General features: G+C 62.8%; 99 protein-coding genes, 1 pseudogene and 2 riboswitches (2 of these 102 cut by a window edge). Of the genes and pseudogenes, 55 read left to right on the top strand and 45 right to left on the bottom strand.

All coding sequences use genetic code 11. The annotated features are described in order from the left end of the window. A protein-coding gene (hglS, locus tag LQ249_RS18150) for a 2-oxoadipate dioxygenase/decarboxylase HglS (protein WP_232565738.1) crosses the window boundary here: on the bottom strand, positions 1-957 show its 5' portion. 420 nt of this gene lie to the left of the window's left edge; only the first 957 of its 1,377 coding nucleotides appear in the window; the start codon lies at positions 955-957; its stop codon lies beyond the left edge, outside the window. Positions 958-1,152: 195 nt separating this feature from the next. On the opposite strand from hglS, the gene LQ249_RS18145 reads away from it, so the two are divergent. Next, the gene (locus LQ249_RS18145; protein WP_232565737.1) at positions 1,153-3,783 is read left to right on the top strand and encodes an MGH1-like glycoside hydrolase domain-containing protein; all 2,631 of its coding nucleotides are present in this window, start codon (positions 1,153-1,155) and stop codon (positions 3,781-3,783) included. A 186-nt stretch (positions 3,784-3,969) separates the two neighbouring features. Here the strand turns inward: LQ249_RS18145 and LQ249_RS18140 are convergent, their stop codons facing one another. Continuing rightward, positions 3,970-4,284, bottom strand: coding sequence for an SCP2 sterol-binding domain-containing protein (locus LQ249_RS18140; RefSeq protein WP_046383100.1), 315 nt, complete (start codon positions 4,282-4,284; stop codon positions 3,970-3,972). Positions 4,285-4,340: 56 nt separating this feature from the next. Further along, the gene (locus tag LQ249_RS18135) at positions 4,341-5,051 is read right to left on the bottom strand and encodes a histidine phosphatase family protein (RefSeq protein WP_017846668.1); all 711 of its coding nucleotides are present in this window, start codon (positions 5,049-5,051) and stop codon (positions 4,341-4,343) included. Between the two features lie 195 nt (positions 5,052-5,246). On the opposite strand from LQ249_RS18135, the gene sohB reads away from it, so the two are divergent. Next, a complete protein-coding gene (sohB, locus tag LQ249_RS18130) occupies positions 5,247-6,272 on the top strand; it encodes a protease SohB (RefSeq protein WP_046383102.1) in 1,026 nt (341 codons plus the stop codon). A gap of 53 nt (positions 6,273-6,325) precedes the next feature. Here the strand turns inward: sohB and LQ249_RS18125 are convergent, their stop codons facing one another. Beyond that, positions 6,326-7,834, bottom strand: coding sequence for an MFS transporter (locus tag LQ249_RS18125; RefSeq protein WP_232565736.1), 1,509 nt, complete (start codon positions 7,832-7,834; stop codon positions 6,326-6,328). Between the two features lie 150 nt (positions 7,835-7,984). Between LQ249_RS18125 and LQ249_RS18120 the strand changes: the two genes are divergently transcribed. Then, on the top strand, positions 7,985-8,857 hold the full coding sequence (locus LQ249_RS18120) for a LysR family transcriptional regulator (RefSeq protein WP_046383104.1): 873 nt from the start codon (positions 7,985-7,987) through the stop codon (positions 8,855-8,857). A 4-nt stretch (positions 8,858-8,861) separates the two neighbouring features. Here LQ249_RS18120 and dhaL read toward each other — a convergent pair whose 3' ends face one another. The 7 genes from dhaL to LQ249_RS18085 all read right to left on the bottom strand — a co-directional run bounded on the left by dhaL (position 8,862) and on the right by LQ249_RS18085 (position 16,142). After that, positions 8,862-9,506, bottom strand: a complete 645-nt coding sequence (gene dhaL, locus LQ249_RS18115) for a dihydroxyacetone kinase subunit DhaL (protein WP_017846664.1) — start codon at positions 9,504-9,506, stop codon at positions 8,862-8,864. Positions 9,507-9,509: 3 nt separating this feature from the next. Next, positions 9,510-10,511, bottom strand: coding sequence for a dihydroxyacetone kinase subunit DhaK (locus LQ249_RS18110; RefSeq protein WP_046383105.1), 1,002 nt, complete (start codon positions 10,509-10,511; stop codon positions 9,510-9,512). A 56-nt stretch (positions 10,512-10,567) separates the two neighbouring features. Further along, on the bottom strand, positions 10,568-11,683 hold the full coding sequence (locus LQ249_RS18105) for an MDR/zinc-dependent alcohol dehydrogenase-like family protein (RefSeq protein ID WP_046383106.1): 1,116 nt from the start codon (positions 11,681-11,683) through the stop codon (positions 10,568-10,570). 27 nt (positions 11,684-11,710) lie between these two features. Beyond that, entirely contained in the window at positions 11,711-12,466 is a 756-nt protein-coding gene (locus LQ249_RS18100; protein ID WP_057005443.1) for an SDR family oxidoreductase, read from the bottom strand. A 160-nt stretch (positions 12,467-12,626) separates the two neighbouring features. Continuing rightward, positions 12,627-13,634, bottom strand: coding sequence for a substrate-binding domain-containing protein (locus tag LQ249_RS18095; RefSeq protein ID WP_017846660.1), 1,008 nt, complete (start codon positions 13,632-13,634; stop codon positions 12,627-12,629). Between the two features lie 37 nt (positions 13,635-13,671). After that, positions 13,672-14,658, bottom strand: coding sequence for an ABC transporter permease (locus LQ249_RS18090; RefSeq protein WP_017846659.1), 987 nt, complete (start codon positions 14,656-14,658; stop codon positions 13,672-13,674). After that, positions 14,655-16,142, bottom strand: coding sequence for a sugar ABC transporter ATP-binding protein (locus LQ249_RS18085; RefSeq protein ID WP_046383108.1), 1,488 nt, complete (start codon positions 16,140-16,142; stop codon positions 14,655-14,657). The genes LQ249_RS18090 and LQ249_RS18085 overlap by 4 nt, the downstream gene beginning before the upstream one ends. A 283-nt stretch (positions 16,143-16,425) precedes the next feature. On the opposite strand from LQ249_RS18085, the gene rpiB reads away from it, so the two are divergent. The 3 genes and pseudogenes from rpiB to LQ249_RS18070 all read left to right on the top strand — a co-directional run. Next, positions 16,426-16,887 carry a ribose 5-phosphate isomerase B gene (gene rpiB, locus LQ249_RS18080; protein ID WP_017846657.1) on the top strand — a complete coding sequence of 154 codons (462 nt, stop codon included), beginning with the start codon at positions 16,426-16,428 and terminating at the stop codon, positions 16,885-16,887. A 63-nt stretch (positions 16,888-16,950) separates the two neighbouring features. Then, positions 16,951-17,931, top strand: coding sequence for a sugar-binding transcriptional regulator (locus tag LQ249_RS18075; RefSeq protein ID WP_017846656.1), 981 nt, complete (start codon positions 16,951-16,953; stop codon positions 17,929-17,931). A 387-nt stretch (positions 17,932-18,318) separates the two neighbouring features. Further along, positions 18,319-19,614, top strand: a pseudogene (locus LQ249_RS18070) (TerC family protein); the annotation flags it as partial. 2 nt (positions 19,615-19,616) lie between these two features. On the opposite strand, the gene LQ249_RS18065 reads toward LQ249_RS18070, so the two are convergent. After that, positions 19,617-19,979 carry a thioredoxin family protein gene (locus LQ249_RS18065; RefSeq protein ID WP_057005440.1) on the bottom strand — a complete coding sequence of 121 codons (363 nt, stop codon included), beginning with the start codon at positions 19,977-19,979 and terminating at the stop codon, positions 19,617-19,619. Between the two features lie 372 nt (positions 19,980-20,351). Here LQ249_RS18065 and LQ249_RS18060 point away from each other — a divergent pair, with 372 nt between their 5' ends. The 8 genes from LQ249_RS18060 (at position 20,352) to LQ249_RS18025 (ending at position 26,953) form a co-directional block, all read left to right on the top strand. Beyond that, the gene (locus tag LQ249_RS18060) at positions 20,352-21,200 is read left to right on the top strand and encodes a transporter substrate-binding domain-containing protein (protein ID WP_017846653.1); all 849 of its coding nucleotides are present in this window, start codon (positions 20,352-20,354) and stop codon (positions 21,198-21,200) included. Between the two features lie 52 nt (positions 21,201-21,252). After that, positions 21,253-21,915, top strand: a complete 663-nt coding sequence (locus LQ249_RS18055) for an amino acid ABC transporter permease (protein ID WP_046383111.1) — start codon at positions 21,253-21,255, stop codon at positions 21,913-21,915. A gap of 11 nt (positions 21,916-21,926) precedes the next feature. Continuing rightward, positions 21,927-22,589, top strand: a complete 663-nt coding sequence (locus LQ249_RS18050) for an amino acid ABC transporter permease (RefSeq protein WP_046383112.1) — start codon at positions 21,927-21,929, stop codon at positions 22,587-22,589. Further along, complete coding sequence (locus tag LQ249_RS18045; RefSeq protein ID WP_017846650.1) at positions 22,586-23,368, top strand: amino acid ABC transporter ATP-binding protein; 783 nt, start codon at positions 22,586-22,588, stop codon at positions 23,366-23,368. The genes LQ249_RS18050 and LQ249_RS18045 overlap by 4 nt, the downstream gene beginning before the upstream one ends. A 23-nt stretch (positions 23,369-23,391) precedes the next feature. Then, positions 23,392-23,781, top strand: coding sequence for a RidA family protein (locus tag LQ249_RS18040; protein WP_017846649.1), 390 nt, complete (start codon positions 23,392-23,394; stop codon positions 23,779-23,781). Positions 23,782-23,947: 166 nt separating this feature from the next. After that, entirely contained in the window at positions 23,948-24,712 is a 765-nt protein-coding gene (locus LQ249_RS18035) for an IclR family transcriptional regulator (protein ID WP_057005439.1), read from the top strand. A gap of 9 nt (positions 24,713-24,721) precedes the next feature. Continuing rightward, positions 24,722-25,930, top strand: a complete 1,209-nt coding sequence (locus tag LQ249_RS18030; protein ID WP_017846647.1) for an amino acid deaminase — start codon at positions 24,722-24,724, stop codon at positions 25,928-25,930. A 117-nt stretch (positions 25,931-26,047) separates the two neighbouring features. After that, positions 26,048-26,953 carry a sugar kinase gene (locus tag LQ249_RS18025; protein WP_057005438.1) on the top strand — a complete coding sequence of 302 codons (906 nt, stop codon included), beginning with the start codon at positions 26,048-26,050 and terminating at the stop codon, positions 26,951-26,953. A 112-nt stretch (positions 26,954-27,065) separates the two neighbouring features. Here the strand turns inward: LQ249_RS18025 and LQ249_RS18020 are convergent, their stop codons facing one another. From LQ249_RS18020 to LQ249_RS17970, 11 genes are all read right to left on the bottom strand, one after another. Further along, complete coding sequence (locus LQ249_RS18020; RefSeq protein WP_046383114.1) at positions 27,066-27,341, bottom strand: peptidylprolyl isomerase; 276 nt, start codon at positions 27,339-27,341, stop codon at positions 27,066-27,068. Positions 27,342-27,373: 32 nt separating this feature from the next. After that, entirely contained in the window at positions 27,374-29,182 is a 1,809-nt protein-coding gene (locus tag LQ249_RS18015; protein ID WP_057005437.1) for an ATP-binding protein, read from the bottom strand. Positions 29,183-29,321: 139 nt separating this feature from the next. Next, the gene (locus LQ249_RS18010) at positions 29,322-31,277 is read right to left on the bottom strand and encodes an acetoacetate--CoA ligase (protein WP_057005436.1); all 1,956 of its coding nucleotides are present in this window, start codon (positions 31,275-31,277) and stop codon (positions 29,322-29,324) included. 188 nt (positions 31,278-31,465) lie between these two features. Next, the gene (locus tag LQ249_RS18005) at positions 31,466-32,239 is read right to left on the bottom strand and encodes a 3-hydroxybutyrate dehydrogenase (protein ID WP_108526408.1); all 774 of its coding nucleotides are present in this window, start codon (positions 32,237-32,239) and stop codon (positions 31,466-31,468) included. Between the two features lie 7 nt (positions 32,240-32,246). Further along, positions 32,247-33,638, bottom strand: coding sequence for a GntP family permease (locus LQ249_RS18000; RefSeq protein ID WP_046383116.1), 1,392 nt, complete (start codon positions 33,636-33,638; stop codon positions 32,247-32,249). Positions 33,639-33,923: 285 nt separating this feature from the next. Next, positions 33,924-35,339: a sigma-54 interaction domain-containing protein gene (locus LQ249_RS17995; protein ID WP_232565735.1), complete on the bottom strand. Its 1,416-nt coding sequence runs from the start codon at positions 35,337-35,339 to the stop codon at positions 33,924-33,926. A 107-nt stretch (positions 35,340-35,446) separates the two neighbouring features. Further along, positions 35,447-37,024 carry an ABC transporter ATP-binding protein gene (locus LQ249_RS17990; protein ID WP_169882111.1) on the bottom strand — a complete coding sequence of 526 codons (1,578 nt, stop codon included), beginning with the start codon at positions 37,022-37,024 and terminating at the stop codon, positions 35,447-35,449. 10 nt (positions 37,025-37,034) lie between these two features. Then, the gene (locus LQ249_RS17985) at positions 37,035-38,057 is read right to left on the bottom strand and encodes an ABC transporter permease (protein ID WP_057005433.1); all 1,023 of its coding nucleotides are present in this window, start codon (positions 38,055-38,057) and stop codon (positions 37,035-37,037) included. Next, positions 38,057-39,118 carry a microcin C ABC transporter permease YejB gene (locus LQ249_RS17980; protein ID WP_057005432.1) on the bottom strand — a complete coding sequence of 354 codons (1,062 nt, stop codon included), beginning with the start codon at positions 39,116-39,118 and terminating at the stop codon, positions 38,057-38,059. Before LQ249_RS17980 ends, LQ249_RS17985 begins: the two co-directional genes overlap by 1 nt. Then, positions 39,118-40,977, bottom strand: coding sequence for an extracellular solute-binding protein (locus LQ249_RS17975; protein WP_169865646.1), 1,860 nt, complete (start codon positions 40,975-40,977; stop codon positions 39,118-39,120). The genes LQ249_RS17980 and LQ249_RS17975 overlap by 1 nt, the downstream gene beginning before the upstream one ends. A gap of 130 nt (positions 40,978-41,107) precedes the next feature. Next, positions 41,108-41,389 (bottom strand): peptidylprolyl isomerase, encoded by a 282-nt coding sequence (locus LQ249_RS17970; protein ID WP_003208024.1) that lies wholly within the window; start codon positions 41,387-41,389, stop codon positions 41,108-41,110. A gap of 161 nt (positions 41,390-41,550) precedes the next feature. On the opposite strand from LQ249_RS17970, the gene LQ249_RS17965 reads away from it, so the two are divergent. The 8 genes from LQ249_RS17965 to ubiT all read left to right on the top strand — a co-directional run bounded on the left by LQ249_RS17965 (position 41,551) and on the right by ubiT (position 48,153). Further along, the gene (locus LQ249_RS17965; RefSeq protein WP_017846635.1) at positions 41,551-42,741 is read left to right on the top strand and encodes an NnrS family protein; all 1,191 of its coding nucleotides are present in this window, start codon (positions 41,551-41,553) and stop codon (positions 42,739-42,741) included. A 9-nt stretch (positions 42,742-42,750) separates the two neighbouring features. Next, a complete protein-coding gene (locus LQ249_RS17960) occupies positions 42,751-43,170 on the top strand; it encodes a hypothetical protein (protein ID WP_169865644.1) in 420 nt (139 codons plus the stop codon). 100 nt (positions 43,171-43,270) lie between these two features. Continuing rightward, positions 43,271-43,918, top strand: a complete 648-nt coding sequence (pdxH, locus tag LQ249_RS17955) for a pyridoxamine 5'-phosphate oxidase (RefSeq protein ID WP_232565734.1) — start codon at positions 43,271-43,273, stop codon at positions 43,916-43,918. Between the two features lie 84 nt (positions 43,919-44,002). Then, on the top strand, positions 44,003-44,557 hold the full coding sequence (gene moaB / locus LQ249_RS17950) for a molybdenum cofactor biosynthesis protein B (RefSeq protein ID WP_046383123.1): 555 nt from the start codon (positions 44,003-44,005) through the stop codon (positions 44,555-44,557). Continuing rightward, positions 44,554-45,786 carry a molybdopterin molybdotransferase MoeA gene (locus tag LQ249_RS17945; protein ID WP_046383124.1) on the top strand — a complete coding sequence of 411 codons (1,233 nt, stop codon included), beginning with the start codon at positions 44,554-44,556 and terminating at the stop codon, positions 45,784-45,786. The genes moaB and LQ249_RS17945 overlap by 4 nt, the downstream gene beginning before the upstream one ends. 9 nt (positions 45,787-45,795) lie before the next feature. Beyond that, on the top strand, positions 45,796-46,791 hold the full coding sequence (gene ubiU / locus LQ249_RS17940) for a ubiquinone anaerobic biosynthesis protein UbiU (protein ID WP_017846630.1): 996 nt from the start codon (positions 45,796-45,798) through the stop codon (positions 46,789-46,791). A 10-nt stretch (positions 46,792-46,801) separates the two neighbouring features. Then, positions 46,802-47,692, top strand: a complete 891-nt coding sequence (locus LQ249_RS17935) for a U32 family peptidase (RefSeq protein ID WP_046383125.1) — start codon at positions 46,802-46,804, stop codon at positions 47,690-47,692. After that, entirely contained in the window at positions 47,686-48,153 is a 468-nt protein-coding gene (gene ubiT, locus LQ249_RS17930; RefSeq protein WP_017846628.1) for a ubiquinone anaerobic biosynthesis accessory factor UbiT, read from the top strand. The genes LQ249_RS17935 and ubiT overlap by 7 nt, the downstream gene beginning before the upstream one ends. 49 nt (positions 48,154-48,202) lie before the next feature. On the opposite strand, the gene LQ249_RS17925 is transcribed toward ubiT, so the two are convergent. The 7 genes from LQ249_RS17925 to gloB form a co-directional block, all read right to left on the bottom strand. Beyond that, the gene (locus LQ249_RS17925; protein ID WP_128192527.1) at positions 48,203-49,807 is read right to left on the bottom strand and encodes an ABC transporter ATP-binding protein; all 1,605 of its coding nucleotides are present in this window, start codon (positions 49,805-49,807) and stop codon (positions 48,203-48,205) included. 1 nt (position 49,808) lies between these two features. After that, positions 49,809-50,828 (bottom strand): ABC transporter permease, encoded by a 1,020-nt coding sequence (locus tag LQ249_RS17920; RefSeq protein WP_017846626.1) that lies wholly within the window; start codon positions 50,826-50,828, stop codon positions 49,809-49,811. A gap of 1 nt (position 50,829) precedes the next feature. Continuing rightward, entirely contained in the window at positions 50,830-51,903 is a 1,074-nt protein-coding gene (locus tag LQ249_RS17915) for a microcin C ABC transporter permease YejB (RefSeq protein WP_017846625.1), read from the bottom strand. Further along, entirely contained in the window at positions 51,904-53,736 is a 1,833-nt protein-coding gene (locus tag LQ249_RS17910; RefSeq protein ID WP_169882113.1) for an extracellular solute-binding protein, read from the bottom strand. Continuing rightward, positions 53,733-55,562, bottom strand: coding sequence for an extracellular solute-binding protein (locus tag LQ249_RS17905; protein WP_046383127.1), 1,830 nt, complete (start codon positions 55,560-55,562; stop codon positions 53,733-53,735). Before LQ249_RS17905 ends, LQ249_RS17910 begins: the two co-directional genes overlap by 4 nt. A 234-nt stretch (positions 55,563-55,796) precedes the next feature. Then, positions 55,797-57,209 (bottom strand): lytic transglycosylase domain-containing protein, encoded by a 1,413-nt coding sequence (locus tag LQ249_RS17900; protein ID WP_057005426.1) that lies wholly within the window; start codon positions 57,207-57,209, stop codon positions 55,797-55,799. A gap of 98 nt (positions 57,210-57,307) precedes the next feature. After that, positions 57,308-58,075, bottom strand: a complete 768-nt coding sequence (gene gloB, locus LQ249_RS17895) for a hydroxyacylglutathione hydrolase (protein WP_057005425.1) — start codon at positions 58,073-58,075, stop codon at positions 57,308-57,310. 65 nt (positions 58,076-58,140) lie between these two features. Here gloB and LQ249_RS17890 point away from each other — a divergent pair, with 65 nt between their 5' ends. The 5 genes from LQ249_RS17890 (at position 58,141) to LQ249_RS17870 (ending at position 63,298) form a co-directional block, all read left to right on the top strand. Next, complete coding sequence (locus tag LQ249_RS17890) at positions 58,141-58,899, top strand: class I SAM-dependent methyltransferase (protein WP_017846620.1); 759 nt, start codon at positions 58,141-58,143, stop codon at positions 58,897-58,899. An 87-nt stretch (positions 58,900-58,986) separates the two neighbouring features. Then, positions 58,987-59,439 (top strand): ribonuclease HI, encoded by a 453-nt coding sequence (gene rnhA / locus LQ249_RS17885; protein ID WP_017846619.1) that lies wholly within the window; start codon positions 58,987-58,989, stop codon positions 59,437-59,439. Positions 59,440-59,509: 70 nt separating this feature from the next. Further along, entirely contained in the window at positions 59,510-60,250 is a 741-nt protein-coding gene (dnaQ, locus tag LQ249_RS17880) for a DNA polymerase III subunit epsilon (protein WP_164887049.1), read from the top strand. 202 nt (positions 60,251-60,452) lie between these two features. Then, entirely contained in the window at positions 60,453-62,708 is a 2,256-nt protein-coding gene (locus LQ249_RS17875; RefSeq protein ID WP_046383130.1) for an Orn/Lys/Arg decarboxylase N-terminal domain-containing protein, read from the top strand. A 20-nt stretch (positions 62,709-62,728) separates the two neighbouring features. Then, positions 62,729-63,298, top strand: coding sequence for a GNAT family N-acetyltransferase (locus LQ249_RS17870; RefSeq protein ID WP_017846616.1), 570 nt, complete (start codon positions 62,729-62,731; stop codon positions 63,296-63,298). Positions 63,299-63,303: 5 nt separating this feature from the next. On the opposite strand, the gene LQ249_RS17865 is transcribed toward LQ249_RS17870, so the two are convergent. Beyond that, positions 63,304-64,197 (bottom strand): LysR substrate-binding domain-containing protein, encoded by an 894-nt coding sequence (locus LQ249_RS17865; RefSeq protein ID WP_017846615.1) that lies wholly within the window; start codon positions 64,195-64,197, stop codon positions 63,304-63,306. Positions 64,198-64,348: 151 nt separating this feature from the next. Here LQ249_RS17865 and gspG point away from each other — a divergent pair, with 151 nt between their 5' ends. Next, the gene (gene gspG, locus LQ249_RS17860; protein WP_046383132.1) at positions 64,349-64,795 is read left to right on the top strand and encodes a type II secretion system major pseudopilin GspG; all 447 of its coding nucleotides are present in this window, start codon (positions 64,349-64,351) and stop codon (positions 64,793-64,795) included. A gap of 103 nt (positions 64,796-64,898) precedes the next feature. After that, positions 64,899-65,243: a hypothetical protein gene (locus LQ249_RS17855; protein WP_017846613.1), complete on the top strand. Its 345-nt coding sequence runs from the start codon at positions 64,899-64,901 to the stop codon at positions 65,241-65,243. Positions 65,244-65,306: 63 nt separating this feature from the next. Here LQ249_RS17855 and LQ249_RS17850 read toward each other — a convergent pair whose 3' ends face one another. After that, a complete protein-coding gene (locus tag LQ249_RS17850; RefSeq protein ID WP_046383133.1) occupies positions 65,307-65,543 on the bottom strand; it encodes a hypothetical protein in 237 nt (78 codons plus the stop codon). Positions 65,544-65,770: 227 nt separating this feature from the next. Here LQ249_RS17850 and LQ249_RS17845 point away from each other — a divergent pair, with 227 nt between their 5' ends. After that, positions 65,771-66,328: an NADPH-dependent FMN reductase gene (locus tag LQ249_RS17845; protein ID WP_017846611.1), complete on the top strand. Its 558-nt coding sequence runs from the start codon at positions 65,771-65,773 to the stop codon at positions 66,326-66,328. A gap of 104 nt (positions 66,329-66,432) precedes the next feature. Here the strand turns inward: LQ249_RS17845 and poxB are convergent, their stop codons facing one another. Then, positions 66,433-68,157, bottom strand: a complete 1,725-nt coding sequence (poxB, locus tag LQ249_RS17840; protein ID WP_057005422.1) for a ubiquinone-dependent pyruvate dehydrogenase — start codon at positions 68,155-68,157, stop codon at positions 66,433-66,435. Positions 68,158-68,234: 77 nt separating this feature from the next. Then, positions 68,235-69,458 carry an NADH:flavin oxidoreductase/NADH oxidase family protein gene (locus LQ249_RS17835; protein WP_232565733.1) on the bottom strand — a complete coding sequence of 408 codons (1,224 nt, stop codon included), beginning with the start codon at positions 69,456-69,458 and terminating at the stop codon, positions 68,235-68,237. A 70-nt stretch (positions 69,459-69,528) separates the two neighbouring features. On the opposite strand from LQ249_RS17835, the gene LQ249_RS17830 reads away from it, so the two are divergent. Next, complete coding sequence (locus tag LQ249_RS17830; protein ID WP_108526418.1) at positions 69,529-69,933, top strand: MerR family transcriptional regulator; 405 nt, start codon at positions 69,529-69,531, stop codon at positions 69,931-69,933. Between the two features lie 40 nt (positions 69,934-69,973). On the opposite strand, the gene LQ249_RS17825 is transcribed toward LQ249_RS17830, so the two are convergent. Both LQ249_RS17825 and LQ249_RS17820 read right to left on the bottom strand, forming a co-directional pair. After that, positions 69,974-70,468 carry a DUF934 domain-containing protein gene (locus LQ249_RS17825; protein ID WP_017846607.1) on the bottom strand — a complete coding sequence of 165 codons (495 nt, stop codon included), beginning with the start codon at positions 70,466-70,468 and terminating at the stop codon, positions 69,974-69,976. Further along, a complete protein-coding gene (locus LQ249_RS17820; RefSeq protein WP_046383137.1) occupies positions 70,452-72,110 on the bottom strand; it encodes a nitrite/sulfite reductase in 1,659 nt (552 codons plus the stop codon). The genes LQ249_RS17825 and LQ249_RS17820 overlap by 17 nt, the downstream gene beginning before the upstream one ends. Before the next feature lie 422 nt (positions 72,111-72,532). Between LQ249_RS17820 and LQ249_RS17815 the strand changes: the two genes are divergently transcribed. Beyond that, entirely contained in the window at positions 72,533-73,600 is a 1,068-nt protein-coding gene (locus LQ249_RS17815; protein WP_169882117.1) for an ABC transporter substrate-binding protein, read from the top strand. Here the strand turns inward: LQ249_RS17815 and LQ249_RS17810 are convergent. Further along, positions 73,597-73,815, bottom strand: a complete 219-nt coding sequence (locus LQ249_RS17810) for a DUF2970 domain-containing protein (RefSeq protein WP_046383139.1) — start codon at positions 73,813-73,815, stop codon at positions 73,597-73,599. The genes LQ249_RS17815 and LQ249_RS17810 overlap by 4 nt on opposite strands. A 51-nt stretch (positions 73,816-73,866) precedes the next feature. Next, positions 73,867-77,577 (bottom strand): methionine synthase, encoded by a 3,711-nt coding sequence (gene metH / locus LQ249_RS17805; RefSeq protein WP_017846602.1) that lies wholly within the window; start codon positions 77,575-77,577, stop codon positions 73,867-73,869. 164 nt (positions 77,578-77,741) lie between these two features. Here metH and LQ249_RS17800 point away from each other — a divergent pair, with 164 nt between their 5' ends. Both LQ249_RS17800 and nfuA read left to right on the top strand, forming a co-directional pair. Continuing rightward, entirely contained in the window at positions 77,742-80,036 is a 2,295-nt protein-coding gene (locus LQ249_RS17800; RefSeq protein ID WP_232565732.1) for a fatty acid cis/trans isomerase, read from the top strand. A gap of 94 nt (positions 80,037-80,130) precedes the next feature. Continuing rightward, a complete protein-coding gene (nfuA, locus tag LQ249_RS17795; RefSeq protein WP_003190728.1) occupies positions 80,131-80,715 on the top strand; it encodes a Fe-S biogenesis protein NfuA in 585 nt (194 codons plus the stop codon). Positions 80,716-80,966: 251 nt separating this feature from the next. Here the strand turns inward: nfuA and cobM are convergent, their stop codons facing one another. The 4 genes from cobM to LQ249_RS17775 form a co-directional block, all read right to left on the bottom strand. Continuing rightward, complete coding sequence (cobM, locus tag LQ249_RS17790) at positions 80,967-81,713, bottom strand: precorrin-4 C(11)-methyltransferase (RefSeq protein WP_108526425.1); 747 nt, start codon at positions 81,711-81,713, stop codon at positions 80,967-80,969. 70 nt (positions 81,714-81,783) lie between these two features. Then, entirely contained in the window at positions 81,784-82,176 is a 393-nt protein-coding gene (locus LQ249_RS17785; protein ID WP_126588286.1) for a cobalamin biosynthesis protein, read from the bottom strand. Then, the gene (locus tag LQ249_RS17780) at positions 82,173-82,877 is read right to left on the bottom strand and encodes a CbtA family protein (RefSeq protein WP_057005417.1); all 705 of its coding nucleotides are present in this window, start codon (positions 82,875-82,877) and stop codon (positions 82,173-82,175) included. The genes LQ249_RS17785 and LQ249_RS17780 overlap by 4 nt, the downstream gene beginning before the upstream one ends. 11 nt (positions 82,878-82,888) lie before the next feature. After that, the gene (locus tag LQ249_RS17775) at positions 82,889-83,077 is read right to left on the bottom strand and encodes a CbtB domain-containing protein (protein WP_017846597.1); all 189 of its coding nucleotides are present in this window, start codon (positions 83,075-83,077) and stop codon (positions 82,889-82,891) included. 97 nt (positions 83,078-83,174) lie between these two features. Continuing rightward, a riboswitch (cobalamin riboswitch) is annotated at positions 83,175-83,384 on the bottom strand. 41 nt (positions 83,385-83,425) lie between these two features. Further along, a riboswitch (cobalamin riboswitch) is annotated at positions 83,426-83,625 on the top strand. A gap of 92 nt (positions 83,626-83,717) precedes the next feature. Between LQ249_RS17775 and cobW the strand changes: the two genes are divergently transcribed. The 18 genes from cobW to LQ249_RS17685 all read left to right on the top strand — a co-directional run bounded on the left by cobW (position 83,718) and on the right by LQ249_RS17685 (position 108,708). After that, positions 83,718-84,785 (top strand): cobalamin biosynthesis protein CobW, encoded by a 1,068-nt coding sequence (cobW, locus tag LQ249_RS17770; protein WP_046383143.1) that lies wholly within the window; start codon positions 83,718-83,720, stop codon positions 84,783-84,785. A gap of 3 nt (positions 84,786-84,788) precedes the next feature. Continuing rightward, positions 84,789-88,550 (top strand): cobaltochelatase subunit CobN, encoded by a 3,762-nt coding sequence (gene cobN / locus LQ249_RS17765; protein WP_232565731.1) that lies wholly within the window; start codon positions 84,789-84,791, stop codon positions 88,548-88,550. Next, a complete protein-coding gene (locus LQ249_RS17760; protein ID WP_057005415.1) occupies positions 88,550-89,551 on the top strand; it encodes an ATP-binding protein in 1,002 nt (333 codons plus the stop codon). The genes cobN and LQ249_RS17760 overlap by 1 nt, the downstream gene beginning before the upstream one ends. A 53-nt stretch (positions 89,552-89,604) precedes the next feature. Beyond that, complete coding sequence (locus LQ249_RS17755; protein ID WP_104904542.1) at positions 89,605-90,207, top strand: vWA domain-containing protein; 603 nt, start codon at positions 89,605-89,607, stop codon at positions 90,205-90,207. Positions 90,208-90,317: 110 nt separating this feature from the next. Further along, positions 90,318-92,714, top strand: a complete 2,397-nt coding sequence (locus LQ249_RS17750; RefSeq protein ID WP_232565730.1) for a type VI secretion system Vgr family protein — start codon at positions 90,318-90,320, stop codon at positions 92,712-92,714. 8 nt (positions 92,715-92,722) lie between these two features. Beyond that, positions 92,723-93,478 (top strand): DUF4123 domain-containing protein, encoded by a 756-nt coding sequence (locus LQ249_RS17745; protein ID WP_108526704.1) that lies wholly within the window; start codon positions 92,723-92,725, stop codon positions 93,476-93,478. 257 nt (positions 93,479-93,735) lie between these two features. Then, positions 93,736-94,257, top strand: coding sequence for a DUF3304 domain-containing protein (locus tag LQ249_RS17740; RefSeq protein ID WP_108526703.1), 522 nt, complete (start codon positions 93,736-93,738; stop codon positions 94,255-94,257). Continuing rightward, entirely contained in the window at positions 94,245-96,596 is a 2,352-nt protein-coding gene (locus LQ249_RS17735) for a T6SS phospholipase effector Tle1-like catalytic domain-containing protein (protein ID WP_128192688.1), read from the top strand. The genes LQ249_RS17740 and LQ249_RS17735 overlap by 13 nt, the downstream gene beginning before the upstream one ends. Then, positions 96,596-96,859 carry a PAAR domain-containing protein gene (locus LQ249_RS17730; protein WP_198865178.1) on the top strand — a complete coding sequence of 88 codons (264 nt, stop codon included), beginning with the start codon at positions 96,596-96,598 and terminating at the stop codon, positions 96,857-96,859. Before LQ249_RS17735 ends, LQ249_RS17730 begins: the two co-directional genes overlap by 1 nt. A gap of 107 nt (positions 96,860-96,966) precedes the next feature. Then, complete coding sequence (locus tag LQ249_RS17725) at positions 96,967-97,977, top strand: hypothetical protein (protein ID WP_232566616.1); 1,011 nt, start codon at positions 96,967-96,969, stop codon at positions 97,975-97,977. Next, positions 97,964-101,320, top strand: coding sequence for an ImcF-related family protein (locus LQ249_RS17720; RefSeq protein WP_232565729.1), 3,357 nt, complete (start codon positions 97,964-97,966; stop codon positions 101,318-101,320). The genes LQ249_RS17725 and LQ249_RS17720 overlap by 14 nt, the downstream gene beginning before the upstream one ends. Positions 101,321-101,393: 73 nt before the next feature. After that, on the top strand, positions 101,394-102,173 hold the full coding sequence (locus LQ249_RS17715) for a sterol desaturase family protein (RefSeq protein ID WP_232565728.1): 780 nt from the start codon (positions 101,394-101,396) through the stop codon (positions 102,171-102,173). Next, the gene (gene tssA / locus LQ249_RS17710) at positions 102,170-103,756 is read left to right on the top strand and encodes a type VI secretion system protein TssA (RefSeq protein WP_128192675.1); all 1,587 of its coding nucleotides are present in this window, start codon (positions 102,170-102,172) and stop codon (positions 103,754-103,756) included. The genes LQ249_RS17715 and tssA overlap by 4 nt, the downstream gene beginning before the upstream one ends. Before the next feature lie 24 nt (positions 103,757-103,780). Then, positions 103,781-105,550: a type VI secretion system baseplate subunit TssF gene (tssF, locus tag LQ249_RS17705; protein ID WP_057004703.1), complete on the top strand. Its 1,770-nt coding sequence runs from the start codon at positions 103,781-103,783 to the stop codon at positions 105,548-105,550. Next, a complete protein-coding gene (gene tssG / locus LQ249_RS17700) occupies positions 105,514-106,611 on the top strand; it encodes a type VI secretion system baseplate subunit TssG (protein ID WP_017846583.1) in 1,098 nt (365 codons plus the stop codon). Before tssF ends, tssG begins: the two co-directional genes overlap by 37 nt. Further along, positions 106,592-107,128, top strand: a complete 537-nt coding sequence (gene tssJ / locus LQ249_RS17695; protein ID WP_046383722.1) for a type VI secretion system lipoprotein TssJ — start codon at positions 106,592-106,594, stop codon at positions 107,126-107,128. The genes tssG and tssJ overlap by 20 nt, the downstream gene beginning before the upstream one ends. Before the next feature lie 3 nt (positions 107,129-107,131). After that, positions 107,132-107,572 carry a type VI secretion system baseplate subunit TssE gene (tssE, locus tag LQ249_RS17690; RefSeq protein WP_102618894.1) on the top strand — a complete coding sequence of 147 codons (441 nt, stop codon included), beginning with the start codon at positions 107,132-107,134 and terminating at the stop codon, positions 107,570-107,572. A 23-nt stretch (positions 107,573-107,595) separates the two neighbouring features. Beyond that, positions 107,596-108,708: an OmpA family protein gene (locus LQ249_RS17685; protein WP_057004700.1), complete on the top strand. Its 1,113-nt coding sequence runs from the start codon at positions 107,596-107,598 to the stop codon at positions 108,706-108,708. Between the two features lie 3 nt (positions 108,709-108,711). On the opposite strand, the gene LQ249_RS17680 is transcribed toward LQ249_RS17685, so the two are convergent. Then, a complete protein-coding gene (locus tag LQ249_RS17680) occupies positions 108,712-109,956 on the bottom strand; it encodes a methionine gamma-lyase (RefSeq protein WP_057004699.1) in 1,245 nt (414 codons plus the stop codon). A 123-nt stretch (positions 109,957-110,079) separates the two neighbouring features. Here LQ249_RS17680 and LQ249_RS17675 point away from each other — a divergent pair, with 123 nt between their 5' ends. Both LQ249_RS17675 and LQ249_RS17670 read left to right on the top strand, forming a co-directional pair. After that, positions 110,080-110,550, top strand: a complete 471-nt coding sequence (locus LQ249_RS17675; protein WP_017846578.1) for an Lrp/AsnC family transcriptional regulator — start codon at positions 110,080-110,082, stop codon at positions 110,548-110,550. Between the two features lie 114 nt (positions 110,551-110,664). Continuing rightward, positions 110,665-111,102, top strand: a complete 438-nt coding sequence (locus LQ249_RS17670) for a carboxymuconolactone decarboxylase family protein (protein ID WP_046383718.1) — start codon at positions 110,665-110,667, stop codon at positions 111,100-111,102. Between the two features lie 18 nt (positions 111,103-111,120). Here the strand turns inward: LQ249_RS17670 and LQ249_RS17665 are convergent, their stop codons facing one another. Continuing rightward, complete coding sequence (locus tag LQ249_RS17665) at positions 111,121-113,271, bottom strand: TonB-dependent siderophore receptor (protein WP_232565727.1); 2,151 nt, start codon at positions 113,269-113,271, stop codon at positions 111,121-111,123. Between the two features lie 181 nt (positions 113,272-113,452). On the opposite strand from LQ249_RS17665, the gene LQ249_RS17660 reads away from it, so the two are divergent. Then, positions 113,453-114,247, top strand: a complete 795-nt coding sequence (locus LQ249_RS17660) for an acetoin reductase (protein WP_017846575.1) — start codon at positions 113,453-113,455, stop codon at positions 114,245-114,247. A 117-nt stretch (positions 114,248-114,364) separates the two neighbouring features. Here the strand turns inward: LQ249_RS17660 and LQ249_RS17655 are convergent, their stop codons facing one another. Further along, positions 114,365-115,343, bottom strand: the 3' portion of a protein-coding gene (locus LQ249_RS17655) for a sigma-54-dependent Fis family transcriptional regulator (RefSeq protein ID WP_177034231.1). It continues 890 nt past the right edge of the window; only the last 979 of its 1,869 coding nucleotides appear in the window; its start codon lies beyond the right edge, outside the window; its stop codon occupies positions 114,365-114,367.

Raw genomic sequence — 115,343 nt, 5'->3', positions numbered from 1 at the left:
GCCGAGTGCGTCGCGGGCGGCATTCAGCAGTTGGTCGTACAGCGCGCGGCCTTTGGGTGTGAGGGCGACGCCGCGTTGTTCGATTTCGCCGAAACGTGCGCTGTGGCTGCCTTGGGCGTCGGTGAAGGCGATGGTTTCGTCGAGGGCCTTGAAGCTGGTCTGGCGCAGCAGGATCGGGCAGTGGCGGCGCGGCGGGCCTTCGATCACGGCTTTGGGGGTGATGCCTTTGCCGGGCATGGCGGCCTGGACCTGGTCGATATCCAGGGTGCGCGGGGTCAGGTGGTTGATGTGCGGGCCCTTGAAGGCCACCACGTCGGCGATCAGGCGATGCTGGTCGCTCAGTTGCCGGTACTGCGCGGCGGTGACGGTGGCGGTGTGGTGCCAGCGGAAGGTTTCCAGGGCCTGGCGGATGAATGCCTCGGCGTCGTCAGCGTTGAGGCCGCCATCGCGTTCCGCTTGTTCGATCAGGGCGAGGGCGCCGGGGGTGAAGATCGAACGCTTGGCCAGGGCGGCTTCGGCGAAGGCGCGCAGTTCGGGGTTCTCGATCAGTTCCAGGCGCAGCAACGAGGTGAATACGCGGAACGGGCTGGTTTGCAGCGCGCATTCATGCACGGCGCGAAATGCGGTGGAATGCACCGGCACGCCGGCCGGGGTCAGGTCGTAGTAGCCCACCGGTTGCATGCCCATCACCGCGAACAGGCGGCGGATGGTCGCCAGTTCGGCGGCGGTACCCAGGCGAATGGCGCCGTGGCGTTCCATGTCCAGGCGCTGGATTTCGCCGGTCCGTTGCAGTTGTTGCGCCAGGCTCGGGTCGGCGTCGAGCACGCGGCGGTTGATGTCGGCCACCAGATCCATCAGCGCGCCGTACAGGGGCACTTCATCGCGGTACATGTCGGACATGGCCTTGGAAAAGCCTTTGCGGATGTCGTCGGGGCTGATAAACGCGGTGCTGGGCATAGAAAAATTCCTGGCTGCGGTAAGAGTAATGAATGCCGTTACCCCCGATTCTGTTGGGCGCCGCAGGCCCGCGCAAACGAAGATTCCTCTGGACTTCATTCTGCAAACGAATGAGTGGGGTAAAACCGTCTTCATGTGCATCCCGCCGGGAATGGGTTCTACACTGGCCTTACGCGATGGCTGAGGGAGGATTGGATGAGCGCCACTATTGTGCAAACCACTGAAGGCCAGCGCCTGGCCGCCGATTCCGCCGAGTGCTGGCGCGAGTGGGGCCCGTACCTGAGCGAACGCCAATGGGGCACGGTGCGCGAGGACTACAGCGCCGACGGCGATGCCTGGCGTTACTTCCCGCACGAACATGCGCGCAGCCGCGCTTACCGCTGGGGCGAGGATGGCCTGGCCGGGTTCAGTGACAAGGCGCAACGCTGGTGCCTGGGCCTGGCGCTGTGGAACGAGCGTGACGCGATCATCAAGGAGCGCCTGTTCGGCCTGAACAACGCCGAGGGCAACCACGGTGAGGACGTCAAGGAACTGTACTTTTTCGTCGACGGTGTGCCGAGTCATGCCTACATGCGTATGCTCTACAAATATCCCCACGCGGCGTTTCCCTACGCCGACCTGATCGCCGAAAACGCCCAGCGCGGGCTGGCGGACGCCGAGTACGAAATCCTCGATACCGGCGTGTTCGAAGACAACCGGTATTGCGATGTCAGCGTCGAATACGCCAAGCACCAGCCCGACGATATCTTCATGCGCGTCAGCGTCCACAACCGCTCCGACCAGCCGACACGCCTGCAAGTGCTGCCGCAGGTGTGGGCGCGCAATGATTGGAGTTGGACCGTCGGCGCGCCGAAACCGCAGTTGCGGCTGGACGGCGAGCGCGTGCTGGCGCGGCATCATGAATTGCCGGACCGCCACCTCAGCGCCTGGGGCCAGGACGGCGTCGAATGGCTGTTCTGCGAAAACGAAAGCAACGCCCCCAAGCTGGACGGGCAACCGGCGCCGGGGCCGTTCAAGGATGGGATCAACGATTACGTGGTGGCGGGGCAGGAAACCGCGATTCGCCGCGACAGCGGCACCAAGGCGGCCGCGCGTTTCATCCTGGAGTTGGCGGGTCTGGAGCGCAAAGTCGTGTATCTGCGCTTTGCGCCCAAGGACGCGCCCGAGGTCAATGCGCGCAAGCTGTTTGAACAGCGCCGCCAGGAAGCCGATGACTTCTACGCCGCGTTGCAACAGGGTATCGCCGACGCCGACGCGCGCAATGTGCAGCGCCAGGCCCTGGCCGGTTTGCTGTGGTCCAAGCAGCTCTATTACTTCGACGTGAACCAATGGCTCGACGGCGACCCGACCCAACCCGCGCCGCCGCCCGAACGCCTGCAACGGCGCAATAGCCATTGGCGGCACCTGTCCAACTTCGACATCCTCTCCATGCCCGACACCTGGGAATACCCGTGGTACGCCTCCTGGGACCAGGGCTTTCAGGCGGTGGCCATGGCGCTGATCGATCCGGGGTATGCCAAGCAACAACTGTTGCTGCTGGTGAAGGACCGCTTCATGCACCCCAACGGCCAGTTGCCGGCCTATGAATGGCGCTTCGACGACGCCAACCCGCCGGTGCATGCCTGGGCCTGTTGGCGGGTGTATCAGCAGGACAAGGCGTTGACCGGCGTCGGCGACATGGATTTCCTGGAGCGGATCTTCCACAAGTTGCTGCTGAATTTCTCCTGGTGGGTCAACCGCAAGGATGCCGAAGGGCGCAACCTGTTCCAGGGTGGGTTCCTCGGCCTGGACAATATCGCCTTGTTCGACCGCTCGGCCGCGCTGCCGCTGGGCTACCAACTGGATCAGGCCGACGGCACGGCGTGGGTGGCGGCGTATGCGCTGGACCTGATGCGTATCGCGCTGGAACTGGCCAAGCGCAATGTCGTGTACGTCGATATCGCGGTGAAGTTTTTCGAGCACTTCCTGTATATCGCCGGTGCGATCAACCGTGTCGACGACAGCGCCGAGGGCCTGTGGGACGAACAGGACCTGTTCTTCTACGACGTACTGCACCGTCCCGACGGTCAGAACGAACCGGTGCGCCTGCGTTCCATCGTCGGCCTGATGCCGCTGTTCGCCGTGCTGGTACTGGAACAGCGCGAACATGAGGGCCTTGAAGGCTTGCGTGAGCGGCTGTTGGGCTTCATGCACCACCGGCCGGACCTGGCCAAGCTGGTCTCGCGCTGGAACGAACCGGGGCAGGGCAATCGCCTGTTGCTGGCGTTATTGCGCGGCGAGCGCACCAAGGACTTGCTGCGGCGCATGCTGGATGACGATGAGTTTCTTTCGGCATTTGGCGTGCGCTCAATGTCCAAGGCCTTTGCCGAGCAGCCCCTGGCGCTGAAGATGAACGGCGACACGTTGTGCGCGCGTTACCAACCCGGTGAGTCCGATTCGCGTCTGTACGGCGGCAATTCCAACTGGCGCGGGCCGTTGTGGATGCCGGTGAATTACATGCTGATCGAATCGTTGCGCGAGTTTCATCGGTACTACGCGGATAACTTCTCGGTGGAGTACCCGACGGGCAGTGGTTATCTGTCGTCCCTGGAGGAAGTCGCCGACAGCCTCAGCCAGCGTCTGAGCCGATTGGTCCTCAGGGATGACAATGGCCTGCGTCCGTCGATGGCCGGGTATGCGCAGTTGGAGGCGGACCCGGCCAGCCGTGATCTGGTGTTGTTCCATGAGTATTTCCATGGGGAGACTGGGCGCGGGTTGGGGGCGTCACACCAGACGGGGTGGAGTGCGTTGGTGGCGTTGCTGTTGCATGTACCGTCCATGCCTTGAATCGGGTAAATTCGCCGCCCCGAGTTTTACAAGGATGTAGATCATGGCGAACGCTGCCATCCCCCACCAGATTTGGAGCAGTTCAAGAAAGTCGACGCCGCTGATCGCTGATCGCCGGCCGAGAAACGACAAATCCCGCCATTGGCGGGATTTGTCATTTCAATGCGTGCGTTACAGCCAGCGTTCTCAGGAAGGGAACAGATCGCTCAGCTTCATCGCCAGCATCATGTCGCCTTCGGTGCGCAGGTTGCCGCTCATGAAGGCCTGCATGCCGTCGGTTTCGCCGCTGACGATGCCTTTCAGTGTTTCGCCGTTCATGACCAGGGTCACCAGGGCGTCTGGGTTTTCGCCTTTCTGCAGTTCACAGGTGCCGTCTTTGACGATCAGCGAGAAGTGTTCGCTGTCATCGATACAGAAACCGAATACCAGGTCCAGGCCGGCAGCAGCGGCTGGGTTGAATTTGGCTTTCATTGCTTCTACGGCTTTAGCTACGTCAGTCATGGTTTCGATCCTTTAGGGTAGAGTCCAGCGACCTTGGGGTCACGGTTGGCCGCACTTCATCGGAAAGTGATGAGCTGCGGCGCCTTCAACAGTTGCAAGTGGGTATGACTGTTGAAGGAAGCCAGTGCCACCTCGCGACCGCGGAATTTCAGCTGGTTGAGCGAGGTGTTAACAATTTGCCAGTTCAGTTCGAAGGCCTGGGCGGCCGGCATCCGGGTAATCAGGTGGAGCAGGGCAGTAATAGTGCCGCCGGAGGTAAACACGGCGATCTTGTGCGTGTTGTCGGCCGCTTCCAGCAGACGCTGCAGGCCACCCTGGACGCGCTCGACAAACCCCAGCCAGCTTTCCAGCCCCGGCGTATCGTAAGTGCCGGCCACCCAGCGCTCGATGATCAGGGCGAAGATGCGCTGGAACTCGCTGCGGTTCTGCGCGGCGTTGCGCAGGATGTCCAGGGCGTCGGGTTCGCGGGTGAGCAGGTCGGGGAGCAGGGCGCGGATGATCGCATCGGCGTCGAATTCGTTGAAGGCGCTGTCGACTTCCAGGGCTGGAACCGCCAGGCCGAGGGCGCTGTATTGATCGAACGCGGCCGTGGCGGTGTGCTGCTGGCGGCGTAGGTCGCCGGCGACGCAGCGGTCGAACGTCACGCCCATGTCTGCCAGGTGGCGACCGAGGATTTGCGCTTGTTCCACGCCGACGGGCGACAGGACGTCATAGTCGTCTGCACCGAAGGAGGCCTGGCCATGTCGAATCAGATAGATGCTGCCCACGTCCGTTTTCCCGGTACGTTGAAAGTCTGGCGAGGTTATGAGGATGCCTGCGAGCTGTCAATGAAAAAACATACGCTTGTTTTAAAAGCGTGTTAGAGCGCCTGCCTGCTGGCGGTTTGAGCACTGGCTCCCCGGCGGTCCCGTCGGTATGCTTGGGCGATCCGCGCCTGGCGCCGTGCATTGTTAAGGAGACACATGGATTTTTTGGCTGAATACGCGAGCTTTCTGGCGAAGACCGTCACCCTGGTGGTCGCGATTCTGGTGGTACTGATCAGCTTCGCGGCACTGCGCAGCAAAGGTCGTCGCAAATCGGCTGGCCAGTTGCAGGTCAGCAAGCTGAATGATTTCTACAAAGGCCTGCGCGAGCGCCTTGAATCGACCGTGCTCGACAAGGATCAGCTCAAGGCCCTGCGCAAGTCTGAAAGCAAAGCCGAAAAGAAGAACAGCAAAAAGAAACCCGAGGCCAAGCCACGGGTGTTCGTGCTCGACTTCGACGGCGACATCAAGGCCTCGGCCACCGAGAGCCTGCGTCATGAAATCACTGGCTTGCTGAGCCTGGCCACGCCCAAGGACGAAGTGGTGCTGCGCCTGGAAAGCGGCGGCGGCATGGTTCACAGCTACGGGTTGGCGTCGTCGCAACTGGCGCGGATTCGCCAGGCGGGCGTGCCGTTGACCGTGTGCATCGACAAGGTCGCGGCCAGCGGCGGCTACATGATGGCGTGCATTGGCGAGAAGATCATCAGCGCACCGTTCGCGATCCTCGGTTCCATCGGGGTGGTGGCGCAGTTGCCCAACGTCAACCGCCTGTTGAAAAAGCACGATATCGACTTTGAAGTGCTGACTGCCGGCGAATACAAACGCACCCTCACCGTGTTTGGCGAAAACACCGAGAAGGGCCGGGAGAAGTTCCAGGAAGACCTGGACATCACTCACCAGTTGTTCAAGAACTTCGTGTCGCGCTATCGCCCGCAGCTGGCGATCGACGAAGTGGCGACCGGGGAAGTGTGGCTGGGTGTTGCAGCCCTCGACAAGCAACTGGTCGACGAGCTGCAAACCAGCGACGAATACCTGGCCACCAAGGCCAAGACCGCCGAGGTATTCCACCTGCATTACTCTGAGCGCAAGAGCCTGCAAGAGCGCGTGGGCCTGGCGGCCAGCGGTTCGGTGGACCGCGTGCTGCTGACCTGGTGGAGCCGGTTGACCCAGCAGCGGTTCTGGTAAGCCTCTTTGGGGTATAGGTAATACCTGTGGGAGGGCGCTTGCCCCTCCCACATTTAGTTCGGTGTGGGTATCGGCTTGCGCATCAGCCTCCCCACCACCAGCGCTCCGAGCAATCCCAATAACCCTGCCACCCACAACACCCCGCTGAACCCGTCCACAAACGCCTGCCGCGCCAGCGGTTGCAGCCTCACCCGCGCCGCCTCGGGCACCAGGTTCAGCGCCGCCGGCATATCACCCGCCACCACCCGCGAAGCGATTCCCGCCACCTGCGCCTGCCATTGCGGGTCGATACTTGCGCGCAACAACTGTTCGCTGTGGCTGCTCAGCAGTGCCCCATATACGCCGATGGCCAACATGATCGCGCTGAAGCGCATGGTGGTGCTCATGCCCGAGGCCATCCCCGCACGCTCCCGTGGCACGCAGGCCATGATGTTTTTCTGCGTATCGCCGTTGAGCAAACCGGCACCGGCCCCGGTGACTGCAATCGCCAGGGCGAAGGGCAGGTAGCCGCCGACATTCAGCGCCCAGGCGCTCAACAGGTTGCCGCAGCCGACGAGGGTCAAACCGCTGGCCATCATGGTCGCCGGCGCCAAGCGTTGCGCCAGGCGTGCGCCGATCCGTGGGCCAATCAGCATTGTCAGCGCGAACGGCAGCATGCCCAGGCCCGAGGCAATCGCCGAAAAGCCCAGGCCGTTCTGCAGGTAAAACGGCAGCAACGTCATCATCACCTGGGCGCAGCCGGCGTAGGCGAACATGCCCAGCAGGGCGCCGATAAAGCGCGGGTGACGGAACAGTTGCAGGTCGACTATCGGCCGCTGCTGCAGCCGCTCGACCAGCACGAACACGCCCAGGAGCAACCCGCCACCGAGCAGGCGCGCGTAGGTCAGCGGGTTGTCCCAGCCGATGCGGTTGGCCTCGATCAACCCCCAGATCAAACACAGCAGGCTGGCGCTGAATGCCAGGCTGCCCCACGGGTCGAGCCGCGCAGCCAGGGTATCGCGGGACTCGGGGATGGCGTGCAGCACCAGCGCCATCAACCCCAGGCCCACCGGCAGGTTGAGGTAGAAAATCCAGCGCCAGCCCAGGTACTCGGTGATCAAGCCGCCGAGGGTCGGTGCGGCGGTCATTGCCACGCCCATGCACGCGCCCCAGAACGCCCAGGCCTTGGCCCGCTCCACTTCGTCGTGGAAGGTGTGGCCAATGGAGGCGAGCGCCGAGGTGAGCAGCAGCGCGGCGCCGACGCCTTTGACGGCGCGCGCGATATCCAGCCACAGCGCGCTGGGCGCGGCGCCGCAGCCGAGGGAGGCGAGGATGAAAATACCCAGGCCCCAGATCAGGCTCCTCTTGCGGCCGAAGCGGTCGGCGACGCTGCCGGCGGGCAACAACAGCGCGGCGAAGGCGAGCATATAGGCGCTGACCACCCACTCGATATCCGCGAAGTTGGCCCCCAGGTCGCGGGCGATACTCGGCAGGGTGACGGCGACGATATTGGTGTCGAGCACAATCAGCGAGCAGACGCCGGAAGCGGTCAGCAGTGTCAGGCGTGGACTGACCCGGCTCATGCTGTAATTACCCTACAGGCAATATGGAAAAGACAGTTGACGGACATCGCAAGGGCTCTCTACTGTTGAAGTACCTTGAGCTTATCCCCGCACGCTGCTGCCTTTGTTAGCCACGGCGAAGCACTTCATTACCTTTGAGCTAATCCTCGTATGGACATCCGCCATTTTCGCTACTTCCTGGCCGTGGCCCGACAGCGCAACTTCACTCGCGCCGCCGAGCAGTTGGGCATCGCCCCGCCGACCTTGAGCCGGCAGATCCAGGACATGGAAACCAGCCTGGGCACGCGCTTGTTTATCCGTCAGCAGCGCGAAGTCAGCCTGACCGAAGCCGGCGCCGCGCTGTTGGTCGAGGCCGAAGCCACCGTGCGTCAATTCGAATTTGCCCAGCGCAGTGCCCAGCGTGCCGGGCGTGGCGAGACCGGCCACATCGAATTGGGCTACGTGGCTTCGGCGGTGTATTCCGGGTTGTTGCAGCGACAAATGCACGGGTTCAGCCAGGCGTTTCCCGACGTCAGCGTGAACGTGCGCGAATGTGCGATGGCGACCTTGCCCGGCGCGGTGGCGGATGGGCGCTACGACATAGGCTACATCCGTTCGCCGATGACGTTGCCCGACGGCGTGGAGGCGGTACGCCTGCACCGCGAAGGTTTCGTGCTGGCGCTGCCCCAGGATTCCTGGTTACTGGGCTTGAAGGGCATCGGTTGCGAGCATCTGCAAAACGAGACGTTTATCCTGCCGGAGCAGATCAGCGGCACGTTGCACGTCGCCGCCCAAGGCGGTTATGCGCCGCGCCTGGGGCCGCAGCCGGGCGGGTTGGTCGCGGTGGTGGCATTGGTGTCGTTGGGGCAGGGCGTGGCCGTGGTGCCGGCGTCGGTGGTCGGGCATGTGAGTCTGCCGGGCGTGGTCTATCGCAGTATCCAGGGCAGTGAGGCGGCGTCGTGGCTGTCGTTGATTCACCGGCGCTTCGAGCAAGCGCCGGCGGTGGCGCGGTATATCCAGCAGGTCAAGCAAGCGCCAGCCTGAGGCGTTACACCAGCCGCGGCTGCACGGAATCGGCCAGGCGGGTGAGGATCAGGCAGCACGACACCGCGCCGGCATCCAGCACGCCCAGTGAGCGTTCGCCCAGGCGGCTGGCGCGGCCGATCTTGGCCACCAGGTCCTTGGTCGAGTCGCGCCCCTGTGAGGCGGCGGTTTTCATCGCGTCGAGCGCATCGCCGAAGGACGCCCCCTGCGCATGGGCCCGCTCGAACGCTTCGACCGCCGGGATCAAGGTGTCCATCAGGCACTTGTCACCCACGCCGGCCTCGGTGATGTCCTGCAACGAGGTCAGGCCGCCGCGCAGCAGGTGGGCGAAGGTGGCCGCGTCGATGTCTTCGCAGCCGCGCACTTCATCGGCCATGCCGATAAACAGGCTGCCGTACAACGGCCCCATGGAGCCGCCGATGCCTTCCATCAGGCTCAGGGTCAGTTCGTCCAGGGCTTCGGCCAGGCTCAGTTGGCGGCCTTCGATCGCGCGCCCGCAATGGGCGAAGCCCTTGGCCATGTTGATGCCGTGGTCGCCGTCGCCAATCGCGCCGTCGATTTCGCTGAGGTACTCACGGTTGGCCACGATCACGCTGACCAGGTCGGCGACGATGGCGCTGCCGTCGCGGGTGGAAAAATGCTCGCTCATGGTTCACTCCGCCTGGGTCATGCCGATGGAACGGCAGGGTTGGTCGATCAGGGTTTTCAGCTCGGTGTCGAGGCCGAGCAGGGTCAGGGTCACGCCCATCATTTCCAGGGACGTGAAGTAGTTGCCCACGTAGCAACGGTGGATTTTCAAACCCTTGGCGGTGAGTTGGCGTTCCACCTCGGCGTAGAAAATATACAGCTCCATCACCGGCGTGGCGCCGAGGCCGGAGACCAGCACCACCACGCTGTCGTCCTGGCTGAAGTCGCGGTCGGCGAGGATCGGCGCGAGCATGCGCTCGGCCATGGCGGCGGCGGGTTCGATCGGGATGACTTCGATGCCCGGTTCGCCGTGATGGCCGATGCCCAGTTCCATCTGGCCGTCCGCAATCTCGAAGTTCGGCTTGCCCACGGCGGCAATGGTGCAGGGGGTGAGGCCGATGCCGATCGAGCGGCAGTGGTCGACGGCTTTCTGGGCGACGCGGATCACACCGTCCAGGTCGTAGTGCTGGGCAGCGGCGGCACCGCCGATCTTCCACATGAAGATTTCCCCGGCCACGCCGCGCCGCTTGGCGATCTCGGCCTTGGGCGCGGACGCCACGTCGTCGTTGGCGACCACGGTGCGGATACGCATGTCTTTGCTGGCGGCCATTTTCATCGCCAGCTTCACGTTCATGTTGTCGCCGGCATAGTTGCCGTACAGGCAGGCCACGCCAGCGCCGTGGTCGGCGGCGCGGAACGCATCGAAGAAGCTCTTGGCGGTGGGCGAGGAAAAAATCTCGCCGACGGCCACGGCGTCGACCAGGCCGGGGCCGACGTAGCCGAGGAAAGCCGGCTCATGGCCCGAGCCGCCGCCGGTGACGATGCCGACGCGGCCTTGGCCCGACGGTTTGGCTTTGACGATGACCCGTGGATTGGTTTCGTACTGGCGCAATTGCGGATGCGCGACCAGGATGCCGCGCAGCATGTCCTCGACCACGTGGTCCGGATCGTTGATGACTCGATTCATAACGCGGGTTCCTGTGTTCTTGTTTTAAGGGGTCACAGCTGTTTAGTGTGGTGTGCTTAGGGTTCGAGGACGACCTTGAGTGATTTGTCGCCTCGTTCCATCACCGCAAACGCTTCCTTGAAGTCCGCCAGGGCGAACTTGTGGGTCACCACGTCACGCATGTCGATCTTGCGGTTGCCGATAAAGTCGATGGCGCGCGGGTACATGTACGGCCCCAGGTGCGAGCCGAGGATGTCCAGTTCCTTGCGGTCGCCGATGATCGACCAATCCACCGTGGCCTCGTCGTTGAACACGCTGAACTCAACGAAACGCCCGAGTTTGCGCAGCATCGCCAGGCCCTGGTTGACGGCCTTGTGATGACCGGTGGCTTCGATATAGATGTCGCAGCCGTAGCCGTCGGTGATTGCGCGGATCTTCGCCAGCACGTCCACCTCGGCCGGGTTCCACACTTCGTCGGCGCCCATGCGCAGGGCGAGGGCGGCGCGTTCGGGTTTCATGTCGAGCACGATCAGCTTTTTCGGATTGCGCATGCGTACCGCGCCGATGATCCCCAGGCCCAGCGTACCGGCGCCGGCGACCACCACCACGTCGTCGAAATCCACATTGGCGCGCTCCGCCGCGTGCAGCGAGCAGGCCAGCGGTTCGATCAGGATCGCCTCGTCCGGCGCAATCGAGTCCGGCACCTTATGGATGATGCCTTCCTTGGTGAAGATCATGTACTGCGCCATGGCGCCCTGCACATTGTTCTGGAAGCCATACAGGTCGTGTTTCTGGCACATCCAGTACTGGCCGTGGTTGCAGAAACGGCAACCCCAGCACGGCACGATCTGTTCCGAGATCACCCGGTCGCCGACCTTCACCCCGCGCTTTTCCGCGCCGGGGCCGAGGGCTACCACGCGGCAGACGAATTCGTGGCCGGGGATCATCGGCGGCTTGACGTAGCGCGGTTGCTCGGCGTCGCCCCAGAACGACGGGGCGCCGCGATAGGTCTTGATGTCGCCCATGCAAATGCCGCACAGCTCGACCTTGGTGAGGATTTCATCGGGGCCGGGGGTGGGCACGTCGACGGTTTCCAGGCGATAGTCTTCCGGGCCATGGCAGACCACGGCCTGCATGGTTTTCGGGATGATCGGGGTGAGTTGCTCGGGCGTGCGTTCGGTAACGGTGGACATGACAAAACCTCACGACAAATAGATGAATTATTGAATGCTGTAGCCGCCGTCGATCACCATGTTGGCGCCGGTGATCATTTGTGCCGCGTCGCTGAGCAGGTACAACGCCAGCCCGGCGATTTCTTCCGGCTGGGCAAAGCGGCCCGCCGGGATCTGCAATTTGGCCCGTTCGCCGACTTCGCCGGCCCAGGCCTGCTTGCCCAGCGCGGTCTCGACGATGGTGGGGGAGATGGCGTTGACGTTGATCTGTGGCGCCCATTCCATGGCCAATACCTTGGTCATGCCGACGATGGCCGCTTTGCTCGCGCAATACGCGACATGCCGGTCCAGGCCGATCACCGCGGCCTGGGAGGCCAGGTTGACGATGCGCCCGCCGCCCTGGGCGAGCATGTGCCGGGCGCAGGCCTGGGCGACGAAGAAGCTGGCCTTGAGGTTGATGTCGAGGGTGGTGTCCCAGGCGCTTTCGCTGACGTCGATGGCCTTGTCCAGCAAGGCCACGCCGGCGCTGTTGATCAGGTAATCGAGGCGTTGGAAGTGGGCGAAAACCCGGTCGACGCTGTGTTGCACCTGGTCGATCTGGCTGAGGTCGACGGCAATGCCCAGATGCTCGGCGCCGAGGCTGGCGGCCACGGCCACCACCGCCGGGTCGCGGTCCAGCAGCGCCACCCGCGCGCCGCGTTCGACCAGCAGGCTGGCGCAGGCCAGGCCGATGCCGGCGGCACCGCCGGTGATCACCGCGCAACGGCCGGTGAGGTCGAAGGCTTGGTTCCAGAATCCAGACATGAATGACTCCTCTTTTAATAGCACTGGAGATTCAATGTGGGAGGGGGCTTGCCCCCGATGGCGGTGTGTCAGTCACCTGATCTATCACTGGTGCACCGCTATCGGGGGCAAGCCCCCTCCCACATTTGCTCCCACACTTGAGTGTGTTTTAAGCCAGTAGTTACTTGCCGCCGCTGACTTGTTGGTACAGCGCGTCGGCATTGGCGTTGGTCACCGGCACCCACGGCAGGATGTAGGTCTTGGCGGTGCCGTCGGCCCATTTCACGTCCTTGGCATAACGTTCCCAGATCACCGATTGCGGTTTGTAGTCCTTGCCGGCGAGGGCGCGTAATGCCACGTCCAATGCGCCTTGGGACTGGGCCTGGGCGTCCTGGAGGAAGGTGGTGACTTCGTCTTTCTTCGCCGCCTGGATCGCATCCGGCATGCCGTCGATCGAGGTGACGGGCACGTCCTTGGAGGTCAGTCCGTGGGACTTCAGGGCCTGCACAGCGCCCAGGGCCATGTCGTCGTTCTGCGCGATCACGCCGTTGATGCCTTTGGGGTGGGCGTTGAGCCAGTCTTCAGTCAGCGCCAGGGCCTGGGCGCGGTCCCAGTTGGCGGTTTTTTTCTCGATGATCTTGATGCCGGGGTGTTTGCCCAGCACTTCCAGCTCGCCTTTTTCCCGGTCGATCTGCGCCGACTGGCCAATCGGGCCCTGGATGATCACCACATTACCCTTGCCGTTGAGCTTGTCGACCATGGCCTGGGCCTGCAGGCGGCCGCCTTCGACGTCGTCGTTGCCCACATACGGCACGGCGGCGTCGGCCACTTTGGTGTTGGAGGCGATCACCACCACGTCGTTGCTCATGGCCTGCTTCACGCTGCCGACGCCGGCCTTGGTGTCGATGGGCACGAACAGGATCGCGTCGTAGTGCTGGGTCACCATGTTTTCGATCTGGTTGTTCTGCGTCAGGGCGTCGTAATTGCCGTCGAACACGGTCAATTGCACGGTGCCGTCCTTGACCGCCGGGTGTTCCTTGAGCTCGCGGACCCAGTTCTGCATGAACTGGCCCTTGAGGCCGTAGACGGCTGCGCCGACCTTGTAGGTCTTGCCGTCGGCGGCCACGGCGATACTGCTGGCGAGCAGGGAGAGGGCCGCCACGGCGGCCAAGGTGGTACCAAGTTTCATGAGGGGAACTCCGTTATTGTTGTAGTTGGGTCGTTCTCTAGCGTTTTTTCTTGCGCCACACGTCGATCAGTACTGCGAACACGATGATCAGGCCCTTGGCGACCTGCTGGTAATAGGACGACACGCCGAGCAGGTTCAGCCCGTTGTTGATCACGCCGATCAACAGCGCGCCGAACAGCGTGCCGACAATGCTGCCGGTGCCGCCCGACAAGCTGGTGCCGCCGATCACCACGGCGGCAATCGCGTCCAGCTCATAGGACACCCCAGCCTGGGGCAGGGCGGAAGTGGTGCGCGCCGACAACACCACGCCGGCCAGCCCGGCGAGCAGGCCCGAGACCACGTACACCGAAAACATCACCTTGCGCACGCCGATGCCGGAGGTGCGCGCGCTCTTTTCATTGCCGCCCACCGCGTACACATAGCGGCCGTAAGTGGTGTAGCGCAGCACCATCCAGAAGATCAGCGCGACCACGGCAAAGATGATGATGGGGATGCCGATCGGGCCGATCTTGCCGATGCCCAGCGCCAGGTAGGCATCCGGCAGGTCGGTGATCGGGCTGCCGTCGTTGAGGATGAAGGTCATGCCGCGCGCAATGCTGAGCATGCCGAGGGTGGCCACGAACGGCGGGATCGACAGGTTGGCGACCATGAAGCCATTCACCACGCCGAGCATCGCCCCGGCGAACATCCCGGCGCTCACCGCCGCCAGCAGGCCGTAACCCTGGGTCGCGACCATCGCGCTGCACAGCCCGGCAAACGCGAGGATCGAACCCACGGACAGGTCGATGCCCTTGGTCAGGATCACGTAGGTCATGCCCACGGCGAGGATGCCGTTGATGGAGGTCTGGCGCAGGATGTCCATCCAGTTGCGCCAGGTCATGAAGTATTCGCTGGAAAACGCCATCACCACGCACAGCAGGATAAACACCAGCGGCAGGCCGAAGCGGTCGAGGGACAGGCGCAGGCGGTTGCGCGGCGCGGCGGTGATGGAGGTGGCTGGGGTGGACAGGGTTTTGGCATTCATGAGGCAAGACTCAACAAGGCTTCCTGGGAAAGGGCGGTGTCGGTGCTGATGGTCACCAGCCGGCCGCCTTTGAATACGGCGATGCGATCGCTCAAGTGCAGCAGTTCCGGGGCTTCCGACGACACCACGATGGCGGCGCCGCCGGCACGCACGAACTGGTCGAGCAGGTGGTAGATCTCCTGCTTGGCGCCTTCGTCGATGCCGCGAGTGGGCTCGTCGCACAGCAGGCACACCGGTTCGGTCGACAGGCATTTGGCGAGCACGACTTTCTGCTGGTTGCCGCCGCTCATGGAGGCCACCGGCAGTTCCAGGGAGGCGGTCTTGATCTGCAGGCGCTTGACCATGTCCTGGGCCAAGCGGGTTTCCTTGCGCGCGTTGATCAGCGACCAACTCGACAGGCGTTTGTAGGCCGACAGGGCGATGTTCGACAGAATGCTGCCGGTCAGCACCAGGCCGCTGTCTTTGCGGTCTTCGGTGACCAGCGACATGCCGGCGTCGATGGTTGCCTTGGGCTGCCCGATCGGCATGGGCTTGCCTTGCAGGGTGACGTTGCCGGAATCGGCCACCGTCAGCCCGTAGATGCAATTGAGGAACTCGCTGCGCCCCGAACCCATCAGGCCATAGATGCCAAGGATCTCACCCTGGCGCAGTTGCAGGCTGATGTCGTGGAACTCGCCTTTACGGCTCAGATTGTCGACCTGCAGGCAGGTGGCGGCGGCGCATTCGCGGCCGACCTTGTGGTCGATGCGCGTCAGTTCCTGGCCGACGATGCCGCGCACCAAATGGTCGCGGTCGATATCTGCCATGCGCCCGCTTTCCACGAAGGCGCCGTCGCGGAAGATGCTGTAGTCATCGGCGATCTGCGCCAGTTCGCTCAAGCGGTGCGATACATACACGATGCCGGCGCCACGGGCGGTGAGGCGGCGGATCGCCTTGAACAGGGTCTGCGCTTCGTGCTCGCCGATGGCTGAGGTGGGTTCGTCCATGATCATCACCTGGCAGTCATGGCTGAACGCCTTGGCGATTTCCACCAGTTGGATCTGCGCCACGCTGAGGCGGTGCATCGGGCTGCTGGCGTCGACGTCGAACTCCAGGCTTTCGAGCAGCTCGCGGGTGCGCCGGTTCAGGGCCTTGTTGTCGACGATGCAGCCGGCGCGGCGTGGTTCTCGGCCCAGCCAGATATTTTCGGCGACGGTCATGTAGGGGATGGGTTCCAGCTCTTGAGTGATCATTGCGATCCCCGATGCCAGGGCTTCACTCGGGCGGTTGAACTGCACCGCTGTGCCGTTGAGCAGGATGGTGCCGGCGTCGCGCGGGGTGATGCCCATCAGGATGCTCAGGAACGTCGACTTGCCCGCGCCATTACCGCCGCACAGGGCGTGGACGCTGCCGGCACGCAGAGAGAGGCGCCCGTCACGCAGGGCAGGGATACCGGCGTAAGCCTTGGCGACGTGTTCAGCCTGGAGCAGTAATGGCGTGGCCATCGGCGTGTCCTCGTGCTGTGAATTCTTATTAGGTCGCACAGTCATGTTTCGCTGTGAGCATATGTGTATCAAATGAAATTCTGATCAGTCAATCTCTTTCATGTAAAAGCTGGGATTCTGATGTTTTTCGCCAATAACGCCTTTCTAGACCGCTTTGACTGCCGGGTCAGTTAAATCATGCTTGACAGAGAGGGGGTGATGCCCGCGAAATGACTGAACGATATTTCACTGAGTGATCATCTGATCAGTCATAAGTACGACCTCGGCAGCGGAGCCAGACGCCATGAACACACCTTTCCCGGTGGCTATCGGATGCGATGAAGCGGGTTTTGAGCTCAAAGAGCTGTTAAAGCGCCATATCGAGACGCTGGGCTACCCGGTGACCGACTTCGGCACCCATTCCACCGCGCCGGTGCTCTATCCGGACATCGCGCTGGCCGTGGCCAATGCCATCAATGCCGGGCAGCAGCGCCTGGGCGTGCTGGTATGCGGCACCGGGATCGGCATGGCCATCTCGGCGAACAAGGTGTTGGGGATTCGCGCGGCGCAGGCCCATGACACGTACTCGGCGGAGCGCGCGCGCAAGAGCAACGATGCGCAGATCCTGTCCATCGGCGCACGGGTGATCGGCGCCGAGCTGGCCAAGAGCATCGTCACTGCGTTCCTGGCCTCGGAGTTCGAGGCGGCGCGTTCCGGGGCCAAGGTCGCGCGCATCAATGCGATCGAGCGCGATGGGCATCAGTAGTGGACGTGGCGGGGCAAGAGTCGGGAGAATGTGCCTTTGACGCCGAAACGGAAGCCCGTCCCCATGAGTGACAGTAGCCAGCGCATTGCCAGCGATATCGATCAGATGACCGAAGTGGCGATGCTCTATTACCTCGAAAACGTCACTCAGGAAGCCATTGCCAAGCGCTTTGACCTGTCGCGGGCAAAAGTCAGCCGCCTGCTCAAACGTGCGCGCGATGAAGGCATTGTCGAAGTGCGTGTGTTGCAGCACCCGGCGATGAACAATGAGCTGGAACGCGCCTTGGTGGAGCGCTTCAAGCTCGACCGTGCCCTGATCGCCGTCGACCACAGCGACCCCGACACCCAGCGCTCGGCCGTCGCCAGCCTGGTGGCCAATTACCTGAACAAGACTTTGAGCGACGGCATGATCGTCGCCGTGGGCATGGGCCGTAACGTTGGCGCGGTGGCCGATAACGTGTTCCTGCCGGTGACGCGCAATTGCACATTTGTCTGCGCCATCGGCGGTTCGCTCAAGGCTGGCGAATACATGAACCCCGACCATATCTGCCGGCGCCTGGCCCTGCGCTTTGGCGGCGAGAGTGAAAGCCTGTACGCGCCGGCCCTGGTGGCCAACCCGGAACTGCGCGGCGTGCTGATCAATAACGACACGGTGCGCTCGACCCTCGATCGGGCGCGGCGTGCCGACATTGCGCTGATCGGCATCGGCGACATGAGCGAGAACAGCAACATGGTACGCATGGGCTGGTTCTCGCCCCAGGAGATTGCCCAGGCGCGGTTGTCCGGCACGGTGGGCGACATGATGGGGTATGACTTTATCGATATCCACGGGCAGCCGGCGGTCAACGCCATCCAGGGGCGGGTGATCGGGCTGACGGTGCAGGAGTTGTTCCGGATTCCGGATGTGGTGGCGATTGCCAGCGAGAACACCAAGGCGGCGGCCACGTTGGGGGCGTTGCGGTCGGGGGTGATCAACACCCTTGCGACCACCGTCACTAATGCTCATACCATATTGGCGCTGGATGAAGCGACCCGTAAAGCCTGACACGCCACAGGTCAAGGTGTGGGAGGGCGGTGCGACGATTTGACTTGCTTCCGATAGTGGTTTTTCAGTTACTCATATGCTGGCTGATACACCGTCATCGGGGGCAAGCCCCCTCCCACATGGGGTGTTAGGGGGGGGGGGGGACAGGTTTTGTAATGGTTTTGTGTTGTAGGGAATTTGTATTTCGAATGTAGGATTGAGGTCCTTTTGTTATTTCAGGACTTGCATGAACGCCCTTTCGGAGCCCCCCAGTCGTCTTTCTCCAAGACAACCGCTGTTGCTGTTCCCGCTGAAGCACCCCGTATTCCAATGGTTAACCCTTTCCCGGTCCCCTGACCGCGCTTTGCCGTGCCCGGCATTCTGAACACCGATAAAGAGACTCTATAAATGGAATGGTTAGCGGACCCTACGGCCTGGCTTGGCCTGTTGACGTTGATTGTGTTGGAACTGGTGCTGGGCATCGACAACCTGGTGTTTATCGCGATCCTGGCGGACAAGTTGCCGCCGGAGCAGCGCGACCGTGCGCGGTTGATCGGCTTGTCCCTGGCCTTGCTGATGCGCCTGGGCTTGCTGGCGAGTATTTCCTGGTTGGTGACCCTCACCCAGCCGTTGTTCGAGGTGTTCGACAAGAGCTTCTCCGGGCGTGACCTGATCATGCTGTTCGGCGGTGTGTTCCTGTTGTTCAAGGCCACCATGGAATTGCATGAACGCCTTGAAGGCCATGTGGCGCAACGCTCGGGCAATGTGGCTTATGCGATGTTCTGGCCGATCGTCGCGCAGATCGTGGTGCTCGACGCGGTGTTCTCCCTCGACGCGGTGATTACCGCCGTGGGCATGGTCGATGAGTTGGCGGTGATGATGATCGCGGTGATTATTTCCATCGGCCTGATGATCGTCGCGAGCAAGCCGCTGACCCGCTTCGTCAACGCGCACCCGACGGTGATCATGCTGTGCCTGGGCTTCTTGATGATGATCGGTTTTGCCCTGACCGCCGAAGGCCTGGGCTTCCACATTCCGAAAGGCTACCTGTATGCGGCGATTGGTTTCTCGATTCTGATCGAGGTGTTCAACCAGATTGCCCGGGCCCGGCGCAAGAAGTCGGCGCAAGGCGTGTTGCCCGTGCGTGAGCGCACCGCCCATGCGGTGATGCGCTTGCTCGGCGGTCGCAGTCTGGCGCAGGAAGAGCTGGGCGAAGAGGTGGCTGACCTGCTGGGTGAGCCGGATGTGACTCAGGGCCCGCTGTTCGACCGACGTGAGCGCGTAATGATCAGCGGCGTGCTGCAACTGGCCGCGCGGCCGATCCGCAGCTTGATGACGCCACGGGCCAAGGTCGACTTTATCGATTTGGCGGACGATCGCGATACTATCCGCCTGAAACTGATGCGTTCGTCCTACTCGCGCCTGCCGTTGATCCGCAACGGTGCTGTCGATGAGCCATTAGGTTTTGTGCATAAGAAGGAATTGCTCAAGGATTACCTGGCCGGCAACGAACCGGACCTTGAGCAACTGGCGCGCCGGGCGATCAACTTGCTGGCGAGTTGCTCGATCCTCAACGCCCTGGAACAGATGCGCCAGGCCTCGACCCACATCGCCTTCGTGATCAACGAGTGCGGTGAGTTCATCGGCGTGTTGAGCATGACCGATATTCTTGAGTCCATTGCCGGCGAGTTGCCGGACGCCACGGTTCATGCAGGTTTTCCGGGGGGCGGTGCCACAGGCGTGGCCGGATAGGCTTGGGTGTACCGCTTGAAGGCGCTTTCCAGCGCGTCTTCGGCAAGGCCGGGGAGGGCGTCGAGCAGTACCTGGTCGCGGTAGATCAGCAGCATCGGAATGCGGTCGACACGCGGATGCTTGGGCGTGTTGACGCAGTCAAGGATCAAGACTTTGGCCTGGTCCTTGTAACGCTCGCTGATTCGCATGAAGCGCGGCATCGCGTCACTGCACGCGGTGCAGTCATGTGACATGAACACGATAAACACAGGCTGCGGGGTATTCAGTTCCCGTTCAAACGCAGCCTTGTCCTCAACCACCGCGTTGACGTAGTTCACGAGGGCTTCTCCCTGTTGCACCTGCGCTTACGCTAGGTGGGAAGAACGCCTGCGTCTACTGTCAAACTTCACAGGTCGCTCGCACGCCCGTCAGAACCCGTTCAAGTGCGCGCACTGCCACGGTGCGCGGTAACGCCAGGCTGGTGCACCCAGGTGAGCCTGTCACCACAGTGTGGGGCCTTGGGTAGCAGAGGGATTGCACCTGCTGGCGATACGCCTTGTGCCGCATGAATGTTTATATCGCTGATTTAAAACGAGTTTATTCCCAACCTATTTTCCCACTCGTGCGTATGGCACACTTTCTGCTGTCTATTCCGTTGTTACATACTAAGTTCCGGTATAGCGGAATACACAATTCCTGGAGTGCTTGTCATGCATCACCGACCTTCCGTGTTCAAAGCGTGTGTTTTTCTCTTCGCCGCATCGGCTTCCCTCGCAAGCACTGTGCAGGCGGCGGGTAGCAAGCTCGATGATGTGCTCAAGCGTGGGCATCTGATCGTGGGTACAGGCAGTACCAATGCGCCGTGGCACTTCCAGGGAGCGGATGGCAAGTTGCAGGGGTTTGATATCGACATCGGCCGCATCGTGGCCAAGGGCTTGTTCAATGACCCGAGCAAGGTCGAGTTTGTGGTGCAGTCCTCCGACGCGCGGATTCCCAACCTGCTGACCGACAAAGTCGACATGAGTTGCCAGTTCATTACCGTCACCGCCAGCCGTGCGCAGCAGGTGGCGTTTACCTTGCCGTACTACCGCGAAGGCGTCGGCCTGCTGCTGCCGAACAACAGCAAATACAAGGAAATCGAGGACCTGCAGGCTGCTGGCGACGGCGTCACCGTGGCCGTGCTGCAAAACGTCTACGCCGAAGAACTGGTCCACCAGGCGCTGCCCAAGGCCAAGGTCGACCAGTACGACAGCGTCGACCTGATGTACCAGGCGGTGAACTCCGGCCGCGCCGATGCCGCCGCCACCGATCAGTCTTCGGTCAAGTACCTGATGGTGCAGAACCCTGGGCGCTACCGCAGCCCGGCGTATGCCTGGAGCCCGCAAACCTACGCGTGCGCGGTCAAGCGTGGCGACCAGGACTGGCTGAACTTCGTCAACACCGCACTGCACGAAGCCATGACCGGTGTGGAATTCCCCACCTACAAGGCCTCGTTCAAGCAATGGTTCGGCGTCGACCTGCCGGAGCCGGCGATTGGTTTCCCCGTCGAGTTCAAGTGATTCGTGAAAACCGGGGCGCCGCGAACGGCGCCCCCATCAGGTACTGTCGACCATGAACTATCAGTTGAACTTTGCCGCCGTGTGGCGCGACTTCGACACCTTGCTGGCGGGGCTGTGGCTGGGCCTCGAACTGGCGCTGCTGTCGATCGCCATCGGTTGCGTGATCGGCCTGCTGATGGCGTTTGCCATGCTGTCCAAGCACCGCGCGCTGCGCCTGTTGGCCTCGGTGTATGTGACGGTGGTGCGCAATACGCCGATCCTGGTGCTGATCCTGTTGATCTACTTCGCCTTGCCCAGCCTGGGTATCCGCCTGGACAAGATCCCGTCGTTCATCATCACCCTGTCGCTGTACGCCGGTGCCTACCTGACCGAAGTGTTCCGCGCCGGGCTGCTGAATATTCCCAAGGGCTTGCGCGAAGCCGGGTTGGCCATCGGCCTGGGCGAGTGGCGGATCCGCGCCTATATCACCGTGCCGGTGATGCTGCGCAACGTGCTGCCGGCGCTGTCGAACAACTTCATTTCGCTGTTCAAGGACACCTCGCTGGCCGCCGCGATCGCGGTGCCGGAGCTGACCTATTACGCCCGCAAGATCAACGTCGAAAGCTACCGGGTGATTGAAACCTGGCTGGTTACGACCGCGCTCTACGTGGCCGCCTGTTACCTGATCGCCATGCTGCTGCGTTACCTGGAGCAGCGTCTGGCAATCCGTCGTTAGAAGAGGCTCGCATGTACCAATCCCCCAGCTGGCTGCATGAGTTGTGGATCGCCCGGGACACCCTCTGGGCCGGGTTCCAGGCCAGCGTCTATGTCTCGGCGCTGGCGATTATCTTCGGCACCCTGATCGGCATCGTCGCCGGGTTGATCCTGACCTACGGCAGATTCTGGATGCGCCTGCCGTTTCGTCTGTATGTCGACCTGATCCGTGGCACGCCGGTGTTTGTGCTGGTGCTGGCGTGTTTCTACATGCTGCCGGCGCTCGGTTGGCAGATCAGCGCGTTCCAGGCCGGTGCGGTCGGGCTCACACTGTTCTGCGGCTCCCATGTCGCCGAGATCGTGCGCGGTGCGCTGCAGGCCATTCCCCGCGGGCAAATGGAAGCGGGCAAGGCGATTGGCCTGACGTTCCACCAGTCCCTGGGCTACGTGCTGTTGCCCCAGGCGCTGCGGCAGATTTTGCCGACCTGGGTCAATTCCTCCACGGAAATCGTCAAGGCCTCGACCCTGCTGTCGGTGATCGGTGTCGCCGAGTTGCTGCTCAGCACCCAGCAGGTGATCGCGCGCACCTTCATGACCCTGGAGTTCTACCTGTTCGCGGGTGTTCTGTTTTTTGTCATCAACTACGCCATCGAGTTATTCGGGCGCTACATTGAAAAGCGGGTGGCCTTGCCATGAACCAACCTCAAACGACCCAACCGCTGCTGGACATTCGCGGCCTGCGCAAACAATACGGCACGGTGGAAGTGCTCAAGGGCGTCGACCTGTCCATGCAGCGCGGCAACGTGGTGACGTTGATCGGCTCCAGCGGCTCGGGCAAGACCACGCTGCTGCGCTGCGTCAACCTGCTCGAAGAGTTCCAGGGCGGGCAGATCAGCCTGGATGGCGAGTCCATCGGCTACAGCGACATCGCCGGCAAGCGCGTGCGCCACCCGGAGCGGGTGATCGCCCAGCACCGCGCCATGACCGGCATGGCCTTCCAGCAGTTCAACCTGTTCCCGCACCTGACGGCGCTGCAGAACGTCACCCTGGGCTTGTTGAAAGTTAAGAAAATGCCTAAGGACGAAGCCGTGGCCTTGGCGGAAAAATGGTTGGACCGTGTAGGGCTCCTGGAACGCCGCAATCACTTCCCCGGCCAGTTGTCCGGCGGCCAGCAACAGCGCGTGGCCATCGCCCGTGCGATTGCGATGAACCCCAGCCTGATGCTGTTCGACGAAGTCACCTCGGCCCTCGACCCGGAACTGGTGGGCGAAGTACTCAGTGTGATCAAGGGCCTGGCGGAAGAGGGCATGACCATGTTGCTGGTGACCCATGAGATGCGCTTTGCCTACGAAGTCTCGGACAAAATCGTCTTCATGAATCAGGGGCGCATTGAAGAACAGGGCTCGGCGAAGGACATCTTCGAACGCCCGCAGTCGCCGCGCCTGGCGGAATTCCTGAAGAACATTCGTTTTTAACTGTCAGTCAAGGAGCACTATTTATGAGCATTACTCGTTACGGCACCGGCAGCACCGCCGGCGGCGGCCAGCCTCGGCCTTTCGCCCGCGCGGTGGAAGCGGACGGCTGGCTCTACGTCTCGGGCCAGGTGCCAGCGGTGGACGGTGAAATCATCAGCGGCGGTATCGTCGAGCAAACCCGCCAGACGATGCGCAACGTGGTGGCGATTCTCGAAGAGGCTGGCTACGCCTTGAACGACGTGGTGCGCGTCGGCGTGTGGCTGGAAGACCCACGGGATTTCTGGAGCTTCAACAAGGTCTTCGGCGAATACTTCAGCCCCGAACACGCCCCGGCACGTGCCTGCGTGCAGGCCAACATGATGGTGGATTGCAAGGTCGAGATCGATTGCGTGGCCTACAAGAAAAAGGGCTAAATGCCCCACTCTTGAAACCACAGTAGATCCAATGTGGGAGGGGGCTTGCCCCCGATAGCGGTGTATCAGCAACAGATGTGTCCACTGGCACACCGCCATCGGGGGCAAGCCCCCTCCCACAGTGGACCTGCGCCAGCCCTACCATTTCGAGCGGACCGAAACTTCCATGACCGAAGACACCATCAAACGCCGCGCCAAAGGCCTGGACCGTGCATTCGACATCCTCGATTTCCTCAAGGAAGTCGGCCAGCCCCTGCGCCCGAATGATATCGCCAGCGGCATCGGCAGCCCCAAGTCCACGGTCTACGAGTTGGTCGCCTCCTTACTGGAACGCCGCATCCTGGAAACCGTGGGCAAGGACGGGCACGTCTACCTCGGCCGTCAGCTGTACTTCCTCGGTCAGGCGCACCTGCGCCATTTCGACCTGACCCGTGAGGCCGACCACGCCTTGCAGGCAATCGTCAGCCAGACCCACGAAACCGCGCAGATGTGCCTGCTCAACGGGCGCAAATACACGGTGGCGCTGATGCGTGAAGGCGAGCGGCATTTCCGGATTTCCTCGGACATCGGCGAAAACGCACCGATCCCGTGGACCGCGTCCGGGCGTCTGTTGCTGGGGCATTTGAGCGACCAGCAGATCGTCGAGCTGATCGACCCCGACGATTTCATCCTGCCGGACGGCCAGCGCTTGCCGCTGGAGACCTTCCTCGCACAGATCCGTCAGGCCAGCGTCGATGGCTTCTTTTCCTTCGACAGCGTGGCCGACACCTTTACCCATTGCTTTGCCGCCCCGGTCCGGGACGCGCAGGGCGTCAGCATTGCGACCCTGTGCATCGTCGCGCCCCGCGCCGATGCCAGTAAAAACTACAACGACTACCGCCGGGTGTTGATCGAAAGCGCCAACAACCTGGCCCGTCGCATCAACGAATAGGAGCAGTTCATGCCTGCCATCAACGCCGTTGCAAAGGGCGCCGCCGCTGTCGGCGCCCATCTGGTCCGTGACGTCAGCCTGCCGGCCCTGGTGCTGCACCGCGACGCCCTCGAACACAACATCCGCTGGATGCAGGCCTTTGTCAGCAACAGCGGCGCCGAGCTTGCGCCCCATGGCAAAACCAGCATGATGCCGGCCCTGTTCCAGCGCCAGATCGCCGCTGGTGCCTGGGGCATCACCCTGGCCAGCGCGGTACAGACCCGCGCCGCCTATGCCGGCGGTGTGCGCCGTGTGTTGATGGCCAACCAACTGGTGGGCGCGCCGAACATGGCGTTGATCGCCGACTTGCTGGCCGACGCGGACTTCGACTTCCACTGCCTGGTCGACCACCCGGACAACGTCGCCGACCTGGGCCTGTTCTTCGCCGCCCGTGGCCTGCGCCTGAACGTGATGATCGAGTACGGCGTGGTCGGCGGCCGTTGCGGTTGCCGCAGCGAGCAAGAGGTGCGCGACCTGGCCACGGCGATCAAGGCCCAGCCGGCGCTGGCCCTGACCGGTATCGAAGGCTACGAAGGCGTGATCCACGGCGAACACGCCATCACTGGCATCCGCGACTTCGCCGCGAGCCTGGTGCGCCTGGCGGTGGACCTGCAGAACAACGGCTCGTTCGACCTGGCCAAGCCCATCGTCACCGCGTCGGGATCGGCCTGGTATGACCTGATAGCCGAGTCCTTCGAAGCGCAAAACGCCGCCGGGCGTTTCCTCAGCGTGCTGCGTCCCGGCAGCTACGTGGCCCATGACCATGGCATCTACAAAGACGCGCAATGCTGCGTGCTCGACCGGCGCAGCGACCTCAGCGAAGGCCTGCGCCCGGCGTTGGAAGTCTGGGCCCACGTGCAATCGTTGCCTGAGCCTGGCTTCGCGGTGGTCGCCCTGGGCAAGCGCGATGTGGCCTACGACGCCGGTTTGCCGGTGCCGCTCAAGCGCTACAAGGCCGGGATCGTGCCGGCGCAAGGCGATGATGTGAGCGCGTGCAAGGTCACGGCTGTGATGGACCAGCATGCGTTCATGAGCGTCGCGCCGGGGGTTGAACTGCGCATCGGCGACATTATTTCCTTCGGTACTTCCCACCCGTGTCTGACGTTCGACAAGTGGCAGGTCGGTTGCCTGGTGGATGAGCAACTGCAGGTGATCGAGTCACTGCATACCTGCTTCTAGACCGCGTCGCCTCCATCGCGGGCAAACCCGCTGCGCCCTTTGGATGTGTGAACACATTCAAAGGTAGGAGCGGGCTCGCCCGCGAAGGGGCCATCAGCCGCACCGGAGACAACAGGCATGAACACCACACCCCGCATCGCCCTCATCGGCGAATGCATGATCGAACTGCAACACCGCGCCGACGGCAGCCTGCACCAGAGCTTCGGCGGCGACACCCTGAACGCCGCGGTGTACCTGCGCCGCGAGTTGGGGGCGCTCGGCCACGTCGACTACGTCACCGCCCTGGGCGATGACAGCTTCAGCGACGCCATGTGCCAACAGTGGACCGACGAAGGCCTGGGCCTGAGCATGGTCCAGCGCCTGCCCGGGCGGTTGCCGGGGTTGTACTGCATCCAGACCGACGCCAACGGCGAGCGCAAATTCCTCTACTGGCGCAACGAAGCGGCCGTGCGCGACTGCTTCACCACGCCCGCCGCCGCACCGATCCTGGCAGCGTTGCCGGGCTATGACGTGGTGTATTTCAGCGGCATCACCCTGGCGGTGCTCGGTGAAGTCGGGCGCGAGCGCTTGTTGCAGGCCTTGATCGAAACCCGTCGGCGCGGCGGCCGGGTGGTGTTCGACAACAACTACCGGCCGCGTTTGTGGGCGAGTGTCGAGGCGGCGCGTGCGGCCTATCACAAAGTGTTGGCCGAGGTGGATATGGCCTTGCTGACCGAGGATGACGAGCGCGCGTTGTTTGGTCATGCCGACAGCGAGCAGGTGTTCGCAGCGTATCCGGCAGTCGCGGAAGTCGTGCTCAAGCGCGGCGCCGAGGACTGTTTGCTCCGTTGCGCAGGCCAGCGTTTTGCGGTGCCGGCGTTGCCGGTCGAGACGGTGGTGGACACCACGGCGGCGGGGGACTCGTTCAGCGCGGCGTACCTGGCCAGTCGGCTCAAGGGCGGCTCGCCGCAAGAGGCGGCCTTGGCCGGGCATCGGTTGGCGAGCCGGGTGATCCAGGTGCCGGGGGCGTTGATTCCTAGATAGTCGGTGAATGGCCGCCTGCGGCGGATCGGGGGCAAGCCCCCTCCCACAGTGCGCGCAATGCGGTCAACTGTGGGAGGGGGCTTGCCCCCGATAGCGCCCTAAAGCCAACCCCTCAATCCCGATAAAACACCTGCACCAAGTGATACCCAAACTTGCTCTTGACCGGCCCATGCACCACCCGCAGCGGCTTCTTGAAGATCACCGCATCAATCGCGCCGACCATCTGCCCCGGCCGGATCTCGCCCAGATCGCCGCCGCGCTTGCCGGACGGGCAGGTGGAATACTTCTTGGCCAGCACGTCGAACGCTTCGCCCTTGGCGATGCGCTGCTTGAGCTGTTCGGCTTCTTCACTGGTTTTCACCAGGATATGGCGGGCTTGGGCTTTCATGGTTCTCTACCGGGGTGTGCGACGGCGCGCGATTATGCCTGAACTGGATCGTCGACGCTGATCATGCTGCGGATTTTGGTGGCGAGCACGTCGATGGAAAACGGCTTGGCCACCATGTCCATGCCGTCTTCCAGAAAGCCCTGGCGTTCGGCGGCTTTTTCCGCATAACCGGTCATGAACAGGATGCGCAGGCCCGGGCGGTGCTGACGGGCGATTTCCGCCAGTTGCCGGCCGTTCATGCCCGGCAGACCGACGTCGGTCACCAGCAAATCCACGCGCAAGTCCGACTCCAGCAGCGGCAAGGCCGTGCGTGCATCCGCGGCCTGGTGCGCGGTGTAGCCCAGTTCATCGAGGACATTGACCACCAGCATGCGTACCGCCGGGTCGTCCTCGACCACCACCACAGCCTCTCCGGCCAGGGCCACGGGCGCGGCCTCACTGAGGCTGGCCGGCAAGCTGCTTGCCAGGGAAGTGCCGTGCAGGCGCGGCAGATACAAGCGCACGCAGGTGCCCTGGCCCGGTTCGCTGTGGAGGGTCACATGGCCGCCGGATTGCTGGGCGAAGCCATAGATCATCGACAGCCCCAGGCCGGTGCCCTGGCCGATGGGCTTGGTGGTGAAAAACGGATCGAAGGCTTTGGCCAGGATTTTCGGCGCCATGCCGGTGCCGTTGTCGCGCACGCCGAGCATCACGTAATCACCGGCCTTGACCGGTTCCGGGGTGGTGATGTCGGTGCCGTCGAGGTAGCTGTTGGCGGTTTCGATCAGCAGTTCGCCGCCATCGGGCATCGCATCCCGCGCGTTGATCACCAGGTTGAGCAGGGCGTTCTCCAACTGGCTGGCGTCGCTGTTCACCGGCCAGATATCGTGGCCCAGTTGCACCTTGAGCGTGATGTGCGCGCCCTTGGTGCGCTGGAACAAGTCTTCCAGCGAGGCCACCAACTGGTTCGGGTCGAGCGGGCGGCGGTCCAGTGACTGGCGCCGCGAGAACGCCAGCAGGCGGTGGGTGAGGGCGGCGGCGCGATGGGCGGAGGCCACGGCGGCGTCGGCAAAGCGGCCGATGTCGTCGCTGCGCCCGGCGGCGATGTAGCGTTGCATCAGGTCCAGGCTGCCGATGATGCCGGTGAGCATATTGTTGAAGTCATGGGCGATGCCGCCGGTGAGTTGGCCCACCGCTTCCATCTTCTGCGCGTGGCGCAGGGCGTCTTCGGCGCGTTCGCGTTCGACCATCTCGTTTTGCAGGCGCTGGTTGGCCTCGGCCAGTGCCAGGGTGCGCTGGGCCACACGCTCTTCGAGGTTTTCGTTGAGGTGGCGCAGGCGTTGCTCGGTGCTTTGCTGGGCTTTGAGGCTGGCTTCGGAGCGCTGTTGCAGTTCCTGGGTGAACTGGCGGCGTTCGTTGGTTTCGATGGCGGTGACGAGGATGCCGGCGACGCTGCCGCGTTCATCGCGGATCGGGCTGTAGGTCAGGTCGAGCCAGATCTCGGTGTCGCGCTGGTTGCGTTGCAGCACAAAGCGCTGCTCGCTGAAGGCGCGCACCTGGCCGCTGAAGACCGCGTCATAGATCGGCGCGGTGAAACTGTGCAATTCCGGCCAGGTCTGGTGCGCCGGCTGGCCCATCGCGTCGGGGTGCTTGTTGCCCGCCAGCAGGGCGAAGGCGTCGTTGTAGAGTTGGATGAGTTCGCGGCCCCACAACAGCTGCATCGGCATCGGCGAGTGGACGACGATATCCACGGCGGTACGCAGGCTTTGCGGCCAATCATTGGCCTCACCGAGGGGGTTTTTGGCCCAGTCCAGCCGCGCAATCAATGCGGCGGCTTCGCTACCGGTGGATGTTTCCTTCATAAAAAGCCCTGAGCGTAACGCTTTGAAAAATGACAACAGCGATTATCCGGTGGGATAACGGTGGGTGACTACCCCCGAAAAATAGCATGCATTGGGCTTTTTTCTGCAAATGAGTGCGTTGGCGCTGAAACCTTTCATCTTAAAGCGCCAGCTCAGGTCGGTCGCGAAACTGTGCCAGGGCCTCCGGGTTGGCCAGCGCGTCGGTGTTTTTCACCGGTTCGCCGTGTACCACATTGCGCACCGCCAGTTCGACGATCTTGCCGCTGATGGTGCGCGGGATATCGCTGACAGCGAGGATCTTCGCCGGTACATGGCGTGGTGTGGTATTGGCGCGGATCACCTGGCGGATCTGCTGTTCGAGGGCGTCATCCAGTTCGACGCCGTCGTCGAGTCGCACGAACAGCACGACTCGCACATCGTCTTGCCAGCGTTGGCCAATGGCCAGGCTTTCCAGCACTTGCGGGACTTTTTCCACCTGCCGATAGATCTCGGCGGTGCCGATCCGCACGCCGCCAGGGTTGAGCACCGCGTCGGAGCGCCCGTGAATCAGCAGGCTGCCGTTGGGCCGCTGTTCGGCGTAGTCGCCCTGGGCCCACACGCCGGGGAATTGGCTGAAATAGGAGGCGCGCAGCTTTTTCTGCTGCGGGTCGTTCCACAGGCCGATGGGCATGGCGGGGAAGTGCCGGGTACACACCAGTTCGCCTTTTTCACCGAGCAACGGCCGCCCCTGGTCGTCCCACACCTCGATGGCCATCGCCAGGCTCTTGCATTGCATTTCGCCGCGGCGTACCGGCAGCACCGGGTTGCCGATGACGAAGCAGGAGACGATATCGGTGCCGCCAGACATCGATGACAGGCACACCTCGGCCTTGATCTCGCGGTACACGTAGTCGTAGCTCTGCGGCGACAGCGGCGAGCCAGTCGAAATCAGGCCCTTGAGGCTGCTCAGGTCATGGCTCAGGCGCGGCTGCAGGCCGGCTTTTTCCAGGGTGGCGAGGAACTTGGGGCTGGTGCCGAACACGCTGATCCGTTCCGCGTCGATCAGGTCGATCAAGCGCTCGGGGCCAGGGTGAAACGGCGAACCGTCGTACAGCACGGCGGTGGCGCCGAGCGCGAGTACCGAAACCAGCCAGTTCCACATCATCCAGCCGCAGGTGGTGTAGTAGAACAGGCAATCCTCGCGGGACAGGTCCGCATGCAGGCCGTGCTCCTTGAGGTGGGTGAGCAGCACGCCGCCGGTGCCGTGGATGATGCATTTGGGCACGCCGGTGGTGCCGCTGGAATAGAGGATATACAGCGGATGGTCGAACGGCACCGCGACGAACTCAGGCGTGCCGCCGGGTTGGTAGAAGTCACTCCACAGCGCGACATTGGCGTCGCTCCGATAGTCCTCGACCCGCGCCTGGGGCCGGGCATACGGCACGACGATCAGGTGCTGCAGGGAGGGCAGGCGTTCGAGGATCTCGTTGAGCTTGGCGCTCTGGTCGATGGTTTTGCCGGCGTAGCGGTAACCGGCGCAGGCGATCAGCACCTTGGGCTCGATCTGGCCGAAACGGTCGATCACGCCTTGGGTGCCGAAGTCCGGCGATGAGCACGACCAGATCGCGCCCAGGCTGGTGGTGGCCAGCATGCCGACCAGGGTTTGCCAGGTGTTGGGCATGCACGCGGCAACCCGATCGCCCAGCCCGACCCCGGCCGCCCGCAGGCTGCGTTGCAGGCCGGCGACGTGGGCGGCCAGTTCGGCGTAGCTCAGTTGCTCGCGCTGGCCGTCTTCGCTGATGGCGACCACGGCGGGGTGAGCGTCGCGACGGCGCAGCAGGTGCTCGGCAAAGTTCAGGGTTGCGTCGGGGAACCACTCGGCGCTGGGCATCGCGGCGCCTTCGATCAATACCGCGCTGGGCGGGCTGCGAAACTGCACGTCGAAAAACGCCACGATCGCCTGCCAGAAGTCGGCGCGCTGGTCGATGCTCCACTGGTGCAACGCCGGGTAGTCGTCGAGCTGCACGCTGTAGCGCTGATTGATAAAGCGCCGGAACTGGTCCATCCGGGTGTGGCGGATGCGTTCGGCGGAGGGTTGCCAGAGGATCTCGGACATAAGCACGTCTCTTATTCTTGTACAGGTCTTCCAAACAGTGGAGTTCGAATGTGGGAGGGGCGGTGCGACGATTCGACTTGCCCCCGATGGCGGAGTATCAGCTAGCACATGCGGTACTGACCCACTGCCATCGGGGGCAAGTCGAATCGTCGCACCGCCCCTCCCACATTGGATTTTCTGTGTTTGGTCTATTGAGCCAGCCAACCACCATCGATGTTCCATGCCGCGCCGCGCACTTGGGCACCGGCCTCGCTGCACAAAAACAATACCAGCTCACCCAGTTGCGGCGGGGTGACGAACTCCAGCGACGGCTGCTTCTCTGCCAGTAAATCATGTTGCGCCTGCTGCGGGTCGACGCCGTTGGCCGCGCGATCATCGATCTGCTTCTGCACCAGCGGCGTCAGCACCCAGCCGGGGCAGATCGCGTTGCAGGTCACGTTGCTGGTGGCGGTTTCCAGGCCAACCACTTTGGTCAGGCCGATCACGCCATGCTTGGCCGCGACGTAGGCGGCCTTGCCCACCGAACCCACCAGGCCATGCACCGAGGCGATATTGACGATGCGCCCCCAGCCTTTGGCCTTCATGCCCGGCAGGCTCAGGCGCGTGCTGTGGAACACCGACGACAGGTTGATCGCGATGATCGCATCCCAGCGCTCCACCGGAAACTCGTCCACCGCTGCCACATGCTGGATGCCGGCATTGTTGACCAGAATATCCACGCCGCCGAATTCGCGCTCGGCGTAGGCGAACATGTCGGCTATCTGCGCCGGGTCGCTGACGTCCGCCGGGTGATGCCCGACCTTGCCGCCGAACGCCTGTACCTGGGCGATCACCGCGCTGGCGTCGCCGAAGCCGTTGAGGATCAGGTTGGCGCCGGCCTCGGCCAGGCTCAGCGCTATGCCCAGGCCGATACCGCTGGTGGAGCCGGTGACCAGGGCGGTCTTGCCGTTCAAGTTCGTCATGAAAACCTCACACAATGCCGGTGGCGTAGAAAGTACCGATCACCACGAACACCGCGAGGGTCTTGATGATCGTGATGCCGAAGATGTCCTTGTAGGCTTCGCGGTGGGTCAGCCCGGTGACCGCCAGCAAGGTGATCACCGCGCCGTTGTGGGGCAGGGTGTCCATGCCGCCGCTGGCCATGGCCGCGACCCGGTGCAGCACTTCGAGGGGAATATTCGCCGCATGGGCCGCCGCAATGAAACTCTCGGACATCGCCGCCAGGGCGATGCTCATGCCGCCGGACGCCGAGCCGGTGATACCGGCCAGCAGCGTCACGGTAATCGCTTCGTTGACCAGAGGGTTGGGGATGCCCTTGAGCCAGTCCGCCAGCACCAGAAAGCCCGGCAGCGAGGCGATCACCGCACCGAAGCCGTATTCCGAGGCGGTGTTCATCGCCGCCAGCAGCGCACCGCTGACCGCGCTCTTACTGCCTTCGGCGAGCTTGCTTTTGATCGCCGACCAGCCGAACACCAGCACCATGACGATGCCCACCAGCAACGCCGCCTGCACCGCCCAGATCGCGGTGAGCTTGGCGATTTCGGTGGTCACCGGCGCGCTCATGCCCGGCAGGCTGAGGCTGTGGGTCTTGCCGTACCACTGTGGGATCCAGTGAGTGAACAGTAGGTTCATCACGCCCACCAGGAGCAGCGGCGACAGCGCGATCCAGGGGTTGGGCAGGCTCAGGTTCTCGGCGGTTTCCGGCTCGTTGCGCAGTTCGGTGCCGTAGCCTTCACCGGCCCGTTGCGCCTTGTTGCGCTGGCGCGCCAGGTAGAGCATGCCGCTGCAGAACACGAAGATCGTGCCGATCAGCCCCAGCCACGGCGCAGCCCAGGCGGTGGTGTTGAAGAACGTGCTGGGGATGATGTTCTGGATCTGCGGCGTGCCGGGCAGCGCGTCCATGGTGAACGAGAACGCGCCGAGGGCGATGGTCGCCGGGATCAGGCGCTTGGGGATGTCGCTCTGGCGGAACATCTCCGCCGCGAACGGGTACACCGCAAACACCACCACGAACAGCGACACGCCGCCGTAGGTGAGCAGGGCGCAGACCAGCACGATCACCAGCATCGCCTGGCGCGTGCCGAGCAAGCGGATTGCGGCCGCCACGATCGAGCGCGAGAAACCCGACAGCTCGATCAGCTTGCCGAACACGGCACCGAGCAGGAACACCGGAAAATACAGTTTGATGAAACCGACCATTTTCTCCATGAACACCCCGGTAAACGCCGGGGCGACCGCGGACGGGTCGGTGAGCAGGACAGCGCCGAGGGCGGCGATGGGGGCAAACAAGATGACGCTGTAGCCACGGTAGGCAGCCAGCATCAGCAGCGCGAGGGCTGCCAAGGCAATGATCACACTCATGGTGTGTCTCCATCAGATTGTTATTTTTGTGGGGTGATGCGTTGGAGGAGGGCTATAGCGAGATGCGTGCCATGTTCATAACCTATTGAAATACATAGATATTATTGTATCCATGAACAAGCTTTTCAGATCTGGTCTCAATTCAGAGACAAAAACACATCAAAGGTGGGAGGGGGCTTGCCCCCGATAGCGGTGGGTCTGTAAAGAATAGGCTGACTGAGGCACTGCCATCGGGGGCAAGCCCCCTCCCACAAGGATTGTCTTTGTTTTGAGAATTTTGTCTCTTTATTGAGATGTGGCCAGGCCCAGCGCGACCATTTTCTTGTACAAGGTCGACCGGCCCAGCCCCAAGCGCTGGGCCGCGGCCACCACATTCCCGCCGCAGACCTTGAGCGCCGCGGTGATCAGCTGCCGATCGAAGCGCTCCCGCGCCGCCGCGAATGTCTCGCCTTCGAACGTCTCGCCTTCGAACGTTTCCATCGCCTCCCGCGCCACCGGGCTGAACGTGCCGATCGCGGCGCGAATCTCAGCCGCGCCCAACACCCGGTCATCGCTCAACAACGCCGCGCGTTCCAGCACGTTGCGCAGTTCGCGGATATTCCCCGGCCATGCATGCCGCGCCAACAACGCCAGGGCCTCGCGGTCCAGTTCGTGGTGGCTGCGCAGGTCTTCGAGGATCGCTTCGCTCAGCGCCGGAATATCTTCCAGGCGTTCGCGCAACGGCGGCACCTGGATCGGCAGCACATTCAGCCGGTAATACAGGTCGGCGCGAAACTCGCCGCGTTTGATCGCCGCTTCCAGGTCCATGGACGTGGCGGCGATCACCCGCACGTCGCTGTGCCGCATCTCGTTGGAGCCGACCGGTTCGTATTCCTTCTCCTGCAACACCCGTAACAGCTTGCTTTGCAGCGGCAGGGGCATGTCGCCGATTTCATCGAGAAACAGCGTGCCGCCCTGGGCGATCTGCAACTTGCCGGGGCGGCCTTTGCGGTCGGCGCCGGTAAACGCGCCGGGCGCGGTGCCGAAGAACTCGGCTTCGAGCAGGTCATGGGGAATGGCCGCGCTGTTGATGCTGACAAATGCCTTGTGCGCCCGCGTCGAGGCGCCGTGGATCGCCTGGGCCAGCAACTCCTTGCCGGTGCCGGTTTCGCCGAGCAGCAACACCGGCGACTCGGCACTCGCACTGCGCCGTGCGCGGCGTTTGACTTCGAGGCTGGTGGCGCTGGTGCCGATAAAGTGCGCAAAGGTGTACTTGCTCTGGCGTGAACGCAGCAGCGAGCGGGTGGACGCCAGTTCTTGCTGCATGCTCAGGTAACGCTCGATCAGCGGCGACAGGTTGCGCAGCTCATCGAACAGCGCAAAGCCGATGGCGCCGATCACCGCGCCGGCGTCGTTGTGGATCGGCAGGCGCATCACCACCAACGGGCCTTTGGGCGTGTCCTGGATATCCAGCAGGATCGGCTGGTCGTTGCGCACCACCTGGCGCAACAGGCTGTTGGCGATGACCTGTTCGCAAGGTTGGCCGATGGCGTCGTCGGCGCTCTTGAGGCCGAAGCGCTTGGCGTAGCGCTCGTTCATCCACACGATGTTCGCGTCGCGGTCGACAATCACCGTGCCTTCGCTGGACTGCTCGATGATCTCGAACAGCGACTGGATGGCCAGGCCGCGAACCTGTTGGTAGTCCTTGAGGCTGGTACTCATGCGTGCAGAATCCTGTAGGAGCGAGCTTGCTCGCGAAAAACGTTAACGATGACGCGGCCTGCTGGTTGAACGCGGTGTCCTTGCGCTTTTCGCGAGCAAGCTCGCTCCTACAAGGGGATGTGTGCGGCGGCCAGCAGTTCCTGGGTGTACGGGTGTTGCGGCGATTCAAACACATCATGGCTGGCGCCGCGCTCCACCACCTTGCCGTCCTTGATCACGATCATGTCGTGGGCCATGGCGCGCACCACGGCCAGGTCATGGCTGATGAACAGGTAGGTCAGGCCGTATTTGTCCTGCAGCTCACGCAGCAACGCCACCACTTGCTTCTGCACCGTGCGGTCGAGGGCCGAGGTGGGTTCGTCGAGCAGCATCAGCGCCGGCTTGAGCACCAGTGCGCGGGCGATGGCGATGCGCTGGCGCTGGCCACCGGAAAACTCGTGGGGGTAACGATACCGGCTGGCCGGGTCGAGGCCGACGTCCTTGAGCACCTGGATCACCTGCGCGTCACACTCGGCGAGGCTGCACGGTGCGTGGACTTCCAGGCCTTCGCTGATGATCTGCTGCACCGACATGCGCGGGCTGAGGCTGCCGTAAGGGTCCTGGAACACCACCTGCATCTGCTTGCGCCACGGGCGCATCTGTTTGTGGTTGAGCGCGTCGAGGGCGACGCCCTGGAAGCGGATGCTGCCGGTGGAGTCCAGCAGGCGCAGGATCGCCTGGCCCAGGGTGGATTTGCCCGAGCCCGACTCGCCGACGATGCCCAGCGTCTTGCCGCGCTGCACGCTGAGGCTGATGCCGTCCACCGCGCGCAGGTAGGTCTTGCGCTGAAACAGGCCGCCGCCGAGGGGGAATTGCACGCTCAGGTCGTCGACCTGCAACACCGTTTCGCGCGTTTCGCCGCACAGCACCTCGCCCGCCGGTTCAGCGTCGAGCAGCAAGCGGCTGTAGGGGTGTTGTGGCGCGTTGAACAAGGTTTCGCAGTCGGCCTGTTCGACGATCTCGCCGGTATGCATCACACACACGCGCTGCGCCATGCTGCGTACCAGGTTGAGGTCGTGGCTGATCAGCAGCAGCGACATGCCCAGGCGTTGCTGCAAGGACTTGAGCAGCAGCAGGATCTTGCGCTGCACGGTCACATCCAACGCGGTGGTGGGCTCGTCGGCGATCAGCAGTTCCGGCTCGCAGGCCAGGGCCATGGCGATCATCACGCGTTGGCGCTGGCCGCCGGAGAGTTGGTGCGGATAGGCCTTGAGCCGTTCCTGGGGGTTCTGGAGGCCGACCAGTTCGAGCAGTTCAATGATGCGCGCCTGTGCTGCTTTGCCGCCCATACCTTTGTGCAACAGCAGGGTTTCGCCGATCTGCTTTTCGATGCTGTGCAGCGGGTTGAGGGAGGTCATCGGCTCCTGGAAGATCATGGCGATGCGGTCGCCACGCAGCTTTTGCAGGGTGGCCGCCGATGCGCCGATCAACTCTTGGCCGCGATAGCGCACGGAGCCGCTGGTTTGCGTGCCGGCTTCGGGCAGCAGTTGCAGAATCGAAAGGGCCGTCACCGACTTGCCCGAGCCCGACTCGCCGACCAGCGCCAGGCACTCGCCGGGGCGCACATCCAGGCTCAGGTTGCGCACCACGGTCTGGCCGCTGAAGGCGACGCAGAGGTTGCGGATCTCGATCAGGTTGTCGCTCATACAGACTCACTCATGCACGGGGGTCGAAGGCATCGCGCAACGCCTCGCCGATAAATACCAGCAGCGACAGAATCAGCGCCAAGGTGAAAAACGCCGTCAGGCCCAGCCATGGCGCTTGCAGGTTCTGCTTGCCCTGGGCGATCAACTCACCCAGCGACGCGCTGCCCGCCGGCATGCCGAAGCCGAGGAAATCCAGGGCGCTCAAGGTGGAAATCGCCCCGGTCAAAATAAACGGCAGGTAGCTCAGGGTGGCCGTCATGGCATTGGGCAGGATGTGTCGGCGCATGATCTTGGCGTCGCTCAAACCCAGGGCCCGCGCCGCCTTGACGTACTCCAGGTTGCGCCCGCGCAGGAACTCGGCGCGCACCACGTCCACCAGGGCCAGCCAGGAAAACAGCGCCATGATCCCCAGCAGCCACCAGAAGTTCGGTTCGACAAAGCCGGACAGGATGATCAGCAGGTACAGCACCGGCAACCCGGACCACACTTCCAGCACCCGCTGACCGATCAGGTCGACCCAGCCGCCGTAGTAACCCTGCAACGCGCCCGCGGCGATGCCGATGCTCGCACTGATCGCGGTGAGCGCCAGGGCAAACAGGATCGACACCCGCGCGCCGAAGATCACCCGCGCCACCACGTCGCGCGACTGGTCGTCGGTGCCCAGCCAGTTCACCGCCGAGGGCGGGCTGGGGGCAGGGCGGGTCAGTTCGTAGTTGGGCGTGTCGTCGTTGAACGGCACTGGCGGGAACAGCATCCAGCCGCCGTCCTGCTTGATCAGCTTCTGTACGTAGTCGCTGCGATAGTCGGCCTGGAACGGTAATTGCCCGCCAAACTGCTGCTCGGTGTAGCGCTTGAACACCGGAAAATACAGCTCGTTCTTGAAGCTCAACACCAAGGGCTTGTCATTGGCGATCAACTCGCCACCCAGGGTCAGGATGAAGAGGCCGATAAACAGCCACAGTGACCACCAGCCGCGGCGGTTCTTCTTGAACCGCTCGAAACGCCGACGGGCCACGGGAGATAGATTGAACATCAGGCGTTCCTCGCGGCGAAGTCGATACGCGGGTCCACCAGGGTGTAGCAGAGGTCGCCGATCAGTTTTATCAAGAGGCCGAACAGGGTGAAGATAAACAGCGAACCGAACACCACCGGGTAGTCGCGGGACACCGCGGCTTCGTAGCTCATGCGCCCGAGACCGTCGAGGGAAAAGATCACCTCGATCAGCAGCGAGCCGGCAAAGAACACGCTGATAAACGCCTGGGGAATCCCCGAGATCACCAGCAGCATCGCATTGCGGAACACATGCCCGTACAGCACCTGCCGTTCGCTCAAGCCTTTGGCGCGGGCGGTGACCACGTATTGGCGCGTGATCTCATTGAGGAACGAGTTTTTCGTCAGGATGGTCAGGGTGGCGAACCCGCCGATCACCAGCGCCGTGACCGGCAAGACCAGGTGCCAGAAATAGTCGGCGACCTTGCCCACCGTGCTCAGTTCGTCGAAGTTTTCCGAGACCAGGCCGCGCACCGGGAACCAGTTCAGCGAGGTTCCGCCAGCGAACACCACGATCAGGAACATCGCAAACAGGAACGCCGGCATCGCATAGCCGATCACGATGGCGGTGCTGCTCCACACATCGAAGTTGCTGCCATGGCGCACCGCCTTGCGGATCCCCAGGGGAATCGACACCAGGTAGGTGATCAGCGTGGCCCACAGGCCGAGGGAGATGGTCACCGGCATCTTTTCCAGGATCAGGTCGGTGACGGTCGCGCCGCGAAAGAAGCTGTTGCCGAAGTCCAGCCGGGCGTAGCTCTTGAGCATCAGCCACAGGCGCTCCGGCGCCGGCTTGTCGAAGCCGTATTGTTTTTCGATGTCTTTGATCAGTTTCGGGTCCAGGCCACGGCTGGCCCGCGAGCCGCTGCCGAGGCCTTCGCCGGCGGAACCGCCGATGCCGCCGCCGCCGATCCCTTGCAGGTGGGCGATCGCCTGTTCCACCGGCCCGCCGGGCGCGGCCTGCACGATCACGAAATTGACCAGCAGGATGATCACCAGCGTCGGGATGATCAACAGCAGGCGCCGCACGATATAGGCAAACATCAGCGCATCCCTCCGCGTTTTTTAAGCTCCGCACTCATTTGTGCGTTCGTCAGTGGCGTGGGGCTGATTTCCCACCAGGTTTCCAGGGCTTCGTCATTCTTCGCCTCGATCGCCGGGCGGCCGAAGCGGTTCCACCACGCGGCGGACGTGCCGGGCGGGTAGTAATTGGGGATCCACAGGTAGTTCCATTGCAGCACCCGGTCCAGGGCGTGGGCGTAGGTGAGCATCTGCGCCTGGGTGTTGGCTTTCACCAGGCCCTTGATCAGGCTGTCGACGGCCGGGTCCTTGAGCACCATGTAGTTGTTGGCGCCCGGGTCGAACGCGGCGCTGGAGCCGAAGTAGTTGTACAACTCCATCCCCGGCGAGGTGGTGACCGGGAAGCCGGTGACGATCATGTCGTAGTCCCGCGTCATCAGCCGGTTGACGTACTGCGAGGAGTCGATGCGGCGGATAATCAGGGTGATGCCGATCTGCGCCAGGTTGCGCTTGTACGGCAGCAACAGACGCTCGAGGCCGGGTTGGGCATAGAGGAAGGTGAATTCCAGCGGCTCGCCCTCGGCGTTGACCAGCTTGTCGCCGTTGGGGTTCCAGCCGGCTTCTTCCAGCAGGGCCAAGGCTTGCAGCTGCTTGTCGCGGATCATGCCGCTGCCGTCGGTGACCGGGGCTTTGAAGACCTGGCTGAACACCTCGTCGGGCACCTGGCCGCGCAGGGGTTCGAGGATCGCCAGCTCTTCCGGGGTCGGCAATTCGCTCGCGGCCAGCGGGCTATTGGAGAAGTAGCTCTGCTGGCGGATGTACAGGTTGCGCATCATCTGCCGGTTGGCCCATTCGAAATCCCACAGCATCGCCAGGGCCTGGCGCACGCGGCGGTCCTGGAACATCGGTTTCTGCACGTTGAACACATAGCCTTGGGCCGGTTGCGGCATCTCTTTGGCCAGGTGCGCGCGTTGCAGGCGCCCGTCGTCCAGCGCCGGGCCGTTGTAGCCGATGGAATAACCGGTGGCGGAGAACTCGCGGTTGAAGTCATACGCGCCGCCACGCAGCACCTGGCGCGCCACTTCGGTGTCGCCGAAATATTCCAGGCTCAGGTGATTGAAGTTGTACAGACCGCGGCTGACCGGCAAGTCCTTGCCCCACCAATCAGGGTTGCGGGTAAAGGTGATGGTGCTGCCCGCGTCGATCTTGCTGATTTTGTACGGGCCGCTGCCCAGCGGCGCTTCGTAGCCGCCGCCGTTGGCGAAGTCGCGGGTTTTCCACCAGTGCTCGGGGAACACCGGCAGGGTGGCGATATCCAGCGCCAGGGTGCGGTTTTCATCGCTGGAAAAATCGAAGCGCACCTGGCGTTCGCCTTCGACTTCGACGTGTTTGACGTCGGCGAACAGCGTGCGAAAGCGCAGGCTGCCCTGGGTCATCAGCAAATCGAAGCTGTAGCGCACGTCTTCGGCGGTGATCGGTGTGCCATCGGCAAAACGGGCCTTGGGGTTGAGGTAGAAGCGCAGCGACAGGCCGTCGTCCGCGCGTTCCATCTTCTCGGCGACCAGGCCGTAGACCGTGTACGGCTCGTCCAGGGAGCGCAGGGCCAGGGGCGAGTAGAGCCAGCCGTCGATCTGGGACACGCCGATGCCTTTGTCGATATAGGGCAGCACATGGTCGAAGCGCCCGATCTCGATGGCCGAACGCCGCAGGCTGCCGCCCTTGGGCGCGTTGGGGTTGGCGTAGTCGAAATGGCTGAAGCCGACGCCATATTTGGCCGGTTCGCCATACACGGTCAGGTAGGTTTGCGGGGCCGCGATCACAGCGGTGCTGGCCAGCAGCAGGGCCAGGGTGGAGCTGAATAGAGTCGAAAAAGCCAGTCGCATTATCTGCCTTGAGCGCCGGGTGAAGGAGAATAGGGATTTGTACGCTAACGGCCTGAGCATCGCCAGTCATCCCATGCACAACGGCCCACCAAAAGGCGGGCCGTTGTTTCAAGCATCAGCGTGGACTGAATCAGTCCTGACGGCTGGTGACTTCCAGCAGGTGATAACCGAACTGGGTTTTCACCGGGCCTTGCACGGTGTTGACCGGGGCGCTGAACACGACGGTGTCGAATTCTTTAACCATCTGGCCTGGACCGAACGAGCCCAGGTCGCCGCCTTGACGGCTGGATGGGCAGCTGGAATTGGCTTTGGCGACTTCTGCGAAATCGGCGCCGCCTTCGATCTGGGCCTTGAGTTCGTTGCACTTGTCTTCGGTGGCAACGAGGATGTGACGGGCGGTGGCTTTGGCCATGGGAATTAACTCCTTGAGTAAAAACGCTGAGCGTACCGGATTCGGGCGGTTATTTCCTGGCAAAGTTCCCCTGTCCGTGGCGGGCGTGCTTGATCTACGACAAGGGCAAAGCGCAGGCTGCAGCGCAAGATTGTCGCATTCATCTGTTTAGGAGCCGTGCTATGCAAGTGCTCGATCGACGCAAGGCCATGGCCATTCCCCCATTGTTTCGCCTGGCATTCCGCCCGTTTTTCCTCGGTGCCTGCCTGTTGGCGGTGCTGGTCATTCCTCTGTGGCTGTTCGCCCTGGGCGGCGCCACCGGTACTTGGCAACCGGCCGGTGGCTGGCTGGCCTGGCACCGGCATGAGCTGCTGTTCGGCTTTGGCGTGGCGATCATCGCCGGCTTTTTGCTGACCGCGGTGCAGACCTGGACCGGCCGCCCCGGCCTCAGCGGCGCGCCCCTGGCGTTGCTCGCCGGGTTATGGCTGGCGGCGCGCCTGGGTTGGTTGCTGAACCTGCCGTGGCCGCTGCTGGCGGTGCTGGAACTGAGTTTTCCGCTGGCCGTGGCCGGGGTGATGGGCTGGACGCTGTGGAAGGTCAGGCAAACCCGTAACTACCCGATTGTACTGGTGCTGGGCTTGCTCGCCGTGGCAGACGCGTTGGCGTTGTATGGGTTGCTGACCCATGACGAAGGCGTGGAGCGCCAGGCGGTGCTCACGGGGTTGTGGCTGGTGGCGGCGATGATGGGGCTGATCGGCGGTCGGGTGATTCCATTCTTCACCCAACGTGGCCTGGGCCGGGTCGATGCGGTCAAGCCGTGGCCGTGGCTGGACCGTGTGTTGCTGGGCGGTTCGATCCTGGTGGCGTTGCTTTACGCCAGCGGGCTGGCGGTGTTCCCCAGCCGGTGGAGCGGCGTACTGTTCGCTGTGCTCGGCCTGGGCCACTTGCTGCGCCTGGCGCGCTGGCATGACCGTGGCCTGTGGCGCGTGCCGCTGCTGTGGTCGCTGCACCTGGCCTACGCATGGTTGGCCGTGGCCTGCCTGGGCATGGCGCTGTGGCATTTCGGTGCGCCGCTCAACCCGAGCCTGGCCGTGCATGCGCTGACGATCGGCGCCATGGCCGGGCTGATCCTGGCGATGGTGGCGCGCGTCAGCCTGGGCCATACCGGTCGGCCGTTGCAGCCGCCGGGCGGGATGACCCTGGCGTTCGCCCTGTTGAACCTGGCGGCTGTGTGCCGGGTGGCACTGGTGTTGATCTGGCCCGTGGCGGCCTTGTGGCTGGCGGGGCTGTGCTGGTCGGTCGGCCTGGGCTTGTACCTGTGGCGGTATGGCCCGATGTTGTGGCGGGCGCGGGTCGACGGGCACCCCGGTTAGGAGCATTGCATGCTGTATTCGTGGTTGTTGATCGTGCATCTGCTGGCGGCGATCGCCTTTATCGGCACGCTGTTCTTTGAAGTGGTGATCTGGCACAGCGCCCGCGAGGAACTGGCCTGGTCGGCGCGTTTCACCGCGGAACACGCGATCGCCCGGCGTTCGCGGCGGGTGCTGCATGGCGTGGTGCTGCTGCTGTATGGCGCGGGTATCGGCCTGGCCTGGCATTACCGCGGCCTGCCATGGAACAGCCATTTCGGACTGTTCCTGAGCCTGAAAATCTTCCTCGCCCTGAGCATCATCGGGCACTACCTGCTGCTGGCCTACTGGCTGACCCGCGAGCGCCTGAGCCCCAAGCGTGCGCTGTGGATACGACGCAGCATTCTCGCGCACATGGTGGTGATCGTGGTGCTGGCGAAGTCATTGTGGTGAGCCGCCTGCGGCGCCATGACGCGGCGGATTGTTGATCGCGGTCAAGGGCTAAAACCTGCGCAGTTCCCACACTGTGGCGAATTCTCTGGAGGTTCGTCCCATGCCCCTGTCCCTCGCGCAACTGCGCCGCAACTACACCCTCTACGGCCTGCGGGACGACGGCGAGCAAGACGATCCGCTGGTGTTGTTCGGCCAGTGGCTGAGCCAGGCGCGCAAGACCGAAGCGCCTCCCGCCGAGGCCAACAGCATGGCCCTGGCCACGGTCGACCGCGAAGGGTACGCCCATTGTCGCATCCTGCTGCTCAAGGGCTTCAGCGCCGAAGGTTTTGTGTTTTTTGGCAATTACCTGAGCGCCAAGGGCGAGGAACTGGCGAGCAACCCCCATGCCGCGATGACGTTTTTCTGGCCCGGCCTGGAGCGCCAGGTGCGTATTGAAGGCGCGGTCGAGCGCCTTGATCCGGCGCTGTCGGACGCCTATTTCCTCGACCGCCCGGCCGCCAGCCAACTCGGTGCCTGGGCCTCGCCGCAGAGTCAGCCGCTGACCCACCGCAGCGAGCTGGAAGGTTTGCTGCGTGAGGTCACCGAGCGGTTCGCCGGCCAGCAACCGCCACGGCCCGAGCACTGGGGCGGGTACTGCCTGCAACCGCGCCGCATCGAGTTCTGGCAAGGCCGCCCCGACCGCCTGCATGACCGCCTCGACTACCGCCTGCGAGACGGCGCCTGGCAGCGCACACGGCTGGCGCCCTGACGAGGTACCTCCTTCGAGGAATAGGCCCTGCGCCCGTTGCGGCGCAGGCTGAGCGCATCTTTTTACCTGCCTGGAGCCTTGATCATGGCCCATTTGACCCAACGCAGTTTTGTCTCCCTGAACATTGCCGTACTGACCATCAGCGACACCCGCACCTTTGACACCGATACCTCCGGGCAGACCCTGGTAGAGCGCCTTGAAGGTGCCGGCCATGTGCTGATCGACCGTGGCCTGGTGATGGACGATATCTACCAGATCCGCGCCCGTGTTTCGCAGTGGATCGCCGACCCTCAGGTGCAAGTGATCCTGATGACCGGCGGCACCGGCTTCACCGCTCGCGACAACACGCCGCAAGCGGTGTTGCCGCTGCTGGATAAACAAGTGGACGGGTTCGGCGAGCTGTTCCGCCAGGTGTCCCTGGCGGAAATCGGCATGTCCACCTTGCAGTCCCGCGCCCTGGCGGGCATGAGCAATGGCGTGCTGGTGTGCTGCATGCCCGGTTCGCCCGGCGCGTGCCGTACCGCCTGGGACCAGATTCTGCTCAGTCAATTGGACAGCCGCACCGGCCCGTGCAACTTCGTTGCGCACCTCAAGCCTCAGTTCGAACAAGCGCTCAGCGCCTGCGAGGCGCGGTCATGAACACCCGCGTGTGCGACAGCGGGCAATTGATGCCGGTGGACGAGGCGATCGAGCAACTGCTGGCGCAGGCGCCACCTGCGCCGCCCACCGAAGTCATCCCCCTCGGCCAGGCCGCAGGTCGGGTGATCGCCGAAGAACTGTTTTCACCTCTCGACCTGCCGTGCTGGGACAACAGCGCCATGGACGGCTACGCCCTGCGCGCCGCCGATGTGCCGGAGCAGGGCGGCTACTTGGTGCTGGCCGGGCGGATTGCTGCCGGGCACAGCAGCGATGAGCTTTTACAGGCCGGGCAGACAGTACGGATTTTCACCGGTGCGCCGCTGCCGCCCGGCGCCGACAGCGTGGTGCCCCAGGAGCGTTGCCGCGTCTACGGCCAGCGTATCTGGTGCCCGCCGCTGCGCCTGGGCGAACACGTGCGCAAGCGCGGTGAAGAAATGCAGCGCGGGCAACGCCTGTTGCGTGTCGGCCAGCGCCTGCGCGCCCAGGAAGTCGGCCTGCTGGCGTCGGCCGGCATTCCGTGGGTCAAGGTTTATCGCCCCCTGCGCGTGTGCCTGCTGAGCAGCGGCGATGAACTGCGCGAGCCGGGCGAGTCGCTGGCGCCGGGGCAGATCTACAACAGCAACCGCCACCTGGTGACCGCGTTATTGCGCGGTTGGGGCGTGGAGGTGCTCGACTACGGGGTGATGGCCGACGCGTTGGCCGCCAGCCGCGACGCGTTGATCCTCGCGTCGTCCGAATGCGACCTGCTGCTGACCACCGGCGGCGTGTCGGTGGGCGAGGAGGATCATCTCAAACAAGCCATCCAGGAACTCGGTCGCGTGGATTTCTGGCGCCTGGCGATCCAGCCCGGCAAGCCTCTGGCGTTTGGCGAAGTGGCGGGCAAACCGTGGATCGGCCTGCCCGGCAACCCGTCTGCCGCGCTGATCACCGCGTTGGTGGTGGTGCGCCCGTTCCTGTTGCGCGCCCAGGGCGTCGAGCGCGTGTTGCCGGTGCCGGTCCAGGTGCCGGCCGGTTTTGAATGGCCTACCCCCAACAAGCGCCGCCAGTACCTGCGCGCGCGCTTGAGCCCCGGTGCGGATGGGCAATTGCGCGCCGTCCTGCACCCCCAGCAAAGCTCGGCGATGCTCACCGCCGCCTGCTGGGCCGATGGCCTGGTGATTGTCGAGCGCGAGCAACTGCTGCTCAAGGATGCACCGGTGCCTTTCTTGTCTTTCGCCGAGTTTCAATGAGGAGTCTCCATGCAACTGGTCTGCCCGGCAGGCAACCTGCCTGCGCTGAAAGCCGCGGTGCGCCAAGGCGCCGATGCGGTGTATGTCGGTTTTCGCGATGACACCAATGCCCGGCATTTCGCCGGGCTGAACATGGACGACAAGCAGTTCGACGCCGCCGTCGCCCATATCCGCCAGCACCAGCGCAAGCTGTATGTGGCGGTCAATACCTACCCGCAACCGAAGATCTGGTCACGCTGGCAACGCGCCGTCGACCGTGCGGCCGATCATGGCGTGGATGCGCTGATCGCCGGCGACCCGGGTGTGCTCGGCTATGCTGCCGCGCACCATCCGCAGATGGCGTTGCACTTGTCGGTGCAGGGCTCGGCCACCCATGCGGCGGCGCTGAAGTTCTACGTCGAACGTTATGGCATCCGCCGCGCGGTGCTGCCGCGGGTGCTGTCGCTGGCCCAGGTCAAACAGGTGGCGGCGAGCAGCGTGGTGCCGATCGAAGTGTTCGGCTTCGGCAGCCTGTGCATCATGGCCGAAGGGCGTTGCCACTTGTCGTCGTATATCACCGGTGAGTCGCCCAACCTGTGCGGCGTGTGCTCGCCGGCCAAGGCGGTGCGCTGGAGCGACGACGCCGATGGCCTCAGCGCGCGCCTCAGTGAAGTGCTGATCGACCGCTACACCCCGGAGGAACCGGCCGGCTACCCGACCTTGTGCAAAGGCCGCTTCCTGGTCGGCGGCAAGCGCTTCCATGCCCTCGAAGAACCGACCAGCCTCGACACCCTGGACCTGTTGCCCGAACTCAGCGCCATCGGCGTGGAGGCGGTGAAGATCGAAGGCCGGCAACGCAGCCCGGCCTATGTGGAACAAGTCACCCGAGTCTGGCGCGCCGCCCTCGACGCCCACCGCAGCGCCCCGGCCAATTTTGTGGTCAAGGACCAGTGGCGCCAGGTGCTGGCCGGACTTTCCGAAGGCAGCCAGACCACCCTGGGTGCTTACCATCGCGCATGGCAATGAGGAAACACAGATGAAGCTCAGCCTGGGACCGGTGCTGTTTTATTGGGATAAGGAACACTTGGGGCGCTTCTATTCAGACATGGCCGGCTTGCCCCTGGACGTGATTTACCTGGGGGAAACCGTGTGCTCCAAACGCCGCGCGTTTTCCCTGGATCAATGGTTGGGCCTGGGCCGCGAGTTGCAGTCGTGCAGCTCGGCGCAGATCGTGCTGTCGAGCCTGACCTTGATCGAAGCCGCCTCTGAACTGTCGAGCCTGCGCCGCCTGTGCGACAACGGCGAGGTGCTGGTCGAGGCCAACGACATGGGCGCGGTGCAGTTGCTGATCGAGCGCAAGTTGCCTTTTGTCGGCGGCCCGGCGCTCAACCTGTACAACGGCCACGCCCTGGCGCAATTGCTCGATGCGGGCATGCAGCGCTGGGTGCCGCCGGTGGAGTGCTCGCAAAGCCTGATCGCCGATGTGCTGGAACAGGTGCGCGAACTCGGCCGGCCGCTGCCCGAAGTGGAGATCTTCGCCTATGGGCATTTGCCCCTGGCGTACTCGGCCCGTTGCTTCACCGCCCGCGCGGAAAACCGGCCCAAGGACGATTGCCAGTTCTGTTGCATCAACTACCCCGACGGCATGGCCCTGACCAGCCAGGAAGGGCAACCGTTGTTCACCTTGAACGGGATTCAGACGATGTCGGCCGATGTCACCAACCTGCTCGCCGATTACCCCGGCCTGGTCGCGTGTGGCGCTGACCTGTTGCGCCTGAGCCCACGCGCCGAAGGGATGGTCGGCGTGGTCCAGGCGTTTGACCAGGTGCGCCAGGGCGCGATGCCGCCGTTGTGCGTCGACGGTTGCAACGGTTACTGGCATGGCCAGGCCGGCATGCTGCGGGTCGAGGAGGTGGGCCTGTGTTGAGTCGCAAACAATGGCTGCTCAAGGGCGCCGATCGCTTGTTGCCGCTGGTGCGCCACGTGCCGTTCCGGGTGCAGCGCCTGGCCTTGCAGCAAGGCCTCAACCGCTGCCTGGCCGAGCCGTTGCGCGACGGTGGCTTCGACCTGCTGCGCGGGCGCTGGATGTGCCTGCGCATCCCCGACCTTGGGCTGTGCTGGTACCTGACGCTGGCGCGGGATGGCTTGCGCATCGCTGAAAAAGCCGAGGCCCAGGTAACCATCAGTGGTAACTGGCGCGAGTTCTTGTTGCTGGCCAGTCGCCAGGAAGATCCGGACACCTTGTTCTTCCGGCGTCGCTTGGTGATTGAAGGCGACACGGAGTTGGGGCTGGGCTTGAAGAACCTGATCGACAGCCTGGACCCGGACGTATTGCCGGGCTGGCTGTGGCGCAACCTGGAGCGGGCCGGGCGCGGGCTGGCGGCCTGAGGCGAACGACCTATCCTTTCGCGCTGAACGGATAGGTCACGGCCCTGGGCTAAGGCGTCGGCACCAGAAACGCCGCCTCCAGCAACTGCCGGGTATAGGCATGCTGTGGGTTGGCGAAAATCGCCGGCGCGTCGCCCTGTTCCACCACCTGCCCATGCTTGACCACCATCAACTGGTGACTCAACGCTTTGACCACCGCCAGGTCATGGCTGATGAACAGATAGGTCAGGTTGTACTTGGCCTGCAAACCGCGCAGTAATTCCACCACTTGGCGCTGCACCGTGCGGTCGAGCGCCGAGGTCGGTTCGTCGAGCAGGATCAGGCGCGGCTTGAGCACGAGGGCGCGGGCAATGGCGATGCGTTGGCGCTGGCCGCCGGAGAACTCGTGGGGGTAGCGATGCCGCGACTGCGGGTCGAGGCCGACTTCCTTGAGCGCTGCGATAATCGCCGCTTCCTGCTCCGCCGGGCTGCCCATCTTGTGAATGCGCAGGCCTTCGCCGACGATCTCGCTGACGCACATGCGCGGGCTGAGGCTGCCGAACGGGTCCTGGAACACCACCTGCATTTCCCGGCGCAACGGGCGCACCTGTTGCTGGGTCAGGCGGTCGAGTTGCTGGCCTTCGAAGCGAATCCCGCCTTTGCTCGCGATCAGGCGCAGGATCGCCAGGCCGAGGGTGGACTTGCCCGAGCCGCTTTCGCCGACGATGCCCAGGGTTTGCCCCTGGGGCAGGCTGAAGTTGATGCCGTCCACCGCCTTGACGTAATCGACGGTGTTGCGCAAAAAGCCTTTCTTGATCGCAAACCAGACTTTCAAGTCGTCCACTTCCAGCAACGGTGGCCCGACGGCGGTGGCGGCCGGCCCGCCGCTGGGTTCGGCGGCGAGCAGTTCCTGGGTGTAAGGGTGCTGCGGCGACTGGAACAAGGTTTCGCAATCGGCTTGCTCGACGATGCAACCCTGTTGCATCACGCACACACGGTGGGCAATGCGCCGCACCAGGTTCAAGTCGTGGCTGATCAGCAGCAACGCCATGCCCAGGCGCGCCTGCAGTTCCTTGAGCAGCTCGAGGATCTTCAACTGCACCGTCACGTCGAGGGCGGTGGTCGGTTCGTCGGCAATCAACAGCTCCGGCTCGTTGGCCAGGGCCATGGCGATCATCACCCGTTGGCGCTGGCCGCCGGACAGTTCGTGGGGCAGCGCCTTGAGGCGTTTATGCGGCTCGGGAATGCCCACCAGTTCGAGCAACTCGAGGGTGCGCCGGGTCGCGACTTTGCCGGTCAGCCCTTTGTGCAGGCCGAGCACTTCGTTGATCTGCTTCTCGATGCAGTGCAGCGGGTTCAACGAGGTCATCGGCTCCTGGAAGATCATCGCAATGCGGTTGCCGCGAATATGCCGGATGGTTTTTTCGTTGAGGGTCAGCAGGTCCTGGCCGACGTATTCGATGGTGCCGGCGGGGTGCCGCGCCAAGGGGTAGGGCAGCAGGCGCAGGATCGAGTGGGCGGTCACCGATTTGCCGGAGCCGCTTTCGCCGACCAGCGCCAGGGTTTCGCCGCGCTTGATGTCGAAGCTGACGTGGTTCACCACGCGGTGGTGATGCTCGCCGGTGACGAACTCGACGCAGAGGTCGCGGACTTCGATCAGATTGTCCTGATTCATCTCATTTCCTCGGGTCGAAGGCATCGCGAGCGGACTCGCCGATAAACACCAGCAAACTCAACATGATCGCCAGCACGGCAAAGGCACTCATGCCCAGCCACGGCGCTTGCAGGTTGGATTTGCCCTGGGCCACCAGTTCCCCCAGCGACGGCGAACCCGCCGGCAGGCCGAAGCCGAGGAAGTCCAGGGCGGTCAGGGTGCCGATGGCGCCGGTGAGGATGAACGGCATGAAGGTCATGGTCGAGACCATGGCATTGGGCAGGATATGGCGGAACATGATCGCGCCGTTCTGCATGCCCAGCGCCCTGGCCGCGCGCACGTATTCCAGGTTGCGCCCGCGCAGGAACTCGGCGCGGACCACGTCCACCAGGCTCATCCACGAGAACAGCAGCATGATCCCCAGCAGCCACCAGAAGTTGGGCTGCACGAAACTGGCGAGGATGATCAGCAGGTACAGCACCGGCAAGCCCGACCAGATCTCCAGGAAGCGTTGCCCGGCCAGGTCGACCCAGCCGCCATAGAAGCCCTGCAGGGCCCCGGCGATCACGCCGATGATCGAGCTGAGCACGGTCAGGGTCAGGGCAAACAGCACCGACACGCGAAAGCCATAGATCACCCGCGCCAAGACGTCGCGGCCCTGGTCATCGGTGCCCAGCAGGTTGACCGAAGACGGCGGCGCGGGGGCCGGTACCTTCAGGTCGTAGTTGATGCTCTGATAGCTGAACGGGATCGGCGCCCACAGCGTCCACGCGCCCTTGGCCTTGAGCAGCTCCTGGATATACGGGCTCTTGTAGTTGGCCTCCAGGGGGAACTCGCCGCCGAAGGTGGTTTCCGGGTAGCGTTTGAGCGCCGGGAAATACCAGTCGCCGTCGTAATGCACCACCAGCGGTTTGTCGTTGGCGATCAGCTCGGCGCCCAGGCTCAGGCCGAACAGGATCAGGAACAGCCACAGCGACCACCAGCCACGTTTGTTTGCCTTGAACCGCTCGAACCGGCGGCGATTGAGGGGGGACAGATTCATCTCAATGCTCCCGGCTGGCGAAGTCGATACGCGGATCGACCAGGGTGTAGGTGAGGTCACCGATCAGTTTCACCACCAGCCCGAGCAGGGTGAAGATAAACAGCGTGCCGAACACCACCGGGTAATCGCGATTGATCGCGGCTTCAAAGCTCATCAGGCCGAGGCCGTCGAGGGAGAAGATCACTTCCACCAGCAGCGAGCCGGTGAAGAAGATCCCGATGAACGCCGAGGGGAAACCGGCGATCACCAGCAGCATGGCGTTGCGGAACACATGGCCGTAGAGCACGCGGTGGTTGGTCAGGCCCTTGGCCTTGGCGGTGACCACGTACTGTTTGTTGATCTCGTCGAGAAAGCTGTTTTTGGTCAGCAGCGTCATGGTCGCGAAGTTGCCGATCACCAGCGCGGTGATGGGCAAGGCCAGGTGCCAGAAGTAGTCGAGGATCTTGCCGCCCCAACTCAGCTCATCGAAATTGTTGGAGGTCAGCCCGCGCAAGGGGAACCAGTCGAAGTAACTGCCGCCGGCAAACACCACGATCAGCAGGATCGCGAACAGGAACGCCGGGATCGCGTAGCCGACGATGATCGCCGAGCTGGTCCATACGTCGAAGTGGCTGCCGTGTCGCGTGGCCTTGGCGATCCCCAGCGGGATCGAGACCAGGTACATGATCAGCGTGCTCCACAGCCCGAGGGAGATCGACACCGGCATCTTTTCCTTGATCAGGTCGATGACCTTGGCGTCGCGAAAGAAGCTGTCGCCGAAATCCAGCCGGGCGTAGTTCTTGACCATGATCCACAAGCGTTCCGGTGCCGACTTGTCGAAACCGTACATGGTTTCGATTTCCTTGATCAGTGCCGGGTCCAGGCCTTGGGCGCCACGGTAGCTGGAGCCGGCCACTGCGACTTCGGCGCCGCCGCCGGCAATGCGGCTGGTGGCGCCTTCGAAGCCTTCGAGCTTGGCGATCATCTGCTCCACCGGGCCACCCGGGGCGGCCTGGATGATGACGAAGTTGATCAGCAGAATCCCGAACAGCGTGGGGATGATCAGCAACAGGCGGCGAATGATATAGGCCAGCATTTAATCGCCTCCGCTCGCCGGGTCGGCGCTCGTGTCTAGGGTGGTGGCAGGTTTGACGTCGGGTTTGGCCCACCAGGTGGCGGTGCCGACGTCATAACGCGGTGGCACTTTGGGATGACCGAGATGGTCCCAGTACGCCACGCGGAAGGTCTTGATGTGCCAGTTGGGGATCACGTAGTAGCCAAATTGCAACACGCGATCCAGGGCCTTGGCATGGGCGATCAGGCTTTTGCGCGAGTCGGCGTCGATCAGTTCTTCGACCAGTTGGTCGACGGCCGGGTCCTTGAGGCCCATGTAGTTGCGGCTGCCGGGCTTGTCGGCGCTGGAGGATTTCCAGAACTCGCGTTGTTCATTACCCGGCGAGGTGGACTGCGGGAAGCTGCCCACCAGCATGTCGAAATCCCGCGAGCGCAGGCGATTGACGAATTGCGAGACGTCGACCCGGCGAATCACCAGGTCGATGCCCAGGTCTGCCAGGTTGCGCTTGAAGGGCAGCAGGATGCGTTCGAACTCGGTCTGCGCCAGCAAAAATTCAATGCTCACCGGTTTGCCGGTGGCGTCGACCATCTTGTCGTCGACGATGCGCCAGCCGGCTTCCTGCAACAGCTGGTAGGCCTCGCGCTGCTGGGTGCGGATCATGCCGCTGCCGTCGGTCTTGGATGGTTCGAAGGCCTGGGTGAAGACTTCGGCGGGGATCTTGTCGCGCAGCGGTTCGAGGATTGCCAGTTCGTCCGGGCCGGGCAGGCCGGTGGCGGCCATCTCCGAGTTCTCGAAGTAGCTGCGGGTGCGGGTGTAGGCGCCGTTGAACAGCTGCTTGTTGCTCCATTCGAAATCCAGCAACAGGCTGATGGCCTTGCGCACGCGCACGTCCTGGAACATCGGCTTGCGTGTGTTGAACACGAAACCCTGCATGCCGGTGGGGTTGCCGTTGGGGATCTCTTCCTTGACCAGGCGCCCCTCGGCCACCGCCGGAATGTTGTAGGCGTTGGCCCAGTTCTTCGCGCTGAACTCCAGCCAGTAGTCGAACTGCCCGGCCTTCAAGGCTTCCAGGGCTACCGTGTTGTCACGGTAATAGTCGGTGATGCGCTGATCGAAGTTGTAGAAACCTTGGGTGATCGGCAGGTCCTTGGCCCAGTAGTCCTTGACCCGCTCGTAGCGGATCATGCGCCCGGCCTTGACCTCGGCGACCTTGTACGGCCCGCTGCCCAGCGGGATTTCCAGGTTGCCCTTGGTGAAGTCGCGGGTAGCCCACCAATGCTTGGGCAATACCGGCAGTTGCCCGAGGATCAGCGGCAATTCGCGGTTGTTGGTGCGCTTGAACTTGAACAGCACCCGCAGCGGGTCTTCGGCGACCACTTCGTCGACGTCGGCGTAGTAAGTGCGGTAGAGCGGCGAGCCTTCCTTCATCAGCATCTGGAAGGTGAACACCACGTCTTCGGCGTGGATCGGGTGGCCATCGTGGAAGCGTGCTTCGGGGCGCAGGTAGAAGCGCACCCAGCTGTTGTCCGGGGCTTTTTCGATCTTGCCGGCCACCAGGCCGTATTCGGTGATGGGTTCGTCCAGGCTCTGCATGGCCAGGGTGTCGTAGATCAGGCTGATATTGTCCGCCGGCACGCCCTTGCTGATGTAGGGGTTGAGGCTGTCGAAACCGCCCATGCTCGACTCGCGAAAGGTGCCGCCTTTGGGCGCGTCGGGGTTGACGTAGTCGAAGTGCTTGAAGCTGGCGGGGTACTTGGGCGGCTCGTTGTAGAGGGTCAGCGCATGTTGCGGGGCGGCGTTGGCCGCCGTGCAGAGCAACAGACTGCCGAGCAGTGCTGTACGCAAAGACATCATTGGGCTTTCTCCGAAGCTTTCAGCCACCACGCGCTCAGGCCCAGGCTGTAGGGCGGCGTGGTGACAAAGGCGAACCGGTTGCGGTAGGCCAGGCGATGATAGTTGAGGTACCAGTTGGGAATGCTGTAATGCTGCCACAGCAGGACCCGGTCCAGGGCCCGGCCGGCGGCCAGTTGTTCGTCGCGGGTCTGTGCCGCCAGCAGTTGTTCGAGCAGGCGGTCGACCACCGGGTTGGCGATGCCGGCGTAGTTCTTGCTGCCCTTGATTGCCGCCTGGCTGGAGTGGAAGTACTGCCACTGCTCAAGGCCGGGGCTGAGGGTCTGGTTGAGGGTCATCAGGATCATGTCGAAATCGAACTGATCGAGGCGCTGTTTGTACTGCGCCCGGTCGACCGTGCGCAGGTGCGCGTCGATACCGATACTGTTCAGGTTTTCCACGTAGGGCTGCAAGATGCGCTCCAGGTTCGGGTTGACCAGCAGGATCTCGAAGCGCAGCGGCTGCCCGTCCTTGTTGAGCAGGCGCTGCCCGGACAGCTTCCAGCCGCCTTCGCCGAGCAGGGCCAGGGCACGGCGCAAGGTGTCGCGGGGGATGCCGTGCCCGTCGGTCTGGGGCAGGCTGAACGGTTGGGTATAGAGATTGGCCGGCAGTTGGTCGCGGTAGGGCGAGAGCATCAACCATTCATGGCCGACCGGGACGCCGGTCGCCGAGAATTCGCTGTTGGGGTAATAGCTCAAGGTGCGTTTATAGGCGTTGCTGAACAGGGTGCGGTTGGTCCATTCAAAGTCGAACATCAGCCCCAGGGCTTCACGCACCTTGGCCTGGCTGAACGTCGGGCGCCGCGTGTTCATGAACAGGCCCTGGCTTTGGGTCGGGATCTGGTGGGCGATCTGCGCCTTGATCACGTCGCCGCGGCTGACCGCCGGGAAGTCATAGCCATTCGCCCAGTTTTTGGCCTGATGCTCGATATAGATATCGAACTCGCCGGCCTTGAAGGCTTCGAAGGCGACGTCGCTGTCGCGGTAGAACTCCACTTCGACCTTGTCGTAGTTATAGAAACCCTGGTTGACCGGCAGGTCCTTGCCCCAATAATCCTTGACCCGCTCGAACACCAGTTGCCGGCCCGGGGTGACCTTGCTGAGGCGATAGGGCCCGCTGCCCAGCGGTGGTTCGAAGGTGGTGGCCTTGAAGTCGCGGTTTTTCCAGTAATGCTGGGGCAGCACTGGCAGTTCGCCCAGGCGCAGGATCAGCAACGGGTTGCCGGCGCGCTTGAACACAAAACGGATACGGTGGCGGTTGAGGATGTCGACCCGCGCGACTTCCTGCAGGTTGGTGCGGTACTGCGGATGACCTTCGGTCAGCAGGGTGCGATAGGAAAACGCCACGTCATACGCGGTGATCGGCTTGCCATCGTGAAAGCGTGCTTCCGGGCGCAGGTTGAACACCACCCAGCTGCGGTCCTCGCTGTACTCCACCGATTGGGCAATCAGCCCGTAGCTGGAGGTCGGCTCATCGCCGGACGGCGCGTACTGGCCGGTGCCGACCATCAACGGTTCGTTCAGCTCATTGACGCCGTATTGCAGGAAGTTCGGTGTGGAAACCGGGCTCGAACCCTTGAAGGTATAAGGGTTGAGGGTGTCGAACGTGCCAAACGCCATGACCCGCAACGTCCCGCCTTTCGGCGCTGCAGGGTTTACCCAATCGAAGTGGGTGAATTTGGTCGGGTACTTGAGCGTGCCGAACTGCGCATAACCGTGGCTTTCGGTAATCGTCGCGTGCGCAGCAAAGCTCAAGGCCAGACTTATTAGTAGAAGGAGGGGACGCGTCAAGTCAGAGATCCGATCCAGGCAGCTTGGGCTTTATGATCGGTACAGTAACAGCTTGTTCCCGTTGGAAAAAGGCTGTTGGGAAGGGTGGCAGGAGGCTGGCGAGGTATTGAGCGGCGTAGAGATCAAATGTGGGAGCTGGCTTGCCTGCGATGGCATCACCCTGATGTAACTGATACACCTCGGTGTCTGCATCGCAGGCAAGCCAGCTCCCACAGGAGCGCGCTTGCCTGCGGTTTATCTTGGCCCGGAAACCACCAGCATCTGCCCAGGCTTGAGCGCCATGCCAGTGCGTGGGTTCCAGCGCTTGAGATGTTGCATCTCGACGTTGAAACGCTTGGCGACGATATACAGCGAGTCGCCTTTCTTGACCTTGTACTGCACTGGCTTCTTGCTGTCGGCCTTGGCCACCAGCTTGCGCGTGTCCTGCATCACCAGGGTCTGGCCGACCTTGAGTGCCTGGCCGTTGAGCTTGTTCCAGCGCTGCAGGTCATGCACGTCGACCTTGTTGGTCTTGGCGATCAGCGTCAGGTTGTCGCCGTTGCGCACTTTGTAGCTACGGCTGCGGCCGGCCACGGATTTGCTCTCGACTTCGTCGAAAACCGGCTTTTTAGGGCGTAATGCCAGTAATTCTTCAGGCTTCATCGCCGAAAGGCTGCTGGTCAGCAGTTGCGCCTTGGAGCTGGGCACCAGCAAATGCTGGGGGCCGTCCAGGGTGGTGCGTTGCTTCAGGGCCGGGTTGAGCTGGAACAGTTCGTCTTCGTCGATCTCGGCCAGCGCGGCGACCCGTGACAGGTCCATGCTTTGCTTGACTTCAACCACTTCGAAGTACGGCGTGTTGGCAATCGGGTTCAGGTTGACGCCGTAGGCATCCGGGGCCAGCACCACCTGGGACAGCGCCAGGAACTTGGGCACGTAGTCCTTGGTTTCCTGGGGCAGGGGCAGGTTCCAGTAGTCGGTCGGCAGGCCGAGCTTCTCGTTGCGCTCGATCGCCCGGCTTACCGTGCCTTCGCCAGCGTTATACGCGGCCAGGGCCAGCAGCCAGTCGCCGTTGAACATGTCATGCAGACGTGTCAGATAGTCCAGGGCGGCGGTGGTGGACGCGGTGATATCGCGACGACCGTCGTAGGCGCGGGTCTGGCGCAGGTTGAAGTAACGCCCGGTGGAGGGAATGAACTGCCACAAGCCGACGGCATCGCTGCGCGAATAGGCCATTGGGTTGTAGGCACTTTCAATCACTGGCAGCAGCGCCAGCTCCAGGGGCATGTTGCGTTCTTCAAGGCGTTCGACGATGTAATGAATGTAGAGGCTGCCGCGTTCGCCGGCGTTCTCCAGGAAGGACGGGTTGCTGGCGAACCACAGGCGTTGTTGCTCGATACGCGGGTTGACGCCGAGACCGTCCTGCAATTGAAAGCCCCGACGCATGCGTTCCCAGACATCCTGGGGCGCTTCGGGGCTCGGCTTCTCTGAGAGCCAAATAGGTTTTTGCTTGATCTTGGCAGCAAGATTCGGTTTGGGTTGCACGGTGGATTGTGCAGCGAAATTTGTCGATTGGCAGCCCGCCAGAGTTGCGGAGACAGCCACCGCCACGGCTTGAGCCAGGCGGGTCAATGCGTCTGAATGATTGGATTTACGAGTAGATGACGACATTGGCTGGAAGTAAGTTCCGGGCAAAAATGTCGGGCGATTCTAGAAAGCGCTTTGGTTCCGGTCAACCATTCAGAAATTACGTATCAGATTGCGTCACGTTAGAACTTATCTTTCCAAGCCCTCAAGCTAGCAAATACCTCGTCCCCAGAGCGGTTGTCGCGGCCGTTCCGTTCGTCCGCTTTTTGTTTAACGGATGTTTCAGCGGTACGCAGAAACGGGTTGGTGCGTTTTTCCAGGGCCAGGTTGGACGGCAGCGTGATCTCGCCACGGGCGCGCAGTCGGTTGACGTTTTCCACCCGTTCGGCGATATCGGCGTTGTCCGGTTCCACGGCCTGGGCAAACCTGAGATTGCTCTGTGTATATTCATGGGTGCAGTACACCCGCGTGTCGGCGGGCAGGGCGGCCAGGCGTTGCAGCGAGGCATGCATTTGCGCCGGCGTGCCTTCGAACAGGCGGCCGCAACCGGCGGCGAAGAGCGTGTCGCCGCAGAACAGCACGCCTGGGTGGTAAAAGGCGATATGGCCGAGGGTGTGGCCGGGGACGGCGTACACAGCGAAGTCCCAACCCAGCACGCTGATGCGCTGGTTGTCCTGCAGGGCAACGTCCCGCGCCGGGATCGTTTCGTGGGCCGGGCCGTAGACCGTGGCGCCGCTCACGCGTTTCAGCGCTTCGACGCCGCCCACATGATCATGGTGATGGTGGGTGACGAGGATGTCGCTGAGCGTCCACCCCGGGTTCTGCTTGAGCCAGGCCAGCACGGGGGCGGCATCGCCGGGGTCGACCACGGCGCAGCGGCGGGACTGGGGTTCCTGTAACAACCAGATGTAGTTATCGGTGAAGGCGGGCAGGGCACTGATCTGTATCATTCTTCGATTCGCCAAGCTGAACACATTGGTGCATCTTAGAACGTCTAGGCGAGTTGGAGAATGCAATGACTGATAAAGCGTTCGCCCAGGCCGATCCTGAATGGCTGGCCCTGATCAGCGCGGCCCGTGACTGGCTGTCCGGGCCGATCGGGCAATTTTTGCTGGATGAAGAACGGCGCATGCTCGAAGACGAGCTGGGCCGGTTCTTTGGCGGTTACCTGGTGCATTACGGCCCGTCGGCCCAGACGCCGCCGTCCGCGCCGCAGGTGCAACGCAATGTGCGCCTGGGCGCGCCGTTGCCGGGGGTGGAGATCGTCTGCGAAGAGCAGGCCTGGCCGTTGAGCGAGCACGCCGCCGATGTGGTGGTGCTGCAGCATGGCCTGGATTTCTGCCTGTCACCCCATGGTTTGTTGCGCGAAGCCGCCAGCAGCGTGCGCCCAGGTGGCCATTTGCTGATTGTCGGTATCAACCCCTGGAGCAGCTGGGGCCTGCGCCATGTGTTCGCCCATGACGGCCTGCGCCAGGCCCGTTGCATTTCGCCGTCGCGGGTGGGGGACTGGCTGAACCTGCTGGGCTTCGCGCTGGAGAAACGCCGCTTCGGGTGCTATCGTCCGCCGCTGGCGTCGACCAAGTGGCAAGCCCGTCTGGCCGGCTGGGAGCGTCGGGCGGGGGCTTGGCAGCTGTCGGGTGGCGGCTTCTATTTACTGGTCGCACGCAAGATCGTGGTCGGGCTGCGGCCGGTGCGTCAGGTGCTACGCCAACCCATGGGCAAGCTGGTGCCGATGCCGATGGCCAAGGTCAACCGCAAGCAAAGCCAACCGTAGAACCCTCTTTTTGATTTCAGGCCGGATCAGTCGGCCTCGGGATACTGCCGGCCTAAGCCCGGCAACCCGTTTTGATGGATGTAACCGATGACCGATAGCGTTGAACTCTTCACCGATGGCGCCTGTAAAGGCAACCCTGGCCCCGGCGGCTGGGGCGCCTTGCTGGTGTGCAAGGGCGTGGAGAAGGAACTGTGGGGCGGCGAAGCCAACACCACCAACAACCGCATGGAGCTGATGGGCGCCATTCGCGGCCTCGAAGAGCTCAAGCGGCGTTGCGACGTGCTGCTGGTGACCGACTCGCAATATGTGATGAAGGGCATCAACGAGTGGATGGTCAACTGGAAGAAGCGCGGCTGGAAGACGGCGGCCAAAGAGCCGGTCAAGAACGCCGACCTGTGGCAACTGCTCGATGAGCAATGCAACCGCCATAACATCACCTGGAAATGGGTGCGCGGGCACATCGGCCACCATGGCAACGAGCGTGCCGACCAGTTGGCCAACCGTGGCGTCGACGAAGTGCGGGGCTACAAGCAGGGCTGATGCCGGCCGACGTGTTAAGATTGCGCCCCTTGAAATACACCACACCGTTGAGAGCTGAACCCTGATGGCCATCCGATCTGTTGTACTCGATACCGAAACCACCGGCATGCCGGTGACCGATGGTCACCGGATCATTGAAATCGGCTGTGTCGAACTCATGGGCCGTCGCCTCACCGGTCGTCACTTCCACGTCTACCTGCAACCGGACCGCGAAAGTGACGAGGGCGCGATCGGCGTCCACGGTATCACCGACGAATTCCTCAAAGGCAAGCCGCGCTTCGCGGAAGTCGCCGACGAGTTCTTCGAGTTCATCAACGGCGCGCAGTTGATCATCCATAACGCGGCGTTCGACGTCGGCTTCATCAATAACGAATTTGCCCTGATGGGGCAGACGGATCGCGCGGATATTTCCCGGCACTGCTCGATCCTCGACACCCTGATGATGGCCCGTGAGCGTCACCCGGGCCAGCGCAACAGCCTGGATGCCTTGTGCAAACGCTATGGCGTCGACAACTCCGGCCGTGAGCTGCACGGCGCGTTGCTCGACTCCGAGATCCTGGCCGACGTTTACCTGACCATGACCGGCGGGCAGACCAGCCTGTCCCTGGCCGGCAATGCCTCCGACGGTGCCGGTTCGGCGGAAGGTTCGGGCAATCGCCCTTCGGAAATTCGTCGCCTGCCGGCGGATCGCAAACCGACGCCGATCATCCGCGCCAGCGCGCAGGACCTCGCCGAGCATGCGGCGCGGCTTGAAGCGATTGCCAAGTCGGCGGGCGCGCCGGCGTTGTGGACCCAACTGACCCAGCAATAATCTGGCTGAGCGCAATCCAACAATGTGGGAGGGAGCTTGCTCCCGATAGCGGTGGATCTGTGGCATCAATGTCGACTGGCACGCCGCTATCGGGAGCAAGCTCCCTCCCACATTGGTAAGTCGCGGCTTTCAAAATCTTCATTCGCTACATCCGCTCACAGCTTCTACCCTGAGTGCATCATCCTCAGGACTCAAAGCCCCCATGTACAAAGACCTGAAGTTCCCCATCCTTATCGTGCATCGCGACATCAAGGCCGACACCGTTGCCGGCGACCGGGTTCGGGGTATCGCTCAAGAGTTGGAACAAGAGGGCTTCAGTATCTTTTCTGCGGTGGACTACGCCGAAGGCCGGCTGGTGGCCTCGACCCACCATGGCCTGGCCTGCATGCTGATCGCCGCCGAAGGTGCTGGGGAAAACACCCACCTGCTGCAAAACATGGTCGAACTGATCCGCCTGGCGCGACTGAGGGCGCCCAACCTGCCGATTTTCGCCCTGGGTGAACAAGTCACCCTGGAAAACGCCCCGGCTGATGCGATGAGCGAACTCAACCAACTGCGCGGCATTCTTTACCTGTTCGAAGACACCGTGCCGTTTCTCGCCAGGCAAGTCGCCCGAGCCGCGCGCACGTACCTCGATGGCCTGCTGCCGCCCTTCTTCAAAGCCCTGGTGCAACACACCGCCGACTCCAATTATTCCTGGCACACCCCCGGTCACGGTGGCGGCGTGGCCTATCGCAAAAGCCCGGTGGGGCAGGCGTTTCATCAGTTCTTCGGGGAAAACACGCTGCGCTCCGACCTGTCCGTGTCTGTGCCGGAGCTGGGCTCGCTGCTCGATCACACCGGGCCGCTGGCCGAAGCCGAAGCGCGTGCTGCGCGCAATTTCGGTGCCGATCACACCTTCTTTGTGATCAATGGCACCTCGACCGCCAACAAGATCGTCTGGCACTCGATGGTCGCTCGAGATGATCTGGTGCTGGTCGACCGCAACTGCCACAAATCGGTGTTGCACTCGATCATCATGACCGGCGCGATCCCGCTGTATTTGTGCCCGGAGCGCAACGAGCTAGGCATTATCGGCCCGATTCCCCTCAGTGAATTCAGCCCTGCGTCGATCCGCGCCAAGATCGAGGCCAGCCCATTGACCCGCGGGCGGCCGGCGAAAGTGAAGCTGGCGGTGGTCACCAACTCCACCTACGACGGCCTGTGCTACAACGCCGAGCTGATCAAGCAGCAATTGGGCAACAGTGTCGAGGTGCTGCACTTCGACGAGGCCTGGTACGCCTACGCGGCGTTCCACGAGTTCTTTGCCGGGCGCTATGGCATGGGCACGTCGCGCACGCCGGACAGCCCGCTGGTGTTCACCACGCATTCCACGCACAAGTTGCTGGCGGCATTCAGCCAGGCCTCGATGATCCATGTGCAGGACGGCGGCGCGCGGCAGTTGGACCGCGATCGGTTCAACGAAGCGTTCATGATGCATATCTCCACCTCGCCGCAATACAGCATCATCGCCTCGCTGGACGTGGCGTCGGCGATGATGGAAGGCCCGGCGGGGCGCTCGCTGCTGCAGGAAATGTTCGACGAAGCCTTGAGCTTCCGCCGTGCCCTGGCCAACCTGCGCCAGCACATCGCTGCCGAAGACTGGTGGTTTTCCATCTGGCAGCCGCCGTCCGTGGCCGGCATCGACCGGGTCGCCACGGCGGATTGGCTGTTGCAGCCCGAGGATGACTGGCATGGCTTTGGCGACGTGGCCGAAGATTACGTGCTGCTGGACCCCATCAAAGTCACGTTGGTGATGCCCGGGCTCACTGCCGGCGGCGCGTTGAGCGACTGCGGGATTCCCGCTGCGGTGGTCAGCAAATTCCTCTGGGAGCGTGGTCTGGTGGTGGAGAAGACCGGCCTGTATTCGTTCCTCGTGCTGTTTTCCATGGGCATCACCAAGGGCAAATGGAGTACCTTGCTCACCGAATTGCTGGAATTCAAACGCAACTACGACGCCAATGTCAGCCTTGCCAGTTGCCTGCCTTCGGTATTTGCCCAGGGTCCGGTGCGTTATCAAGGCCTGGGGCTGCGCGACCTGTGCGACCAATTACATAGCTGTTACCGTAGCAACGCCACCGCCAAACACCTCAAGCGGATGTACACCGTGTTACCCGACATCGCGATGAAACCGGCCGACGCCTATGACCAATTGGTCAGGGGCGACGTCGAGGCGGTGTCCATCGATGCCTTGGCTGGGCGCATCGCCGCGGTGATGCTGGTGCCTTATCCGCCGGGCATTCCGTTGATCATGCCGGGTGAGCGCTTTACCGAGTCAACGCGTTCGATCATCGACTACCTGGCCTTTGCCCGCACGTTCGATAGCAGTTTTCCCGGCTTTGTCGCGGATGTTCATGGGTTGCAACACGAAGACGACGGCAGTGGTCGTTGTTACACCGTCGATTGCATCAAGGGATAAGGATGTTTATGCAAGCTGTAATGAACCCGAAGTATCCAGGGCTCAGTGTGCGGGTCGCCGACGAGGGCTTCGACGCCTACGTGTGGGGCAATGATTTCAGTTTTGAGGTCAGCGCCTATGGCGTGCCGGAGCTGGGCAAGCGGGTCGAACAGTGGCTCGTGGAGCGCATCCTGCCGTACCGCAAGTGCTACGGCATCGACCCGGAGGAGTTCGCCAGCTTTCGCGACGCGCCCGACAGCGCGGTCTTCATGGCCTTTCTGGACGACAGACCGGTCGGGCATGTCGTGGTCAGTACCAATTGGAATGGCTTCGCGCACGTCGATGAGCTGGCTGTGGCGTTGCCCGCGCGCCGTCACGGCGTGGCCAAGGCGCTGCTGGACGTGGCGCAGTTCTGGAGTCGCAAGAAAAACCTGCCGGGCATGATGTTGGAGACCCAGAACAACAACCTCGGCGCCTGCCGCCTGTATGAGCGTTGTGGGTATGTGGTGGGCGGGATCGACCACCTGCGCTATCGCGGGATCGACCCGCAAACCCGTGAGGTGGCGATTTTCTGGTATCGCTTGTTCAAGGCGGAAGTCGAGGCGGTCTGACGCGTTCAGCTCGCGAGCAGGCCTTCGGCTTTCTGCGTGACAATCTCCAGCAGTGCATTCAGTGCCGGTGAGGTCACGCCCTCCCGGAGGGTCAGCGCATACAGGCTGACCATGATCGGCGGCGATACCGGGCATGCGTCCAGCCCGGCCTCCCGGGCGCCGAACGCGGTGAACGGATCGACGATCGCCAGGCCTTCGCCGGCCTCCACCATGCTGCGCATCATCTGGTAAGTCTGCACCCGCGTCTGCACCACCGGCAGCGGGCGCAGGGCTTGCAGTTTGGCGTCGAGCAGGCGACTGAGCGGGTCCTGGCCCTCCAGCCCGATCATCGACTGCCCGGCCAGGTCCTGCAGGGCGATGTACTTCTGCTTGGGTTTGAGCCAGCCATGGGGCGCGAGCAGTTGCAGTTTGCCCTGGGCCAATACGCTGCTTTGGATTTGCGGATGTTCTGGGTCATGCAGGCTCAGGCCCACGTCGGCCTCGTGCAGCAACAGGCTCCTGACAATCTCGCGGGTCGGCTGGCTCGACAGGTTGCACGGCGTGTCCTGGAAGCGTCGGCGCAGCACGGCGATGCTTTGCGGCAGCAGTTGATTGGCCAGGGGCGGCGTACACAGCGCACGCAGGGTTGGCGCGTGATGGTGCTTCAGGCGGCTGGCCAAGCGTTGTACCGGCTCCAGCGCTTCATACACATGGGCGATTTGCGCCTGTAACTCCAGGGTTTCCCGTGTTGGCTGCAGGCGTCCGCGCACGCTGGCGAACAACATAAAGCCCAATTGCTGCTCGGCGTCCTTGAGCGTCGCGTCCACATCGCCCACAGAAAGCTGCAACCATTCGGCGGCCGTGCCGAGGTGTCCGGTCTGCAAGATGGCCTGAATCACTTCGATATGACGTAAACGCATGGCCGGAGTCTAGGGTCAGCAGGGCCGGGATTCAATGGCCTGGAAAAAAACAGCGGGAGCGTTGATTCGCATCGACTTACGTTAGCCTTGCGCAACTGCAACAAGCAGGGCATATAACGAGCGTATCAACCGAGCGACAAGGGAGCTCAGAATGTCTGCACCAGTCATAGTCGGCAACCGGCACACCCACGGCGGCTTTACGCGGTGGGCGGTGCTGGTGGTACTCGTCGTCATCGGCGTGTTGGCCCTGGCATTGTGGCCGCGGCTGTTTGGCGAGATGACCCTGACGGAAATCGCTACGGCCAAGGCCCAGGTCGCCGAGCTGGGCAAGGCCGTCGAGCACTTCCATCAAGACACTGGCCGCTATCCGACCGATGAGGAAGGCCTGGAGGGGTTGATCAAGCCGCCTGCCGCCGACGCGAATTGGAAAGGCCCCTATGTCAACGAGGAGCTGCTGACCGATCCGTGGGGTGTTGCTTATCAGTATCACTTTCCGCCGAGCCAACCCCAGGTTCCGTTCGACCTGTTCTCCTTCGGCAAGGATCGGACGTTGGGCGGTGTCGGGGATAACAAGGATATTACCTACGGCGACAACTGATTCATCTGGCATTACCCATCGACCTGTTTAGAATGGTTGGTCTGATCATCAACGACCAATGCCGGTTACCCGGTACTTACAACAAAAACAGGTCTGGTCTCAAATGCCGATGCCCGCGAACTTCTTCGGGGTAACGGCCAGGCAACTGCTGGTCCTGGTGACCGTGGGAGGCGTGGCCGCTTATCTCTTGAGCAATCCCGACGACACTACGTCCGAAAACCTCGCACTCGATGCGTTCATCCGTTCCCAGGAACAGGTGGGCGCGCAGGTGGGTGCGGTGTTGGGCATCACGCTGGTCAGGCAGGTGGTGGCGTATCCCGCGTATGGTACGCCGGGCTACAAGCGCTTGATGTATGACGTCGAGGGCGAGAAGGGGCGACTGATGGTCACGCTCAAACAGGTTGAGGGAGACCCGGGGATTGAAGTGACGGAGGTTCGCCGCCCGTGATCGCCCGGCCCAGTCAATGCCGTCAATGGCCAGGACTGAGCAGGTACGCTCGGGGGCTCAAGCTTATTGCGCGCGGACGGTTTCCGATTCGCGGACGATAATGGTCCCGGACTGAATCAATTTGAATTCATCGCCTTCCAGTTTTTCTACACGGTCGCCAATGGCCAGCTTGTAGGTTGTGGTGGGCGCCGAGCCAGCCAGGCCGTCTAGCGGCGGGGTGGATTCCTGGAACTCATGCACCGAATACACGCGTCCTTCTGCGTCTCTGGCATGGAACTGTCCGACAAGTACTGCTGCCATCTGTTTAGAACCTCTGGAGATAAACACTCGATTTGCGGTTCTGTAGACCGTCATGGAGCGGGGTAGTTTACCTATGGAAAAAAAATACTATTCGTTGATGTTTTCAGACGCTTCCTACGCGGGTGGTCGCGAGGCAGACGCCGGGGGAATTATCAAAACCTTCTGGTGAACGCGTCGCGAAGGCTCTATAACTACAAGCTCCTTTAGTCAGACGTCGGGAAACCTCAATGAGCAAGGTCTACACGATTGCCGTCCTGGTGGGCAGCTTGAGAAAAGAGTCGATCAACCGCAAGGTCGCCCTGGCATTGGCCGAACTGGCCCCCGCCAACCTCACATTGAACATTGTCGAAATTGGCGATTTGCCGCTCTACAACGAGGACATCGACGGGGCATCACCGCCCGCAGCCTACAGTACTTTCCGTCAACAAGTGCGTTCATCCGACGCAGTGCTGTTCGTGACCCCCGAATACAACCGCTCCGTGCCCGCCCCGCTGAAGAATGCCATCGATGTGGGCTCGCGCCCTTACGGGCAAAGCGCCTGGAGCGGCAAGCCGGGGGCGATTATCAGTGTGTCGCCGGGGGCTGTCGGCGGCTTTGGCGCCAACCACCATCTGCGCCAGTCCCTGGTGTTCCTCGACGTGCCGTGCATGCAGCAGCCGGAAGCCTACCTGGGCGGCGCGGGCAGTGTGTTCGACGAGGCGGGCAAGCTGTCGGAGAAAACCAAGCCGTTCCTGCAGGCGTTTATCGATGCCTACGGCAAGTGGGTAGAAAAACAGCACGGCTGATCGCCGATGTGGAAACGGGCTGGCTCGCGATGGCGATGTATCAGTTGAAGATGCATGCACTGAAGCCGCGCAATCGCGAGCAAGCCCGTCAGCCTGTGTTCACGTCAGCGTAACCAGTTGGTGCGCGCCAGCTCGATCACTTCATCCCCGCGCCCGCTCATCACTGCCTTGAGCATGTACAGGCTGAAACCCTTGGCCTGTTCCAGCTTGATACTGGGTGGCATCACCAGCTCCTGGGTCGCCGTCACCACGTCCACCAGCACCGGGCCGTCATGGGCCAGGGCGCGGCGCAGGGCCGGTTCGAGGTCTTCGGATTGCTCCACGCGAATGCCCAGGATGCCCATGGCGTTGGACATGGCGGCGAAGTCCGGGTTTTTCAGCTCGGTGCCGGCCTCAAGGTAGCCGGCGGCTTTCATTTCCATGGCGACAAAACCGAGTGATGCGTTATCGAACACGATGACCTTCACCGGCAGTTTCAGCTGCGCCAACGAAATGAAATCCCCCATCAACATGGTAAAACCGCCGTCGCCGGACATTGAGATCACCTGTCGCCCGGGGAAAGCCGCCTGGGCACCGATGGCCTGGGGCAGGGCGTTGGCCATCGAGCCGTGGTTGAACGAGCCGATCAGGCGCCGTTTGCCGTTCATTTTCAGGTAGCGCGCCGCCCACACGGTGGGCGAGCCGACGTCGGCGGTGAAGATCGCATCGTCGTCGGCCAGTTCGCTGAGCAGGCGCGCCACGTATTGCGGGTGAATCGGCCGGTTGGCCTTCGACGCTTGCGCCAGGTCATCGAGGCCCTGGCGGGCTTTCTCGTAGTGTTTCAAGGACGTTTCGAGGAAGCTGCGGTCGGCCTTGCGGGTCAGGCGCGGTAGCAGTGCATCGATCGTCTCGCTCACGTCAGCGGCGATGCCCAGGTCCAGGGTGGCGCGCCGGCCCAGTGCCTGGGGGTTGCGATCGATCTGGATGATCTTCGCGTCGGTGGGGTAGAACTGGCGGTACGGAAAATCGGTGCCGAGCATGATCAGCGTGTCGCAATTGAGCATGGCGTGGTAACCGGAGCTGAAACCGATCAGGCCGGTCATGCCCACGTCGAACGGGTTGTCCCATTCCACGTGCTCTTTGCCGCGCAAGGCGTGTACCACCGGCGCGCCCAAGGCATCGGCCAGGGCCACCACTTGGGCATGGGCGCCAGCGCATCCGCTGCCGCACAGCAAGGTGACTTTCTGGCTGCTGTCGAGGATTTCGCTGAGGCGTTGCAGGTCCTGTTCCGCCGGCAGGGTGCGCGGCGCATGCAGGGCCGGCCAGGGTTTGAGCGTGTCTTCCACTTCCAGCAGCGACACATCCCCGGGGATCACCACCACCGCCACGCCGCGATTGAGGATTGCCGCGCGCATGGCGCGATGCAGCACTTGGGGCATCTGCTCGGGGTTGGTCACCAGTTCGATGAAGTGGCTGCACTCTTTGAACAGTTCCTGGGGGTGGGTTTCCTGGAAGTAGTTCAAGCCGATTTCGGAAGACGGGATTTGTGCGGCGATGGCCAACACCGGTACATGGTTGCGATGGCAGTCGAACAGGCCGTTGATCAAATGCAGATTCCCCGGCCCGCAACTGCCGGCGCACACCGCCAACTCGCCGGTGGCGGCGGCTTCGGCACCGGCGGCGAACGCGGCGACCTCTTCGTGGCGCACATGCATCCACTCGATGCTGTCCATGGTGCGCAGTGCGTCGGTGAGGCCATTGAGGCTGTCGCCGGTCAGGCCCCAGATGCGCTTGATGCCCGCCTGTTCAAGGGTGGTTGCCAATTGCTGGGCCAGGTTGATTTTCGCCATGAAGAACTCCAATCGTCAGTGAGGTTAAAAGTGGCTGATCAATAGAGGACAGTTCGATCACGGCGAATGCTCCGTGCTTAATGTGAAGATTGCGTCATGGTTGCGCGGTATTGGCGAGTGCGCCGGGCGATAAACCATTGATCGCGGACCAGTGCCATGCACGGCGCAACCTTGGGATTGGGGCGATGGCCGCGGCTCAGGCAACGCATCTGGTGACGCACCACGGCGAGGGCGGCGAGGGGCTTGCGCTTCCAACTGATCGATGTGAGTTGCGGGTTGGGGTCGCGACCTTCGCGCCAGTGTTTGATCAGTTGCGGTTCCAGGGTCAGGGCGGTGGCGATACCGGCCATGGCGATGCCGCTGTCGAGGACTTGCTGCACCACCGGCAAGCGGCGAATGCCACCGGTGACCATCGCCGGCATGTTTGCGAGGGTCGCCAGTTCGCGGGCCATTTCCAGGAAATACGCTTCGCGGGCCAGGGTCCGCCCGTCCCGGGCTTCGCCCTGCATGGCCGGTGCTTCGTAGCTGCCGCCGGACAGCTCCAGCAGGTCGATGGGCAGGGCATTGAGCAGCTCAATCACGGCACGCGCATCGTCCGCGTCGAAGCCGCCGCGCTGGAAGTCTGCCGAGTTGAGTTTCACCCCCACGCAAAACGAGGGGCTGACACTGGCGCGAACGGCCTTGATCACTTCCATCAGCAAGCGTGCGCGGTTCGGCAGCGAGCCGCCCCAGTGATCGGTGCGCCGGTTGCTCAAGGGCGAGAGAAACTGGCTGAGCAAGTAGCCATGCGCTGCGTGGATCTGCACGCCTGTAAACCCGGCTTTCTCGGCCAGGCGCGCGCTGGTGGCAAAGCGCGTGATCACGTTCTGGATCTCGTCTTCGGACATAGCCCTGGGCTTGGCGAACATCTTCGAAAAAATACCCAGGTCGAGGGCCACGGCGGACGGCGCCAAGGCTTGCTGGCCCAGGTTGGCCGGCGTCTGGCGCCCCGGATGATTGAGCTGCACCCAGAAGTGCCCGCCGTTGTTGCGTCCGACGGCCGCCCATTCGCGAAAGCTGTCCAGTGACCGCTCGTCCTCCAGCGCAACGCCGCCGGGGCCGGTCATGGCGCGGCGGTCGATCATCACGTTACCGGTCAGCAGCAAGCCGGGCTCGCCATCCGCCCAGGCCTGGTACAACTGCTTCAATTCACGGGACGGCGCTTGTTGGGCGTCGGCCATGTTCTCCTCCATCGCAGCCTTGGCGATACGGTTGACAAGGACTTGGCCGTTGGGCAGTTGCAAGGGTTCGAAAGGTGACATGGTTGACTCCTGAAGGGGGGAGGCCTCAGGCTAAGCTTAAAGTTAACTTTAATGTCAAGCGGGCATGGCGATGAATATTGGTGAACTGGCGAAACAGAGCGGGCTGGCGGCGTCGCGTATTCGGTTTTATGAGGCCGAAGGGTTGATCAGCCAGGTGGGCAGGCAGGCCAACGGCTATCGGCGTTATGCCCCCGAGGCCCTGCAAACCCTGCAACTGATCCAGAACGCCCAACAGGCCGGGTTTACCTTGCAGGAACTCAAGGCGCTGATGCCGGCGCCGGGCGAGCACAAGCGCGAGGCGCTGATTGAGGCGTTGGAACGTAAGGTGCAGCAGATCGAAGGGATGCAGGCGCAACTGGCGCACAGCAAGGCGCAGTTGCTGGGCGTGATCGCGGCGGTGCGCGCGCAGCCGGAGGGGGTGCCGTGTTCCATGGAGCAGAAGCAGGTGCTGGCGTCGATCAAAATCGATGTATAAAAAAGCCCTGGCATGCCAGGGCTTTTCACGATGCTAACGCTTAACGGCGACGGAACAGCGGCAGCGGCTCGTCCGTTGCAGCCTGGTACGTCACGGAAAAGTCCTTGAGGCTTTCCAGCGCTTCATACGGGTCTTTGTCGGGGCGCAAGGCGAAGGCATCGAACCCGCAGCGGTGCAGGTAGAACAGTTGGTCGCGCAGCACGTCGCCAATCGCGCGCAATTCGCCTTTGTAACCGTAGCGGTCACGCAGCAGGCGCGCATTGGAGTAGTTGCGCCCGTCGGTGAAGGCCGGGAAGTTCAGGGCGATGACCTGGAAGTGAGCCACGTCGTCACCGATCTCTTCGGCTTCTTCATCGGCGTCCAGCCACACGCCCAGGCCGCCGTCACGGGCCTTGAGCGCATGACCGTGCTCGCGCCACAGCGCCAGCGGCACGATCAGGTCGTCGCAGTTGGAGATGCCGTCGAAGGTCGCGTCCTTGGGCAGCAGGTGCCAGGTTTCGTCGACGACTTCGTTGTTCTTAATGATTCGCTGCATAGACGCGCTCCTTGAACAGGTCAATGCCGATGCGCTGGTAGGTGTCGATGAAACGCTCATCTTCGGTGCGCTGCTCGATGTACACATCGATCAGTTTGCCGATCACCTCGGGCATGGCTTCCTGGGCGAAGGATGGGCCGAGGATCTTGCCCAGGCTCGCATCGCGGCTGGCGCTGCCACCCAGGGACACTTGGTAGAATTCTTCGCCTTTCTTGTCCACGCCCAGGATGCCGATGTGGCCGACGTGGTGGTGACCACAGGCGTTCATGCAACCGGAAATGTTCAGGTCCAGCTCGCCGATGTCGAACAGGTAGTCCAGGTCGTCGAAACGGCGCTGGATCGATTCGGCAATCGGGATCGACTTGGCGTTGGCCAGGGAGCAGAAGTCGCCGCCCGGGCAGCAGATGATGTCGGTCAGCAGGCCGATGTTCGGCGTGGCGAAACCCCCTTCGCGCAGTTCGCCCCACAGGGTGAACAGTTGGCTCTGCTCAACGTCCGCGAGAATGATGTTCTGCTCGTGGGAGGTGCGCAGTTGACCGAAGCTGTAGCGCTCGGCCAGGTCGGCCACGGCGTCCAGCTGCTTGTCGGTGATATCGCCGGGGGCGACGCCGGTAGGCTTGAGCGACAGGGTCACGGCGACATAGCCCGGCTTTTTGTGCGCCAGGGTGTTGCGCACACGCCAGCGGGCGAAACCTGGGTGCTGCTGGTCGAGCGCGGCGAGTTCGGCGTCCTGATTGCCCAGGGCTTTGTACTCGGGGTCGACGAAGTGTTTGGCCACGCGGTGGACTTCGGCGTCGGTCAGGGTGGTCTGGCCGCCGCGCAGGTGTTCCATCTCGGCGTCGACTTTCTGCGCGAACACCTCAGGGGTCAGCGCCTTGACCAGGATCTTGATCCGCGCCTTGTATTTGTTGTCGCGACGGCCATAGCGGTTGTAGACCCGCAGGATCGCGTCGAGGTAGCTCAGCAGGTCCTGCCACGGCAGGAACTCGTTGATAAACGCGCCGACCACCGGGGTACGCCCCAGGCCGCCGCCTACCAGTACACGGAAGCCCAACTCGCCGGCGGCGTTGTAGACCGGCTCCAGGCCGATGTCGTGTACTTCGATCGCCGCACGGTCCGATGTCGAGCCATTGATGGCGATCTTGAACTTGCGCGGCAGGTAAGCGAATTCTGGGTGGAACGTGGTCCATTGGCGGACGATTTCACACCAGGGGCGCGGGTCGATCAGTTCGTCGGCGGCAACCCCGGCGAATTGGTCGGTGGTCACGTTGCGCAGGCAGTTACCGCTGGTCTGAATGGCGTGCATCTGCACGGTGGCCAGCTCAGCCAGGATGTCCGGCACGTCTTCCAGCGCCGGCCAGTTGAACTGCACGTTCTGGCGGGTACTGATGTGGGCGTAGCCCTTGTCGAAGTCGCGGGCAATCTTGGCCATCATGCGTGTCTGGCGCGAAGTCAGTTGGCCATAGGGCACGGCCACCCGCAGCATCGGCGCAAAGCGCTGAACATAAAGGCCATTTTGCAGGCGCAGAGGGCGGAACTCTTCTTCGCTCAGTTCACCTGCTAGGTAGCGTCGGGTCTGATCACGGAACTGCTTGACGCGGTCCTCGATGATGCGCTGATCGTATTCGTCGTATACGTACATATAGGTCCTGTTCTCGGCAAATCTGCGCGCACGGCCGCGCACTCCCAACGGAGCCGGGGCACGATACCAGTTTGCGTTTATGCGCAAAAGTGATGTTTGAATATATGCAAAGAACCAAATCGACTAATGGGAACGATTGTCGGTATACACGCATTTGTCATGCGGGCAATCATCGACTTTACTGTGGGCGAGTCTGAATGCAATCACCTATAAAACCGACAAGAGGCGATGCGATGAGCCATCCGACAAAAGCCCGTAAACCCGACAGTACCGTGGATGCCTGGGCCATTCTATTTCTGATCATTCTCGTGGTAGGGACGGCGGTGTTCTGGGTCGGCCACCAGTAAACAGCGTTGACTGAGCCTCGAATGACTGTCCGATTGCCAGTATCATGGCGGTCAATGTTCAAGGCTTGAATAACCATGGTGAAGGTTCTGTTTACGTGTGTGTGGTTGCTGGGGCCAGCATTTTGTGGCGTGGCTCAGGCGGCGTCGGTGGTGTTTCTCAACCCGGGCATGTCGACGGAAACCTTTTGGGTCAGTTACGCGCAATTCATGCAGGCCGCGGCCAAGGACCTCGGCCTGGATTTGCGCGTGCGCTATGGCGAGCGCGATCTTCACACCACATTGGTCCAGGCCCGGGAGGAACTGCAAGGCCGCGAGCGGCCGGATTATCTGGTGCTGGTCAATGAGCAGTATGTCGCCCCGCAGATTCTGCGCATGGCCCAGGGCAGTGGGGTCAAATTACTGGTGGTGAACAGCGCGCTGACCGCCGACCAGGTGCAATTATTGGGCGCCCGCACGGGCATCGATCTGATCGGCAGCCTGGTCGCCGACGACGAAGAGGCCGGCTACCTGATGCTCAAGGACATGTTGCGCCAGCACGGCCGTGTTGCGCCCGGCGATTCCCTCGACCTGCTGGCGTTTTCCGGCATCAAGACCACTCCCGTTGCCCTGTTGCGAGAGCAGGGCATGCGCCGGGCGCTGGCCGAACACCCCGAGGTGCGCCTGCGTCAGTTGGTTTATGGCGAGTGGAGCCGCGAGCGCGCCTTCGAGCAAGCGACGCAGCTGTTCAAGCGTTACCCGCACACGGCGCTGGTGTGGTCGGCCAACGATCAGATGGCGCTGGGTGCCATGCAGGCGTTTCGGGACAGCGGGCGCGTGCCTGGCAAGGACGCGCTGTTCAGTGCGGTCAACAGTTCGCCGGAGATCTTGCAGGCGCGTCTGAACGGGCAGTTGTCGTCCCTGGTCGCCGGGCATTTCACCGTGGGCGGGTGGGCGATGGTGCTGATCAATGATGATGCCAAGGGCGTGGACATCGGCGCTCACGGCGGGCGCGACCGCCAGGAGGCGCTATTCCAACTGATCGATTCCGCCCAGGCGCGGCGCTTGCTGGGGCCCATGCCGACGGTAAATTTCCGCGCACTGTCCGCCCTGGGCAAGCCTGCGTCCTATGGTTACCCCTTCAGCATGCGTCTGTTGCTGCACTAGACCCCGGCCAGCAGCAACACCAGCTTGACGATGCCGAACAGCGTCAAGGCAAACACCACTGTGAACAGAATGCCCAGGATCACAAAGTGGCTGGGCTTGCCATGGGTAAAGTCGCGGGCGCGGTTCTTGCCGCTCTGCACGCCAAAGGCGGCGGCGACGACGCTGTGCAGCATCTGCCACAGGGTAGGCGGTTTGTTGTTGGCTGGATCGTCCATACGTGCCTCGACACAAGATGTGTGAGGCAAGCATAGACAATCTGCGCGTGCTTAGTTGTCGTAACCCAGGTTCGGTGCCAACCAGCGCTCGGTCACGGCCAGGTCCTGGCCTTTGCGCGCGGTGTAGCTCGCCACCTGGTCTTTGTCGACCTTGCCCACGGCGAAGTATTGCGCCTGCGGGTGGGCGAAGTACCAGCCGCTGACCGCAGCCGCCGGGAACATCGCGTAGTGCTCGGTAAGGAACACGCCGCTGCGGCCGGCATGCATCTCTCGGGCCTCGGGGTCCAGCAGTTGGAACAGGGTGCCTTTCTCGGTGTGGTCGGGGCACGCCGGGTAGCCGGGGGCAGGGCGGATGCCGCTGTACTGTTCCTTGATCAGCGCGTCGTTGTCCAGTTGCTCGTCCTTGGCATAACCCCAGTAATCTTTGCGCACCTGTTGGTGCAGCCATTCGGCGCAGGCTTCGGCCAGGCGGTCGGCCAGGGCCTTGACCATGATCGAGTTGTAGTCGTCGCCCGCGTCCTGGTAAGCCTTGGCCACTTCCTCGGCGCCGATGCCCGCGGTGGTGATAAACCCTCCCACGTAGTCGGTGATGCCGCTGTCTTTGGGCGCGACGAAGTCGGCCAGGGAGAAGTTCGGCTTGCCGTCGGTCTTGATGATCTGCTGGCGCAGGTGGTGCAAGGTTGCCAGGGGCTGCCCGTCGTCGCCGTAGACTTCCAGGTCATCATCGTTCACCTGGTTGGCCGGCCAGAAACCAAATACCGCGCGAGCGCTGATCAGCTTCTCGTCGATCAGCTTGGCGAGCATTTCCTGGGCGTCGGCATACAGCGCCGTGGCGGCTTCACCCACCACTTCATCGGTGAGGATGCGCGGGAACTTGCCGGCCAGGTCCCAGGAGATGAAGAACGGAGTCCAGTCGATGTATTCGGCGAGCACCTTGAGGTCGATGTTGTCCAGCACCTTGGCGCCGGTAAAGGTCGGCGTGACCGGCGTGTAAGTGCTCCAGTCGAACTGCGGCTTCTTGGCGATCGCCGCCGGGTAGCTCAGGCGTTCGGTGCGTGCGCTGCGGTTCGAGGTGCGCTCGCGCACTTCGATGTATTCCAGGCGGGTCTTCTCGACGAAGCCGGCCTTCAATTCCTTGGACAGCAACTGCGTGGCCACGCCCACCGCGCGCGAGGCGTCGGTCACGTAGATCACTGCATCATTGCTGTACTTGGGTTCGATCTTCACCGCCGTGTGCGCCTTGGAGGTGGTGGCGCCACCGATCATCAGCGGCAGGTGGAAGTCCTGGCGCTGCATTTCGCGGGCGACGTGGACCATCTCATCGAGGGACGGGGTGATCAGGCCGGACAGCCCGATGATGTCGCACTTCTGTTCCTTGGCCACCTGCAGGATCTTCTCCGCCGGCACCATCACGCCCAGATCGACGATGTCATAGCCATTGCACCCCAGCACCACGCCGACGATGTTCTTGCCGATGTCATGCACGTCGCCCTTCACCGTGGCCATGAGGATCTTGCCCTTGGCTTCCGGTTTGTCGCCTTTCTCCAGTTCGATGAACGGGATCAAGTGGGCCACGGCTTGTTTCATCACCCGCGCCGACTTGACCACCTGTGGCAGGAACATTTTGCCCGCGCCAAACAGGTCGCCGACGATGTTCATGCCGGACATCAGCGGGCCTTCGATCACTTCGATCGGGCGCGCGAACGACTGCCGGGACTCTTCGGTGTCTTCGACGATGTGCGTGGTGATGCCCTTGACCAGCGCGTGTTCCAGGCGCTTGTTGACCGGCCAGCCGCGCCATTCCTCGGTTTCGGCTTCCTTGACGCTGCCGTCGCCCTTGTACTTGTCGGCGATGGCGAGCAGGGCGTCGGTGCCGTCCGGGGTGCGGTTGAGCACCACGTCTTCCACCGCGTCGCGCAGTTCGGCGGGGATCTGGTCGTAGATCTCCAGCTGGCCGGCGTTGACGATGCCCATGGTCAGGCCGTTGCGGATCGCATACAGCAGGAACACCGAGTGGATCGCCTCGCGCACCGGGTTGTTGCCACGGAACGAGAACGACACGTTGGACACGCCGCCGGACGTCAGCGCATACGGCAGCTCGTCGCGGATGTAGGCGCAGGCGTTGATGAAGTCGACGGCGTAGTTGTTGTGCTCTTCGATACCGGTGGCGACCGCGAAGATGTTCGGGTCGAAGATGATGTCTTCCGGCGGGAAGCCGACTTCATTGACCAGGATGTCGTAGGAGCGTTTGCAGATCTCTTTCTTGCGCGCTTCGGTGTCGGCCTGGCCGGCTTCGTCGAAGGCCATCACCACCACGGCGGCGCCGTAGCGTTTGCACAGCTTGGCGTGATGGATGAACTGCTCGACGCCTTCCTTCATGCTGATGGAGTTGACGATGCCCTTGCCCTGGATGCACTTGAGGCCGGCTTCGATCACTTCCCACTTGGAGGAGTCGATCATGATCGGCACGCGGGAGATGTCCGGCTCGCCGGCAATCAGATTGAGGAAGGTCACCATGGCCTTCTTCGAATCGAGCATGCCTTCGTCCATGTTGATGTCGATCACCTGGGCGCCGGCTTCCACCTGCTGCAGGGCGACTTCGAGGGCTTCGGTGTAGTTGTCTTCGCGGATCAGCCGGGCGAAACGGGCGGAGCCGGTGATGTTGGTACGTTCGCCGACGTTGACGAACAACGACTGGCGATCAATGGTGAACGGCTCCAGGCCCGACAGGCGGCAGGCCTTGGGGATGTCCGGGATCTGGCGCGGCGCGTAACCGGCCACGGCCTTGGCGATGGCTTCGATATGCCCCGGCGTGGTGCCACAGCAACCGCCGACAATGTTCAGGAAGCCGCTCTGGGCGAATTCTTCGATGACTTTGGCGGTTTGCGCCGGCAATTCGTCGTATTCGCCGAATTCGTTGGGCAGGCCGGCGTTAGGGTGCGCGGACACATAAGTGTTGGCCTTGTTCGACAGCTCTTCGAGGTACGGACGCAACTCGCTGGCGCCCAGGGCGCAGTTGAGGCCCACGGAAATCGGCTTGGCGTGGCTGACCGAGTTCCAGAACGCTTCGGTGGTCTGGCCCGACAGGGTGCGGCCGGAGGCGTCGGTGATGGTGCCAGAGATCATGATCGGCAATTCGAAGCCCAGCTCTTCGAATACACCCTGCACGGCAAAGATCGCGGCCTTGGCGTTGAGGGTGTCGAAAATGGTTTCGATGAGGATCAGGTCCGCGCCGCCTTCGATCAGGCCCTTGGTGGCCTCGGTGTAGTTCTCCACCAGTTCATCGAAGGTCACGTTGCGGTAGCCGGGGTTGTTCACATCCGGCGACAGCGAGCAGGTACGGCTGGTCGGGCCGAGCACGCCGGCGACGAAGCGTGGCTTGTCCGGCGTCTCCAGGGTCTTGGCGTCGGCCACCTTGCGCGCGACGCGGGCACCTTCTACGTTCAACTCGTAGGCGAGCGACTCCATGCCGTAATCGGCCTGGGACACTTGGGTGGCGTTGAAGGTGTTGGTTTCGAGGATGTCGGCGCCGGCATCCAGGTACGCCTTCTCGATGGAGGCGATGACGTCCGGACGGCTGAGCAGCAACAGGTCGTTGTTACCCTTGACGTCGCTCGGCCAGTCGGCAAACCGTTTGCCGCGGTAGTCCTGTTCTTCCAGCTTATAGCTCTGGATCATCGTGCCCATGCCGCCGTCGAGGATCAGGATGCGTTCCTTGAGGGCTTGGTGAAGGGCTTGCAGACGAGCGCTACGATCGGACATGGGACTACTCTGTTCAGGCATTACGGAGGGCGTGGATCATAGCAAACCTGTGTGGATTTGGAGCATGTGCAGGTTTTGCATGAATATCGTTCATGTTGGTGCGCGTGTTAGATCGGTAGAATCCGCGGGGTTTTCCATTTTGGCTTCATATCGGGACCAGGCTCATGCCGTATCGCATCATCATCAGCTTCGTTCTGTTGCTGATTGGCAGCACTACACAGGCCCAAGATCCCACTCCGGCGCTTTCCTACACCCGTGATATCCAACCGATCTTCACTGAGAAGTGCGTGGCGTGCCATGCCTGCTACGACTCGGCCTGCCAGTTGAACCTGGGCAGTGGCGAGGGCGCGGCGCGGGGGGCGACCAAGGTGCTGGTCTACGATGGTGATCGCAGTCAGGCGACCAAGCCGACGCGTCTGTTCTACGACGCGTTCGGCAAGGCTGCCTGGCGGCACGAAGGCTTCACTTCCGTGCTCGACGCCCAAGGCAGCCAGGCTGCGTTGATGGCGCGCATGCTCGAACTGGGCCACAGCCGCGCGCCGTTGCAGCCCAACGGCAAGCTGCCGGACGACATCGTGCTGGGCCTGAACCGCGAGAACATGTGCCCGCGGCCAGAGGAGTTCGACACTTACGCCGACGTGCACCCCAATGAAGGCATGCCGCTGGCCGTGACCGGCTTGAGCGACCAGCAGTACCAGACCCTGCGACGCTGGCTGGCCTCCGGTGCGCCGATTGACCAGCAGGGCGTGGCGCCAAGTGCCCAGGAAGCCGCGCAAGTGCTGCAGTGGGAAAACCTGCTCAACGCCCCCGGCGCCCGCGAAAGCCTGGTCGCCCGCTGGCTGTTTGAACACCTGTTTATCGCACATCTGTATTTCGAAGGCGGTGAGCCGGGGCATTTCTTCCAGTGGGTCCGCTCGCGCACCCCCAGTGGGCAGCCGATCGACCTGATCAATACCCGTCGCCCCAACGACGATCCCGGTACCCGGATCTACTACCGGCTGTGGCCGATACAAGGGGTGATCGTCCATAAGACCCACATCACGTACCCGCTCAGCGCGGCGAAAATGGAACGGGTCAAAGCCTTGTTCTACAGCGGCGACTGGCAGGTCAGCGCCTTGCCAGGCTACGGTCCGGGCCGTCGTGCCAACCCGTTCGAGACGTTCGAGGCGATTCCGGCCCAGGCGCGCTACCAGTTCATGCTCGATAATGCCGAGTACTTTGTCCGCACCTTCATCCGCGGCCCGGTGTGCCGGGGCCAGATCGCCACGGACGTGATCCGCGACAACTTCTGGGCGCTGTTCCAGGCCCCCGAACACGACCTGTACATCACCGATCCGCTCTATCGCGGCCGGGCCACGCCGTTGCTGGCAATGCCCGGGCAGAACGACGACGTGGGCAGCGTGCTCAGCCTGTGGCTCAAGTACCGTGACAAGCGCAACGAGTACGAAGCGCTGCGTCGCTACCGCTATGGCGAGTTGCCGGCGCCCGGTTGGTCGACGCTGTGGGCCGGCAACGACAATGCGTTGTTGAGCATCTTCCGTCACTTCGACAGCGCGTCGGTCAATAAAGGCCTGATCGGTGAAGTCCCGCAGACAATGTGGTTGTTCGATTATCCGTTGCTGGAGCGCACCTACTACCAATTGGTGGTCAACTTCGACGTGTTCGGCAACGTCTCCCATCAGGCCCAGACCCGCTTGTACTTCGACCTGATCCGCAATGGCGCCGAACAGAACTTCCTGCGCCTGATGCCGGCCAATTCGCGGGACGATTTCCTCGACGATTGGTATCAGAACGGCGGCAAGGTCAAGTTGTGGATGGACTATGAGTCGATCGACGACGATAAACCCACCGGCCTGAAACTGAATGAAAAAGACCCGAAGCGCGATTTCGTCAACCAGTTGCTGGCGCGTTATGGCGACCTCAATGCCAGCCCAGACCCGATCAATCGCTGTGTCGGCGCCTACTGCTCGCGGCCGGGCCTCGAACCGGTGCTGCGCGATGCCGAGCAGGCCCTGAGTCGCCTGACGTCACGCCCGGCGGCGGGGCTCAAGGTCATCGACCAATTGCCGGAAGCGACCATGCTGCGCATCGAAACCCGCACCGGTCATCGTGAGGTCTACAGCCTGCTGCGCAACCGTGCCCACAGTAATGTCGCGTTCATGCTGGGTGAGGCTTCTCGCTATCAACCGGGCCTGGACACGTTGACGGTCTACCCCGGCGTGCTGAGCAGTTATCCGAACTTCATGTTCAATATCCCGGCCGAGCAAGTGCCGGCGTTCGTCGCGGCCATGGAAAGTGCCCGCGACGCCCAGCACTTCGAGAAGATCGTCGATCGTTGGGGTGTGCGTCGCAGTCATCCGCAGTTCTGGGAGTACTTCCACGATCTGTCGACCTACGTCCGCGAAACCACGCCGTTGGAAGAGGGTGTGCTGGATATGAACCGCTATGAAAACCTCTGACGGCGATGGCGAGGCTTTTCCGACAAAATTACTGGGGCTTTGTATCTGCGTAATATTTTGGCGTAAACTGCCAGCAAGCCTGTGAGGAGTTTCCATGACTGCCATAACCATTACCGACGCCGCCCACGATTACCTGGCTGACCTGCTGTCCAAGCAGAACACCCCGGGTATCGGCATCCGCGTCTTTATCACCCAGCCTGGCACCCAGTACGCCGAGACGTGCATCGCCTACTGCAAGCCGGGCGAAGAGAAGCCGGAAGACACCGCGCTGGGGCTGAAAAGCTTCACCGCGTATATCGATGCCTTCAGCGAAGCGTTCCTCGACGACGCGGTGGTCGACTACGCCACTGACCGCATGGGCGGCCAATTGACCATCAAGGCGCCGAACGCCAAGGTGCCGAACGTCAATGCCGACAGCCCGGTCAACGAGCGCATCAATTACTACCTGCAAACCGAGATCAACCCTGGGCTGGCCAGCCACGGTGGGCAGGTCAGCTTGATCGACGTGGTGGATGACGGTATCGCCGTATTGAAGTTCGGCGGTGGCTGCCAGGGCTGCGGCCAGGCGGATGTGACCCTGCGTGAAGGCATCGAGCGTACCTTGCTGGAGCGCATTCCGGAGCTCAAGGGCGTCCGCGATGTGACTGACCATACGCAGAAAGAAAACGCCTACTACTGAGTCAGGTGTTCGCTGCGAGCAAAAAAACGGCGCCCCGTGAGCGCCGTTTTTTTATGCTTAAAATTCAGCTGCTTACGCGACCTACCTAACGCTGAACATTAAGTGTGGGAGGGAGCTTGCTCCCGATAGCGGTGTATCTGTCGATTGATAAGTCGACTGACCCGCCGCTATCGGGAGCAAGCTCCCTCCCACATTTTTTTGTGTTTATTTAATTAAATCAGTGTTTTATGTTTGTTTTTTGATGTTTTTGATTAGGGGCGGTACAGGTGTGCATGCCCGGCCCGATACAGCGACGACGCGCTGAAACTGTCACTGGCCAGCACCCGACCCACCACAATCAGCGCCGTGCGCCTGAAGCCTTTGGCCGCGACTTTTTCGGCAATGTCCGCCAAGGTGCCGACAGCCCAATCCTGATCCGGCCAGGTCGCGCGGTGTACCACGGCAATCGGGCAATCCGAGCCATAGTGCGGCAGCAGTTCGGCGACGATCTTCTCCAGGTGATTGACCCCCAGATGAATCGCCATGGTCGTGCCGTGGCGGGCCAGGCTGTCGAAGTCTTCACCGGCGGGCATGCGGGTTTTATCGGCGTAGCGGGTGAGGATCACGCTCTGGGCGATGTCCGGCAGGGTCAGTTCAGTCTCCAGCAGCGCCGCGCAGGCGGCCACGGCGGTGACGCCGGGAATGATCTGGAACGCAATGCCCAACTCGCGCAACAGGCGGATCTGTTCGCCAATTGCGCCGTACAGGCTTGGATCGCCGGAGTGGACCCGCGCCACATCCTGGCCCTTGGCATCGGCGGCCTTGATCAGCTCGATGATCTGTTCCAGGTGCAGTTCGGCGCTGTTGACCACTTGTTCGGCCTGATGCCCCTCCAGTACCGCCGCCGGCACCAGCGACCCTGCATAGATGATCACCGGGCAACTGCGGATCAGCCGCTGGCCTTTGACGGTGATCAATTCCGGGTCGCCGGGGCCGGCGCCGATGAAGTAGACGGTCATGGACAAATCCTGTGAAAAAACGCGCGAGCATGAGGAACGCTCATGATCGGAAGCGGCGATTATCGCGGTTTCAGTCGACGCAGGCCAATGCCAAGGTGGCCCGGGCGGATTTTTTGCGCGGGACCAACAGGCGCGCAGGGGCGCCGCCGAGCTGTTCGGCCAGGGCCAGGGCGGCGCTTTCGGCGATGCCGTAACAACCGGTATGGGCAAAGGCGACGGCAGACCTGTGGCTCAGGCGGTCGTCATACATCGCCAGGTGCGCCGCGCTGAAGCAGTGCAGCGGCAGGTTCAGCCATTGGGCCAGGGCCAGCAAGCCCGGTTCATCCTGCTTGCGATCAAGGCTGGCCAGGGCGGTGATGCGATGGCGCTCGATACCGCCCTCGGCGAGGGCGGCGTCCAGCAGGTCCAGCAGGGCTTGAAACTCGCAGCCGCGCTGGCAGCCCAGGCCGACCACGAGGTTCATGCGATGTATCGATCGTCGCGGTTGCGGCGAAACAACCAGGCGCTGATCAGCCCCAACGCCAGCCAGAACGCGACGTTGGTCAGTTGCGAGGCGATCTTGAACTGCGCTTCCAGGGCCTCAGGGGCCAGCATCGAATGCACTTCAGGTTGCGGAGCGCCAATCACATGAGGCACCACGAGGATTGCCGCGCCCAGCGCTTTGAGCAGCCAGTTGCCACCGAATACCAGCAGCGCGATACCGGCCGCGGTTGAGGCCGCCGTGCCGATCCACCAGATCTGCCGTTGTGCCAGGTCGGCCGCGGCAGTGCCCGGCAATTCCGGCGGCAGGCCCAGGGTTGGCGCCAACACGAAGGTCGCGTAACCGGCCAGGCCCCACAGCAGGCCTTGAGCCGTGCGAGTCGGCGCGCGCAGGGTGTAGAGCCCGGCGAGCATCAAGGCGAAACCGACCGCCACCACCAGATTGCCGCCGGTGGTCGACAGCACGCGCTGCCAGCCGTCTTCCGGCTCCCAGGCTTCGGCGTCATGGGTGTGTGCAGCGGTGCCAGCAGCGTGCTCGTGTGCCACTTGTGTCGCCGCCGGGGCTTTTTCAAAGGTTTCCGCCTGCATGATCAGCGGGGCGACCCAGAAACTTTGCAGCAGGGTCAACAACAGGGCGGCCAGCAGCCCACTGAAACCTGCGGTTTGCGCAATACGCTTGATCATGTCGGCAGGTCTCAATGGCACGGGAACGCGGCGCTGTGGCGGGTATCGTGGGCGGCGTTGTGTACCGCTTCGATATGCGAGAACCCGGCGAAATACACCAGGCACGCGCCGAGGATCGACGCGCCGATGGCGGCGCCCAGACGTTGGCTCAGGGTGGCGGTGCTGCTGGTGCTAGGCGAGGTGCTGCTGATGATCGACATGGCGCGTCCCTTCAGGGGTTCAGGGTGACACGAGCGCATGCAAAACCCGCGAGCCAGGCACGCAGGGTTCAAACAGCGCCCGCCCACCGCGGGTTTGTTAGATGATTTTTTTCGGGCCGGTCTCCGGGCTTGCGAGGGGACTCTTGAACTGAGTCCTGAAAGCATCGCCTTCCCATGCACAACGCACAGTGGCCGTGACGCTTCGCTCGCTTACCGTTGCGGGGGCAGCACCGGACTGGTCATATCGCTATGACGCACCGGTTTCCCGTTTCACCCTGTGAAGGGCACCCGAAACAAGGTGTGTAGGAAAGCATGCAGGGCGACGGTAGTCAAATTGACTGAGCCCCTGTAGCCTTGCACCCTCGAGGTTCTTCGGCCCAGGCCGGAGCTAAGAAGGGAACGCGGTTCAAGCCGCGGCTGCCCCCGCAACTGTGAAGGGTTTATCTGACTGCCACGCCACTGCCATCAAGGCGGGAAGGCGCAGCCAGCGCCGGTCGCAAGACCCGCAAGCCCCAAGCCAGGAGACCTGCCTCGCAACCGATTTTTCAATTCAACCGGGCGGGGTGATCCGGTGACGAAATCTGCTGCTGCGCGTCGCGCAGGGCCTATCGTCCCGTATGCCCGCCCCCAAGGGCATCCGATGAAAACACTGGCCAAACTCCCCGTCACCATCGTTACCGGCTTTCTCGGCTCGGGCAAAACCACCTTGCTGCGCCATATGCTCGATAACGCCCAGGGCCGTCGCATCGCGGTGATCGTCAACGAGTTCGGCGAGCTGGGCATCGACGGTGAAATCCTCAAGCAGTGCTCCATCGGTTGCACCGAGGAAGAAGCCAACGGCCGCGTGTATGAACTGGCCAACGGCTGCCTGTGCTGCACCGTACAGGAAGAGTTCTTCCCGGTGATGCGCGAACTGGTTGCCCGTCGCGGCGACCTTGACCATATCCTCATCGAAACCTCCGGCCTGGCCCTGCCAAAACCCTTGGTCCAGGCGTTCCAGTGGCCGGAAATCCGCAACGCCTGCACGGTCGATGCGGTGATCACCGTGGTCGACAGCCCCGCCGTGGCGGCCGGCACCTTCGCCGCCTTCCCGGATCAGGTCGACGCCCAGCGCAAACTCGACCCGAACCTGGACCACGAATCACCGCTGCATGAACTGTTCGCCGACCAACTGGCCAGCGCCGACCTGGTGATCCTCAACAAGTGCGACCTGATCAGCCCCGACGACCTGGCCCGCGTGCGCCTGGAAGTCGCCGAAGAGTTGCCGCCGGCGGTGAAGATCATCGAAGCCAGCAGCGGTCGGGTACCGCTGGACGTGCTGATCGGCCTGGGCGCCGGCTCCGAAGAGCACATCGACGGTCGCCATAGCCATCACGATCATCATCACGAAGGTGAAGACGATCATGATCATGATCACGATGCGTTCGACTCCATTTCCATCGACTTGCCCCAGTCCGACGAAGCCCTGCTGCTCGACGCCCTGAGCCAATTGGTGGTGCAGCACGGCATCCTGCGCGTCAAAGGCTTCGCGGCGATCCCGAACAAGCCGATGCGCCTGCTGATCCAGGGCGTGGGTACACGCTTCGACAAACACTTCGACCGCGCCTGGAGCGCCGACGAAGCGCGCATCACGCGCCTAGTGCTGATCGGCCAGGACCTCGACGCGGCGGGCCTCGAAGCGCAATTGCGCGCCGCCCTCAGCGTTTAACCCATGCACCTGCTCAGGACCCAGCCCGGCGGTTTCGTCGCGGACGACAACATTGCCGACCTTGGGCAAACCCCCGCCGAGCTGGTGATCCTGTGCAGCGGCGACTCCAGCCTGGCGCTGCTGGCCGAAGCGGCCCAGCAGTTGCCCGAGGATTACCCGAGCCTGCGCCTGGCCAACCCGATGCAGGTGCAGAACCATGCATCGGTGGACCTGTACGTCGATGAAGTGCTGCGCCACGCCAAGGTCATCCTGATTTCCCTGCACGGCGGCATCGGCTATTGGCGTTACGGCGTCGAGCGCCTGGTGGCGTTGGCCGAGCGCGGGGTCACGCTGATCCTGGTGCCGGGGGATGACCGCCCCGACCCGGAACTCAGCGGCCTCAGCACCGTGGATGCCGCAGCGCGTGACCGCCTGTGGCAGTTCCTGCGCCAGGGCGGCCTGGGTAATGCGCTGGATTTTTATCGTTGCCTGGCCAGCGCCTACCTGGGCCGCGACTATGCCTGGGCCGAGCCGCAAACCCTGGCGCGCAGCGCGATTTATCACCCGCGTAAGGCCAATGCGTGCCTCAACGACTGGCAGTTGGATTGGAATCCTGAGTGCCCGGTGGCGGCGGTGCTGTTCTACCGCTCCCATCTGCAAGCGGCCAATACCGGTTTTATCGATGTGTTCTGCCAGCGTCTGCAGGCGGCGGGCCTGAATCCGTTGCCGATGGCAGTGGCCAGTCTGAAGGAGCCTGGCTGCCTGACGGTGGTCGAGGACTGGCTGGATGAGGTCGGGGCGGCGGTGATTCTCAACACCACCGGCTTTGCCCAGTCCAGCCCCGAAGCACCGCATTTGCGCCCGTTTCGCCGCAATATCCCGGTGATCCAGGCGATTTGCGCCCAGGACAACCAACCCGCCTGGCAGGCCAGCGAACAAGGCCTCGGCCCACGCGACCTGGCGATGCACATCGCTTTGCCGGAACTGGACGGGCGCATCATCAGCCGACCGATCAGCTTCAAGGACCTGGCCTGGCGCAGTGAGCGCAGCCAGTCGGACGTGGTGTGCTACCGCGCAGCGCCGGAACGCATGGACTTTGTCGCTGAACTGGCGCGCCGTTGGGTCGAACTGGCGCGGGTGCCGAATGCCGACAAGCGCATCGCCCTGATCCTGGCCAATTACCCGACGCGCGACGGCCGCATCGGCAACGGCGTCGGCCTGGACACGCCGGCGGCGGCGCTGAATATCCTGCGGGCCTTGCAGGCCGAGGGTTATCCGCTGCCCGAAATCCTGCCGGAAAGCGGCACCGCGCTGATCCACGAACTGCTCGGTGGCGTCACCAACGACCTGGACAACCTCGACCTGCGCCCGTGCCACCAAAGCCTGGGCCTGGACGACTACGAGGCGATGTTCAAGCGCCTGCCCGAAGCCAACCGCCAGGCGGTGTTGGAACGCTGGGGCACGCCGCACAACGACCCGATGTGCCGCGACGGCCGCCTGATGATCGCCGGCCTGCGCCTGGGCTTGACGTTTATCGGCATCCAGCCGGCCCGCGGTTATCAGGTGGACGCCAGCGCGGTGTACCACGACCCGGACCTGGTGCCGCCTCACGCTTACCTGGCGTTCTATTTCTGGTTGCGCCACACCTACGGCGCTCACGGCGTGATCCACGTCGGCAAGCACGGCAACCTGGAATGGCTGCCGGGCAAGGGCGTCGGGCTGTCGGAAAATTGCTGGCCCGACGCGCTGCTCGGGCCGCTGCCGAATATCTATCCGTTTATCGTCAACGACCCGGGTGAGGGCGCCCAGGCCAAGCGGCGCACCCAGGCGGTGATCATCGATCACTTGATGCCGCCGCTGACCCGTGCCGAAACCTACGGGCCGCTGCGCGACCTGGAGCTGTTGGCGGACGAATACTACGAAGCGCAATTGCTCGACCCGCGCCGCGCCCGCGAGCTGCAAAAGGACATCCTCAAGCTGGTGCGCGAAACCCGTATCGACCAGGAGCTTGAGCTGGACAGCGAGGCCGACGCGGCGATCTGGCTGCCGCGCCTGGATACCTACCTGTGTGACCTGAAGGAATCGCAGATCCGCGACGGCCTGCATATCTTCGGCGAGTCGCCCCAGGGCCGCTTGCGTATCGACACCTTGCTCGCGTTGCTGCGTATCCCGCGTGGCGACGGCCGAGGCGCGCAATCGAGCCTGTTACGGGTGTTGGCCAAGGCCTTCGAGCTGGGTTTCGACCCGCTGGACTGCGCCCTGGCCGAACCCTGGACCGGACGCCGCCCGGAGGTTTTGCAAAGGATCGATCCACAGCGATGGCGCACCGCTGGTGATACCCGCGAGCGCCTGGAACTGTACGCTGCACGGTTGATCGAGCAGGCGCTGGCGGGGCCGCTGGAACAGCTGGAAGAGCCCGGTTGGGAGGACGTCAAATCCGTCATCGAAAGCCTGCGCAGTGTCGTGGCGCCACGCCTGGATGGGTGCGGCCCGGCGGAAATGCGCGGCCTGCTCGATGCCCTGGGCGGCCGCTTCGTGCCGGCGGGCCCAAGCGGCGCGCCGAGCCGGGGGCGTCTGGATGTGCTGCCCACCGGGCGCAATTTTTTCAGCGTCGACGTGCGCAACCTGCCAACCACCACTGCCTGGCGCATCGGTTTCCAGTCGGCCAACCTGATTCTCGAGCGGCACCTGCAAGACCACGGCGACCACCTGCGCCAGCTCGGCCTGTCGGTGTGGGGCACCGCGACCATGCGTACCGGCGGCGACGATATCGCCCAGGCCATGGCCCTGATGGGGGTACGCCCGGTGTGGGCCACGGGCAGCCAGCGGGTGGACGACTTCGAAATCCTGCCGATCAGCCTGCTGGACCGCCCGCGTGTCGACGTGACTTTGCGCGTGTCCGGGTTCTTCCGGGATGCCTTCGCCAACCTGATCCGCCTGTTCGATGCAGCGGTACAGGCGGTGGCGGCGCTGGACGAGCCTGACGATATGAACCCGCTGGCCGCCAAGGTCCGTTGCGAGCGCCAGGCGTTGCTTGAGTCCGGCCTGGACGAGGCCGCGGCGGCGAAACAGGCGGGCTGGCGTATTTTCGGGGCCAAGCCGGGTGCCTATGGCGCGGGCGTGCAGGGCGCGATCGACGGTCGTTTGTGGCAAAGCCGCGAGGACTTGGCCGAGGTCTACCTGAATTGGGGTGGCTACGCCTATGGTGGCGCCGACGAGGGCACCGCCGCCCGCGGGCAATTCGCCCAACGCCTGAGCCAGGTGCAGGCGGTGCTGCAAAACCAGGACAATCGCGAGCACGACCTGCTCGATTCCAACGATTACTACCAATTCCAGGGCGGCATGCTCGCCGCCGTGGAAACCCTGAGCGGCGACAAGGCCGCCAGCTACCATGGCGACCACAGCCAGCCGGACGTGCCGAAGATCCGCACCTTGAAGGAGGAGCTGAACCGGGTGATCCGTGCCCGCGCCGCCAACCCCAAGTGGATCGAAGGCGTGAAGCGTCATGGCTATAAAGGTGCGTTCGAGATGGCGGCGACCGTGGACAATCTGTTCGCCTTCGACGCCACCACCGCGCTGATCGACGATCACCAATACGCCTTGCTCGCCGACGCCTACCTACTCGACCCCGACACCCGCGCCTTTGTGCAACAGCACAACCCTGATGCCCTGCGGGACATGACCGAGCGCCTGCTCGAAGCCCAGCAGCGTGGCATGTGGCAAGCGCCGGGGGCGTATCGCGAGGCGTTGGAAAACCTGTTGCTGGATATAGAAGAAGACAGCTGATGACTGATATTCCCCATTTCCCGCTGTCGGCCGTGGTCGGTGCCGACGACCTGAAACTCGCGCTGTGCCTGACCGCCATCGACCCGAAGATCGGCGGCGTGCTGATCGAAGGCCCGCGCGGCATGGCCAAGTCCACCCTGGCACGTGGCTTGGCGGACCTGTTGGCCAGCGGTCAATTCGTCACCTTGCCGTTGGGCGCCACCGAAGAGCGCCTGGTCGGCACCTTGGATCTGGATGCAGCATTGGGCGAAGGCCGCGCGCAGTTTTCACCCGGCGTGCTGGCCAAGGCGGATGGTGGGGTGTTGTATGTCGACGAGGTCAACTTGCTGCCCGATCATTTGGTGGACCTGCTGCTGGACGTGGCCGCCAGCGGCACCAACCTGATCGAGCGCGACGGCATCTCCCACCGGCATGCGGCGCGTTTTGTGCTGATCGGCACGATGAACCCGGAGGAGGGTGAGTTGCGTCCGCAGTTGCTCGACCGCTTCGGCTTCAATGTGGCCTTGAGCGGGCAAACCGTGCCGGCCGAGCGTGGGCAGATCATCCGCCGGCGCCTCGACTTCGACAGCGACCCCGTGGCCTTCTGCGCGTTGTGGGCCGAACCGCAGGCCGCCCTGCGCGAGCGTTGCACCCGGGCGCGGGCCTGCCTCGAGGCCATTGCATTGGATGACGAGGCGCTGGCACAGATCACCCAACGCTGCTTTGCCGCGGGCGTGGATGGTTTGCGCGCCGACCTTGTCTGGTTGCGTGGCGCAAGAGCGCATGCAGCCTGGCGCGGCGCGACCGCCATCGCCGAGGAAGATATCGAAGCCGTGGCCGAGTTTGCCTTGCGCCATCGTCGCCAGGCGCAGTCCCCGCCGCCCAGCCCGCCCAACCATGAGGGCCAGGCGCCTCAAGCGTCCGACACTTCACCCGGCCAAGGCCAGTGGGGTGATATGCCCGCACCGGCCTTGCCCACGGGCGCTCGCCGAGACGTGCCCGCCTGGCCAAAAAAGCCCTAGGCATCCGCCCCCGACCTGACGCGGGGGCGGATGCCCGGCCCAAGGCGGGGCGACTGGATAAAGGCAGGCACGGCAAGTCGCGCGACGCGCAGCAGGGCTCGATCAATTGGCCGGGCACCTTGCTCGGCGGGCGGCCGCAGTCTCGTGAGGACCTGCGTTTCCACCTGCGCAGCCGCTCGGCCCAGGAGTTATGGTTGGTGATTGTCGACGCGTCGGCATCGACGCGGCGGCATCGTGCATTGACCGATGCCAAAGGGTTATTGGCGCAACTGTTGGATGACGCCTACCGCCAGCGGGCGCGCATGGCATTGCTGACGGCGAGCGGGCAGTCGCCGAAGTGGCAGGTGCAGGGCCTGAAAGCCGCGAAAAGCCTGGCTGGCTGGCTCGATCAGCTCGGCGCGGGTGGCGGTACGCCGCTGTTGGCAGCGCTGGGCGAGGCGGCGCAATGGCTGGTGGCACGCAGAACGCGTTTCCCCACCGAACAGCAGCGGTTGCTGGTGGTGACCGACGGGCGACTCAAGGAGATTGCCGCGTTGCCATCGCTGGAGTGCCCGGGGTTATTGGTCGATATCGAGCGCGGGCCGATTCGGTTGGGGAGGGCGCGAGAACTGGCTCAGCACCTGTATTTGGATTATCGACATATCGATAGTTTTTAGGCTCTAAAACCAGATCGGGAAGTGTCGCTCTTGTAAAGTCGAATCTTCCGACATTAATCACCGATAACAAATCTTTACTCTCTGGGCTTTCGCGTCCAGGAGTAAAGGGAATGACTTCCAGCGTACTGCCGAGGGTTCTTTTCGATCACAGCCGGCACACCCTGAGTGTGCGCAACATCGAAGCCCGTCTCGACGTGTTGGCCTTTGAAGGCCATGAACACCTGAGCCAACCCTTCACCTATCGCGTGGAATTCACCAGCACCGAACGTGACCTCGCCGCCGAAACCCTGCTTGGCCAGGACGCCCGTTTCAGCCTGCACGCCGCCCCGCAAAAACCACCGGCCTCAGGCTTCAGCGCGCCCGCGGTCAAACCGCTGCGCACCTTGCACGGCGTGGTCACCGGCTTCAAGCGTCAGTCCGGCTCGAACGACCAGGCCCGTTATGAAATCACTCTGCAGCCGCGCCTGGCCCTGCTCGGCCAAGGCAGACAATTTCGCATCTATCAGCATCAATCCGTGCCGCAGATCGTCGAAAGCATCCTGCGCAGCCGCCACGACTTTGAAGGCCAGGACTTTCTGTTCAGCCTGAAACGCGACTACCCCAGGCGCGAGCAGGTCATGCAATACGGCGAGAGCGACCTGGCCTTCATCGACCGTCTGCTCGCCGACGTCGGCATCTGGTACCGCTTCACCAGCGACGAACGCCTGGGTATCGATGTGGTCGAGTTCTGCGACGATCAGCGCCTCTACCAGTTCGACATCGCGCTGCCGTATCGCCCGCAATCCGGGTTGGGCAGCAGCGGGCAGGACGCGGTGTGGCACCTGCAATCGAACCACCAGGTGGTCGAACAACAGGTGCATATCCGCGCCTACCACCCCCGCGACGCCGGCGCCCACCTGAGCGGCGAGATCGACCAGAGCCGCGGCGCCAGCGGCACCTACGGCGAGGCCTACCACTACGCCGAGCCCTACACGACCCTCGGCGACCGGCTGGATCAGGACGAAGACCTGCTCAGTGAAAGCGGCTACTTCTACGCACGCCTGCGCCACGAGCGTTACCTCAACGCCCAGACCCAACTCAGCGGCATCACCAGCAGCGCCACGTTGGCGCCGGGGCAGGTGCTGCACATCTCCGGCGGCGCGCCCCAAGCCTTCACACCGGGCGCGGTGATCACCGGCCTGACCACCACCGCCGCCCGCGACAGCAGCTTGGTCGCGACCTTCCAGGCCATACCCTATTCAGACACCGTGTGCTTTCGCCCCGCACTGCAGCCCAAACCCCAAATCGCCGGCACCGTCCCGGCCCGCGTCACCAGCCCACAGGCCAACGACCCCTACGGCCACATCGACCTCGAAGGGCGCTACAAGGTCAACTTCCTGTTCGACCGCGACACCTGGAAACCCGGCGAAGAAAGCCTATGGCTACGCCTGGCCCGACCCTACGCCGGAGATACCCACGGCCTGCACCTGCCGTTGATTGCAGGGACCGAAGTGGCGATTGCGTTCGAGCAGGGCGACCCAGACCGGCCCTACATCGCGCACGCGTTGCACGATAGCCAGCATGTCGATCATGTGACCTTGCGTAACTACAAACGCAACGTGCTGCGTACCCCGGCGAACAACAAGCTGCGGATGGATGACACGCGGGGGCGGGAGCACGTCAAGGTCAGTACTGAGCACAGTGGTAAGAGCCAGCTGAATCTTGGGCATTTGGTGGATGGTCAGCGTAAAAAACGTGGGGAAGGGTTTGAGCTACGTACAGATGCTTGGGGGAGCATTCGTGCAGGCAAAGGGTTGTTCATCAGTGCGGATATACAGGCCAAGGCTTCTGGTGATGTGCTCACCATGGCGCCAGCCACCGATCTGGTCGCGGGAGCCACACAACAAATCGCTGACTGGCAGGCAATCGCCCAGTCTCATCGCAGTCGCAAACCCGCCATTGATGGTCTGCAACAGTTCCAGGACCACGCCAAAGACCTGAACGCCTCAGCCATCCTACTCAGTGCGCCCAAGGGCATTGGTGCGGTAACCCCTGAAAGCCTGCTGCTCAAAAGCGGCGAGGCGATGTATGTGCAAAGCAACGATGAGATCAACCTGGCAGCCGCTCAACGGCTGTCCGTCCACGCGAATCAGGCCATTTCCCTGCTTGCCCAGCAGGAAGGCATGCGCCTGGTGTCCGGCAAGGGGCCGCTGGAAATCGAATCCCACAACGACGTGTTGAATCTGATTGCCCAGCAAGACATCACCCTGCAGACCGTACAGGGGCATCTGCAACTGACGGCTAAAAACGGCATCACCTTGGCGTGTGGTGGCGGGTATATCCGCATCACACCCGGCGGCGCTATCGATATCCACACCCCGGGCAAGCTCAACCTTAAAGGCCAACACGTCTGGGAAACCACGACCAGCCAGCGCTTTCCTTTGCGTGAGTTGCCGCAGTCGGTGTGCAAGGCGTGCCTGGAAAAGGCTCGGAAAAATGCGGTCGGTTTACTTATGCGCGAAGGTTGATGGGGAATATGAAGATGGCAACACCAACGGAATGGCAAGATCAGATCGAGCAGGTATGTGCCAGCCTGGGTCTACTACAGGTCGACTTGCTGCTCGACCAATCGGATTGGAACAACTGTGCTGTACCCGCGCTGAAGACGTTGAGGCCTGAAGTCCCGTGGTTTTCATTATTTAGCGGTACTCCGGAAGAGAACTTGCTGGATCAGGCACCGCTGTTAATGCGTCTTGATTTGGCACATTGGCAACACAAAGCCTGGCTGGAAGAACTGATGATCCACTGCGCCACCGATGCTCGCTTGCTGGTGGTGATCTCACCGTTATCGTTCAAGTCATTGAGTCATGCACTGCAAGCCCTGTCGCAAATGAAGTGGGGTGGGGAGTCTGGTTTGTTGCGTTATTACGACCCACGAATCTTTCCCTTGTTGATGTCTTCGATCCTGACAGACGTCCAGCGCGTCGAATACTTAAAAGTTGCGTGCTACTGGGGTTGGCTGGATCGGGATGATCAGTCGCAGTGGATAGAGGGTATTGCGCAGCCGCAGAAAAATACTATCGCAATACCGACCTGGATCGACCTTGATGATCAGCAATGTGAACTGATTGGTTGTATCAGTGATGCACAGAAACTGTTGGATGGTGGGAACTTTAATTACTTGGAGGCCAGCCTGGAACAGCGTTTCGCTACTTTGTATTCGGTCACCGTACAGGCTAGTCAGGAAAACTACTTTGGGAGTTTGACTGAGTACGTAAAGAGGAAATCATGAGCTATGAAGGCGTATCGACTGTTCGACGTGCCCGCAAGATCGGGAAATTTTTTAAAAAAATGCTTTGAGAGAGTTTGCCATGTTCAGCATGCTGGTAGGTTTTTTTGTTCGATACCGTGATGTTGTGTAGCGATCATCAAAATAAAGTTATCAGAGATTATTAGTGTGTCGGATATCTGCGTGATGAAAACTTCCTGGCTGTGTGTAGGGTTGATGAGCTTGGCGTATGAGCCTGATGCTGTTTGAGAGGGGGTGTTATGAGGTTTATAGTTTGGAAAGAGCTATTTAAATGTTTATCTGTTTTTTTGGGCTTGATGTTGTTCGGGTGTTCCTCCGCGGATAGTCAGATGGTGGGAGGAAATATACAAGCGATTAACCATACTACGGGGGCTATCAACTGGCTCTCGGTGAATGGTTATCGGGCAGACGGAGGAGGTGGGCGGTCGTGTTGCATTATTATGCCAGTTGTATGGAGGCCTGGTTTGAAAGCCACGATCGAGTGGGAGGTTGATCCTGATCCGTATGCATATTCAAAGTGGCCTCCTCTAGGTACTGATGGATACCGATTGTCCCAAGCTAAGCATAGAGAAAATTACCAGCGTAACAGAGTAGTAGTGGATATTCCGCAGTGGTTTGGTACGGAGTCCTGCGATCTTAAGGTCCATTTCTTAACTTGTAATCAGGTGGAGGTGACTACTTCATGTTGGGCTCATGGCTCATCAAATTATCCGATTAAAGTTCCTAAGGGTCTGCAGGAGCCAGCTGTATGTCCGAAATGAAAAAAATTTCAAAGGCAGCTGTTTGGGCGCCGCCAGGGTTCCCCTCGGAAGGGCGTCTGCCTTGTGATATCACCCAGGTGGTTGCTAATTATGAGATGCAGACCGCAGAGGAAAATCGATTTCGTCAACTGGTCAATCGTAATGGGCGGAAGCAGTATTTTGAGTGTTGCCATAGCCTCCATATTAGTCTGTTTTTCGACGGTACTAATAATAACGATAATAACGACACCAAGAAAAAACACCCCAGCAATGTTGCCAAGCTCTTTCATGCTGCCCTGAGAGGCGAAGCTGCAGAAAAAAATGGCTATTTCTCTTATTACCTGCCGGGAGTTGGAACCGCTTTTCCGGAGATAGGTGAGTTGGACTACAGCGAGGGTGGATTGAAATATGCAACGGGTGGTGAAGATCGAATCAACTGGGCGCTGGTTTCTTTGGCACATGCTCTGAAGTCAGCTTTGGCCGATCAGGATGTGTCTAACGCTGAAAGGAAGCGTGCCGTCGAGGCCATGAGCACCTGGAAAGCACCACTGATGAGTGGCCTGGGTCTGGGCAATCGACGGCGAACGATGAGCCAGTTGCTCGAGCCCTTGCAGGCGCGAGTAGAGTTGGCCAAGCCCCGCGTACTGGCGGTCAAATTGTATGTGTACGGTTTCTCGCGCGGAGCGGCAGAAGCACGCACTTTTGTCACTTGGCTAAGCCAGTTGTTCGATGCACCGACGGGGGCCGAACAGCCCTTGCAATGTCTGATTGGCTTGCCGGTAAGTGTCGAATTTCTCGGGCTACTGGACACCGTTGCTTCGGTGGGCATCGCCCATGCGGCACCTTTTTTCGCCGGGCATATGGATTGGGCCGATGATACCCAACTCATCCCGGATGCCCAGCGTTTTCCTGGCCTGGTCAAGTGTTGCCGACATTTTGTCGCAGGCTTCGAGCAGCGCTCGTGTTTCCCGCTCGACTCGATCCGTAACGAGGATGGCCAATACCCGGACAACACCTATGAAGTGGTGTATCCCGGTGTGCATTCCGATGTTGGCGGCGGTTATCCGCAAAACGACCAAGGTAAGGCCCGCGGCGGTACTCAGGAATTGGTTTCGCAGGTCGTTTTGCATGACCTTTATGCAGCTGCCTTCGCTGCTGGTGCCCCCCTGCAGGTGTCGGAATTAGTATTGCCAAAAACATTGCAGTTAGAGAAGTCGTGGCGCGTTATGTCGGAGGCTAACATCACGGAGTTTGATATAGATCGTTTGGTATCCGAACGCTTCAACGCCTGGCGCAAAACCCTACCCGGCATCAACGCCGACGAACCCACCCATGACTCCCCTTGGCTCTACCAGCCACTGCGGCTGAATGCGCCCGTGGAAGACGTACTGGCCGATCAACTGGGCTGGATCACCGGTTGGCGCATAGGCCGGTTTGCCAATGATCGCGACGGCGGTAACGACAGCTACAAACATCAGCCTTTTTTCAGTCAGGCCAGGGAAACTACGACTTATCAGGCCAGTGAGGAGCGCAAGGCTTACGACCAACATAAAAAAAATCTCGCGAACCTGCGGCTGAAAACCCCCGAAGCTGCGACGAACTACCCCGGCCCGCCGATCTATGAGCCGCAGGTCGACCAGACCCAGCTCAGCCAGGCCGCTGCCGAATTCAAGAGCGACTACCTCGGGCAGAAACGTGAGCAAAGCAGCCTGGCAGGCACCATCACTGACGTGTTGTTGCGCGACGCGATATATCTGCTCAATTCCGATGATGAGACCCAGGATCACGCCGCCATCAAGGCAGCGGGTGAGCAGCGCTGCAAGCTACTGTTTCGGGACGCTCGCGGCACCCCCAGCGCAGACCCGCAAATGGCGTTGCTGGTAGCGTTGTTCGATGATCAGATCCACGACTCGCGGGCCTGGTTCATGCACGACGCCTTGAAAACTCGGGAAATGTGGGCGGGTTATTTCTTTTACCGCATGACTTATTTCGGCAACGACAACAGTCGGTATCTTTCGCCGGTGGTGGTAGCCGGCCGAGTGTTGGGTGTGGCGATGATAGCCGGGGCGACGGTATACGGTATCAAGCGAAAAGGCGTGGCGGGAGGGCTGGGTGGATTGGCCGTCGGCATCGGTGGGGCGACCATCGGTTATCAGGTCATCGACAAGGCGCGGGGCGTGGCGTTGCCGTTCTTGGCGGGTGCCGAGAAGCTCCTGCAACCGACCGCTCACGTGGGGCAGGTGGCGGCCGAGCTAAAGCGCCAGATCGCGCTGGACGATTATCGGCAACGGATTGAGCGGACCAGCGCCATGTTGCGCGAGGCGGGCAGTCTTTTCGAACTTGAGCGCGAGGTGGTTTGATGCTGCCTCTCGTACGCATGGGCGACCCACTGCACCCGTTTGGCGGTGAGGTTTTGTCGGGGCACTACAAAGCCTTCGGCAAACCAGTGGCCTGCGTGGATGATCAAGTTCGCTGCAACCTGCATGGCATTACGCACATTATCGAAGGCGCTTCGGGTTCAACCATGGACGGCAAACCTGTGGCGCTGCACGGCCATCGTTGCGCGTGTGGTTGCCAGTTGGTCAGCAGCCTGCCGGCCACTTCAATGGTGGTTGCGCCATGAACCGTCCGCCTGAGTACCCCGACGTTATCGAACCGGGCGAGCCGCGTTGGCGCAGTTGGTGGTTGGGGTTGGCACTGCCGTGGGGAGTGCAGTCGGCCGTTTTGCTGATGCTGTGGCCCCAGGAGCAACCGCGCCTGGAATGGTGGCTGTGGAGCGCGGTGCTGCCGCTGTGCTGGGCGCTGATTCTGGCGGTGCGTGTGTTGGTGTGGCAGATCGAGCTGTTCAACCACAAGGTGTATCTGCGCGCGCTGGAGGTCGCCATGCAGGCTTGGTGGCAACGGCGCTCGCTGGGTTTACCGGTGCAGGATGTGTTGTTGCTCGGCCCGGCGGGTGACATGCAAGAAGACTACCTGAACTTGATGACAAGCGTCTCGCCACCCTTGGCGATACCCGGCGCTACACAGCCCATGTTGCGTTGCCCACTGTCGCTGAGTTTGATCAGCGAGCGTGAACCTGCACTGGCACGGCATCTCGCCCGTTTAACCTTGGCCCTCCCGGGGTTGTCCGAGTGCTGGCCACAGCTGCGGGCAATTGCCTGGGTGGGGGATGAGAGCGGCCAGGCTGCTTTCGTTGAGGCGTTGGTCCGGGCGGGAGTGGTGTTGCCCGAGGCCCGTTTGCTGCTACAGAACCTGACTGATTTGGATGACCTGATCGATACCTTCCATCGCGATTGTCGTGGCGAGGACGACTGGTTGTTGTGCGCGGGCGTGGCGTCGGTGGCAAGTGCCGAAGAGGGCGAACTGGGGGGTGAAGCGGGTTTCTTCTGGCGAGTGAGCTGGCAGGGGCAGCAGTTGGTGCATCGCGGTGAATACCTTGCAAGCCAGTCGCCCGCCGAGCTGTGTGCACAGATGCAGCGTTACGCCGGACTGCAATCTGCGCCGACCACCTGCCTGGCACTGGATCGAGCCAGCCAGGCTGCGTTTGTAGAGGGCGGCTGGTCGGCAGTCGAACATCAACTGGCCGGGCAATGGGGCGTGCTGGCGCACCTGGCGCCGTTTATCGGGATGTCCCTGGCATTGCTGCAAGCGGGGGAGGCGGGTCAGCCCTGTGGTTGGCTGAGCCAGGATGGAAACCAACGATTGGCGATTGGAGTGGCGGTGCCTTATGGCAACAGTTAAGGACGTGGGTAAGGGCTCGTTGGTTCGTGTGGGGTTGGGCTATCTGCTGATCATGACGCTGCTGGTACTGCTCGGTGGTCTGTTGTATGGCTTGTGCAGCGGCTATCTGGGCTGGCCGAAAATGCCGCTCAAGCAATTGCTGCTGTGGGGGCTGGGGGTGTGGTTCGCGCTCTGCTGGTTCTGCCCGGTCATTTTGCTGGCCTGGGATCGTCTGGCGCTTCGCCAGGCACAGCAGGTCGTGAGGGCGGTCACCGAAACGCCGAACTCGCGATTGACCCGGGAACCCGCATCGCCAGATGCGGTAAAAGTGCGCGAGCACCTACGCGAGCACTACGGCCTCTTCTGGCGCCACAAAACCCGCCTGCTGCTCATCATCGGCGAACCCACCGAAATCGAAGCCATCGCCCCCACCCTGGCCGCTCACCAATGGCTCGAAGGCCAAGGCACCGTCCTGCTGTGGGGCGGTAGTGCGCAGGCCGCGCTGGATCAATCATTCCCTGAGCACTGGCGTGGGCTGAGCCGCTGGCGTGCGCTGGACGGAGTCGTCTGGGCGCTGAACGAAACCCAGGCCGCCGACGATGTCGCGATGGGCAAAGGTGTACGCCAGGTGCAGCGCCTTGCCCGTGACTTGCGCTGGCAGTTGCCGTTATCCCTCTGGCAGGTCTGCGACAGTGCATGGGCGCAGGACACGCGCAAAGCGCAGCCGGTGGGCTGTCAGTTGCCCGCGCGCTTCTCGGCGGCGGCATTGGACGCCGCGCTGAATCGTTTGCTGGAGCCTTTGCGTCGCGCGGGTTTGGCGCAGATGAACGCGGTGATGAAGGATGATTTTCTGCTGCGTTTGTCGCGAGATTTAAAGGGCGAGGGCATTGATCGTTGGCGTCACACCTTGGCGCATCTGGCCGGCGAATTTGCCCGTGGCGTGCCGTTGCGGGGGTTGTGGTTCAGCCTGCCGGTACAGCGCTCGCCGCATGATCAACAACAGGCGTGGTCGGTGGCCCCGGTGTGGCACGGCGTACTCGGCGATAACCCCCGTGGCCGCCGACTGGGTTGGAGCGTGCCGCGAGTTGGCTACGCGCTGGTGCTGGGTTTGGCGACGTTATGGGGAGCAGGACTGCTGCTGTCATTCATCAGCAACCGCACGCAGATCGCCCAGGTACACAGCTCGTTGTCGACCTTGCAACGCGCATCACAAGGCGACGAACAGCTCCAGGCCCTTCATGAACTGGTCCGCGAATTGGCGCGCCTGGATGATCGCGTTCAAGGCGGCGCTCCGTGGTATCAGCGCTTCGGCCTGAATCAAAACCCAGCGCTGCTTGAAACCGTGTGGCCGCGCTACGTCGAAGCCAACAACCGCCTGATCCGCGACCCGGCCGTCGCCGCTTTACGCCAGCAGCTCACGGCCCTGGTCAAGCTGGCCCCGGACAATCCCGAGCGCGCCGAACGCGCCCGTGCTGCCTACGACCAGCTCAAGGCCTACCTGATGATGGCGCGTCCGGCAAAAGCCGACGCCAGTCTGCTGGTGAAAACCCTCGGCGAAGTCGAGCCTTCACGCGCGGGCCTCTGGCAAGCCCTGGGCCCCACTTTGTGGCAGTTTTACGCTGAACACCTGGCCGCCAATCCCACTTGGCGCATCGACACCGACGCGCGGCTGGTCGCGCAAGTCCGGCAGGTCCTGCTCGGCCAATTGGGTCAACGCAATGCCGAAGCCAATCTGTACCAGCAATTGCTCGATGACGCCGCCCATCACTACCCGGCCCTGGGCCTGCAGCAACTGGTCGGCGACACCGACGCCCAGGCCCTGTTCACCACCGAGGCCAGCGTGCCCGGCGTGTTCACCCGCCAGGCCTGGGAAGGCTCGGTGCGCCACGCCATCGATGCGATCGCCGAGGCGCGCCGCGAGGAAATCGATTGGGTGCTCAGCGACCAACCTGCCGATGTCGACACCCGCCTGAGTCCTGAGCAACTGCGCGCCCGCCTCACCGAACGCTACTTCCAGGACTACGCCAGCGCCTGGCAGGATCTGCTCAACAGCCTGCGCTGGCAGCAGGCCGCGAGTCTCGATGAGTCAATCGACCAATTGACGCTGATGAGCGACGTGCGCCAATCGCCCTTGATCGCGCTGCTGAACAGCGTGGCCTACCAGGCGCAGGCGGGCAGCCGACCCCAGGCCCTGGCCGACTCGCTGGTGCAGTCTGCGCAAAAGTTGATCGGGCCGGACAAGGCTCCAGCGATCGAACCGTTGGCCCAGGCCGCCACGGGGCCGCTGGCGGCGACCTTCGGCCCGTTATTGGCGCTGCTGGACAAGTCCAACACAGACGGCCTCAGTCTCCCGGCCTTCCTCACCCGCGTGACACGGGTGCGTTTGAAACTGCAGCAGATCAGCACCGCGCCCGACCCGCTGGAAATGACCCAGGCCCTGGCACAAAGCGTGTTTCAAGGCCGCAGCATCGACCTCACCGACACCCAATCCTACGGTGCCCTGCTGGCCGCCAGCCTGGGCGCGGAGTGGGGCGGGGCGGCGCAGACGCTGTTCGTGCAGCCGCTGGAACAGGCCTGGCAACGCGTGTTGCAACCGTCCGCCGCGGGCCTCAACAGCCACTGGCAGCGCTCGATCGTCAGCCATTGGAACGCCGCCTTCGCCAGCCGTTACCCGTTTGCCGCCACCACCAGCGATGCGTCGTTACCGATGTTGGGGCAGATGATCCGCGCGGACTCCGGGCGCATCGCACAGTTTTTACAGCAGCAATTGAGCGGCGTGCTGCGCAAGGAAGGTAGCCGTTGGGTAGCCGATCCGCGCCACAGCCAGGGCCTGCGTTTCAACCCGCAGTTTCTTAGCGCGATCAATCAACTGAGCGAACTGGCCGATGTGCTCTACACCGACGGCGGCATGGGGCTGAGCTTTGAACTGCAAGGCAAACCCGTGCGCGACGTGGTGCAAACCACCTTCATCCTCAACGGCGACCGGCACCAGTACTTCAACCAGAAAGAAAACTGGCAGCGTTTCAACTGGCCGGGACGCAGCGACTATCCCGGCGTGAGCCTCAGCTGGACCAGCATACATGCCGGCGAGCGGTTATTTGGCGACTACCCCGGCACCTGGGGCCTGATCCGCCTGCTGGAAAACGCCCAAGTCACGCCATTGGACGACGGCAACAGCCGCTACCGCCTGGCCCTCAAGGCGCCCGACGGCCTGAACCTGACGTGGCACCTGCGCACCGAACTGGATGCGGGGCCGCTGGCGTTGCTCAAGCTGCGTGATTTCAGGTTGCCGCAACAGATATTTCTCAATGAGGGCGCCGCAGAAGAACCCTATGCGCAGAACGGGAGTTTCGAACTCCGGTGAATCACTGCCGCCATCGGCGCGCTGACGTAACCAAGGAACACCCTTAACAGGTATTGGATACAAAGGATGTGTAATGCAAAAAATTAAAACGTATCTTCGGGACCATGGCCACGCTCCGTTCAAATTCGGCGAGGGGCGTATCAGCGGTTATATCTGCGCTGCGCTCGGGCTGTTGAGTCTGCTGGCCGTGTTGTGTTTTTTGCTTCCCGAGTGGCTGACCACGACCGAACTGCGCAAGGTTTACAACGAACAATTGGCGCGTAGCCGGCTACTGCTCGGATTGGTGCTCCTCATCTCCGCGGCGGTCTTTATTCCGCTGGAAAAGCTGTATGCCAAGAATGCGGTGCCGTGGTTATGGCGCTTCCATGCAGTACACCATTCGAGTACGGCGATGGATTGGCTGGCCGGCTCGCGTGTCCACTTTGTCGAAGTGCTATTGACGCGCACCGCCGTACTGATGCCGCTGATGTTGCTGGGCTTTTCTGCGCAGGCATTGAATGCCTATGTGGTGCTGGTCGGCGTCCGGGCGGTGCTGGCTCATGCCAATGTGTGCATCAAAGGTGGTTGGCTGGAATACGTATTGGTACTTCCACGCTACCACCATTGGCACCATGCCCGTCATCCAGACTACCTCTACAAAAACTATGCGATTCACCTGCCGCTGATCGATAGGGTGTTTGGAACATTCAAATTGCCCGCAAAGGACTGGCCAACGCGCTACGGAGTGTTTGGCGAGCCGTTGCCGGACGGCATTCTGCGTCAGCATCTATATCCATTCCAGAAGCGTGTGCAGACGCGCGGCAAGCATGAGGGTGTAACACAGCCCGCTGGCGTGAGCGAGGGGTCCGAATGAGCCTGCGCGCCTTGATCGCCCGCTGCCTTGGGGAGCGTGACGCACTGTCTGTCGCACACGAACACGCCGCCCACTGGCAACCCTGGCTACACCCCATCAGCACCGAATCCCCCGTCGGCGACGACCCCGGCTACGACGATGACTTCCAACGCATGCGCGAAGAAGTCAACAAACTGTCGGGTGCCGATGCCGAGCAGGTTGCCCAACTGGCGCAGAAGCTGCTGACCCAGCGCTGCAAGGACTTGCGCGTCGCCACGTACTACCTGTGGGCGCGCTTGCACAAAGACGGCGAACTCGGCTTGGCGGATGGCTTGAGTCTGTTGGCCGCGCTGGTGGAGCGCTTTGCCGACGCGGTGCTGCCCAGCCGTCCGAACAGCCGCAAGATGGCCCTGGAATGGTTGGCCAGTGGCAAGGTGTTGGACACGCTGTCGCTGTACCCGGAAGTGGTCAAGGCCGAAGCCGAGCGCACCGCCGCCGCGCTCGCCTGGCTGGAGCGCGGCTTGAGTGGGTGGGCGCCGGAGCAGCGTCCGGATCTGCAGCCGCTGTACGCGGCATTGTCGGCGCGACTTGCGCAGTCCGGCGGGATGGACGCATTGGTCCCGCAACACACCGCCAGCCTTGAGTCGACTGTGCATGCCAACGCGTCGCCGCCGACGATGATCAAATCCGGACGGGACCTGTTGGACAGCGGCCGGGCCCTGACGAGCTACCTGCGCGAGCAACCCTTGGGCTGGCTGGCCGCTCACCGACTGATGAAGAGCTTGCGCTGGGACACCGTGCATCAGACGCCGCCTCAGGAGGCCAACGGCAACACGCGCCTGACGCCGCCGCGTGCAGACTATCGGGCACAGCTCAAGCGTTTGTACCTGCAACAGAACTGGGCGGAGTTGATCGAACAGGTCGAGCGGATGTATGCCGAAGGCGTGAACCATTTCTGGCTCGACCTGCAATGGTACCTGTATCAGGCCTTGAGCAAACAACCCGCACCGCAGGACCGCTGGGCCGCTATCACCAAACGTGACCTGGGCATGTTCCTCGAGCGCCTGCCTGGCCTGGAGGTGCTGTGCTGGAGTGACGGCACCCCGTTCGCCGACGAAACCACCCGCGAGTGGATTGCCCAGCACGTCAGCGGCAACCAACCCCAGCAATGGCTGCCCGTACCCTCGGCGGCCGTGGCCAGCAGTGATGCGGACATCTTGTCCCTGGAAGGTGAGGCCGTGGCCCAGGCCGACAGCGACGGCGTGGATCACGCGCTGGCGTGGCTGGCTGCGCGGCCCGGTATCGACAGCGGGCGCCAGCGCTGGCTGCTGCGCTTGCTGATGGCGCGGGTGGCCGAACAGCATGGCAAGAGCGACCTGGCCATTCACCTGCTGGGGGAACTGGACGCCACCGCGCAACGCCAGGCCCTGGCCGACTGGGAGCCGGCGCTGCATTTCGAGGTCAAGGCGCGCCTGCTCAAGCTGCTGCGCGTGAAAGCCCAACGCAACGACGCCGACAAACCCAGCCTGGCGCGGCGCATGGAAACCCTGCTGGCGGCGCTGGTCGCCATCGACCCGGTACGCGCCGCCGTGCTGTGCGGCTAACCCTTATCTATCAGGAGTCGTTCTGTGAACATGGACAATCTCACACTGCGCTATTTCGATGCCGAAATGCGCTACCTGCGCGAGGCCGGCAAGGAATTCGCGGAGGCCTTCCCGGATCGGGCGGCACAGCTCAACCTGGACAAACCGGGGGCGCAAGACCCCTATGTGGAGCGCCTGTTCGAGGGCTTCGCGTTCCTGATGGGCCGCCTGCGGGAAAAACTCGACGATGACCTGCCGGAATTGACCGAAGGCCTGGTCAGCCTGCTCTGGCCACACTACCTGCGCACCATCCCGTCGCTGTCGATCGTCGAACTGGTGCCGGAACTGGCGCAGATGAAGCACAGCGAGTTGATCGCGCAGGGCTTTGAAGTGCTGTCGCAACCCATCGGGCCCCAAAGTACCCGTTGCCGCTACACCACCACCCAGGACCTGGCCCTGCGCCCGCTGGCCCTGGCCTCGGTCGGGCGCGGCTTCGCCCCGGATGGTCGCTCCGTGTTGCGCCTGCGTTTTGCCTGCGGCGCGTTGACCGACTGGAGCCAGATCGACCTGAGTCGCGTGCCGCTGTACCTGAATGCAGAAGGCCCTTTGGCCAGTGCTTTGCATCAGGCGCTGACCCTGAATGTGCAGGCGATGTTCGTGCATTGGCCCGGCCAGACCGAACGCCAGCCGGTGGCCGGGCATTTTGCGCCCAAAGGGTTTGCCGATGAAGACCGGCTGTGGCCCAAGGGCGACAGTGCGTTCAGCGGTTATCAGTTATTGCTGGAGTATTTCAGTTTCCGCGAAAAATTCATGTTCGTGACCCTGTGTGGCCTGGAGCACCTGCAGATTGCTCCCGACGCCGCCTGGTTCGAGCTTGAAGTGGTGTTGCGCGAACCCTGGCCGGCCGATTTCGACCTGAGCCGCGAGCATATCCGCCTGCATGCGGTGCCGGTGATCAACCTGTTCGCGCTGGAGGCCGACCCGCTGACCCTGGCACCGTTGCAAAGCGACTACCTGCTGCGCCCCATGCGTTTGCAGGACGGCCATACCGAGATCTATTCGGTGGACCGCGTGACCGCCTCGCGAAACGCCGAGCGCCAGGACTATGTGCCGTTCAGCAGCTTTCGCCACAAGGGCGGCATGTTGCGTGACGAGGCTCCCGAACGCTACTTCCATACGCGCCTCAAGCGCGCCGCCAATGGCTTGCATGACACCTGGCTGATCCTCGGCGGCGAGGGCTTCGACAGCGACCGCCTGCGCACGCGTGAAAGCCTGTCGTTGCGACTGACCGGCACCCACGGCCAATTGCCGCGCAAGGCGCTGCAAAGCACCGTGCTCGACACGCTGGTGCAAAGCCCCCAGGCCGGTTTGCGGGTGCGCAACCTGTGTGCGCCGAGCTTGCCGTGCTACCCGCCGAACCGCGACCGCTTTCACTGGCGGGTGCTGAGCCACCTGGGCTCGAACTTCCTGCCGATGCTCGACAACGCCGAGGTGTTGCGCGGCACATTGGCCTTGTACGACTGGACGGGCAGCGAACTCAACCGTCGTCGTCTGGCGGCGATCGTCGAGGTCCGTCATCACTTGGTCCAACGTTTCGAGAAAGGCTTTTTGCTACGCGGCGTGGATATCGAGATCACCCTCGATGCCAACGGCTTTTCAGGGGAGGGCGACATCAGCCTGTTCGGCGAGATGCTCAATCGCTTCTTCGCCTTGTATGCCGACATTCATGTGTACACCCAGCTCACGCTGATCCTGCAACCTACTGGAAAGTGCCTGCGATGGAACGAGAATCACAGTCAGCGTATTCCCGGCTGAAAGCCAGCGGTTTGCTGGATGCCTTACAGGGCCAGGTGGCCGAGGCCAATCTGCAGCGTTTTTGCCAGTTGCTGGAACAGGCCTTGCCCGACCATCCGCCGCTGGGCAGCACCGCGCACCCGGCGGATGACGCCGTGCGCTTTCGGCCCGATCCGGGCATGGGCTTTCCGGCCGGCGAGTTGAAGTCGATTGAAATCGATGAAGCGCACCCGGAGCGAGCGGCGACGGTACGCACGCGCTTGCTTGGGTTGTACGGGGTCGATTCGCCGATGCCGACCGTGTACCTGGATGACATCGCGCAGCGTCGGGAGGGGCATGAAGCGCTGGAAGCCTTCCTGGATATGTTCAATCACCGGATCTTCACCCAGTTCTACCGGATCTGGCGCAAGTACTCCTACCCGGCGACGTTCGAAGCGGGCGGCACCGATGCCACCTCGCAATGCCTGCTGGGCCTGATCGGCCTGGGCATTCCCGGCACCGCGCAACAGGTCGCCACGCCGGTCTCGCGTTTTCTGGCCTTGCTCAGCGTGATGCGCCTGCCCACGCGGAATGCACAAGGCATCGTCGCACTGGTCAAATTGCTCGCCCCCGACACCCAGGTGCAGGTGACTCCGCATTGGCCGCAGAACATTACGTTGGCGGCGCCGGCCAGCCTCTCCCGGCAACGTCCGGTGAGCCTTGCCCAGGGCACGCCGCTGGGGCGTATCGGCCGCGACGCCAACAGCCAGTTCGCTCTGACGCTCTATACCGAGCACGCGCAGGAAGCCCGTGGCTGGCTCCCCGACGGCCAGCTACACCGCGACCTGCGGGTGCTGTTGCGCGTTTACCTGGGGTGGCGTTGCACGGCGAAGCTGCGCTTGTCGCTGCCGTTGCACAGCCTGCCTGCGCCGGTGTTGGGGCTGGCCACCCTCCGGCTCGGCATGACCGGTGTGCTGGGCTTGGGAGACAGCGCCTGGCGCACGACGGAACACGAGACCCTCACGATCAACCTGGGGCGCTACCAAGGCCTTTCGATTAACCCGCGCAACAGGGAGACACAGCATGTCGCGTACCGTTTTTAATCTTGTGCTGCTGGCGGCTTTCACGCTACCGCTCGGCGGTTGTGGGTTGGCCCAGACCGTGGCGGATGGCACGGCATCCACCGCCAAGGCGATCTTCTACAAGCAGGTCAACACCCTGCATCTGGATTTCAGCGCGCGCACGGCGCTGAACACCGATGCCACGGACATGCGTGCGTTGTCGGTGCCGACCCTGGTGCGGGTTTACCAATTGCGCGACAGCAAGGCGGTGGAGCTGGCGACCTACGAAGGCCTGCTGGGCGATGACGAGCGCTTGCTCGCGCGTGCGTTACTGGACAAACACTCGGTGGTGGTAAAGCCCGAAGAAGGCGCTCAGCTGAACGTGCCGATGGACAAGGACGCGCAGTTTGTCACGTTGGTGGCGTTGTTTCGCGACCCCGATACCCGGCAGAACAGCTGGCGCCTGACATTGACGCGTGACGACCTCGACCCGGATCGCGCACGGGTGATCGAACTGGGCGATAACCGCTTGATCCTGCGCCCATTGACGAAGGATTGAGCCATGACCGAGTACACCCCTTCGCTCTACGAACGCCTGTTGCAGAATTTCGCCGGTGAACTGGACCTGCAGCGGGTCTGCGAGGCGGACCAGCACACCCTCTCGGTGCTGGACAACCTGCAGCGCATCCTCAACAGCCGAGCGGGCGCGCTCAGCCATCTGCCGGATTACGGGCTGCCGGACATGGGCCTGATCCTGCAAGGGTTGCCCGCCACGGCCCAAGGCCTGATCGGCGTCATGACCGACACGTTGCTCAAGTACGAGCCGCGTCTGGCGGCGATCACCATCGAGCTGCTGCCCCAGGTGCTGCCGGGGCATCTGGAGTACGCCCTGGACATGCAATTGAAGGATGGGCAGCACGTGACCTTCGGCACCCGCTTGACACCCGAAGGCCGGGTGCTGGTGCGTCACTTGAAGCGACAGCATTACCTGTCGAAGCCTTGAACCGATAACGCAAGGGAAACCCGATGACGGCGTTGTTTGAGATGCGTATTCAAGTCGGCGGTGATCCGCGCGGCTTCAGTGAGTTCATCGCTTTGCGCGAGGAATTGGCCAAGCTCAGCCATCCCGCCTGCCCGGATGTGGACTGGGCCAAGGTCGAGCAAGGCTGCCTTGCGCTGTTCCAGCAAAACGGCGCGGAGTTGCACAGCGCGTGCTTTTACACCTTGGCTCGCGGCCAGCGTCATGGGGTCGAGGGCATCACCCAAGGTGTGGCGTTGATCGAGGCGCTGGGCGGTGAGTGGGTGCGCCTGTGGCCGCCGATGGCGTCGGCGCGCGTGGACTTGCTGGGATGGTTGTTCGAGCAACTGCAACTGGTGCTGCGCAGCCGGGCGATGACCGCCCACGGCGTGCCCGCGCTGGTTCAATTGGACCTTGAGTTGGCCCGTTTGCAGGTGCGTTTGCGGGCTCATCTAGACCACCCTCTACAACCGCTGCACGCCCTGCGCTATCAGGTCGGCGGCTTGATCCAGCGGCTGGAGCAAAGCCCCGCGCCGGACGGCACGATGCTCGCGCCGCTCAGGTTGCCGGCGCCGGCGCTGGTGAGCCCCGTGGTGATCCTGCCGCCACCCGCAGTGGTGGCGCGCCGGCCACGCATCGCGCTGTGGGGGCTGCTCGGGGCGCTGATCGTTGCCTTGCTCGCAGGGATCGGTTGGCGCATGTGGTTGGCCGGTCCAGGCACTGAACCCCTTATGCCCGACCCCGTTCGACTGGACAGCCTGTCGCTGTTCGATGCCGGTAGTGCCACGCTCAAGCCAGGCTCGGCCAAGGTGCTGATCAATGCCCTGGTCGACATCAAAGCCCAACCCGGCTGGCTGATCGTGGTCGCCGGGCATACGGACGCGACCGGTTCCGTCGAACAGAACCTGGCGCTGTCCCATGCCCGCGCCTCTGCCGTGCGCGACTGGATGCAGCGCATGGGCGACATCGCCGACAGTTGCTTTGCCGTCCAGGGCTTCGCGGCCAGTCAGCCGATTGCCAGCAATGAAACCGACGTCGGGCGCGCCGCGAACCGTCGCGTGGATATTCACCTGGTGCCGCAGACAGGGGCCTGCGGCGAGGCCACGGTGGCCGTGGACTGAGCGCTATTTCATCGCATGCTCGACCACCTGTGTCGCACGCGGCGCAGCCCGCAGACACTTGGTCAAAGCCTGCTGCACATCCGCCAGCAGGTCGGCGATGTCCTCCAGCCCGACCGACAGACGCACCAACCCCTCGCTGATCCCGTGGGCTGCCCGCTCCTCTGGGGTGTAGGTGGAGTGGGTCATGCTCGCCGGGTGTTGGGCCAGGGACTCGGCATCGCCCAGGCTGACCGCGCGGCTGAACAGCTTGAGTGCGTTCATGAAGCGCCGGCCGGTCGCGATCCCGCCTTTGAGCTCGAAGGCAATCATCCCGCCGGACATCCGCATCTGCCGCGCCGCCAGTTCGTACTGGGGAAATGAGCGCAACCCCGGGTACGTCACGCGCTCGACGGCGGGGTGGGCCTGCAAGGCTTCGGCCACTGCCTGGGCGTTGCTGCAATGGCGGTCCATGCGCAGGGCCAGGGTCTTGAGGCCACGCATCAGCAGCGATGCGTCCTGCGGGGACATGACTGCACCGGTCAGGTCTTTGAGCCCTTGCAGACGAATGCGCTGCGCCAGTGCATGGTTGCTCACCGCAATGCCGGCGGTGATGTCGCCATGCCCGCTGAGGTACTTGGTGGCCGAATGCACGACCACATCGGCGCCCAACTCCAGGGGGCGTTGCAGGTAGGGCGTGCAGTAAGTGTTATCGACCACCACGATGACGTTGGGCTGCTGGTGCGCCAGCGTGGCGACGGCGGCAATATCGACCAGTTGCAGGTTGGGGTTGGCTGGGGTTTCGCAGTAGATCATACGCGTGGCCGGGGACAGCGCGGCGTGCAGCGCATCCAGGTCGGTGAGGTCGACATGGCGCACCTTGATGCCGAACTCCGCGATGCCATGGTGCAGCAGGGCGAAAGTGCAGCCGTAGAGTGTCTGGCTGACGATTACCTCGTCGCCGGGGCGCAGCAGGGTCCAGAAGGTGGCGGCAATCGCGCCCATGCCGGAGCTGAAGGCAACGGCGGCCTCGCCGTTTTCCAGGGTCGCCATGCGCGCTTCCAGCAGGGCCAGGGTCGGGTTGGAAATGCGTGTGTAGAAGTGCCCGCTTTCTTCACCGGCAAAACACGCGGCGCCGTATTCGGCGGTGGGGAAGGCGAACGTGGCGCTGAGATAGATCGGCGGTACGAGGGCGCCGTGGTGGTCCTTGGGGTCGTAACCGTGGTGGATGGCACGGGTGGAAAAGCCGAATGCATTGTGTTTATTGTTCATGTCGGACACTCCTTATTTCCTACAATGCTATGCTCATGATCACAGCTGAACTTTGCAATATTTGCTGACAAATCCCGCGCAATGGGATGAAATCTTCCTAAAAATAATGATTAGAGGCACGTTATGCCCCTCAGCCTGGATCGCACCGACAAGGCGCTTTTAAACGCACTGCAAGGCAACGCCCGCTTGACCGTGGCCGAGCTCGCCGAGCGCGTGTCCCTGACCACCTCCCCGTGTTGGCGGCGGGTCAGGAACCTGGAAGAGAGCGGGGTGATCAGCGGTTACCAGGCGATCCTGTCGCCCAAGGCGTTGGGCTATGGGGTGACGGCGTTTGTCAGCATCATGATGGAGAGTCATACCCAGGAAATTGCGCGGGCGTTCGAGCAGCGCTTGCTCGACATTCCGGAAATCGTCGCCTGCCATAACGTCTCGGGGCGCTATGACTTCCTGCTGGAAGTGGTGGCCAAGGACCTGGAGTCGTTTGGCGAATTCGCGCGGGAGGTGTTGCAGACATTGCCGTGCGTCAAAGAGATCTACTCGAGCTTTTCCTACAAATCGGTGCGGCCTTTGCGCGTGATTCCGCTGCCGCGCTGAGGGGCTGAGCCCGTGGGCACATTGGCTACCTGATCTTTGCCGGAATTGGCTATTTCTCCTGAGTGCTGCGCTGACTAATCTGGCCACCAATTTCCAGTGTTCAGGAGCTCTACCATGCAACCCCGTACCGATTTCTACACCGCTTCCCCAGACGCCATGAAAGCCATGCTCGCCCTGGAAACCGCAGTGGGCAAACTGTCCATCGAACTGCCCCTGCTGGAACTGGTGCGCCTGCGCGTGTCGCAGATCAATGGCTGCGCCTTCTGCCTCGATATGCACACCGCCGATGCGCGCAAGGGCGGTGAGACCGAACGCCGCCTGTACACATTGTCGGCCTGGCGCGAAACGCCGTTCTTCACCCCGCGTGAACGCGCCGCCCTGGCCTGGGCCGAAAGCCTGACCCTGGTCAGCCAGACCCGCGCCGCAGACGAAGACTACAACGCACTCGCCGCCGAGTTCAGCCCCCAGGAACAGGTCGATCTGAGCGTCGCCATCGCCACCATCAACAGCTGGAACCGCCTGGCGGTGGGCTTTCGCAAGATGCCCAAGTAAGCCCGGGGCCGTGCGCGGTCAGAAGTTGACCGAGGCACTCAGGCGCGCGGTCAGCGGCGCGCCCTGGAACAGGTAGTCATCGCCCATGTACTCGCCCGCGTCGCGCCAGTAGCGTTTGTCGAACAGGTTGTCGACGCTCAGGCGAAACACCGTTTCATAGCCATCGACTTTGGTGGTGTAACGGCTGCCGACGTTGACCACCGCATAGTCCCCGACCTCGACATTGCCGCTGCGGTTGGCGTACTTCTTGGCGCTGTATTGCACGCCGCCCAGGACCGCCAGGCCGTTGACCCACGGCAGCGCGTAGTCGGCGTAGACACTGGCGCGCAGCTTGGGCACGTTGATCGCCTGGTGGCCTTCGTAGTCCGGCGTGCCGCTGCCGCTGACCCGCGCCCGAATCGCCGCGACGCTGGTGGCGATCTGCAGGCGGTCGGTGGCCCAACCATTCGCCGACAGTTCTAGCCCGGTGTTCTTCTGTTCGCCTTGTTGCACGTAGGTGAAACTCCCGGCGCCATCTGGCTTGGCGTACTGGTAGGCCTGGCGCGTCTGGAACACGGCCGCGGCGAAGCTGATGCGGCGCCAGTCGTATTTCACGCCGGCTTCTATTTGTCGCGACACGGTCGGGGCCAGGGTCTCGTCCGCGTTGTTCGCGAACCACGGCGCCGTGCCGCCCAGGGACAGCCCCTTGCTGTAACTGGTGTACAGCGAGATGTTTTCAATCGGTTTATAGATCAGCGAGGCCTGGGGCAGGAACACGTATTGCTGAGTGTGGCGCGCCTGGTCGCCGTTGCTGTCAAAGGCTTGTTCATCGAGGCGCACTTCGCGACCGCCGAGGAGGGTTTGCCACTGCTCGTTGAAGCGGATGCGGTCGGTGACGAACACGCCGTACTGGCGGCTGTCGAGGGTGCGATGGCTGTCGTTCAGCGGCACGTTGGTCGGCGCAAACGTCGGCGCGTCCTGATTGATATTGCCGCTGCCGATGTACTCGTTGACCGCCTTGCGCTTGTCGATCACCCGGCGAAACGCGCTGGTGCCGAAGGTCAATTCATGGCCCAGGCCGGCGGTGTCGAACAGCCCGGTCATGGCCGCCTGCACTTCATCGTCGCGGCGGGTGTCGTCGGGGCTGCGGTAGTCGTAGATGTCGTAGTCACCCTCGGGGCTGAACGTGTTGGCGTTGCACGTGTTCACGTAGAAACAGCCCCAGGCGAACGAACTGTAGTCATCGATCACCACCTTGCTGCGCGCCGCGCTGACACTGCCTTTCCACTGGTCGCTGAAGCGGTATTCGAACTTGCCGTTGAGGTTCAGCGAATCGATACCGACCTGCTTGGAACCGCTTTGATGGCCCAGCAGCTGTTTCGGCGATGCATCGTGGGGCACTTCACTGCCGCCCAGCAGTTGGTAGCCCGGCACCGAGCGCTGTTGTTTGTTCTGGTATTCGGCATCCAGTTGCAGCACCGCGTCGGGGTTGATGTTCCAGTCGAACGCCAGGGACAGGAAGTCGCGCTGGCCGTTGGCGTGTTCCACGTAGGAATTGAGGTCTTCATGGGCCACGTTGGCGCGCAGGCCGAACTGCCGCTCGCTGCCGAACCAGCCGCCGACGTCGGTGGCGATATAACCGCTGCCGCGGTCGTCGGTGGACACCGTCACCGAACGCACGTCTTGCGGGCGCTTGGTCACGTAGTTGATCACGCCGCTGGGCTCGGAGATCCCACTTTGCAGGCCGGCCAGGCCCTTGAGTACTTCCACCTGCTGTTTGTTTTCCAGGGCGACGTTCTGCTCGCCGGTGATGGTGCGGCCGTTGATCTTGTAGCTGCTCGCCGCGTTCAGCGAGAAGCCGCGCACCACGAAGTTTTCGTAGTAGCCGATCGGCGCGTAGCTGTCGCCCACCGAGGCGTCGTTGCGCAGCACTTCGCTGAGCAGGCGGGCTTGCTGGTCCTTGATCAGGGCGGCGTTGATCACGCTGATCGAGGCGGGAGTGTCCAGCAGCGGCGCTTCATTGAAACCGCCGACCGAGGCGGTTTCACTGCGATAACCGGACTCATCCTGGCCCTGGACCTGTACCGCCGGCAGTTCAATTTCCGCAGCCAGGCTGCTGCCGATGCCACCGCTGAGCAGCAGGCCGAGGGCGAAACGTGACGTGACGACGGGGCGAAAACGCAGAACCATGGGGCAAGGCCTTAAAGCGCAGGACGGGGGGCGCATAAGCTAGGCATAAGTGCGCGCATTTACAAGGATTCGCGCATTGAGACATCCGGTCTCAGCGCGCACGCCGATTCATGTGCGCCTCGACAGCCCTGGCGTGCATCTGCGATAGACGAGGCTTCTCTCATCGTTGCAGGAGGTCGTTATGAGTACCGCTGGAAACCTCATCGCTGGAAAAGTTGCGCTGGTGACTGGCGCCGGGCAGGGCATCGGCCGCGCCATCGCCCTGCGCCTGGCACGGGACGGTGCCGATATCGCGCTGGTGGATATCAATGGCGCCAAGCTCGAAGCCGTGGCTGCTGAAATCGTCGCGGCAGGGCGCAAGGCCTCGGTGTTCATCGCCGACGTGTCCAAGCGCGAACAGGTGGTGGCCGCCGTCGAACATGCATACCAGACCCTCGGTGGTTTCGACATCATCGTCAACAACGCCGGGGTGGCGCAGATCGATTCACTGCTGGACGTCAGCCCCGAGCAGGTCGAGCGCACCCTGGGCATCAATGTGCAGGGTGTGTTGTGGGGCATCCAGGCCGCCGGCAAGAAGTTCAAGGCGCTCAAGCAGAAGGGCAAGATCATCAACGCCTGCTCGATCGCCGGGCATGAAGGTTTTGCGCTGCTGGGCGTGTACTCGGCGACCAAGTTCGCCGTGCGCGCCCTGACCCAGGCGGCGGCCAAGGAACTGGCCAGCGCCGGGATTACGGTCAATGCTTATTGCCCGGGCGTGGTCGGCACCGATATGTGGGTCGAGATCGACAAGCGCATGGCCGAGATTACCGGCGCCGAAGTCGGTGCGACCTATAAGAAGTATGTGGACGGGATTGCCCTGGGCCGTGCGGAAACGCCTGAGGATGTGGCCGGGCTGGTGTCTTACCTGGCGGGGCCGGATGCGGACTACATGACCGGCCAGTCGCCGTTGATCGATGGTGGGATTGTGTACCGATAACGCGGTTCAAAGGTGGGAGTGGGCTTGCCCGCGAAGGCGGCGGTTCAGTCACGGCATCGGTGGCTGATACACCGCCATCGCGGGCAAGCCCGCTCCCACATGTTTGACGGTGCTGGGTCAGATATGTTTGCCCGGCATGTCGATGCCCAGTTGGTTGACCCGGCGATACAGGGTCGCCCGCGAAATCCCCAGCGCCTGGGCCGTCGGCGACGGCTTCCAGCGATGCCGGATCAGTGCATCCAGCACCACCTGGCGTTCCGGGCTGACACGTTGTTCCACGTCGGCCTCGATCTGCTCGCCGCGCACCTCCACGGGCAGGTCAGCCAGCTGGATGGTGCCGCCGTCGCACACCGCACAGGCATACGCCAGCACATGGCGCAGTTGCCGCACATTGCCCGGCCAGGCATACCCGAGCAGCACCTCCAGCGCGGCGGGGCCGATGCCCACGGAGATTGCGCCGCTGTGCGCCTCCTGTTCCAGCAGCCGATTGATCAAGGCCAGTTTGTCGCTGCGCTCGCGCAAGGGTGGCAGGCAGAACCGTGCGCAGCCCAGGCGAAAGTACAGGTCTTCGCGAAAGCGTCCCTCGCTGACCAGCACCGCCAGGTCGCGGTGGCTGGCGCAGATCACCTGGATATCCACCGCACGGGTTTTTGCCGCACCCAGCGGCGCCACTTCACCTTCGGCCAATACCCGCAGCAAGCGCGTCTGCAGGGCCAGCGGCATATCGCCGATTTCATCGAGGAACAGCGTGCCGCCATCGGCCTGCAACAACAGCCCGGGCATGCCCTTGTTCGACGCGCCGGTAAAGGCCCCGGCGACATAGCCGAACAGCTCGCTTTCGATGAGGTTTTCCGGGATCGCCGCGCAGTTCACCGCCACGAAGGGCCCGTTGCGACGAGCGCTGCGCTCATGCAGTTGGCGCGCGAAGACTTCCTTGCCGGCGCCGGTTTCACCCTGCACCAGCACCGGCAGGTTGCGGTCCTTGACCCGCAAGGCCAGGCGCAGGTGTTCTTCCACCCGGGGGTCGACCTGATTGTTTACGGCCTTCGCTGGACGCGCCGGCTTACGCCGCGGCGCGCTGACCCGCACATGCAAT

The sequence above is a fragment of the Pseudomonas sp. 7-41 genome (assembly GCF_021233075.1).
GTDB classification, from domain to species: Bacteria; Pseudomonadota; Gammaproteobacteria; order Pseudomonadales; family Pseudomonadaceae; genus Aquipseudomonas; species Aquipseudomonas veronii.
The sequence above is the reverse complement of the archived record's forward strand: the minus strand, read 5'-3'. Positions and strand labels throughout refer to the sequence as shown.

Excerpts from the sequence above, each read along its gene's own strand:
- LQ249_RS17900 (WP_057005426.1), bottom strand. The coding sequence starts at position 57,209 with ATGTCGTCATCTACTCGTAAATCCAATCATTCAGACGCATTGACCCGC.
- LQ249_RS17855 (WP_017846613.1), top strand. The coding sequence starts at position 64,899 with ATGCCGATGCCCGCGAACTTCTTCGGGGTAACGGCCAGGCAACTGCTG.
- LQ249_RS18095 (WP_017846660.1), bottom strand. The coding sequence starts at position 13,634 with ATGAAACTTGGTACCACCTTGGCCGCCGTGGCGGCCCTCTCCCTGCTC.
- LQ249_RS18020 (WP_046383114.1), bottom strand. The coding sequence starts at position 27,341 with ATGAAAGCCCAAGCCCGCCATATCCTGGTGAAAACCAGTGAAGAAGCC.
- LQ249_RS17810 (WP_046383139.1), bottom strand. The coding sequence starts at position 73,815 with ATGGACGATCCAGCCAACAACAAACCGCCTACCCTGTGGCAGATGCTG.
- LQ249_RS18000 (WP_046383116.1), bottom strand. The coding sequence starts at position 33,638 with ATGAGTGTGATCATTGCCTTGGCAGCCCTCGCGCTGCTGATGCTGGCT.
- LQ249_RS17665 (WP_232565727.1), bottom strand. The coding sequence starts at position 113,271 with ATGGTTCTGCGTTTTCGCCCCGTCGTCACGTCACGTTTCGCCCTCGGC.
- LQ249_RS17875 (WP_046383130.1), top strand. The coding sequence starts at position 60,453 with ATGTACAAAGACCTGAAGTTCCCCATCCTTATCGTGCATCGCGACATC.
- LQ249_RS17675 (WP_017846578.1), top strand. The coding sequence starts at position 110,080 with ATGCCCCTCAGCCTGGATCGCACCGACAAGGCGCTTTTAAACGCACTG.
- LQ249_RS17800 (WP_232565732.1), top strand. The coding sequence starts at position 77,742 with ATGCCGTATCGCATCATCATCAGCTTCGTTCTGTTGCTGATTGGCAGC.
- LQ249_RS17970 (WP_003208024.1), bottom strand. The coding sequence starts at position 41,389 with ATGGCCAAAGCCACCGCCCGTCACATCCTCGTTGCCACCGAAGACAAG.
- LQ249_RS17910 (WP_169882113.1), bottom strand. The coding sequence starts at position 53,736 with ATGATGTCTTTGCGTACAGCACTGCTCGGCAGTCTGTTGCTCTGCACG.
- LQ249_RS18120 (WP_046383104.1), top strand. The coding sequence starts at position 7,985 with ATGGACATCCGCCATTTTCGCTACTTCCTGGCCGTGGCCCGACAGCGC.
- LQ249_RS18100 (WP_057005443.1), bottom strand. The coding sequence starts at position 12,466 with ATGTCTGGATTCTGGAACCAAGCCTTCGACCTCACCGGCCGTTGCGCG.
- tssE (WP_102618894.1), top strand. The coding sequence starts at position 107,132 with ATGACCGAGTACACCCCTTCGCTCTACGAACGCCTGTTGCAGAATTTC.
- LQ249_RS17760 (WP_057005415.1), top strand. The coding sequence starts at position 88,550 with ATGACTGATATTCCCCATTTCCCGCTGTCGGCCGTGGTCGGTGCCGAC.
- LQ249_RS17945 (WP_046383124.1), top strand. The coding sequence starts at position 44,554 with ATGAACACCCGCGTGTGCGACAGCGGGCAATTGATGCCGGTGGACGAG.
- tssJ (WP_046383722.1), top strand. The coding sequence starts at position 106,592 with ATGTCGCGTACCGTTTTTAATCTTGTGCTGCTGGCGGCTTTCACGCTA.
- rnhA (WP_017846619.1), top strand. The coding sequence starts at position 58,987 with ATGACCGATAGCGTTGAACTCTTCACCGATGGCGCCTGTAAAGGCAAC.
- poxB (WP_057005422.1), bottom strand. The coding sequence starts at position 68,157 with ATGGCGAAAATCAACCTGGCCCAGCAATTGGCAACCACCCTTGAACAG.
- LQ249_RS17835 (WP_232565733.1), bottom strand. The coding sequence starts at position 69,458 with ATGTCACCTTTCGAACCCTTGCAACTGCCCAACGGCCAAGTCCTTGTC.
- dhaL (WP_017846664.1), bottom strand. The coding sequence starts at position 9,506 with ATGAGCGAGCATTTTTCCACCCGCGACGGCAGCGCCATCGTCGCCGAC.
- LQ249_RS17750 (WP_232565730.1), top strand. The coding sequence starts at position 90,318 with ATGACTTCCAGCGTACTGCCGAGGGTTCTTTTCGATCACAGCCGGCAC.
- LQ249_RS17720 (WP_232565729.1), top strand. The coding sequence starts at position 97,964 with ATGGCAACAGTTAAGGACGTGGGTAAGGGCTCGTTGGTTCGTGTGGGG.
- LQ249_RS17785 (WP_126588286.1), bottom strand. The coding sequence starts at position 82,176 with ATGAACCTCGTGGTCGGCCTGGGCTGCCAGCGCGGCTGCGAGTTTCAA.
- LQ249_RS18105 (WP_046383106.1), bottom strand. The coding sequence starts at position 11,683 with ATGTCCACCGTTACCGAACGCACGCCCGAGCAACTCACCCCGATCATC.
- cobM (WP_108526425.1), bottom strand. The coding sequence starts at position 81,713 with ATGACCGTCTACTTCATCGGCGCCGGCCCCGGCGACCCGGAATTGATC.
- LQ249_RS17965 (WP_017846635.1), top strand. The coding sequence starts at position 41,551 with ATGCAAGTGCTCGATCGACGCAAGGCCATGGCCATTCCCCCATTGTTT.
- LQ249_RS18005 (WP_108526408.1), bottom strand. The coding sequence starts at position 32,239 with ATGACGAACTTGAACGGCAAGACCGCCCTGGTCACCGGCTCCACCAGC.
- LQ249_RS18030 (WP_017846647.1), top strand. The coding sequence starts at position 24,722 with ATGCCTGCCATCAACGCCGTTGCAAAGGGCGCCGCCGCTGTCGGCGCC.
- LQ249_RS17745 (WP_108526704.1), top strand. The coding sequence starts at position 92,723 with ATGAAGATGGCAACACCAACGGAATGGCAAGATCAGATCGAGCAGGTA.
- LQ249_RS17850 (WP_046383133.1), bottom strand. The coding sequence starts at position 65,543 with ATGGCAGCAGTACTTGTCGGACAGTTCCATGCCAGAGACGCAGAAGGA.
- LQ249_RS18015 (WP_057005437.1), bottom strand. The coding sequence starts at position 29,182 with ATGAAGGAAACATCCACCGGTAGCGAAGCCGCCGCATTGATTGCGCGG.
- LQ249_RS17865 (WP_017846615.1), bottom strand. The coding sequence starts at position 64,197 with ATGCGTTTACGTCATATCGAAGTGATTCAGGCCATCTTGCAGACCGGA.
- LQ249_RS17730 (WP_198865178.1), top strand. The coding sequence starts at position 96,596 with ATGCTGCCTCTCGTACGCATGGGCGACCCACTGCACCCGTTTGGCGGT.
- metH (WP_017846602.1), bottom strand. The coding sequence starts at position 77,577 with ATGTCCGATCGTAGCGCTCGTCTGCAAGCCCTTCACCAAGCCCTCAAG.
- pdxH (WP_232565734.1), top strand. The coding sequence starts at position 43,271 with ATGCCCCTGTCCCTCGCGCAACTGCGCCGCAACTACACCCTCTACGGC.
- LQ249_RS18035 (WP_057005439.1), top strand. The coding sequence starts at position 23,948 with ATGACCGAAGACACCATCAAACGCCGCGCCAAAGGCCTGGACCGTGCA.
- LQ249_RS17995 (WP_232565735.1), bottom strand. The coding sequence starts at position 35,339 with ATGAGTACCAGCCTCAAGGACTACCAACAGGTTCGCGGCCTGGCCATC.
- LQ249_RS17820 (WP_046383137.1), bottom strand. The coding sequence starts at position 72,110 with ATGTACGTATACGACGAATACGATCAGCGCATCATCGAGGACCGCGTC.
- sohB (WP_046383102.1), top strand. The coding sequence starts at position 5,247 with ATGGATTTTTTGGCTGAATACGCGAGCTTTCTGGCGAAGACCGTCACC.
- LQ249_RS17660 (WP_017846575.1), top strand. The coding sequence starts at position 113,453 with ATGAGTACCGCTGGAAACCTCATCGCTGGAAAAGTTGCGCTGGTGACT.
- LQ249_RS17825 (WP_017846607.1), bottom strand. The coding sequence starts at position 70,468 with ATGCAGCGAATCATTAAGAACAACGAAGTCGTCGACGAAACCTGGCAC.
- LQ249_RS17980 (WP_057005432.1), bottom strand. The coding sequence starts at position 39,118 with ATGTTTGCCTATATCGTGCGGCGCCTGCTGTTGATCATCCCGACGCTG.
- LQ249_RS17925 (WP_128192527.1), bottom strand. The coding sequence starts at position 49,807 with ATGAATCAGGACAATCTGATCGAAGTCCGCGACCTCTGCGTCGAGTTC.
- LQ249_RS18090 (WP_017846659.1), bottom strand. The coding sequence starts at position 14,658 with ATGAATGCCAAAACCCTGTCCACCCCAGCCACCTCCATCACCGCCGCG.
- LQ249_RS18110 (WP_046383105.1), bottom strand. The coding sequence starts at position 10,511 with ATGAATCGAGTCATCAACGATCCGGACCACGTGGTCGAGGACATGCTG.
- LQ249_RS17735 (WP_128192688.1), top strand. The coding sequence starts at position 94,245 with ATGTCCGAAATGAAAAAAATTTCAAAGGCAGCTGTTTGGGCGCCGCCA.
- nfuA (WP_003190728.1), top strand. The coding sequence starts at position 80,131 with ATGACTGCCATAACCATTACCGACGCCGCCCACGATTACCTGGCTGAC.
- LQ249_RS17830 (WP_108526418.1), top strand. The coding sequence starts at position 69,529 with ATGAATATTGGTGAACTGGCGAAACAGAGCGGGCTGGCGGCGTCGCGT.
- gspG (WP_046383132.1), top strand. The coding sequence starts at position 64,349 with ATGTCTGCACCAGTCATAGTCGGCAACCGGCACACCCACGGCGGCTTT.
- LQ249_RS17985 (WP_057005433.1), bottom strand. The coding sequence starts at position 38,057 with ATGTTCAATCTATCTCCCGTGGCCCGTCGGCGTTTCGAGCGGTTCAAG.
- LQ249_RS17775 (WP_017846597.1), bottom strand. The coding sequence starts at position 83,077 with ATGTCGATCATCAGCAGCACCTCGCCTAGCACCAGCAGCACCGCCACC.
- LQ249_RS17920 (WP_017846626.1), bottom strand. The coding sequence starts at position 50,828 with ATGAATCTGTCCCCCCTCAATCGCCGCCGGTTCGAGCGGTTCAAGGCA.
- LQ249_RS18045 (WP_017846650.1), top strand. The coding sequence starts at position 22,586 with ATGAACCAACCTCAAACGACCCAACCGCTGCTGGACATTCGCGGCCTG.
- LQ249_RS18140 (WP_046383100.1), bottom strand. The coding sequence starts at position 4,284 with ATGACTGACGTAGCTAAAGCCGTAGAAGCAATGAAAGCCAAATTCAAC.
- cobN (WP_232565731.1), top strand. The coding sequence starts at position 84,789 with ATGCACCTGCTCAGGACCCAGCCCGGCGGTTTCGTCGCGGACGACAAC.
- LQ249_RS18010 (WP_057005436.1), bottom strand. The coding sequence starts at position 31,277 with ATGTCCGAGATCCTCTGGCAACCCTCCGCCGAACGCATCCGCCACACC.
- LQ249_RS17740 (WP_108526703.1), top strand. The coding sequence starts at position 93,736 with ATGAGGTTTATAGTTTGGAAAGAGCTATTTAAATGTTTATCTGTTTTT.
- moaB (WP_046383123.1), top strand. The coding sequence starts at position 44,003 with ATGGCCCATTTGACCCAACGCAGTTTTGTCTCCCTGAACATTGCCGTA.
- rpiB (WP_017846657.1), top strand. The coding sequence starts at position 16,426 with ATGAACACACCTTTCCCGGTGGCTATCGGATGCGATGAAGCGGGTTTT.
- cobW (WP_046383143.1), top strand. The coding sequence starts at position 83,718 with ATGAAAACACTGGCCAAACTCCCCGTCACCATCGTTACCGGCTTTCTC.
- LQ249_RS17915 (WP_017846625.1), bottom strand. The coding sequence starts at position 51,903 with ATGCTGGCCTATATCATTCGCCGCCTGTTGCTGATCATCCCCACGCTG.
- LQ249_RS17975 (WP_169865646.1), bottom strand. The coding sequence starts at position 40,977 with ATGCGACTGGCTTTTTCGACTCTATTCAGCTCCACCCTGGCCCTGCTG.
- LQ249_RS18025 (WP_057005438.1), top strand. The coding sequence starts at position 26,048 with ATGAACACCACACCCCGCATCGCCCTCATCGGCGAATGCATGATCGAA.
- LQ249_RS17960 (WP_169865644.1), top strand. The coding sequence starts at position 42,751 with ATGCTGTATTCGTGGTTGTTGATCGTGCATCTGCTGGCGGCGATCGCC.
- gloB (WP_057005425.1), bottom strand. The coding sequence starts at position 58,075 with ATGATACAGATCAGTGCCCTGCCCGCCTTCACCGATAACTACATCTGG.
- tssA (WP_128192675.1), top strand. The coding sequence starts at position 102,170 with ATGAGCCTGCGCGCCTTGATCGCCCGCTGCCTTGGGGAGCGTGACGCA.
- LQ249_RS18060 (WP_017846653.1), top strand. The coding sequence starts at position 20,352 with ATGCATCACCGACCTTCCGTGTTCAAAGCGTGTGTTTTTCTCTTCGCC.
- tssG (WP_017846583.1), top strand. The coding sequence starts at position 105,514 with ATGGAACGAGAATCACAGTCAGCGTATTCCCGGCTGAAAGCCAGCGGT.
- LQ249_RS17670 (WP_046383718.1), top strand. The coding sequence starts at position 110,665 with ATGCAACCCCGTACCGATTTCTACACCGCTTCCCCAGACGCCATGAAA.
- LQ249_RS18055 (WP_046383111.1), top strand. The coding sequence starts at position 21,253 with ATGAACTATCAGTTGAACTTTGCCGCCGTGTGGCGCGACTTCGACACC.
- LQ249_RS17870 (WP_017846616.1), top strand. The coding sequence starts at position 62,729 with ATGAACCCGAAGTATCCAGGGCTCAGTGTGCGGGTCGCCGACGAGGGC.
- LQ249_RS17935 (WP_046383125.1), top strand. The coding sequence starts at position 46,802 with ATGAAGCTCAGCCTGGGACCGGTGCTGTTTTATTGGGATAAGGAACAC.
- LQ249_RS18075 (WP_017846656.1), top strand. The coding sequence starts at position 16,951 with ATGAGTGACAGTAGCCAGCGCATTGCCAGCGATATCGATCAGATGACC.
- LQ249_RS18145 (WP_232565737.1), top strand. The coding sequence starts at position 1,153 with ATGAGCGCCACTATTGTGCAAACCACTGAAGGCCAGCGCCTGGCCGCC.
- LQ249_RS17680 (WP_057004699.1), bottom strand. The coding sequence starts at position 109,956 with ATGAACAATAAACACAATGCATTCGGCTTTTCCACCCGTGCCATCCAC.
- LQ249_RS17725 (WP_232566616.1), top strand. The coding sequence starts at position 96,967 with ATGCTGTGGCCCCAGGAGCAACCGCGCCTGGAATGGTGGCTGTGGAGC.
- LQ249_RS17715 (WP_232565728.1), top strand. The coding sequence starts at position 101,394 with ATGCAAAAAATTAAAACGTATCTTCGGGACCATGGCCACGCTCCGTTC.
- LQ249_RS17780 (WP_057005417.1), bottom strand. The coding sequence starts at position 82,877 with ATGATCAAGCGTATTGCGCAAACCGCAGGTTTCAGTGGGCTGCTGGCC.
- LQ249_RS17685 (WP_057004700.1), top strand. The coding sequence starts at position 107,596 with ATGACGGCGTTGTTTGAGATGCGTATTCAAGTCGGCGGTGATCCGCGC.
- LQ249_RS17990 (WP_169882111.1), bottom strand. The coding sequence starts at position 37,024 with ATGAGCGACAACCTGATCGAGATCCGCAACCTCTGCGTCGCCTTCAGC.
- LQ249_RS17890 (WP_017846620.1), top strand. The coding sequence starts at position 58,141 with ATGACTGATAAAGCGTTCGCCCAGGCCGATCCTGAATGGCTGGCCCTG.
- LQ249_RS18050 (WP_046383112.1), top strand. The coding sequence starts at position 21,927 with ATGTACCAATCCCCCAGCTGGCTGCATGAGTTGTGGATCGCCCGGGAC.
- ubiU (WP_017846630.1), top strand. The coding sequence starts at position 45,796 with ATGCAACTGGTCTGCCCGGCAGGCAACCTGCCTGCGCTGAAAGCCGCG.
- LQ249_RS18125 (WP_232565736.1), bottom strand. The coding sequence starts at position 7,834 with ATGAGCCGGGTCAGTCCACGCCTGACACTGCTGACCGCTTCCGGCGTC.
- LQ249_RS17815 (WP_169882117.1), top strand. The coding sequence starts at position 72,533 with ATGGTGAAGGTTCTGTTTACGTGTGTGTGGTTGCTGGGGCCAGCATTT.
- LQ249_RS18085 (WP_046383108.1), bottom strand. The coding sequence starts at position 16,142 with ATGGCCACGCCATTACTGCTCCAGGCTGAACACGTCGCCAAGGCTTAC.
- LQ249_RS18040 (WP_017846649.1), top strand. The coding sequence starts at position 23,392 with ATGAGCATTACTCGTTACGGCACCGGCAGCACCGCCGGCGGCGGCCAG.
- LQ249_RS17845 (WP_017846611.1), top strand. The coding sequence starts at position 65,771 with ATGAGCAAGGTCTACACGATTGCCGTCCTGGTGGGCAGCTTGAGAAAA.